The sequence below is a fragment of the Ochrobactrum sp. PL_is501 genome (assembly GCF_055816895.1).
In genome coordinates this window covers 1-112889 of sequence record NZ_JBVPGR010000031.1, presented here as the reverse complement: position 1 = coordinate 112889, position 112889 = coordinate 1, and the positions used below count along the sequence as shown (strand labels likewise).

General features: G+C 56.8%; 113 protein-coding genes and 3 tRNA genes (1 of these 116 running past the window's edge). 59 read left to right on the top strand and 57 right to left on the bottom strand.

Going from position 1 to position 112889, the window contains the following annotated elements; all coding sequences use genetic code 11:
- The 4 genes from AC0TOF_RS06320 to AC0TOF_RS06305 all read right to left on the bottom strand — a co-directional run.
- A protein-coding gene (locus AC0TOF_RS06320; RefSeq protein ID WP_473767579.1) for a beta-ketoacyl-ACP synthase crosses the window boundary here: on the bottom strand, positions 1-473 show its start. Its footprint begins 805 nt before the window's first position; only the first 473 of its 1278 coding nucleotides appear in the window; it begins with the start codon at positions 471-473; its stop codon lies off the left edge, out of view.
- A gap of 1 nt (position 474) precedes the next feature.
- Positions 475-1656, bottom strand: coding sequence for a beta-ketoacyl-ACP synthase (locus AC0TOF_RS06315; protein WP_473767578.1), 1182 nt, complete (start codon positions 1654-1656; stop codon positions 475-477).
- A 97-nt stretch (positions 1657-1753) separates the two neighbouring features.
- On the bottom strand, positions 1754-2035 hold the full coding sequence (locus AC0TOF_RS06310) for an acyl carrier protein (protein WP_121982570.1): 282 nt from the start codon (positions 2033-2035) through the stop codon (positions 1754-1756).
- A gap of 213 nt (positions 2036-2248) precedes the next feature.
- Positions 2249-3007: a glycoside hydrolase family 108 protein gene (locus AC0TOF_RS06305; RefSeq protein ID WP_473767577.1), complete on the bottom strand. Its 759-nt coding sequence runs from the start codon at positions 3005-3007 to the stop codon at positions 2249-2251.
- Positions 3008-3226: 219 nt separating this feature from the next.
- On the opposite strand from AC0TOF_RS06305, the gene AC0TOF_RS06300 reads away from it, so the two are divergent.
- The gene (locus tag AC0TOF_RS06300; RefSeq protein ID WP_473767576.1) at positions 3227-4249 is read left to right on the top strand and encodes an aldose epimerase family protein; all 1023 of its coding nucleotides are present in this window, start codon (positions 3227-3229) and stop codon (positions 4247-4249) included.
- Positions 4250-4313: 64 nt separating this feature from the next.
- Here AC0TOF_RS06300 and AC0TOF_RS06295 read toward each other — a convergent pair whose 3' ends face one another.
- On the bottom strand, positions 4314-5231 hold the full coding sequence (locus tag AC0TOF_RS06295; RefSeq protein ID WP_473767575.1) for a sugar kinase: 918 nt from the start codon (positions 5229-5231) through the stop codon (positions 4314-4316).
- A gap of 225 nt (positions 5232-5456) precedes the next feature.
- Here AC0TOF_RS06295 and AC0TOF_RS06290 point away from each other — a divergent pair, with 225 nt between their 5' ends.
- Both AC0TOF_RS06290 and AC0TOF_RS06285 read left to right on the top strand, forming a co-directional pair.
- Positions 5457-6188: a DUF1045 domain-containing protein gene (locus AC0TOF_RS06290; protein ID WP_473767574.1), complete on the top strand. Its 732-nt coding sequence runs from the start codon at positions 5457-5459 to the stop codon at positions 6186-6188.
- Between the two features lie 3 nt (positions 6189-6191).
- Positions 6192-7331 (top strand): alpha-D-ribose 1-methylphosphonate 5-triphosphate diphosphatase, encoded by a 1140-nt coding sequence (locus tag AC0TOF_RS06285; RefSeq protein ID WP_473767573.1) that lies wholly within the window; start codon positions 6192-6194, stop codon positions 7329-7331.
- Here AC0TOF_RS06285 and AC0TOF_RS06280 read toward each other — a convergent pair.
- Positions 7328-8011, bottom strand: a complete 684-nt coding sequence (locus tag AC0TOF_RS06280; RefSeq protein ID WP_122000150.1) for an HAD family hydrolase — start codon at positions 8009-8011, stop codon at positions 7328-7330. The genes AC0TOF_RS06285 and AC0TOF_RS06280 overlap by 4 nt on opposite strands.
- Before the next feature lie 362 nt (positions 8012-8373).
- Between AC0TOF_RS06280 and dusA the strand changes: the two genes are divergently transcribed.
- Positions 8374-9387: a tRNA dihydrouridine(20/20a) synthase DusA gene (dusA, locus tag AC0TOF_RS06275; RefSeq protein ID WP_473767572.1), complete on the top strand. Its 1014-nt coding sequence runs from the start codon at positions 8374-8376 to the stop codon at positions 9385-9387.
- Here dusA and AC0TOF_RS06270 read toward each other — a convergent pair.
- From AC0TOF_RS06270 to AC0TOF_RS06260, 3 genes are read right to left on the bottom strand one after another with little or no spacing between them, the layout of a single operon-like run.
- The gene (locus AC0TOF_RS06270) at positions 9384-10088 is read right to left on the bottom strand and encodes a retropepsin-like aspartic protease family protein (protein ID WP_122000152.1); all 705 of its coding nucleotides are present in this window, start codon (positions 10086-10088) and stop codon (positions 9384-9386) included. The genes dusA and AC0TOF_RS06270 overlap by 4 nt on opposite strands.
- The gene (locus AC0TOF_RS06265) at positions 10088-10282 is read right to left on the bottom strand and encodes a DUF1289 domain-containing protein (RefSeq protein WP_122000153.1); all 195 of its coding nucleotides are present in this window, start codon (positions 10280-10282) and stop codon (positions 10088-10090) included. The genes AC0TOF_RS06270 and AC0TOF_RS06265 overlap by 1 nt, the downstream gene beginning before the upstream one ends.
- Positions 10283-10300: 18 nt before the next feature.
- Complete coding sequence (locus AC0TOF_RS06260; protein ID WP_473767571.1) at positions 10301-11083, bottom strand: adenosylcobinamide-GDP ribazoletransferase; 783 nt, start codon at positions 11081-11083, stop codon at positions 10301-10303.
- A gap of 151 nt (positions 11084-11234) precedes the next feature.
- Between AC0TOF_RS06260 and cobT the strand changes: the two genes are divergently transcribed.
- Positions 11235-12254: a nicotinate-nucleotide--dimethylbenzimidazole phosphoribosyltransferase gene (gene cobT / locus AC0TOF_RS06255; protein WP_473767570.1), complete on the top strand. Its 1020-nt coding sequence runs from the start codon at positions 11235-11237 to the stop codon at positions 12252-12254.
- A 100-nt stretch (positions 12255-12354) separates the two neighbouring features.
- Here cobT and AC0TOF_RS06250 read toward each other — a convergent pair whose 3' ends face one another.
- The 3 genes from AC0TOF_RS06250 to AC0TOF_RS06240 all read right to left on the bottom strand — a co-directional run bounded on the left by AC0TOF_RS06250 (position 12355) and on the right by AC0TOF_RS06240 (position 14269).
- Positions 12355-12834 carry an Lrp/AsnC family transcriptional regulator gene (locus AC0TOF_RS06250; protein WP_122000156.1) on the bottom strand — a complete coding sequence of 160 codons (480 nt, stop codon included), beginning with the start codon at positions 12832-12834 and terminating at the stop codon, positions 12355-12357.
- 128 nt (positions 12835-12962) lie between these two features.
- On the bottom strand, positions 12963-13604 hold the full coding sequence (locus AC0TOF_RS06245; RefSeq protein WP_122000157.1) for a uracil-DNA glycosylase family protein: 642 nt from the start codon (positions 13602-13604) through the stop codon (positions 12963-12965).
- Positions 13604-14269, bottom strand: a complete 666-nt coding sequence (locus tag AC0TOF_RS06240) for a thermonuclease family protein (protein WP_473767569.1) — start codon at positions 14267-14269, stop codon at positions 13604-13606. Before AC0TOF_RS06240 ends, AC0TOF_RS06245 begins: the two co-directional genes overlap by 1 nt.
- A gap of 451 nt (positions 14270-14720) precedes the next feature.
- On the opposite strand from AC0TOF_RS06240, the gene AC0TOF_RS06235 reads away from it, so the two are divergent.
- Complete coding sequence (locus tag AC0TOF_RS06235; RefSeq protein ID WP_122000159.1) at positions 14721-15512, top strand: tetratricopeptide repeat protein; 792 nt, start codon at positions 14721-14723, stop codon at positions 15510-15512.
- Between the two features lie 47 nt (positions 15513-15559).
- On the opposite strand, the gene xth is transcribed toward AC0TOF_RS06235, so the two are convergent.
- Entirely contained in the window at positions 15560-16342 is a 783-nt protein-coding gene (gene xth, locus AC0TOF_RS06230; RefSeq protein WP_473767568.1) for an exodeoxyribonuclease III, read from the bottom strand.
- Between the two features lie 173 nt (positions 16343-16515).
- On the opposite strand from xth, the gene AC0TOF_RS06225 reads away from it, so the two are divergent.
- Positions 16516-17223 (top strand): tellurite resistance TerB family protein, encoded by a 708-nt coding sequence (locus AC0TOF_RS06225; protein WP_122000161.1) that lies wholly within the window; start codon positions 16516-16518, stop codon positions 17221-17223.
- A 73-nt stretch (positions 17224-17296) separates the two neighbouring features.
- On the opposite strand, the gene erpA is transcribed toward AC0TOF_RS06225, so the two are convergent.
- Positions 17297-17623: an iron-sulfur cluster insertion protein ErpA gene (gene erpA / locus AC0TOF_RS06220; RefSeq protein ID WP_112587952.1), complete on the bottom strand. Its 327-nt coding sequence runs from the start codon at positions 17621-17623 to the stop codon at positions 17297-17299.
- A gap of 178 nt (positions 17624-17801) precedes the next feature.
- On the opposite strand from erpA, the gene AC0TOF_RS06215 reads away from it, so the two are divergent.
- From AC0TOF_RS06215 to dipM, 13 genes are all read left to right on the top strand, one after another.
- The gene (locus AC0TOF_RS06215) at positions 17802-19010 is read left to right on the top strand and encodes a deoxyguanosinetriphosphate triphosphohydrolase (RefSeq protein WP_473767567.1); all 1209 of its coding nucleotides are present in this window, start codon (positions 17802-17804) and stop codon (positions 19008-19010) included.
- Positions 19011-19262: 252 nt separating this feature from the next.
- On the top strand, positions 19263-21020 hold the full coding sequence (argS, locus tag AC0TOF_RS06210) for an arginine--tRNA ligase (protein ID WP_122000163.1): 1758 nt from the start codon (positions 19263-19265) through the stop codon (positions 21018-21020).
- Between the two features lie 313 nt (positions 21021-21333).
- A complete protein-coding gene (locus tag AC0TOF_RS06205; RefSeq protein WP_473767566.1) occupies positions 21334-24288 on the top strand; it encodes an SPOR domain-containing protein in 2955 nt (984 codons plus the stop codon).
- Between the two features lie 138 nt (positions 24289-24426).
- Entirely contained in the window at positions 24427-25446 is a 1020-nt protein-coding gene (gene nagZ / locus AC0TOF_RS06200) for a beta-N-acetylhexosaminidase (RefSeq protein WP_473767565.1), read from the top strand.
- A 73-nt stretch (positions 25447-25519) separates the two neighbouring features.
- Positions 25520-26371, top strand: coding sequence for a segregation and condensation protein A (locus tag AC0TOF_RS06195; protein WP_122000166.1), 852 nt, complete (start codon positions 25520-25522; stop codon positions 26369-26371).
- On the top strand, positions 26364-27092 hold the full coding sequence (gene scpB, locus AC0TOF_RS06190; RefSeq protein WP_473767564.1) for an SMC-Scp complex subunit ScpB: 729 nt from the start codon (positions 26364-26366) through the stop codon (positions 27090-27092). Before AC0TOF_RS06195 ends, scpB begins: the two co-directional genes overlap by 8 nt.
- 143 nt (positions 27093-27235) lie before the next feature.
- Positions 27236-27454: a twin-arginine translocase TatA/TatE family subunit gene (locus tag AC0TOF_RS06185; RefSeq protein WP_121982592.1), complete on the top strand. Its 219-nt coding sequence runs from the start codon at positions 27236-27238 to the stop codon at positions 27452-27454.
- A 149-nt stretch (positions 27455-27603) separates the two neighbouring features.
- Complete coding sequence (gene tatB / locus AC0TOF_RS06180) at positions 27604-28194, top strand: Sec-independent protein translocase protein TatB (protein WP_473767563.1); 591 nt, start codon at positions 27604-27606, stop codon at positions 28192-28194.
- Positions 28191-29015, top strand: coding sequence for a twin-arginine translocase subunit TatC (gene tatC, locus AC0TOF_RS06175; RefSeq protein WP_122000168.1), 825 nt, complete (start codon positions 28191-28193; stop codon positions 29013-29015). The genes tatB and tatC overlap by 4 nt, the downstream gene beginning before the upstream one ends.
- A 75-nt stretch (positions 29016-29090) precedes the next feature.
- Positions 29091-30374 (top strand): serine--tRNA ligase, encoded by a 1284-nt coding sequence (gene serS / locus AC0TOF_RS06170; RefSeq protein ID WP_473767562.1) that lies wholly within the window; start codon positions 29091-29093, stop codon positions 30372-30374.
- A gap of 33 nt (positions 30375-30407) precedes the next feature.
- Complete coding sequence (gene surE / locus AC0TOF_RS06165) at positions 30408-31175, top strand: 5'/3'-nucleotidase SurE (RefSeq protein WP_473767561.1); 768 nt, start codon at positions 30408-30410, stop codon at positions 31173-31175.
- Positions 31172-31840: a protein-L-isoaspartate(D-aspartate) O-methyltransferase gene (locus AC0TOF_RS06160; RefSeq protein WP_122000170.1), complete on the top strand. Its 669-nt coding sequence runs from the start codon at positions 31172-31174 to the stop codon at positions 31838-31840. Before surE ends, AC0TOF_RS06160 begins: the two co-directional genes overlap by 4 nt.
- 181 nt (positions 31841-32021) lie before the next feature.
- A complete protein-coding gene (gene dipM / locus AC0TOF_RS06155; RefSeq protein ID WP_122000171.1) occupies positions 32022-33341 on the top strand; it encodes a cell division endopeptidase DipM in 1320 nt (439 codons plus the stop codon).
- 72 nt (positions 33342-33413) lie between these two features.
- On the opposite strand, the gene AC0TOF_RS06150 is transcribed toward dipM, so the two are convergent.
- Positions 33414-34277 (bottom strand): ATP-binding protein, encoded by an 864-nt coding sequence (locus tag AC0TOF_RS06150; RefSeq protein WP_473767560.1) that lies wholly within the window; start codon positions 34275-34277, stop codon positions 33414-33416.
- A gap of 159 nt (positions 34278-34436) precedes the next feature.
- On the opposite strand from AC0TOF_RS06150, the gene yajC reads away from it, so the two are divergent.
- The 4 genes from yajC to AC0TOF_RS06130 all read left to right on the top strand — a co-directional run bounded on the left by yajC (position 34437) and on the right by AC0TOF_RS06130 (position 38448).
- Positions 34437-34778 carry a preprotein translocase subunit YajC gene (gene yajC / locus AC0TOF_RS06145; protein WP_006466672.1) on the top strand — a complete coding sequence of 114 codons (342 nt, stop codon included), beginning with the start codon at positions 34437-34439 and terminating at the stop codon, positions 34776-34778.
- Between the two features lie 162 nt (positions 34779-34940).
- Complete coding sequence (gene secDF, locus AC0TOF_RS06140) at positions 34941-37217, top strand: protein translocase subunit SecDF (protein WP_473767559.1); 2277 nt, start codon at positions 34941-34943, stop codon at positions 37215-37217.
- A gap of 2 nt (positions 37218-37219) precedes the next feature.
- Positions 37220-37609 (top strand): Mth938-like domain-containing protein, encoded by a 390-nt coding sequence (locus AC0TOF_RS06135; protein WP_473767558.1) that lies wholly within the window; start codon positions 37220-37222, stop codon positions 37607-37609.
- A 5-nt stretch (positions 37610-37614) separates the two neighbouring features.
- The gene (locus AC0TOF_RS06130) at positions 37615-38448 is read left to right on the top strand and encodes a phytoene/squalene synthase family protein (RefSeq protein ID WP_473767557.1); all 834 of its coding nucleotides are present in this window, start codon (positions 37615-37617) and stop codon (positions 38446-38448) included.
- 52 nt (positions 38449-38500) lie between these two features.
- Here AC0TOF_RS06130 and trmFO read toward each other — a convergent pair whose 3' ends face one another.
- Together trmFO and AC0TOF_RS06120 are read right to left on the bottom strand one after the other, a co-directional pair.
- The gene (gene trmFO, locus AC0TOF_RS06125; RefSeq protein ID WP_473767556.1) at positions 38501-39904 is read right to left on the bottom strand and encodes a methylenetetrahydrofolate--tRNA-(uracil(54)-C(5))-methyltransferase (FADH(2)-oxidizing) TrmFO; all 1404 of its coding nucleotides are present in this window, start codon (positions 39902-39904) and stop codon (positions 38501-38503) included.
- A 265-nt stretch (positions 39905-40169) separates the two neighbouring features.
- Positions 40170-40316, bottom strand: a complete 147-nt coding sequence (locus AC0TOF_RS06120) for a DUF1127 domain-containing protein (protein ID WP_006466676.1) — start codon at positions 40314-40316, stop codon at positions 40170-40172.
- Between the two features lie 274 nt (positions 40317-40590).
- Between AC0TOF_RS06120 and AC0TOF_RS06115 the strand changes: the two genes are divergently transcribed.
- The 9 genes from AC0TOF_RS06115 to AC0TOF_RS06075 all read left to right on the top strand — a co-directional run bounded on the left by AC0TOF_RS06115 (position 40591) and on the right by AC0TOF_RS06075 (position 48085).
- Complete coding sequence (locus tag AC0TOF_RS06115) at positions 40591-41721, top strand: DUF2157 domain-containing protein (RefSeq protein ID WP_473767555.1); 1131 nt, start codon at positions 40591-40593, stop codon at positions 41719-41721.
- The gene (locus tag AC0TOF_RS06110) at positions 41718-42287 is read left to right on the top strand and encodes a GDYXXLXY domain-containing protein (RefSeq protein ID WP_473767554.1); all 570 of its coding nucleotides are present in this window, start codon (positions 41718-41720) and stop codon (positions 42285-42287) included. The genes AC0TOF_RS06115 and AC0TOF_RS06110 overlap by 4 nt, the downstream gene beginning before the upstream one ends.
- Before the next feature lie 225 nt (positions 42288-42512).
- A tRNA-Leu gene (locus tag AC0TOF_RS06105) sits at positions 42513-42595 on the top strand.
- Positions 42596-42683: 88 nt separating this feature from the next.
- The gene (gene tig, locus AC0TOF_RS06100; RefSeq protein ID WP_473767671.1) at positions 42684-44117 is read left to right on the top strand and encodes a trigger factor; all 1434 of its coding nucleotides are present in this window, start codon (positions 42684-42686) and stop codon (positions 44115-44117) included.
- Positions 44118-44201: 84 nt separating this feature from the next.
- Positions 44202-44669: a GNAT family N-acetyltransferase gene (locus tag AC0TOF_RS06095; protein WP_473767553.1), complete on the top strand. Its 468-nt coding sequence runs from the start codon at positions 44202-44204 to the stop codon at positions 44667-44669.
- A gap of 143 nt (positions 44670-44812) precedes the next feature.
- Entirely contained in the window at positions 44813-46315 is a 1503-nt protein-coding gene (gene gatB / locus AC0TOF_RS06090) for an Asp-tRNA(Asn)/Glu-tRNA(Gln) amidotransferase subunit GatB (protein WP_473767552.1), read from the top strand.
- Entirely contained in the window at positions 46315-46818 is a 504-nt protein-coding gene (locus AC0TOF_RS06085; protein ID WP_122000179.1) for a GNAT family N-acetyltransferase, read from the top strand. The genes gatB and AC0TOF_RS06085 overlap by 1 nt, the downstream gene beginning before the upstream one ends.
- Positions 46819-47018: 200 nt before the next feature.
- Positions 47019-47429 carry an NADH:ubiquinone oxidoreductase subunit NDUFA12 gene (locus tag AC0TOF_RS06080; protein WP_122000180.1) on the top strand — a complete coding sequence of 137 codons (411 nt, stop codon included), beginning with the start codon at positions 47019-47021 and terminating at the stop codon, positions 47427-47429.
- A 194-nt stretch (positions 47430-47623) separates the two neighbouring features.
- On the top strand, positions 47624-48085 hold the full coding sequence (locus AC0TOF_RS06075; RefSeq protein WP_122000181.1) for a DUF2155 domain-containing protein: 462 nt from the start codon (positions 47624-47626) through the stop codon (positions 48083-48085).
- A 51-nt stretch (positions 48086-48136) separates the two neighbouring features.
- Here the strand turns inward: AC0TOF_RS06075 and aat are convergent, their stop codons facing one another.
- The 6 genes from aat to AC0TOF_RS06045 all read right to left on the bottom strand — a co-directional run bounded on the left by aat (position 48137) and on the right by AC0TOF_RS06045 (position 53606).
- The gene (gene aat / locus AC0TOF_RS06070) at positions 48137-48706 is read right to left on the bottom strand and encodes a leucyl/phenylalanyl-tRNA--protein transferase (protein WP_473767670.1); all 570 of its coding nucleotides are present in this window, start codon (positions 48704-48706) and stop codon (positions 48137-48139) included.
- 50 nt (positions 48707-48756) lie between these two features.
- The gene (gene accC, locus AC0TOF_RS06065) at positions 48757-50115 is read right to left on the bottom strand and encodes an acetyl-CoA carboxylase biotin carboxylase subunit (RefSeq protein ID WP_006472125.1); all 1359 of its coding nucleotides are present in this window, start codon (positions 50113-50115) and stop codon (positions 48757-48759) included.
- 44 nt (positions 50116-50159) lie between these two features.
- A complete protein-coding gene (accB, locus tag AC0TOF_RS06060) occupies positions 50160-50621 on the bottom strand; it encodes an acetyl-CoA carboxylase biotin carboxyl carrier protein (protein ID WP_473767551.1) in 462 nt (153 codons plus the stop codon).
- A gap of 1 nt (position 50622) precedes the next feature.
- A complete protein-coding gene (gene aroQ / locus AC0TOF_RS06055; RefSeq protein WP_122000254.1) occupies positions 50623-51096 on the bottom strand; it encodes a type II 3-dehydroquinate dehydratase in 474 nt (157 codons plus the stop codon).
- Positions 51097-51340: 244 nt separating this feature from the next.
- Positions 51341-52141, bottom strand: coding sequence for a DsbA family protein (locus AC0TOF_RS06050; RefSeq protein ID WP_473767550.1), 801 nt, complete (start codon positions 52139-52141; stop codon positions 51341-51343).
- Positions 52142-52190: 49 nt separating this feature from the next.
- A complete protein-coding gene (locus AC0TOF_RS06045; protein WP_122000185.1) occupies positions 52191-53606 on the bottom strand; it encodes a tetratricopeptide repeat protein in 1416 nt (471 codons plus the stop codon).
- 191 nt (positions 53607-53797) lie between these two features.
- Here AC0TOF_RS06045 and AC0TOF_RS06040 point away from each other — a divergent pair, with 191 nt between their 5' ends.
- Entirely contained in the window at positions 53798-54961 is a 1164-nt protein-coding gene (locus tag AC0TOF_RS06040) for a pyridoxal phosphate-dependent aminotransferase (protein WP_473767669.1), read from the top strand.
- Positions 54962-55052: 91 nt separating this feature from the next.
- Here the strand turns inward: AC0TOF_RS06040 and AC0TOF_RS06035 are convergent, their stop codons facing one another.
- Positions 55053-57833: an Rne/Rng family ribonuclease gene (locus AC0TOF_RS06035; protein WP_473767549.1), complete on the bottom strand. Its 2781-nt coding sequence runs from the start codon at positions 57831-57833 to the stop codon at positions 55053-55055.
- Positions 57834-57835: 2 nt separating this feature from the next.
- Here AC0TOF_RS06035 and AC0TOF_RS06030 point away from each other — a divergent pair, with 2 nt between their 5' ends.
- The 4 genes from AC0TOF_RS06030 to prfB all read left to right on the top strand — a co-directional run bounded on the left by AC0TOF_RS06030 (position 57836) and on the right by prfB (position 63801).
- Positions 57836-58021, top strand: coding sequence for a hypothetical protein (locus AC0TOF_RS06030; RefSeq protein ID WP_122000187.1), 186 nt, complete (start codon positions 57836-57838; stop codon positions 58019-58021).
- Positions 58022-58530: 509 nt separating this feature from the next.
- On the top strand, positions 58531-59793 hold the full coding sequence (locus AC0TOF_RS06025) for an N-acetylmuramoyl-L-alanine amidase (protein ID WP_473767548.1): 1263 nt from the start codon (positions 58531-58533) through the stop codon (positions 59791-59793).
- 267 nt (positions 59794-60060) lie between these two features.
- Entirely contained in the window at positions 60061-62520 is a 2460-nt protein-coding gene (locus tag AC0TOF_RS06020) for a penicillin-binding protein 1A (protein ID WP_122000189.1), read from the top strand.
- A gap of 152 nt (positions 62521-62672) precedes the next feature.
- A protein-coding gene (gene prfB / locus AC0TOF_RS06015) for a peptide chain release factor 2 (RefSeq protein WP_122000190.1) occupies positions 62673-63801 on the top strand; the annotation gives its coding sequence in 2 pieces (ribosomal slippage) (positions 62673-62741 and positions 62743-63801; 1128 coding nt in all).
- Between the two features lie 66 nt (positions 63802-63867).
- On the opposite strand, the gene AC0TOF_RS06010 is transcribed toward prfB, so the two are convergent.
- The 3 genes from AC0TOF_RS06010 to bcp all read right to left on the bottom strand — a co-directional run bounded on the left by AC0TOF_RS06010 (position 63868) and on the right by bcp (position 66751).
- Positions 63868-65220: a M23 family metallopeptidase gene (locus AC0TOF_RS06010; RefSeq protein ID WP_473767547.1), complete on the bottom strand. Its 1353-nt coding sequence runs from the start codon at positions 65218-65220 to the stop codon at positions 63868-63870.
- 235 nt (positions 65221-65455) lie between these two features.
- Positions 65456-66283, bottom strand: a complete 828-nt coding sequence (locus AC0TOF_RS06005) for a ferritin-like domain-containing protein (protein ID WP_473767546.1) — start codon at positions 66281-66283, stop codon at positions 65456-65458.
- 3 nt (positions 66284-66286) lie between these two features.
- The gene (gene bcp / locus AC0TOF_RS06000) at positions 66287-66751 is read right to left on the bottom strand and encodes a thioredoxin-dependent thiol peroxidase (protein WP_122000193.1); all 465 of its coding nucleotides are present in this window, start codon (positions 66749-66751) and stop codon (positions 66287-66289) included.
- Positions 66752-67037: 286 nt separating this feature from the next.
- Between bcp and AC0TOF_RS05995 the strand changes: the two genes are divergently transcribed.
- A complete protein-coding gene (locus tag AC0TOF_RS05995) occupies positions 67038-70436 on the top strand; it encodes an RNA-binding protein (protein ID WP_473767545.1) in 3399 nt (1132 codons plus the stop codon).
- A 53-nt stretch (positions 70437-70489) separates the two neighbouring features.
- Here AC0TOF_RS05995 and tyrS read toward each other — a convergent pair whose 3' ends face one another.
- The 3 genes from tyrS to AC0TOF_RS05980 all read right to left on the bottom strand — a co-directional run bounded on the left by tyrS (position 70490) and on the right by AC0TOF_RS05980 (position 73047).
- Positions 70490-71743, bottom strand: coding sequence for a tyrosine--tRNA ligase (gene tyrS, locus AC0TOF_RS05990; protein ID WP_473767544.1), 1254 nt, complete (start codon positions 71741-71743; stop codon positions 70490-70492).
- A gap of 159 nt (positions 71744-71902) precedes the next feature.
- The gene (locus AC0TOF_RS05985; RefSeq protein WP_122000195.1) at positions 71903-72235 is read right to left on the bottom strand and encodes an SMR family transporter; all 333 of its coding nucleotides are present in this window, start codon (positions 72233-72235) and stop codon (positions 71903-71905) included.
- Positions 72236-72372: 137 nt separating this feature from the next.
- Entirely contained in the window at positions 72373-73047 is a 675-nt protein-coding gene (locus AC0TOF_RS05980) for an alpha/beta hydrolase (RefSeq protein ID WP_122000196.1), read from the bottom strand.
- Between the two features lie 195 nt (positions 73048-73242).
- On the opposite strand from AC0TOF_RS05980, the gene AC0TOF_RS05975 reads away from it, so the two are divergent.
- The 6 genes from AC0TOF_RS05975 (at position 73243) to AC0TOF_RS05950 (ending at position 80017) form a co-directional block, all read left to right on the top strand.
- A complete protein-coding gene (locus tag AC0TOF_RS05975) occupies positions 73243-74403 on the top strand; it encodes a cysteine desulfurase family protein (protein WP_473767543.1) in 1161 nt (386 codons plus the stop codon).
- Between the two features lie 252 nt (positions 74404-74655).
- Positions 74656-76179: a Fe-S cluster assembly protein SufB gene (gene sufB / locus AC0TOF_RS05970; protein WP_006466708.1), complete on the top strand. Its 1524-nt coding sequence runs from the start codon at positions 74656-74658 to the stop codon at positions 76177-76179.
- Between the two features lie 74 nt (positions 76180-76253).
- Positions 76254-77009, top strand: a complete 756-nt coding sequence (sufC, locus tag AC0TOF_RS05965; RefSeq protein WP_006466709.1) for a Fe-S cluster assembly ATPase SufC — start codon at positions 76254-76256, stop codon at positions 77007-77009.
- Positions 77010-77022: 13 nt separating this feature from the next.
- On the top strand, positions 77023-78300 hold the full coding sequence (gene sufD, locus AC0TOF_RS05960; RefSeq protein ID WP_473767542.1) for a Fe-S cluster assembly protein SufD: 1278 nt from the start codon (positions 77023-77025) through the stop codon (positions 78298-78300).
- A 65-nt stretch (positions 78301-78365) separates the two neighbouring features.
- A complete protein-coding gene (locus AC0TOF_RS05955) occupies positions 78366-79610 on the top strand; it encodes a cysteine desulfurase (protein WP_122000200.1) in 1245 nt (414 codons plus the stop codon).
- Positions 79607-80017 carry an SUF system Fe-S cluster assembly protein gene (locus AC0TOF_RS05950; RefSeq protein ID WP_473767541.1) on the top strand — a complete coding sequence of 137 codons (411 nt, stop codon included), beginning with the start codon at positions 79607-79609 and terminating at the stop codon, positions 80015-80017. The genes AC0TOF_RS05955 and AC0TOF_RS05950 overlap by 4 nt, the downstream gene beginning before the upstream one ends.
- A 172-nt stretch (positions 80018-80189) precedes the next feature.
- Here the strand turns inward: AC0TOF_RS05950 and AC0TOF_RS05945 are convergent.
- Positions 80190-80265: transfer RNA gene (locus AC0TOF_RS05945), tRNA-Thr, on the bottom strand.
- 152 nt (positions 80266-80417) lie between these two features.
- Between AC0TOF_RS05945 and AC0TOF_RS05940 the strand changes: the two genes are divergently transcribed.
- Both AC0TOF_RS05940 and AC0TOF_RS05935 read left to right on the top strand, forming a co-directional pair.
- Positions 80418-81191 (top strand): NAD kinase, encoded by a 774-nt coding sequence (locus tag AC0TOF_RS05940; RefSeq protein WP_122000202.1) that lies wholly within the window; start codon positions 80418-80420, stop codon positions 81189-81191.
- Between the two features lie 298 nt (positions 81192-81489).
- Positions 81490-82941, top strand: coding sequence for a DEAD/DEAH box helicase (locus AC0TOF_RS05935; RefSeq protein ID WP_122000203.1), 1452 nt, complete (start codon positions 81490-81492; stop codon positions 82939-82941).
- 22 nt (positions 82942-82963) lie between these two features.
- On the opposite strand, the gene AC0TOF_RS05930 is transcribed toward AC0TOF_RS05935, so the two are convergent.
- The gene (locus AC0TOF_RS05930) at positions 82964-83335 is read right to left on the bottom strand and encodes a TfoX/Sxy family protein (protein ID WP_473767540.1); all 372 of its coding nucleotides are present in this window, start codon (positions 83333-83335) and stop codon (positions 82964-82966) included.
- A gap of 24 nt (positions 83336-83359) precedes the next feature.
- Positions 83360-83740 (bottom strand): Fe-S cluster assembly scaffold SufA, encoded by a 381-nt coding sequence (sufA, locus tag AC0TOF_RS05925; RefSeq protein WP_122000205.1) that lies wholly within the window; start codon positions 83738-83740, stop codon positions 83360-83362.
- A gap of 187 nt (positions 83741-83927) precedes the next feature.
- Between sufA and AC0TOF_RS05920 the strand changes: the two genes are divergently transcribed.
- The 7 genes from AC0TOF_RS05920 (at position 83928) to AC0TOF_RS05890 (ending at position 93018) form a co-directional block, all read left to right on the top strand.
- Positions 83928-84551, top strand: coding sequence for a hypothetical protein (locus AC0TOF_RS05920; protein WP_122000206.1), 624 nt, complete (start codon positions 83928-83930; stop codon positions 84549-84551).
- Between the two features lie 81 nt (positions 84552-84632).
- Positions 84633-84833, top strand: coding sequence for a heavy-metal-associated domain-containing protein (locus AC0TOF_RS05915; RefSeq protein WP_122000207.1), 201 nt, complete (start codon positions 84633-84635; stop codon positions 84831-84833).
- A 329-nt stretch (positions 84834-85162) separates the two neighbouring features.
- A complete protein-coding gene (locus AC0TOF_RS05910) occupies positions 85163-85831 on the top strand; it encodes a protein-L-isoaspartate O-methyltransferase family protein (RefSeq protein WP_122000208.1) in 669 nt (222 codons plus the stop codon).
- A 143-nt stretch (positions 85832-85974) separates the two neighbouring features.
- Positions 85975-87354 carry a TolC family outer membrane protein gene (locus AC0TOF_RS05905; RefSeq protein ID WP_122000209.1) on the top strand — a complete coding sequence of 460 codons (1380 nt, stop codon included), beginning with the start codon at positions 85975-85977 and terminating at the stop codon, positions 87352-87354.
- Positions 87355-87586: 232 nt separating this feature from the next.
- The gene (locus AC0TOF_RS05900) at positions 87587-88360 is read left to right on the top strand and encodes a PopZ family protein (RefSeq protein ID WP_473767539.1); all 774 of its coding nucleotides are present in this window, start codon (positions 87587-87589) and stop codon (positions 88358-88360) included.
- A gap of 265 nt (positions 88361-88625) precedes the next feature.
- Positions 88626-91358: a valine--tRNA ligase gene (locus tag AC0TOF_RS05895; RefSeq protein WP_473767538.1), complete on the top strand. Its 2733-nt coding sequence runs from the start codon at positions 88626-88628 to the stop codon at positions 91356-91358.
- A 394-nt stretch (positions 91359-91752) separates the two neighbouring features.
- On the top strand, positions 91753-93018 hold the full coding sequence (locus AC0TOF_RS05890; protein ID WP_473767537.1) for an OmpP1/FadL family transporter: 1266 nt from the start codon (positions 91753-91755) through the stop codon (positions 93016-93018).
- A gap of 120 nt (positions 93019-93138) precedes the next feature.
- Here the strand turns inward: AC0TOF_RS05890 and AC0TOF_RS05885 are convergent, their stop codons facing one another.
- From AC0TOF_RS05885 to moaA, 9 genes are all read right to left on the bottom strand, one after another.
- Positions 93139-94017: an NAD(P)-dependent oxidoreductase gene (locus tag AC0TOF_RS05885; RefSeq protein WP_473767536.1), complete on the bottom strand. Its 879-nt coding sequence runs from the start codon at positions 94015-94017 to the stop codon at positions 93139-93141.
- Positions 94018-94046: 29 nt separating this feature from the next.
- The gene (locus AC0TOF_RS05880; protein ID WP_473767535.1) at positions 94047-94667 is read right to left on the bottom strand and encodes a glutathione S-transferase family protein; all 621 of its coding nucleotides are present in this window, start codon (positions 94665-94667) and stop codon (positions 94047-94049) included.
- A 108-nt stretch (positions 94668-94775) separates the two neighbouring features.
- Entirely contained in the window at positions 94776-95609 is an 834-nt protein-coding gene (locus AC0TOF_RS05875; RefSeq protein ID WP_122000258.1) for an ABC transporter permease, read from the bottom strand.
- A 1-nt stretch (position 95610) separates the two neighbouring features.
- Positions 95611-96333, bottom strand: coding sequence for an ABC transporter permease (locus tag AC0TOF_RS05870; protein ID WP_122000214.1), 723 nt, complete (start codon positions 96331-96333; stop codon positions 95611-95613).
- A gap of 143 nt (positions 96334-96476) precedes the next feature.
- Positions 96477-97283 carry an ABC transporter substrate-binding protein gene (locus tag AC0TOF_RS05865; protein WP_473767534.1) on the bottom strand — a complete coding sequence of 269 codons (807 nt, stop codon included), beginning with the start codon at positions 97281-97283 and terminating at the stop codon, positions 96477-96479.
- 343 nt (positions 97284-97626) lie between these two features.
- The gene (gene mobB, locus AC0TOF_RS05860) at positions 97627-98130 is read right to left on the bottom strand and encodes a molybdopterin-guanine dinucleotide biosynthesis protein B (RefSeq protein WP_473767533.1); all 504 of its coding nucleotides are present in this window, start codon (positions 98128-98130) and stop codon (positions 97627-97629) included.
- On the bottom strand, positions 98127-98756 hold the full coding sequence (gene mobA, locus AC0TOF_RS05855; protein ID WP_473767532.1) for a molybdenum cofactor guanylyltransferase MobA: 630 nt from the start codon (positions 98754-98756) through the stop codon (positions 98127-98129). Before mobA ends, mobB begins: the two co-directional genes overlap by 4 nt.
- Positions 98753-99640 (bottom strand): DMT family transporter, encoded by an 888-nt coding sequence (locus tag AC0TOF_RS05850; RefSeq protein WP_473767531.1) that lies wholly within the window; start codon positions 99638-99640, stop codon positions 98753-98755. Before AC0TOF_RS05850 ends, mobA begins: the two co-directional genes overlap by 4 nt.
- A 151-nt stretch (positions 99641-99791) precedes the next feature.
- The gene (gene moaA, locus AC0TOF_RS05845) at positions 99792-100826 is read right to left on the bottom strand and encodes a GTP 3',8-cyclase MoaA (protein WP_473767668.1); all 1035 of its coding nucleotides are present in this window, start codon (positions 100824-100826) and stop codon (positions 99792-99794) included.
- Between the two features lie 181 nt (positions 100827-101007).
- Between moaA and AC0TOF_RS05840 the strand changes: the two genes are divergently transcribed.
- Entirely contained in the window at positions 101008-101367 is a 360-nt protein-coding gene (locus AC0TOF_RS05840; protein ID WP_473767530.1) for a gamma-butyrobetaine hydroxylase family protein, read from the top strand.
- Position 101368: 1 nt separating this feature from the next.
- Here AC0TOF_RS05840 and AC0TOF_RS05835 read toward each other — a convergent pair whose 3' ends face one another.
- Positions 101369-101833, bottom strand: a complete 465-nt coding sequence (locus tag AC0TOF_RS05835) for a MarR family transcriptional regulator (protein ID WP_122000221.1) — start codon at positions 101831-101833, stop codon at positions 101369-101371.
- Between the two features lie 47 nt (positions 101834-101880).
- Here AC0TOF_RS05835 and AC0TOF_RS05830 point away from each other — a divergent pair, with 47 nt between their 5' ends.
- On the top strand, positions 101881-102786 hold the full coding sequence (locus tag AC0TOF_RS05830) for an alpha/beta fold hydrolase (RefSeq protein WP_473767529.1): 906 nt from the start codon (positions 101881-101883) through the stop codon (positions 102784-102786).
- Here the strand turns inward: AC0TOF_RS05830 and AC0TOF_RS05825 are convergent, their stop codons facing one another.
- Positions 102787-103398 carry a TetR/AcrR family transcriptional regulator gene (locus tag AC0TOF_RS05825; protein ID WP_473767528.1) on the bottom strand — a complete coding sequence of 204 codons (612 nt, stop codon included), beginning with the start codon at positions 103396-103398 and terminating at the stop codon, positions 102787-102789.
- Between the two features lie 98 nt (positions 103399-103496).
- Between AC0TOF_RS05825 and AC0TOF_RS05820 the strand changes: the two genes are divergently transcribed.
- Positions 103497-104243 (top strand): SDR family NAD(P)-dependent oxidoreductase, encoded by a 747-nt coding sequence (locus tag AC0TOF_RS05820; RefSeq protein WP_473767527.1) that lies wholly within the window; start codon positions 103497-103499, stop codon positions 104241-104243.
- A gap of 134 nt (positions 104244-104377) precedes the next feature.
- Here the strand turns inward: AC0TOF_RS05820 and AC0TOF_RS05815 are convergent, their stop codons facing one another.
- A complete protein-coding gene (locus tag AC0TOF_RS05815) occupies positions 104378-105997 on the bottom strand; it encodes a fumarate hydratase (RefSeq protein ID WP_473767526.1) in 1620 nt (539 codons plus the stop codon).
- A 338-nt stretch (positions 105998-106335) separates the two neighbouring features.
- Here AC0TOF_RS05815 and AC0TOF_RS05810 point away from each other — a divergent pair, with 338 nt between their 5' ends.
- Complete coding sequence (locus tag AC0TOF_RS05810) at positions 106336-108351, top strand: L,D-transpeptidase family protein (protein ID WP_473767525.1); 2016 nt, start codon at positions 106336-106338, stop codon at positions 108349-108351.
- Positions 108352-108641: 290 nt separating this feature from the next.
- Positions 108642-108716 (top strand) — tRNA-Val (locus AC0TOF_RS05805).
- On the opposite strand, the gene AC0TOF_RS05800 is transcribed toward AC0TOF_RS05805, so the two are convergent.
- The 12 genes from AC0TOF_RS05800 to AC0TOF_RS05745 all read right to left on the bottom strand — a co-directional run bounded on the left by AC0TOF_RS05800 (position 108695) and on the right by AC0TOF_RS05745 (position 112756).
- On the bottom strand, positions 108695-109726 hold the full coding sequence (locus tag AC0TOF_RS05800) for a tyrosine-type recombinase/integrase (RefSeq protein ID WP_473767524.1): 1032 nt from the start codon (positions 109724-109726) through the stop codon (positions 108695-108697). The genes AC0TOF_RS05805 and AC0TOF_RS05800 overlap by 22 nt on opposite strands.
- Positions 109621-109881: a helix-turn-helix domain-containing protein gene (locus AC0TOF_RS05795; RefSeq protein ID WP_473767523.1), complete on the bottom strand. Its 261-nt coding sequence runs from the start codon at positions 109879-109881 to the stop codon at positions 109621-109623. Before AC0TOF_RS05795 ends, AC0TOF_RS05800 begins: the two co-directional genes overlap by 106 nt.
- Positions 109882-109959: 78 nt before the next feature.
- A complete protein-coding gene (locus AC0TOF_RS05790; protein WP_473767522.1) occupies positions 109960-110226 on the bottom strand; it encodes a hypothetical protein in 267 nt (88 codons plus the stop codon).
- Positions 110227-110241: 15 nt separating this feature from the next.
- Entirely contained in the window at positions 110242-110574 is a 333-nt protein-coding gene (locus tag AC0TOF_RS05785; RefSeq protein ID WP_473767521.1) for a hypothetical protein, read from the bottom strand.
- Positions 110574-110729 (bottom strand): hypothetical protein, encoded by a 156-nt coding sequence (locus AC0TOF_RS05780; RefSeq protein ID WP_473767520.1) that lies wholly within the window; start codon positions 110727-110729, stop codon positions 110574-110576. Before AC0TOF_RS05780 ends, AC0TOF_RS05785 begins: the two co-directional genes overlap by 1 nt.
- 2 nt (positions 110730-110731) lie before the next feature.
- Positions 110732-110929, bottom strand: coding sequence for a hypothetical protein (locus tag AC0TOF_RS05775; protein ID WP_144897180.1), 198 nt, complete (start codon positions 110927-110929; stop codon positions 110732-110734).
- Entirely contained in the window at positions 110926-111132 is a 207-nt protein-coding gene (locus AC0TOF_RS05770; protein WP_473767519.1) for a hypothetical protein, read from the bottom strand. Before AC0TOF_RS05770 ends, AC0TOF_RS05775 begins: the two co-directional genes overlap by 4 nt.
- On the bottom strand, positions 111129-111563 hold the full coding sequence (locus tag AC0TOF_RS05765; protein WP_418459862.1) for an HNH endonuclease: 435 nt from the start codon (positions 111561-111563) through the stop codon (positions 111129-111131). The genes AC0TOF_RS05770 and AC0TOF_RS05765 overlap by 4 nt, the downstream gene beginning before the upstream one ends.
- A 240-nt stretch (positions 111564-111803) precedes the next feature.
- Positions 111804-112214 (bottom strand): hypothetical protein, encoded by a 411-nt coding sequence (locus tag AC0TOF_RS05760; RefSeq protein WP_473767518.1) that lies wholly within the window; start codon positions 112212-112214, stop codon positions 111804-111806.
- Entirely contained in the window at positions 112211-112384 is a 174-nt protein-coding gene (locus AC0TOF_RS05755; protein WP_473767517.1) for a DUF1382 family protein, read from the bottom strand. Before AC0TOF_RS05755 ends, AC0TOF_RS05760 begins: the two co-directional genes overlap by 4 nt.
- The gene (locus tag AC0TOF_RS05750; RefSeq protein ID WP_473767516.1) at positions 112381-112584 is read right to left on the bottom strand and encodes a hypothetical protein; all 204 of its coding nucleotides are present in this window, start codon (positions 112582-112584) and stop codon (positions 112381-112383) included. Before AC0TOF_RS05750 ends, AC0TOF_RS05755 begins: the two co-directional genes overlap by 4 nt.
- Complete coding sequence (locus tag AC0TOF_RS05745; RefSeq protein ID WP_473767515.1) at positions 112577-112756, bottom strand: hypothetical protein; 180 nt, start codon at positions 112754-112756, stop codon at positions 112577-112579. Before AC0TOF_RS05745 ends, AC0TOF_RS05750 begins: the two co-directional genes overlap by 8 nt.
- Between the last annotated feature and the right edge of the window lie 133 nt (positions 112757-112889).

Sequence of the window (112889 nt, the reverse complement as noted above, 5' to 3'; positions counted from 1 at the left end):
AGGCGTTCGGCGATATAGCCAAACTGGGTGGTGTTGAAGAGGTCGTCCTGACGCGCGCGACGGCAGGCCTCCAGCAGAAGCTGATAGCTGGCCGGGCCTTCATTCTTCACGGTTGCATCAAGCGCAAAGCGGCTTTTCCAATCGAGTTCGACCGGGGGAGCCGCGAGAAACAGCGGGCCGCCGAAATCGGTCGATGAAAGGCCGGACTGGGCGAGGGCTTCCTCGCCAGCGAGCCGGGCCAGCGCTTCGGAAAGCGCCGATGCGCCCACATCGCTTTCAGGCAGGAAATCGACCGTGCCGGAAAAGCGCGTATTGAGATTGTCGGTCGGAAAGCGGGTGATGGTGTGGATGCCCGATTTCCCGCTGGTCAATGCAGCCCAGTTGTCTTCCTTGCCCTGACCGAGCGAGGAAACCACGCCAGCGCCGGTGATGGCGACAATGGGACGGCCGAGATGGTCTGTATATTTCGTCATCTTACACTCTCACCAGCTTTGCTGCGCCTTCGGCACGCGTGGCGCCGACGATGGTGACAATTGCTTCGCTGATCGGGCCACTGGCGTCCTTTTCGGAAGCATCCAGCGGCGCGAAAGCCTCGCCCTTCCAGACGGAAATGGCTGCAAGCGCCAGCGCCAGCGGGAACTGCGCCTCGCGCATGTGGCCGGTCAAGCCGGAAATGCCGCGATAGGCTGCCGACAGGGCGTCCAGTGCGGTTTTCTCCGCGCCGGTCGCTTCATGCGCGCCGGAAGCGCCGGAAACAACATAGGACGGTTCCTTGCCGTCATTGGCAGCAAGCACGAGTTCGCGGATCGTGTTGGCAAGGTCGGCATTGTCGCGGCGGATCTGTGCGCTTTCAATCCCGGTCACTTCCGCATAGGCGCGCGCGCCACGCTTTGCGGCGTGATCGGCGCTTTCCAGAACGAGGAACACGCCGCCGGAACCGGAAACCATGCCGCCGCCTGCCGAACCGTCGCGGCTCCATAGCGGAGCCCAGCCGTCATGCTTGAGCAGGCCGCCAAGCTCATGGCCGAGAATCATGTCGAAATGTTCGGCATTGTAGGAGCCGCCAACCAGTGCGTGGGTGCTCTGGCCGGTGCGGATGCGTGCGGCTGCGGTCTCGATGGCCGAAAGGCCGGAACCTTCTTCGCCCATGAAGGTACGCGAGGAACCCGTAACCTTGTGCACGATGGAAATATTGCCTGCGAGCAGGTTGGAAAGCTGCGCCAGAAACAGGGTCGGGCGCAGTTCGGTCGAGAGTTTCTCGTTCAGCATGACGCCGCGATCATTGCGGGTGCGGCCTTCATCCAGAATCTGCATGTCGACGGTAATATCGCGCTCGCCGCCACCGGCTCCGACGACCATATCCATGGTCGCGCAGAGCGCCTCGTCATCCTTCATGCCCGCATCCTGAAGCGCCAGCCCGGCAGCGTAAGTGCCGAGGCGCTGCCAGGTTTCCATCTGGCGCTGGTCGCCGCGCTTTGGAATTTGCAGGCTCCAGTCCACTTCGCCGAGCGGATGAACCGTATAGGGCGCAAAGGCTTGCTTTTCGAGACGCGGTTCACTGCCAGCCTTCGAGAAAGCGTTCCAATGCACGTCTATCCCTTCGCCGAGCGAAGAAAGAATGCCGATGCCTGTGATGACGACTTTATTGTTCTGCATGAGTTGCGTTCTGCCCGTGCTGCTGAAACTGCTCCAGAAACGGAATCAGGGCGAACATTTCTGCCCACCCTTGAATACCGTCATATTATGCTCTGGCTCAGGCCTTCTTGGCTGCAACCAGCTCGTCGATTTTTGCGCAGAGGTTCTTGAGAACGAAATATTCCTCAGTAGGAACCTTGCCTTCGTTCACTTCCTGGGTCCACTGCTCAAGCGGAATCTTGATGCCGAAAGCCTTGTCGATAGCGAAGACGATGTCGAGGAAGTCGAGGCTGTCGATGCCCAGATCGTCGATGGTGTGGCTATCAGGCGTGATGGTGTCACGGTCGATTTCACTGGTTTCGGCGATGATGTCGGCGACTTTGTCAAAAGTAGAGGACAAGTTTCGATTCCTTTATTCATGGCGGTGCCACAGATGGCACGCATCTGACTGTTTGCGCGTGTCTAGCGTTTTTCCGGTGATAGGGAAAGTCATATTACTTTCACAAGCACCGGGCTTTCGAATGCGCATATAAGGCGCGCAACATGCGAAGCGCAACATAAAGGCAAACTCTTGTTTTGGAAATATTCTCAAAGCCCGGTTGTTGCGATGCCGTCAGGGTTCGCTTCTGACCCGCCTGATAAAGTACCATAGACCTACGGCAGCGCAGGCGATCATGATGATCGCAAGCGCATATTGCACCGGGCCATTCCCGGATACAATCGCCGCGAGGCCCGATGCGACGCTGCCCATTGTGCCCAGGGCTTCCGGATGCATCAAGGCAGATGTGAAGGCCGTATCGCCCTGGCGGGCTTTCGGTGCGACCTCGTTCATGACGGCGACCGGGCGTGGGACCGGCGATTTGTCGGCGAGCGCCAGCGCGCGCGAGCGTACCCGCTCGACACGGGCGAGCCAGCCTTTTCCGAAGGTCGATGCCGTCGACAGGCCTTTCAGCCAGGTTGCGCGGGCATCGCACAAGGCATTGATGATATCGCCGGCGGGCCGCATGTTCGCAGCCGCAACCGTCTTTGCGCCAATCACGCCATCCTCCGGTACGCCCAGAACGCCTTGCAGCATCTTTGCCGCGCGTCCGGGACCTGAATTGACTGCAAAGTCGAACACTGCGTAGTCGATGCCGGAAGGCAGGCTGTCGCCGTCGATCTTGTTCCAGAATTGCGCCTGATAGATTTTCGTGGCGGTCGCCTCTGTCAGGTTCTTTACGTCTTCAGGCGATACGCGATGCCCTTCCCACGCAGACAGGGTTGCGATGGTGATGCCCATATTGGTTGCGCCGCCGGGGTCGGCGGGGTTGTCGACATAGCCGCCTTCTTCACTAAAAACATAAGGCATGACTTTCTGGAAATTCGACTTCATTTGAAAAGCCTCTAAATTAGTCTTTAGCCATAATAATCAATAGTTTGAGCATCATCATAACATCAGTTTGCAGCGGGAAAACAGCCCGAAATGCATCGGTTATTCTGTTCGATCAAGTTTTGTTCAAAATCATTATTTGATCATCATGCATCTTGCGCCCCGCGCATGGATGCGGATTCATGGGCATCTCAACGCTGCATCATTTACAGGCGGGCAAACGTGAATTCGGAAATCTTTGGATATGCACCGGACGGGCAGGCGGTTCACCGGCTCACTATCTCCAACGGCCCGCTGACGGCCAAGATCATAAGCTGGGGCGCGGCCATTCAGGATTTGCGCATGGAAGGCCACGCAGCCCCGCTTGTGATCGGTTATCGCGACTTTGCCGATTATCCGGCGCATTCGCCGCATCTGGGGGCGATTGCAGGCCGTTCGGCCAACCGCATCCGCAATGCCCGGTTTGAACTGGACGGAACGACCTATGAGGTGGAGCCGAATTTTCAGGATCGCCATAACCTGCATGGCGGCAGCAAGGGATTGGGCAATCGTGTCTGGACGATAACCGCGACAGGCCCGGATTTCGTGACGCTTGCAACGGTGGCCGCGGATGGCGAAATGGGCTTTCCCGGCAATCTGAATGTAAGCTGCACCTACATGCTCAACGAGGAGGGAGCGCTGATCGTGCGGCTGGAGGCTGTGACCGACAAGCCGACTGTCTGCAACCTGCTGCATCACAGCTACTTCAATCTCGATGACGGCGGCGAGGGCGATATTCTCGACCACCAGCTTAAAATCGAGGCAGATGCCTATATGCCGGTCGACGAGGCTCTCATTCCGGACGGACGCGTTCTGCCGGTCAAAGGGACGCCATATGATTTCAGGGAGTTTCGCCCGATTCGCTTCGAGGAGAACGGCCATCAGGTCCAATATGACAGCAATTTCTGCCTCGCGGCGGCGCGGGGACCATTGCGTCCATGTGCGTCGGTGAAGGGCGCGCGTTCCGGCATTCGCCTCGATATTTCAACGACAGAGCCGGGTGTTCAGTTCTATGCTGGCAATACGATGGCCAATGATTGCATAGGCCTCACGGGCAAACCCTACGGAAAACATGCAGGATTCTGCCTGGAGCCGCAGATATGGCCCGGATCGCTGGAATATCCGTATTTCCCGCAGGCAATATTGCGTCCGGGCGAGATTTACGCCCAGACCAGCCATTTCAGCTTCTCACGCGACACGCTTTAAGTTTTTGTTTTCACGCATGTTTTTCTCCCCAAACCGGGGCCCACGTTGGGGAGACATGCTTTGATCAATCAGCAAAAGCGGCGCGTGCGGTTTCCATTGGAGCAAGCGCGCCGCGTATCTCGACCACGCGGGCCGCAACCAAGTGCGCCTTGCGGGCTGCTTCCACGGGAGAAAGCCCGTTCAGGCGCGCAGCGAGATAGGCGCCGTTGAAACTGTCGCCTGCGCCCGTCGTGTCGACAGCTTGCGCAACGACGGATGGCACCAGCACTCTTTCACCGTCGGCGACAAGCAGGGCCGGTTCCGTGCCATCCTTGACGACGATTTCCTTTACGCCAAGTGCGGCAAGGCGGTCAGCGCAGGCGCTGGCATCCTTGTCGCCGAACAGCGCCTGTTCGTCCGGGAAGGTGGGCAGGGCAATATCGGCGATGCGCATTGCTTCGCTGATGATATCCTGTGCGGCCTTGCGGTCCGGCCATAGCTGGTGCCGGAAATTCGGGTCGAAGGCAATGCGCGAACCGGCGGCGCGGCATTGGCGCAGGACATCGAAAAACGTGTCGCGATGCTCGGGCAGGATGATGGCGACCGAAATGCCGGAAAAATAGATGATGTCGCGGCCGGTCAGGCTCTTTTCCAGCGCGTCGCGGTCACTGGCCAGACGCCTTGCAGCAGCGTCGCTGCGCCAATAGGTGAAGGAGCGCTCGGCACCGGTGAGCGTGATGGCGTAAAGGCCGGGATGCAGCCCGTCGATGATCGGGCTATGGGCTATACCGATACCGTTGGAGGTCAGGAACACACGTTGTTTCTGGGAAAAACTGTCCTGGCCGAACGCGGTTACATATTCGACGGGATAGGATTTTTCCATCAGCGCCCGCATGTACCACGCAGTGTTGAGCGTATCGCCCGCAAACCCCATGCGCCACTGGTCGCCTTCGTTGCCCGAAAGCTCGATCATGCATTCGCCGATAGATGCAAATCCGCCCATGTCAGTCTCCTCGCTTGAAACGGGGCTAACGCCTATACTAATTTTCGCCCATGTAAAATCGGTTTGTCGGCATTTCGTCAGCAGTGTCATGTGACCTTTATCGACTTGCCACATTCATTGTGTAAGCATCCGCCGACCGCATCGCCCTTAGAATCGGGAAATGCTCTCGTTGATATTTTGGAGTTCCGCTGACGCCGTGTCGCGAACCTCGCCTAAGGATTTGACATGCGTTATGCGATTTATTTCACGCCGCCATCCAATGATGCGCTTTTGAAGGTTGCCGCGAACTGGCTCGGGCGCAATGCGTTCAGCGGCGAGCCGGTCAAGATGCCTGCGATTCGCTCGCTTGCGACCGATGAAATCGTCCGGCTGACCGAAGAGCCGCGCCGCTACGGTTTTCATGCGACGATGAAGGCTCCGTTTCGTCTGGATGAGCAACACGCCGAAAACGACCTGCTTTCGGCCTTGATGCATTTCGCCTCGTCGGCGTCGCCCGTCATCATTCCGCGTCTCAAGCTGCACGCAATCGGGCCGTTCTTCGCGCTTGTGCCGGAAGAGCCGGTTGCCGAATTGAACCAGCTCGCCAATGATGTCGTCGTTGCTTTCGACCGGTTTCGCGCCCCGCTCAACGAGGCGGAAATTGCGAAGCGACGGCCGGAGCGCCTCAGCGAGGCACAGCGGCACAATATCGAGCGCTGGGGCTATCCTTATGTTTTTGAGGAGTTCCGCTTTCATATGACGCTGACCGGCCCGGTGGAAGAGAAAGACCGCGCCCGCGTGGAGCGAACGCTGGACGACTTCTTCACGCCGCTGCTGGGCGATGCCGTGGAGGTTGCGAACCTCGCTTTGTTCGTGGAACCTGAGAAAGGTGCTCCTTTCGAGATACATTCGCTGCATCCTCTGACCGGCGGCAAGGTTACATCGGCCCGGGCCTCACGAGCGGTTGGGAGGCCGTAACCGATGGGAAATGAAACGGTTTTGCGCAACGCCCGCATCGTGCTTGCCGACGATGTCGTGCTCGGTTCCCTGAAGCTCGTGGATGGCAAGATTGCCGATATCTCTACCGGCGCATCAAGCCTCGGCGAGGATATGGAAGGCGATTTCCTGACGCCCGGACTGGTAGAGCTGCACACGGATCATCTCGAAGGGCACTATGCTCCGCGTCCAAAAGTGCGCTGGAACCCGATTGCCGCCGTGCAGGCGCATGACGCCCAGATTGCCGCCTCCGGGATCACCACTGTTTTCGACGCATTGCGCATCGGCTTCGATGACGATGCCGAGACAGGTATCGACGATATGCGCAAGCTTTCTTCGGCGATTGCCGAGGGCCGCGCGGCTGGCCGCTTGCGCGCCGACCATTTCCTGCATTTGCGTTGTGAGGTTTCGGCACCCGACTGCCTTCCGGCCTTTGAAAAATTCGGCGCTCAGCCGCTGGTCAGGCTGGTATCCCTGATGGACCATGCGCCGGGACAGCGTCAGTTTACGGATATCGAGACCTACAAGACCTATTTCATCCGCAAGCTGAAATTCTCGGAAGAAGAGTTCAGGCTCTATTGCGAGCGGCGTATCGGGCAATCGCAGCAATATTCAGCGCCAACGCGCAAGGCGATTGCTGACCTCTGCCACCAGCGCGGCGTTATTCTGGCAAGCCATGATGACGCGACGGTGGACCATGTGGCGGAAGCGCAGGCGCAGGGAATAAAGGTTGCGGAATTTCCCACGACACACACGGCTGCGAAGGCGTCAAAGGAGTCCGGAATGTCGGTTCTCATGGGCGCGCCAAATGTCGTGCGCGGCGGTTCGCATTCGGGAAATGTCTCCGCGCGCGAACTGGCCGAAGCTGGAAATCTCGACATTATTTCGTCGGACTACATCCCGGCCAGCATGATGCAATCAGCGTTTTTCCTCGCGGATGTCGTCCCGAATATCTCACTGCCGCAAGCCATTCGGCTGGTTTCGGCCAACCCTGCCAAAGCGGTAGGGCTGGATGATCGCGGCGAGATCGTTGCGGGCAAGCGGGCCGATCTGGTTCGGGTGCAGATCGCCGACCATGTTCCGATCATCCGCACCGTCTGGCGGGAAGGACGGCGGGTTATTTAACCCACCGAGATTGGCGTGGTCGGTTCCAGCGCCAGCTTGCCATCGTCCAGAATGTCGAGTCGAAGATAGCGATAGCTTTCAATGCTGAGATGGGATGTTTTCGGGGAATGCGGGTGCGTTGCCGTCACCACGACGACGCTCGCACCGGCAGTTTCTCCGGCAACGATACCGGCTGGGGCATCCTCGAACACAAGGCAATCACGCGCATCGAAGCCAAGACGTTTCGCTCCGAGCTGGAAGCATTCAGGGCTTGGCTTGCCACGCTCCACGTCTTCGGCGGAAACAATCGTCTTCGGCATCGGCAACCCGGCGGCAGCGATGCGACGGCGCGCCAGTTCGAGCGGCGCCGAGGTTACAATTGCCCAGCGATCTTCCGGCAGCGCGCTCAGAAACTCATGGGCGCCGTCGATGGGCGCGATGCCTTCCAGATCCGCCATCTCGGCCTGAAGCAATATTTCCGCCTCGCGGATCGGGTCGACACCCGGCAGGGCAAGGCGGCGGACAGTTTCCACTGCGCGAACACCGTGGATGGTCGGCAGGAACGTAACCGGATCGATGCCGTGGCGTATCGCCCATTCGGCCCACACCCGTTCGGTTGCCTCGATGGAACTCAATATCGTGCCGTCCATGTCGAACAGAAACGCATCGAATGATTTGCCGAAAGGGGAAAAGGAGGTCACGCCGAATTTCCTTGAACTGGAGCATGTCTCCCGAAAGTGGGAACCGGTTTCGGGATAAAGACATGCATAAAACAGAAAGATAGAGCATTTTCAAAACAGGAAATGCTCGCGCAGATGAGAATCGGGAGAATGCTTCTGCACTCAATCATAGTGCGTCTTGAACGAGAAGACAGTCGTGGAGGGAGCAGACTTTGTCTCTGGTGTGAATTTTTCTGCGCTTCACTATATAAAGCGCTGGTGACCGCGATAGCGGCGAAACTTGATCATTTCGATCAATTGTGGCTTTTGGCACCCTTCCGAATTTAAATAAATGCCGAAAGCGCCGATTGCGACTGAATCGCATTCTCAGGATTGTTGTATAAATGACTGAAATAAAATCAAAAAGCTGCAACTATCCCGATATCCGCTTTGCGGTTGCGCCGATGATCGATTGGTCTGACAGGCATTGCCGTTATTTTCACAGGCTCTTTTCCAGACACGCATTGCTCTATACCGAAATGGTCGTGGCAGACGCCATCATTCATGGCCCGCGTGACCGGCTGCTCGGCTTCGACGCAGCCGAACATCCCGTGGCGCTGCAACTCGGCGGTTCCGACCCGGTAAAGCTGACAGAGGCGGCGAAGATCGGCGCCGATTACGGCTATGATGAAATCAATCTCAATGTCGGTTGCCCGTCGGACCGCGTACAGTCAGGCACATTCGGAGCGTGCCTCATGCAGACGCCGGATGTGGTGGCGCGCTGTGTTTCAGCAATGAAAGAGGCGGTTTCCATACCCGTTACCGTCAAATGCCGTATCGGCGTTGACGATCAGGATGTGGAGGTTGCGCTCGATACTTTGGCCGATCTCACGCTTGCCGCGGGAGCGGACGCGCTTTGGGTCCACGCTCGCAAGGCCTGGCTCAAAGGGTTGTCGCCTAAGGAAAACCGCGAGATTCCGCCGCTCGACTACGATCGTGTCTACCGCCTCAAGGAGCGGCTGAGCGATGTTTTCGTCGGCATCAACGGCGGCATCAATACGCTGGATGAGGCGCAAGCGCATTTGCGGAAGGTCGATGCGGTGATGCTGGGCCGCGCTGCTTATCATAACCCCGAACTTCTCGCAGAGGTGGATGCGCGTCTGTATGGGGTTGAGAAGGGGCAAATTGCCATGGCGGACATCATCGATGATATGTGCGCCTATATTGATCGCCACATCGCAGCAGGCGGCAGGCTTTCCCATGTGAGCCGCCATATGGTGGGGCTTTTCACCGGACAGCCGGGTGCACGGCGCTGGCGGCAGATTCTTTCGACGGATGCCACCAAGCCGGGAGCAACCAGCGATGTTCTGCGTCAGGCCTATGCGGTGGTGACTGAAGCGGCAGCAGAAGCAGCTTAATCAATTAGAATAAGCTGGTCGCCCCGGACGGTGAAACCGCCGAGTGTTTGCAGGAAATTCATGCCGAGCAGGCTGCCGGTCATCAGACCTTCCCTGGTCACCATGGCGCGCACATTCTGGCGTTCGATATCGCCAATCTGCAAAGTCGCAATAGTGATGACTGCCGCGCTTGCCGTGCCATTGGCCGTCATGATCGGAACGGAATAGTTGAGCGAGGCCGTGTCTATGCCTGCGCGCTCCGCATCTTGCTGTGACAGGACGACCGATGATGCGCCGGTATCGACCAGAAAGTGAACGCGTTCGCCGTTCACACGTCCATTCACTTCGAAATGGCCGTTTGCGGCCTTTGCAAGCGTTACAGTCAGCGCGCCATCGGCATTGCGGCCCGAGATAGGGCTTCCGGGGATCAATCCAGCCGTGACCCGGCTTGCAACATCCTGCAACTCGTAACGGTATTGGTAGCCCGCAACGAGGCCGAGAATGATCACGGCCCACATGGCCATGTTGCGTGCAAAGTCGGTCAGCTTGATGCCGGAGCCGAGCAGACCGGCGGCAAGCACGACGCCCCATATGCCCAGATAGGCTGCGCGGGCAAACACGTCATTGTCCATGCCCAGCGTTGAACCGCCGTCATTGTTGGACATCAGCAGCAGCACAACAATCGCGACTGCCGCAATAATGAGCCAGAAAAAGCGCCCCATCAGCCAATTCTCTTTTCTACGATGGTCTCATGCCTGTCGGCGAGAAGGGACAGGACGGCCATTCGCTCTTCCGCGCTCATGCTGGACCAGCGTGCGATCTCATCCAGCGTCCGCGCGCAGCCGAGGCAGAAGCCGGTTTCGGTGTCGATCGTGCAGACCAATATGCACGGGGATTCGATGGTTGTCGTGTCCATGGGTGCAATGTGGTTGCATCAAAGGGCCATGACAAGCCCGGCGAGAACGGCAATCGAACCGATCTGCTGTGCCGCGCCCAGAGTGTCGCCCGTTTGTCCGCCTATTTTTGCCATGCAAAGTCGAGCAAAGCCGAAAAGCAGGACGGTCACCAACACCAGCGCATTGATGAGCGAGAGGAAGCCGCCAGAAGGCATGAGTGTAAAGACAAGAACGGCCAGCCCGATTCCCGAGCCGCAAACCACGGTCTCCCATTGCGGCTGGCCAACACTGTCGGACAACCCGCCAGGGCGCGCCGAGGGCAGGGCGTGCCAGAATGCCAGCATGCCAGCGCGGCTTGCCGCTTCACCGCCAATCAGCGCAAGCACTGCGTATCCTGCACCCGCATGATCGATGATCTCCATAAGGAAAGACGCTTTCACGCCGACAAAGATGATCAGGGTGAGCGCGGCGAAAGTCCCGATGCGGGAATCCTTCATGATATCCAACCGGCGATCAGCGGAAGAGGCTCCAAAAAAGCCATCGGCTGTATCGCCAAGACCGTCTTCATGAAGCGCGCCGGTCATCGCCGTCAAGGCGCCAATCGCGAGCAGCGCGCAGGCAAGGGGCGGCAGCTTCATTTCATGAGTCGCATAAAGCACAATGCCAGCCAGCAGGCCCAGAACCGCTCCGGCGAGGGGAAAGGCACGGGCATTGCGCGGCAACGAATCATCGCCGTTCTCGAACCAGCCTCGCGGAAGCGGGAGGCGGCTTAGAAAGCCCAGAGACCGGATCGTGTCGCCAAGGAGACTATTTCGCTGCAAGTGACTGTTCCACTTTGTTTCCGAAACGGATTTTCGCGATAATTCGCCTCAATGTTGCTTCAACTCAAAGAGGTGATTTGAAAATTCGCGTCAGTGCTTATAGGACGAGCCCAACGATTTTACACCTCCCATCATTGATTGGACTGAACCTATGAGCGCCAGCGGCCTACCTTTTGACGATTTCCGGGAACTGATCCGCAATCTGCCGGGGCCTGATCTGGGCGCGGAAAGGGCCGTCCGCGAACGCGAAGCTACGCTGACCAAGCCTGCTGGCTCGCTTGGACGCATGGAAGAGATCGTGGCATGGCTTGCCGCATGGACGGGCAAGCGCACGCCGCAGATCAACCGCCCGCTGGTCGCGGTCTTCGCTGGCAATCACGGCGTTACGGCCAAGAATATCACGCCGTTTCCGCCAAGCGTCACGGCACAGATGGTCGAGAATTTTGCCGCCGGTGGCGCTGCCATCAACCAGATCTGCATCGCCAACGATCTCGGCCTGAAAGTTTTCGATCTGGCGCTGGAACATCCGACCGGGGACATTACAGAAGAACCTGCCATGGATGAGCGCACCTGTGCTGCGACCATGGCCTTTGGCATGGAAGCGATTGCTGGCGGAACCGATCTCCTGTGCATAGGCGAAATGGGTATCGGCAATACCACGATCGCGGCGGCTATCGCGCTCGCGCTTTTCGGCGGAACGGCGGAAGATTGGGTTGGACCAGGCACGGGCTCGACGGGTGAACTGCTTGAACGCAAGCTTGCCGCCGTGCGTAAGGCGGTTGCGCTCCATCAGACGCATCTCGGCGATCCGCTGGAGGTGTTGAGCCGTCTTGGCGGCCGTGAAGTTGCCGCCATGGCTGGCGCAATTCTGGCCGCGCGCATGGAGAAAATTCCGGTCATCGTCGACGGCTTCGTGGCAAGCGCTGCCGCAGCGGTCCTTTATGCTGCCAATCCGGAAGCCATCGATCATTGCCTGTTCGGTCATGTTTCCGCCGAGCCGGGCCATCGCAAGCTGCTGGAAAAGATGGGCAAGGAGCCGCTTCTCGATATGGGGATGCGTCTTGGTGAAGGAACCGGCGCTGCTCTCGCTGCCGGTATCGTCAAGGCGGCCGCACTTTGCCATAGCGGTATGGCGACGTTCGAACAGGCTGGAATATCCGGCGCGAAATAACGCTCGCCAGATCATCAAAAAAGCCCGCCATTTTGGCGGGCTTTTCTTTTAAAACAAATATTTAGAGCGGTTCCTCGATTCCGTTTTAACTGGAGCTGCGCTAGTTGTTATCTTTGTCGAGCACCATGTAATCGAGCGGCAGTTCGGTCGTGTACTTGATCTGCTCCATGGCGAAGGATGAAGATACGTCGCGAATTTCGATCTTGCTGATCAGGCGCTTGTAGAAGGCGTCATAGGCGGCAATATCCGGCACGGCCACGCGCAGCAGATAATCGACGTCGCCGCTCATACGGTAGAATTCGATCACTTCAGGAAATTCCTGAACCACTTCGGAAAAGCGCTTCAGCCATTCGTGGCTGTGCGAGCTTGTGCGCACCGATACGAACACCGTGACCCGCGCATTAACGCGGGCGGGATCGAGAATGGCGACGCGGCGCTTGATGACGCCATCTTCCTCGAGTTTCTGGATGCGGCGCCAGCATGGCGTTGTGGAAAGGCCAACTTTCTTGGCAACGTCTGCCACAGCAAGTGTCGCGTCTTCCTGCAATAAGCGCAGTATCTTCCTGTCTAGCCTGTCCATGCGTTTCCGTTCCCGGTTTTAGAAATCGTTTCCCGAACTTTGCGAATAGGTGAAACGTCATACCTTATGGTTCGCAATGAGCCGAAGTTACAGGAAAAATATTCTGATGAAAACGAATTGAGTAAAAATTATTTATCGCCACCCAGCAGATGACGGACTTTTGCCTGAAGAACAGGCACGACTTCAGCGTCAAACCACGGATTTCGCTTGAGCCAACCGCTGTTGCGCCAGGAAGGGTGAGGCAGGGGCAGCGCGATTCGTCCGGCCTGATTGGGGGCCTCCATGAAGTGCCGCCAGTTCTTCACGGTTTCAGTCAGGTTGCGGCCCCGATAGTCGGGCAGGTGATAGGCAAGGGCGTATTGTCCAACAACAAGAATGAATTCCAGCTGCGGCATCGCAGCGAAAACGTGGTCATGCCACGTCTGGCGGCATTCGCGGCGCGGCGGAAGATCGCCGCCATGTTTGTCATAGCCGGGGAAGCAGAAGCCCATCGGAACGATGGCGAAGCGTGACGGATCATAGAACTCTTCGCGTGACACGCCGAGCCATTGCCGCAGCCGATCCCCGGACGGATCGTTGAACGGCAGCGAAGTATTGTGCACCCGGACGCCTGGAGCCTGACCGCAAATGGCTATTTTCGCTGTATCGGAGACGATGCAGACAGGATTGGGTTCGTGCGGCAAGGGCGGCTGAAACCGCGGTGTGTCGCGGCAGATGCGGCAAGCCCGGATCGAGTGTTTGAGCTCGTCCAGTTTTTCCATGAATTCCATCAGCTCCGGGGATAAATCATTTCAATGAGATTGCGAATGTGTTCCCTTATATAGGTAAACGCATCGCGTATTACAGCCAGGGGCGGTTTGTGCTCGATTGGCTGTTCAATGTGCTGGTTGTGATGCTCCTTGCGCCACAGTGACGGTTGCTCGAATTTTCCGGCCCATATGCCGCGCTGGCTGCGGCGCGCATCTCTTTCCTCACGCTGATAATCGCCATAGGAGACGGCCCATCCCTGTTCGACCATCCAGCCATTGAGATCGGTTTCTGCAAGATAACAGCGAGCCAGCTCGCGGCCATACTGATCCCGTCCTTCCTTCTCACAGCGAATCGAGGACTTGCCGATTCTGGATCGCAATATGTTGCGAGCCTCCCTGCCGCAATCATAAGGCGTGCCGCCCTGCACGCATTGCTGTTGCATCTCCGGCGCGTCGATACCCTTGAGGCGTATATGGATCTTGCCAAGGATGACTGTGTCGCCGTCGATTACATAGACCGGGCCGGTCAATGCCTCTCTGGGTGCCGGTTGGATCGGCAGATAGGCGATCAGCAGGGCTAAAAAAGAAAAAAGTAATATAGTCAATAAGATACTGCGAAAACTTATGCCGTTGCTTTTGCGGGGCTGGCGATAGGGACGCCTGTAGGGGCGGCGGTATTTGCTCATAGGTGGCTTTCCGGCTCCATGGCATCCTTCATTTGCGACAGAGTGTGAGCTCGCGTGGCTCGCGTCAACTTGGGTAAATTGTTGGTCACAACAACAGTCAGTTTGTTGTCAATTAGCAACAGTCTTTACCGATGCTTTAGGCTAGAAACAGCGAAGGCTCATTTTGCCCATTTCCCGCCACAAACAGGCGTCACCGATCAGCGGAAAGGCAGAAGCCTATAAAATATTGGGAGCCGCGAGCTCCGGCAGGACAGGCAGAAATGACGAAGGGCGCTTTGTTGCACGGCAAACAAATTGGAAACAGGATCAGCCCTGTTCGCGTACCTTTTATTCTTTCCAATGATGGTAAGGCTTTTTTCGGCCAAGATCGGGTCTCAGTCTTGACGAAAACAGCGTGCATTCTGTCCTCTATGAATGTTTCCTCCACTGTGTGTGAAAGACCAGCGTTGTGATGCGTATCCGCAGTTTTTCATATAGCGCCCTTGCCATGGCTCTCGGCTTCGCCATTGCCTGTAACAGCGCCTTTGCTTTCGACCTCAATGACGATTCAGAAAAGTCGAGAAGCCCGTTTGAACTCTTCAAGTTCGGTTTCTCCGCATACAAGAACGGTCATAAGGACGAGGCGATCAAGGCGCTGCGTTATGCTGCGGATCGTGGTCATCAGGGCGCGAAGTGGAAACTGGCCCGCATGTATGCCGACGGTGACGGCGTGCCTGAGAACGACTACGAAGCCTACAAGATTTTTGAAAAGATCGTTCGCGAAGGTTCGGAGCCGGGGTCGGAAAACGACTCCTATGTGGCTGATGCCCTCGTGGCGCTTGCGGGTTATGTAAAGCGCGGCATTCCGGGCTCGCCGGTCAATGCCAATCCGAGCATGGCGCGCAATCTCTATGTGCAGGCCGCTTCGAATTTCGGTGATTCCGCCGCTCAGTTCGAACTTGGAAAAATGCTGCTGGACGGTGACGGCGGAGAACGCAATTCCGTTCAGGCCGCGCGCTGGTTCCAGCTTGCCGCCAAGAAAGGCAATGTTGGCGCACAGGCTATGCTGGGCAACATGCTGTTTCAGGCTGGCAAGACCGTCCGTGGCCTTGCCATGATGACCGCAGCTTTCGAACGCTGCCCGACGGAAGATTGCCCGTGGATACGCGATATGCAGGAGCAGGCGTTCTCCATCGCCGGTGAAGCGGATCGCCGTAACGCGATCGCTCTCTCCAGTGACTATGTCACGAAAGATGACTTCTGATCTTCTTCTGATTTATCGCGCCCGTCTGCACAGGGCGCAGCAGATCCTTAGATCGAAAGCGTTATCGTCACCGGCACATGGTCGGATGGCTTTTCCCAGGCGCGGACGTGCTTTTCCACATCACTCGCTATGAAGCGGTTGGCAGCTTCCGGCGACAGCATCAGGTGATCGATGCGAATGCCGTTGTTCTTCTGCCATGCACCGGCTTGATAATCCCAGAACGAGTAAATTCCGGCATCATCTGTTGATGCTCGAATGGCATCAGTAAAGCCCAGATTCTCCAGTCTCCGGAATGCCTGGCGTGATTGCGGCTGAAAGAGCGCATCGCCAACCCACTGGCCGGGGTTTCTGGCGTCCTCCGGTTCAGGAATGACGTTATAGTCACCGGCAAGCACGAGCGGCTCTTCAAGGGCGAGGCGGTCTTTGGCCCAAAGCTCCAACCGCTGCATCCAGGAAAGCTTGTATGGAAACTTCTCCGTGTCCACCGGATTGCCATTCGGCAGGTAAAGCGAAACGACACGGACGACGCCCTTGTCGGTCGAATAGACGCCCTCGATGAAGCGCGCCTGTTCATCGCTATCGTCGCCGGGAAGACCGCGATTGACCTCATCGGGTGATTTTTTCGACAGAAGCGCGACGCCGTTGAAGCCTTTCTGTCCATGTGTTTCCACATGATAGCCGAGCGCTTCGATCTCCAGCCGTGGAAACTGCTCATCGACCGATTTGATTTCCTGCAGGCAGGCAATATCGGGCGAGGACTCCTTCAGCCAATGCTGGAGGTTGTCGATACGGGCTTTGACGCCGTTGATGTTCCAGGTCGCGATTTTCATGCCGCTATGATTATGCGCTTGGGGATGCGAGGGCAAGCAGCGCGCAATCACGCATCACAGCTTTTCATCGGCTGCAATTTCAATTTCCGCTCATATTTCGGCACTGGACCCTTTGTATTGGCGGTTTTGCATTCCTATTTGCTCTGGACAGGAGCCAAACAGGAGATATTCGAATGTTCGACGCCAAGAAACTTCTCGAACAGTTTCTGGGATCACAAATACCAGGTACGTCGGGAAGCGTCCGCGACAAGGCCGGGCAGGTGACCGATCTGGCAAAGAAGAACCCGCTCGCGACCGGTGCCATTGCCGCCGCCATTCTTGGCACGAAGACGGGGCGCAAGCTCGCGGGCAATGTGGCAACTGTGGGAGGCATCGCGGCCATCGCCGGATTGGGGTATCTCGCCTACAAGAATTACAAATCCGGTCAGGCGCCGCAAACGGCGGAACAGCCGGTTGCCAAGGAGCCTGAACTTCTCCCGCCGCCTCCGGCCGATTCTCCGTTCCACCCGCAATCTCCAGCAATGAGCAACAGTTTTGCGCTGACGCTGGTGCAGGCGATGATTGCCGCAGCCAAGGCCGACGGCCATATCGATGACGCCGAGCGCGCCCGCATCATGGAGAAGGTGAAGATTTCCGGCCTCGACGATGAAGCGGAAGCATTTCTTGAGAAAGAGCTGGCCGAACCCGTCGATATCGCGGTTCTGGTTTCCGCCGCACAGACAGAGGAGCAGAAGGTCGAGCTTTATACGGCGTCACGTCTTGCCATAGACCCGGATAACCGGGCTGAACGCGGATATCTGGATATGCTGGCCGGTCGTCTCGGCCTGCCGGATGCTCTGGTAGACCATATCGAGGCGACTGTCGCTTCGGTCAAGGTTTGAGGCTGGCTAGCAGTCATGAAAAAAACCGGCTGCCTATCGACAGCCGGTTTCCAATTTCTCTTTCAAGCGCGGATCAGATGGCGAAGCTGGTTCCGCAGCCGCAGGATGAGGTGGCGTTCGGATTGCGTATCTGGAACGACTGCCCCATCAGGTCATCGACAAAATCGATTTCTGAACCGTCCATATAGGGAACCGAAATGGAATCGATCAGCACCTTGGCGCCGAGCTTTTCGATAACGATGTCGTCGTCGGTCTGCTCATCGACCAGATCGTACTTATAGGAGAAACCGGAACACCCGCCGCCTTCGACAGAAACGCGAAGGGCAGTCTTTCCCGGTTCCGATCCGAGAATCTTGGCGATCCGCTTTGCTGCGGAGTCTGAAACGGTAATGCCTGTCATCTGCCTTGTTCCGTTTGCAAATGCGAATATCGAACTGGACTATTTCTCCAGATTTCCGATAGCCGCATACTTGCCTTCATGATTAGCTGATAGCTATGAACGCGAATAGCGGAAGTCAATGTCTGTACCGGGTTCGCACCGGTTTGTGTAATCATATTACAGTGAGGGATGCATCGCAATGTCGCTGGAAGGAATAGGCTTCGGTTATCGCGAACGCGCGCCCTATGCCTGTGATCCTGCGCGGAGCCGTGGTCGTCTGGTGCCGGAGCCGGAGAGCCCGACCCGCACGCCATTCCAACGGGATCGCGACCGGATCATCCATTCCACCGCCTTTCGCCGCCTGAAGCACAAGACGCAGGTTTTCATCGCGCATGAGGGCGATCATTACCGGACCCGGCTCACGCACACGATAGAGGTCGCCCAGATTGCGCGCGCTTTGGCTCGCGCATTGCGGCTCGATGAAGATCTGGCCGAAGCAGTGGCGCTCGTCCACGATTTCGGCCACACGCCCTTCGGCCATACCGGCGAGGAGGCGCTCAACGAACGCATGAAAGCCTACGGCGGCTTCGATCACAATGCACAGTCGCTCCGAATCGTGACCAAGCTTGAGCATCGCTATGCCGATTTCGATGGCCTTAATCTTTCATGGGAAACGCTGGAAGGACTGGTCAAGCACAATGGCCCCCTGCTGGGCGCGTATGCGACACATCCGGATATCCCAGTTCCGTTGCCGATTCTCGATTTCAACGAACGCTATGATCTGGAATTGACGCGCTTTGCCAGTCTGGAAGCGCAATGCGCGGCCATTGCCGACGATATCGCCTATAACGCCCATGATATCGATGACGGTCTGCGGGCAGGGCTGCTAAGCCTTGATGCGCTGGATGAGGTGCCGTTGACGAAACGCCTGCTCGATCTGGTGCGGACGCGCTATCCCGATCTCGATCCTGTTCGCACCGGGCATGAACTCGTGCGCAGGCAAATCACCATCATGGTGGAAGATGTGATTGAGGAAGCTCAACGTCGCCTGGCCGTGGCAAAGCCGCAAAGCGTGGAGGACGTGCATGGTCAATCGGGCCCGCTGGTGGCGTTTTCCGATACCATGAGAACGGATGAGAAGGTGCTGAAGCGGTTTCTGTTCAAGAACCTCTATTTCCACGACAGCGTCGTGGTGCGCCGGCATGCGGCCGACAAGATATTACAGGACCTTTTTGATACCTGTTTCGCCGATCCGTCGCACATGCCGCCAGAGTGGCAGTCGGGCTGCGAGAGGCTGGATGAGGCGGCACGGGCGCGGCGGGTTGCCGACTATCTTGCCGGGATGACTGACAATTATGCCGTGCGAGAACACCGACGATTGTTTGACCGCACACCCGATTTAGCTTAATCGGGGCCAAACGAAGCGGCAATTCCGGCAGACTGGTCGGGTTCCGTAGGAAATTTAAAGCATTTCCAGCAAAAGTGCGAAGCGGTTTTGCGTCGGACAATGCGGGAAAACAAAGCATTTCCAGCAAAAGTGCGAAGCGGTTTTGCGTCGGACAATGCGAGAAAACAAAGCATTTCCAGCAAAAGTGCGAAGCGGTTTTGCGTTGGATAATGCGAGAAAACCAAGCCCGGCGTAAGCCTGACAGGACAGACCATGAATATCTTTGCAGATTTCGACGCACGTATCAAAAAGACGTTGCAAGATATTGATCTGAAACCGAAAGATGGTGGCGAACTTGATCTTTCGCGCATCGGTGTCGAGCCGCCGCGAGACGCTTCCCATGGCGATATTGCAACCAATGCTGCAATGGTGCTCTCCAAGGCTGTCGGTCAGAACCCGCGTGAACTTGCCAGCCGCATCGCTGAAGCTCTTGCCTCGGATGAGGATGTAGAAACCGTCGATGTTGCCGGTCCGGGCTTCATCAATCTGCGTCTCAAGGCTACCTACTGGCAGCGCGAACTCGCGGCGATGTTGAACGAAGGGACGGATTTCGGTCGCTCCACGCTCGGGTCCGGAACGAAGGTCAATGTCGAATATGTTTCGGCAAACCCCACCGGCCCGATGCATGTCGGCCATTGCCGTGGCGCGGTCGTGGGCGACGTTCTCGCCAATCTGCTGAAATTTGCGGGCTATGATGTGGTCAAGGAATACTACATCAACGATGCGGGTGCGCAGATCGATGTGCTGGCGCGGTCGGTCATGGTGCGTTACCGTGAAGCGCTTGGCGAAAACATCGGCGAAATCCCGTCAGGCCTTTATCCGGGCGACTATCTCGTTCCGGTCGGTCAGGAACTTGCAAAGGAATTCGGCACGAAGCTTCTGGAAATGCCGGAAGCCGAAGCGCTCGCTCTGGTGAAGGATCGTACGATCGATGCCATGATGGCGATGATCCGCGCCGATCTTGATGCGCTCAACGTGCACCATGATGTGTTCTTCTCCGAGCGCAAGCTGCATGTCGACCACGCCCGGGCGATTCGCAATGCAATCAACGACCTGACGCTCAAGGGCCATGTCTACAAGGGCAAGCTGCCGCCGCCGAAGGGTCAGCTTCCCGAGGACTGGGAAGATCGCGAGCAGACCCTGTTCCGTTCGACCGAAGTGGGCGACGATATCGACCGTCCGCTGATGAAATCCGATGGCGCTTTCACTTACTTTGCGGGCGACGTTGCCTATTTCAAGGACAAGTACGACCGCGGTTTCAACGAGATGATCTATGTGCTGGGCGCCGACCACGGCGGTTACGTCAAGCGTCTGGAGGCGGTCGCAAGGGCTGTTTCCGACGGCAAGGCGAAGCTCACGGTGCTGCTCTGCCAGCTGGTCAAGCTTTTCCGCGACGGCGAGCCTGTGCGCATGTCGAAGCGGGCAGGCGAGTTCATCACGCTGCGCGACGTGGTTGATGAAGTGGGCCGCGATCCGGTGCGTTTCATGATGCTTTACCGGAAGAACGACGCGCCGCTGGACTTCGATTTTGCCAAGGTGACGGAACAGTCGAAGGACAATCCGGTCTTCTACGTGCAATATGCTTCCGCGCGTTGCCATTCGGTTTTCCGCCAGGCTGCGGACCAGCTTGGCCTGGCCGATCTCGACCGGGTTGGCATGGCCGCGCATTTCGACAAGCTGACCGATGAGAGCGAAATCGCGCTCGTTCGTAAGCTCGCGGAATATCCGCGTCTGATCGAGGCCGCCGCCATTCATCAGGAGCCGCATAGGCTTGCTTTCTATCTCTATGACCTCGCCAGCACGTTCCATTCGCAATGGAATAGAGGCACAGAGAACCCGGACTTACGTTTTATTAAGGTTAACGATCCAGACTTGTCGCTAGCCAGGCTAGGGCTGGTACAGGTTGTTTCCGATGTTCTGACCTCCGGATTGACGATAATCGGTGCGGATGCTCCAACGGAAATGCGCTAGAGTATAGTTTGAAAGGTGCAGACCTTTTGAGACGGATTATACTCGAAGAATGGTCTCCGCAGTTTACGGACCGCGCTGTGCGGTTCGAGATGATCTCGGAGATCAGGCGGCTGTCACAAAGCTTTTCAGGTCGAAAGACTTATTGAAGGCAAAAGTTGGCAAGTCGAACGGTTGGAAGGCCATAATGAACGCAAGTCATTGGTCTTCCTTCTGGCGCAGGAAACTTCCGTCAACTTTTGCCCACATTGCCTCGCTAAAAAAGCAATGTATGGAGACGTCTTGCGGCGTCCAGGGTTTGAGTTAGGAACACGCTATGACGGACAGCAGTGCAAATCCCCGTAATTACGGCGAGCGTCCGTTGCACGAAGACGACCCGCTGATGGAACTGTCGCGGATCATGGACTTCGGCACGCCTGCTGATGATAACGTCGCTTGGAATGAGCGCCGCCCCACTCAGTTCGGGAATACTCATTTTGAGGACCGAACCGATCCCGGCTTCGATCCCTCTCTGGATTTGGAACGCGAGCTGCTGGGCGACTTCAGCGATTATTCTCAGCCTGCGGAACAGTCACAGTTCGCCACGCCGGCGCACGATGATTCCTATCAGTCTGGCGAACCTCTGATGCATGAGGAAGAACTTGCTTCTGCGCTGGAAGACGAGTTCGATCTTCAAATGGAAGTGGATGAGCGGGCTCCCGCGATGGAAGCGGCTTCGTTCGAAACGCCTTCGTTCGAAACGCCTTCATTCGAAACGCTTGAGTTCGAAGAGGCCGACCGCACCGAGCCTGTGCCGCAATTCGACTACGATGACTACTCGGTGGCGCGTGATTCGGACGACAGGGAGCAGTCTGTCTACGTTCGACGGGAAACTGTCGAGCCGATTCATATCGATCAGGCGAATTACGACCCGACGATCTATCAGCCTGCCATAGAGCCGCATGAAGAGGCTTACCGGCCTGTGCACACTCAGGACTGGAATGTTCAGGCTGTCGAGCCCGAGCAGCCTTCATATGCTGCTGTTTCCACGCCGGTCTCGCTTGAGGATGAACTGGAAAACCTCTTGTTCGGCGACGAGCCCAAGCCGGTCTCTCATGACGAGACGTACTTCTCGCATGTTGCGCCGACGGAAACGCCAAATGCCCATCACGATGCGGTTCCGGTGCAGAATTCCAGCTATCAGGATGAGCCGGAACTGGACGATCTTCATTTCGATGATTTGCAGCTTGATGAACCCGCTTACAGTGAGCCTCAGGCCGCCGCTCCTCTCGCACAGGCGCAGGCTTACGCGCCGCAGGCCGTTCCTGCCGGATATCCTTACTACACGCGGAGCAATTTCTCTTCCGGCGTTCCGGGGCAGGACACGCTGGCGACCACGCCGCAGGCTGATTATCCGTCCGCAGCCCCTTCTCTGGATGACGAAGACGATTTCTCCTTCGACGACGACTTTTCGTTCGACGTCGAGGAAGCAGCAACGGCGGTTGCTGCCGAAGGTACCGAGGATGATCTTTCGGAACTTGATGAGATCAGTCTGTCGGAGGACGATTTCGGTTTCGAGCCATCCGGTGATGTTTCAAACGTTCAGGACGAAAACGCTTTCATCGAAGATGATTTCTTCACCGAAGAAGATCTTGATCTGAACCCGGAGCCTGAAGAAGAAACAACCGCTTATGCGCATGCTGTGCGTTCGGACGATGACTACCGGTCTTCCCCGGTTCCATTCCCGTCGTTCGGTAGCATCCATTCCGCTCCTGTCAGCGCGCCCGCGCCTGAGGTGGAAACCTTGAGCGTGGCTGAAGAAAAGGTCGAGCAGACCCATTCTCTCGATCTGCCGGAAATCAATTACGGCGAAGAGGAAGCCAACGCCGGATTGACCGATCTCGAAGCGGAATTTGCCGAGGTTTTCAACACCGTCGGCGTTGACGAAACTGCGAAGACAGACGCGCAGAGCGAAGCTGACAGGGCTTTTGAAGATATTTTCCGCGAAAGCGCGTCCAGCTATCTGCCGAACTCCGGCGCGAGCCTCGGTGCCGCTGTGGGTGCCGCCGCGGCTGCGGGCAGCTATGGCCGCTCGCAGGCGACCGCTCAGGCTCCGGTGCAGAACAATACCTCCAGCCAGCCGGGCAATGAGGACGATTTCTACAACCATTGGGCGGCGCAGGGTGCGCAGCCGCTCGAAGCTGGTGACTATGGCGAGCGCGCCGCGATGCAGGTGGAAGATGACCTTGGCAGCGCTGCCGAGGCCTATCGCAATCGCCCGGTTCGTGGCCGTCGCGGCCTTATCCTGGCAAGCGTGGCTGGTGTGGCCGTGCTGTTGGGCGGGATCGGCTATCACTTCCTCGGCGGTAGCGGGTCCGGTGAACCGGTCGTGATTCGCGCCGACAATCAGCCGATCAAGATGCAGCCGGAAAATCCCGGCGGCGTCACGGTGCCGAACCAGGACAAGGCTGTTTATGACCGCGTTGCCGGTACGCTGCCGAACAATCCGGAACAAAAATCGCTGATCACGTCCGGCGAAGAGCCGGTGGATATTTCCGGCACGGATGACAGCGAGAATATGGCGGGCAATGTGCCTGACGAACAATCGGTGGCAAACAATGCTCCGGTCGAGAATCAGAACGCCGACCACAACGCGCCATTGGTTCAGCCGCGCGAAGTGGAAACCATGATCGTGCGGCCGGATGGCTCTATCGTCCAGCCGTCTCCGGCTCCGGAGGAAACTGCCTCGCAGTTGCCGCCGGTAAACGCTGCGCCTCCCGCTGCAACAGCGCCTGCGGGTGGCGATGAAATCGCCGCGCTTGCAGCAGGCAATGCGCCAGCAGAACCGGCTGCGCAAACACCGGCTCCGCAGCCACAGCCTGCGGCGGAAGCGCCGCGTCTTCCCGTCCGTGCTCCGGTGGTGCCGTCGCGCCCCGCCGAACAGCCGGTCAACATCGTCGGCAACGTGCCGCAGCGCACGCAGGCTCCGGCTGCTGCCAACCCGGCTCCCGCACAGGCCGCGCCGCAGGTTGCATCGGCGGCAGGAGCAGGCGGTTACTTCATCCAGATCGCTTCGCAGCCATCTGCTGAACTGGCCCAGAAGTCCTATGCGAACATGGCCCAGAAGTTTGGCAGCGTGATCGGCGGTCGCAGTGTGGACATCAAGCGCGCCGACATTCCGGGCAAGGGCACTTACTATCGTGTCCGCGTTCAGGGCGGCTCCAAGGAAGATGCGTCGGCGCTTTGCGCACGGCTCAAGTCCGCTGGCGGCAGCTGCTTCGTCACGCAGTGATTGACGACACACTGAGTATCGAAAGGGCGGCTTCGGTCGCCCTTTTTCATGGTCCACTACCAAGCTCTGTTTTTTTCGGTTAAACCGGGACGGGCTTGTTTGAGTACAGCATTTCCAGACAATTTTGGGGAAGAGCGCATGAAAGACTGCAAGGCATGGATTGCCGGTGTGTCGGGAACGAAACTGACGGAAGACGAAATCGCGTTTTTCCGTGATGAAAGGCCCTGGGGCTTCATTCTTTTCGCGCGAAATGTCGAAAGTCTGGAACAGGTTTCCGAATTGACGGCGCATATGCGTGACTTGACAGGGCGGGACCAGACACCTGTTTTCATCGATCAGGAAGGTGGCCGCGTGCAGCGCCTGCGCCCGCCGCTCGTCCCGAACTATCCCTCGGCCTCGGAAGTCGGCGCGATCTATGCGCGTGATCGCGAGGCAGGGCTACGCGCTGCATGGCTTCACGCTCGCCTCCATGCATTCGATTTGCTGAAGGTCGGCGTCAATGTGGATTGCCTGCCGGTGCTGGACGTGCCTGTGGAGGGCGCGCATGACGTCATCGGCGCACGAGCCTATTCCAAGAATCCGCATGCGGTTGCCGAAATGGGCCGAGCCGCTGCCGAAGGCTTGCTTGCCGGTGGTTTGCTGCCGGTTGTCAAGCATATGCCGGGGCATGGCCGTGCCTTTGCCGACACGCACAAGGAACTGGCGCGTGTCACCGTTCCGCTGAATGAACTGGTCGCGCATGATTTCGTGCCGTTCAAGGCGCTCAACGATCTGCCGATGGCTATGACGGCTCACGTCGTTTTTGATTGCATCGATCCACAGCGCCCATCGACATTGTCGCCGACCGTCATCAACACCATCATTCGCGATGTCATCCAGTTCGATGGGCTCGTGATGAGCGACGACATTTCCATGAAGGCGCTCTCGGGCAGCCTTGGCGACATTGCAGACGGCATTATCGGTGCCGGTTGCGATATGGTTCTCTATTGCGCAGGCGTGATGGAAGAATTGAAGGAAGTTGCAGCGCGTGTGCCGGTTCTTGAAGGCAAGGCAAAGCGTCGCGCTGATCTGGCAGAAGTCTATGCAGGCGATCCCGATCTTTCCGATGAGGAAGAACTGCGTGCAGAATTCAGCGCCATGTTCGAACTGATAGCGTAATCGCCAAAACTTGGTAAACTGACATCACCGGCGGGCTGGTCTGCCGGTGAATGCCATCGACAGGGAAACGGGCTTGGCAGCATCGGGAGCAGACACAGACGGCAAAGACGGCACGCTCGTGCCGATGGATGCGCTGTGGCAGAGCGAAACCGAACGCAGCGAAAGCGAGCCGTCGCTTCTCATCGACGTGCAGGGGTTTGAAGGGCCGCTGGATCTTCTGCTCCATCTTGCACGGAGCCAGCGCGTCGATCTTGCCCGCATCTCCGTTCTGGCGCTCGCAGAGCAATATCTCGTGTTCGTGGAGCAGGCGCGCGCCTTGCGCCTTGAACTTGCGGCCGACTATCTGGTGATGGCGGCATGGCTTGCCTATCTCAAGTCGAAACTGCTGATCCCGAAGCAGCAGGGCGATGACGGCGCGACCGGTGAAGAACTGGCAGCTTCGCTGCATTATCGCTTGAAGCGACTGGAAGCCATGCGCGACGCCGCTGCGAAGCTCGTCAACCGCAACCGGCTGGGACGGGATGTCTTTGCGCGCGGCATGCCGGAAATGGTCATGGTGGACAGGACCAGCCAGTTTTCCGGTACGCTGTACGACCTTCTCACAGCCTATGCTTCCCAGCGACAGCGTCAGGCCGTTTCTCAGGTGCAGATCGCCAAGCGGGCTGTCTGGTCGCTGAAAGAAGCGCGGGTGGCGCTTGTGCGCTTGATGGGGTCGGTTGGCGACTGGATTTCTCTGGATCGTTTCCTGATCGATTACGCGCTTTCGCCGCGCGAGAGAGCGTCAGCACTCGCCAGTTCCTTCGCCGCCAGCCTCGAACTCGTGCGCGAGGGCAAGCTGGAAGTCAGGCAAAACGCTCCTTTCGAGCCGATCTATATTCGGGCGACAGGGGATATCAGCGAATTGGATGAGGACGAGGATGTCTGAAGCGGAACGTCGAAATCTGGCTGAAATCGATAGCGACGAGGATCAGATGGAAGCGCAAGATTCTGTTTCGTCGCAGGGCCTTGCCGATCTTGCGCGCATCGTCGAGGCCATTGTCTTTGCGTCCTCCGAGCCGGTTTCCGAACGGGCATTGGCGGAACGCCTGCCTGCCAATGTCGACGTTGCACCGGTTTTGAAGCATTTGCAGAAAATATATGAAACGCGCGGCGTGCATCTTGTTCAGGTTGGCAGCGCATGGGCGTTTCGTACCGCGCCTGATCTCGCCTTTCTCATGAGCCGCGAAGCCGTGCAGCAGCGCAAGCTCTCACGCGCTGCGATGGAAGTGCTGGCCATCATTGCCTATCATCAGCCCGTCACGCGCGCCGAACTGGAAGATATTCGCGGTGTCGAGACCTCGAAGGGTACGCTGGACGTTCTGATGGAGACCGGCTGGATCAAATTGCGCGGGCGTCGCCGCACGCCCGGACGCCCGGTAACCTATGGAACGACGGATGCGTTTCTCGACCATTTTGGTCTTCCGGAGATCCGCGATCTGCCCGGATTGGAAGAGCTGCGCGGGGCAGGGCTTCTTTCTGCGCGCATGCCGTCGAGTTTCTCCGTTCCCGTGCCGAACATTGACCCGGATGAATTGACGGAAGACGAAGAGCCGCTCGAAGATATCGATCTGGAAAGCCTTGGCTTGCTCGCCCCACGCGGTGAATAGTCCCGGTCTGGGCTTTGCGGCCAATTTTATTTGTCGCAAAGTCGTTCACCGTCACACTTCTGTTTGAAAGATTTGTTGAAAGCGCTTAAATCGTAACTGGCATTGCAGGAACATGCCGCGCTTGCGGCAATGAGAGGAATAAAATGGGTAGCTTTTCCATCTGGCACTGGCTGATCGTCCTGGCGGTTGTGCTTCTTCTGTTTGGCCGCGGCAAGATTCCCGAGCTGATGGGTGACGTTGCCAAGGGCATCAAGAACTTCAAGCAGGGCATGAACGACGACGATGCGAAGGATGATGCGCGCACGATCGACGCCAAGGCTGACGAGACGGTCAACGACGTCAAGAAAACCACCAAGTCCTGATCTGGAGCATGTTTCCCGAAAATGGGAAGCGCTTTAACGGATAAAGCATGCTGCGGGCGGGACAGCGCGCAGCATATTTTGCCATTTACAAGTGCGGTTTTCCGCCGAAAGACGGGACGCGCGCGCGAATTGCGCGGGGTATCAAGAATATGTTCGACATCGGTTGGTCTGAACTTCTGATTATTGCGATCGTGATGATCGTAGTGGTCGGTCCCAAGGATTTGCCGAAGATGCTGCGCGCATTCGGTAAGGCGACCGCGCGCATGCGCGCGACCGCCAACGAGTTCAAGCAGCAGTTCGACGAAGCCTTGAAAGAGGCTGAGCTTGACGATGTAAAGACCATCATCGACGAGACCCGCAAGCTCGACCCGCGTTCGAAGATCACGCAGGTGTTCGATCCGATTCGAAGCGCGGGCGAGGATTTGCGTGCTGGCCTTCAGTCCACGTCCTCCATGTCGCCGGCGACGCCTGAAAAAGTAGCCGAAGTGACCACGCCGGTTGATGCTGGCGGCACTCCGGTGCCGCCTGCTGCGGAGCCTGCCGTAGAACCGGCCCCGGCTCCTAAAAAGCCTGCTCGCAAGGCTGCGCCGAAGGCAGAGAATAAGGCGACCGATGCCAAGGCAGCGCCGGTTGCCAAGCCAACTTCCAGAAAGTCGGCATCAACGAAATCGGAAACTGCAAAGGCTGCTGCCACGGCACCTGCCAAAAAGACCACGAAGAAGACAGGAACCAAAGCGTGACACGCGACGAGGACGAAATCGAACAGAGCGCAGCGCCTCTGCTTGAACACCTGATCGAACTGCGCCGCCGCCTGATCTGGGCAATTCTGGCATTTTTCGTGGCATTTGTTTTCTGTTTCGCTTTCGCCAAACAGCTGTTCAACCTGCTTGTCGTGCCATATCAGTGGGCGCTAGACTGGGCGGGCATGGATCGCTCGAAGGCAGAACTGATCTATACTGCGCCGCAGGAATTTTTCTTCACGCAGGTGAAGGTGGCCATGTTCGGCGGCATCGTGCTGGCATTTCCCATCATTGCCGCGCAGATTTACAAATTCGTGGCACCTGGCCTCTACAAGCATGAACGCATGGCGTTCCTGCCATTCCTGATCGCTTCGCCGATCCTGTTTTTGATGGGCGGCGCGCTCGTTTATTTCTTCTTCACGCCAATGGTGATGTGGTTCTTCCTCGCCATGCAGCAGACCGGCGGCAGCGGTGAAGTGCAGATTTCCCTCCTGCCGAAAGTATCGGAATATCTGAGCCTCATCATGACGCTCATCTTTGCGTTTGGCCTGGTCTTCCAGCTGCCGGTGGTCACGAGCCTGATGGCGCGTGTCGGGCTGGTGACCTCGGCGGGCCTCAAGGACAAGCGCAAATACGCAATCGTCATCGCTTTCATCGTGGCTGCCGTGCTGACGCCGCCTGATCCGGCGAGCCAGATCGGCCTTGCCTTGCCGACGATCCTTCTCTACGAGATTTCAATCATCGTGGCTCGCATGATCGAGAAGAAGCGGGATGAGGCGCAGGCAAGCACCGACGCTGAAAATAACGCTTCATCATCCTGATTTGTCACGTTAATTCCGTAAGGTCGCAGGTTGTGCGGCCTTGCTTCTGTTCAATTTCACGAAACGGCTTTTCCCATGCTCGACATCAAATGGATACGCGAAAACCCTGAAACCCTCGACAAAGCGCTCGCCAAGCGTGGGGCTCAGTCGCTGTCGTCCGAACTGATGGCGCTGGACGAAAAACGCCGCGAATATGTCGGCAAGGTTCAGGCCGCGCAGGAGCGCCGCAACGCCGCCTCGAAGGAAATCGGCAAGGCCATGGCTGCGAAGGATGCAGCAACGGCTGACAGGCTGAAGGCGGAAGTTGCCGAGTTGAAGGATTTTCTTGCTCAGGCCGAAGACGAAGAACGCCGCCTGACCAAGGAACTGAACGACGCGCTGTCGTCCATCCCCAATATTCCGCTCGAAGATGTGCCGCTCGGCAAGGACGAAAGCGACAATGTCGAAATCCGCCGCATCGGCAATCAGCGCAACTTCGCTTTCCAGCCGAAGGAACATTTCGAGCTGGGCGAGGCGCTCGGCTACATGGATTTCGAACGTGCGGCCAAGCTCGCAGGTTCGCGCTTCACGGTGCTGAAAGGGCCGCTTGCGCGTCTGGAACGCGCGCTCGGTCAGTTCATGCTCGATCTCCATACGACAGAGCACGGCTACACCGAAACAATGCCGCCGCTGATGGTGCGCGACGAAGCTGTCTATGGAACCGGTCAGCTGCCGAAATTCTCGGAAGACCTTTTCCGTACCACGGATGGCCGCTGGCTCATTCCAACTGCCGAAGTGCCGCTGACCAATCTCGTCGCCGACGAAATCGTCGACGCGAAGTCGCTTCCGCAGCGTTATACGGCACTGACGCCGTGCTTCCGCTCGGAAGCGGGCTCCGCCGGTCGCGACACGCGAGGCATGCTGCGTCAGCACCAGTTCCTGAAAGTGGAAATGGTGTCGATTACCGATGCCGACAGCTCGATCGAAGAACATGAGCGTATGACTGCCTGCGCCGAGGAAGTGCTGAAGCGCCTCGGTCTGCCGTTCCGCACCGTCGTGCTCTGCACCGGCGACATGGGCTTCGGCGCGCAGAAGACTTACGACATCGAAGTGTGGCTGCCGGGCCAGAACACCTATCGCGAAATTTCCAGCTGCTCGGTCTGCGGTGATTTCCAGGGTCGTCGCATGAATGCCCGCTATCGTCCGGAAGGCGAGAAATCGACCCGTTTCGTGCACACGCTGAACGGTTCCGGTGTCGCCGTCGGCCGTGCCCTTATCGCCGTGATGGAAAATTATCAGGAAGAAGACGGCAGCATTCATATTCCTGAAGCATTGCAGCCATACATGGGCGGCCTCACGCGGATCGAGAAAGCTGCGTGAATCAGAATCATTGATAGATGAAGGAGTGATGACGTGCGAATTCTGCTGACGAACGATGATGGTATCCACGCTGAAGGCCTCGCAGTTCTGGAGCGGATCGCACGCAAACTCTCCGACGATGTCTGGGTGGTCGCTCCCGAAACCGATCAGAGCGGCCTCGCGCATTCGCTGACGCTGTCAGAACCGCTTCGCCTTCGCCAGATTGACGAACGTCATTTTGCCTTGCGCGGCACGCCGACCGATTGCGTCATCATGGGTGTGCGCCACGTGCTGCCGGGCGCGCCCGATCTGGTTCTCTCCGGCGTCAATTCCGGGGCCAACATGGCCGACGACGTGACCTATTCGGGCACCGTTGCCGGTGCAATGGAAGGGACCTTGCTGGGTGTGCGAGCCATCGCGCTGTCGCAGGAATACGAATATGAAGGCGACCGCCGTATCGTGCCGTGGGAAACGGCGGAAGCCCACGCGCCGGACCTTATCAAGAAGCTGATGGAGGCTGGCTGGCCGGAAGGGGTTCTTCTGAACCTGAATTTCCCGAACTGCGGCCCGGAGGAAGTGCAGGGCGTGCGCGTCACGGCACAGGGCAAGCTTAGCCATGATGCGCGCCTCGACGAGCGCCGCGACGGACGCGGCTTCCCTTATTTCTGGCTACACTTCGGTCGCGGCAAGGCGCCTGTCGCCGATGACAGCGACATTGCGGCCATTCGTTCCGACTGCATTTCGGTAACCCCGTTGCACCTTGATCTGACCGCGCATAAGGTTCGGGCAGAATTGAGCGTAGCACTTGGGGTTGAAGCATGAGGCAGGCAGCGTCTGAGCGCCCACGGCTTTCGGACAGGGAAGGATTTGCATCCTTCGTCATGCGGATGCGCGGATACGGTATTGACGATCCGCGCCTCTTCGCAGCCATTGAGGCCACGCCCCGCCAGAGTTTTCTCGCGTCCGCATGGTCTCATCTCGCCTATAGCCCCCGCACTGCGCCGCTCGACTGCGGTGAATACATGGAGGGCATTGATGAACAGGCCCGCGCCATCGCCGCGCTGAAATTGGAGCCCGGTCATCGGGTGCTGGAAATCGGAACAGGCTCCGGCTTTACGGCGGCCGTCATGTCTACGCTTGCCGGTCGCGTCACGACTGTCGAGCGCTATCGCAAGCTTTGCGATCATGCCTTGCAGCAATTCGTGTCGCTGAAGCGTGAAAACATCATGGTCAAGCATGCCGACGGTCGTCATGGAATGCCGGGCGGCCCGTTCGACCGCATCCTGATCTGGCTCGCCTTCGATGAAGTGCCGCGTCATTTCGTCGATCTTCTGGCGACGCATGGCGTGTTGATTGCCCCCATCGGTCCGGGCGATGGCCCGCAGGTCATGACGCGCGTCGCCAAGGTTGGCAGCCGATTCGAGCAGGAGGACCTGATGGCGGTCCGCTACCAGCCCTTCATCGAAGGTGTCTCGTCGGTTCTGTGACGGCAGCCTATTGATTCGTCAAAAAGAAGGCTCTTTGGCTCTTTCCGGCCTCGCCGGGGAGGGCTTTTCGGCGGCTTTGTGCGCTTATGGTATTTAATTGGTGAATCTTTTTTCGAAGATTGGCCCTTCTTAACCAGAGAGTAACATTAACGCGTTTTAATCACCTTACTGAGTTTCGAGTATGGGCGAGTTGAACATGCGTTTACAAATTTTGCAGCACACGTCTGAACGTCTCCTGCGGAATGTCGCGATCGTTCTGATTGCCGGTTTTGGTGCCGGGTGCAGTGCCGATACGATGCGCTTCACTGATGGTATCAGTACGGGCTCTACGTCCAGTCAGCGTGTCGCACAGCAGCCGGCTGGCGATCTTTATGCATCCGCGGCTCCTGTGGCTCCCGCTTCCAGCGGTTCGGTCCAGCGTAATTCACTGCCGCCGGTGTCCTCCGCGCCGATGGCGGCACCGGTCGCCGCAGCGCGTCAGTCCGTTCAGGCTCCGGTTGCAGCGGCATCCAATCACATCCAGAACCAGGTTGGTCAGGCACAGGATATGGCCGCAAACCGTGTGAACAACACGGTCAATGCAGCCGAAACCAAGGTTGCCAGCGCCGCCACCGCTACGCGCAATACCGTGAATGGCGCGCAGGAAAAGGTTCTGGGTCAGCTTCCGGCGACTCCGGCTGTTCCACGGCCAACGGACAATAATATCGCGGTCGTACCGCAGGCGCCTGCCGTCAACGGCAAGAAGCCTTCGGCAACCGACATGGCCTCGGCGGGGGCAAATGCTACCACGCCGCCAGCGCCGAACGGCACCTACACGGTTAAGAGCGGCGATTCACTCTTCTCCATCGCGCAGAAGCACAATGTGCCTGTCGAGCAGTTGAAGAAGGCCAACGGACTGTCGAACGGCGCTATCCGCGTCGGACAGGCGCTTGTCATTCCTTCTGCCGCAGCTGGCAATGCAACGCAGGTTGCCGCAGTTTCGCAGCCGCCGGAAAACCCCGCCAAGACAGCGTCCGCCCCAGCCGCCAACGCCGATGTGAAGCCTTACACGCCGCCCCAGGCGAGCAACAAGGTGATCGAGGATGCCGAAAAGGATCAGGCGGCAGCGCCTTCCTCGACCGGCATTTCGCAGATGCGCTGGCCAGTGCGTGGCCGCATTCTCGCAAGCTTCGGCCAGCGTGACGGCACTTCGGTAAGCGACGGCATCGACATCATGGTTCCGGAAGGCACCTCGGTGAAGGCCGCTGAAAATGGCGTCGTCATCTATGCCGGTGACGGCCTCAAGGAGTTCGGCCAGACGGTTCTGATCCGTCACGACAACGGCCTCGTTACCGTTTACGGTCACAACAGCCAGATACTGGTTCAGCGTGGACAGAAAGTCCGTCGCGGCGAAGAAGTCGCAAAGTCGGGCATGAGCGGCAACGCGAAATCTCCGAAGCTGCACTTTGAGGTGCGTAAGAATTCCGCGCCGGTCAATCCTTCCAAATATCTGGAATCCTGATCGGAACGTGACACAACAAAAAAAGGCGGACCCCAAAGTCCGCCTTTCTCTTTTATGCGTTGTTCAAGCGTTTTACATGGCAATGCCGAGGCGACCCGCCAGATCCTGTATATATTGCCATGCAACACGGCCGGAGCGGTTTCCACGCGTTGTGGACCATTCCAGTGCTTCCGCATGCATCTTGGCAGGATCGTATGCCAGCTTGAAATAGGCCGCATAGCCGTCAACCATGGCGAGATAATCGTCCTGGCTACATTTATGGAAACCGAGCCAGAGACCAAAACGGTCTGACAGCGAAACCTTTTCCTCAATGGCCTCCGAAGGATTGATCGCCGTCGAGCGCTCATTGTCGATCATGTCGCGCGGCATGAGATGGCGTCGGTTCGACGTTGCATAGAAAATCACATTGCCGGGACGGCCTTCAACACCGCCTTCGAGCGCCGCCTTGAGCGATTTGTAGGACGTATCGTCGTGATCGAAGGATAGGTCATCGCAAAACAGGATGAAGCGATAGTCCGTATCCTTGATGAGATTCATCAATGTCGGAAGGCTATCAATGTCCTCGCGATGAATTTCGATCAGCTTGAGTGGGGTACGTTCCGGCATTTCCGCATTGACGCTTGCCTGCGCAGCTTTGACGAGCGAGGATTTTCCCATGCCACGTGCGCCCCAGAGCAGCACATTGTTGGCCGGAAATCCTTTTGCGAAGCGCCGGGTATTGTCCACAAGCTGGTCACGTACCAAATCTACGCCACGGATCAGATCGATATCCACTCGGTTAACACGCTTCACCGGATCCAGGGTCAGTCGTTCGGGAGCCCAGACAAAGCAGTCTGCGGCATCAAGATCGGGTGTTTTGGCTTCTGGCGGCGCAATGCGTTCCAGAGCGGCGATCAAACGGTCCAGTTTCTGGCTGAGTATGTCTTCGGTCGTCATTTCATGCCCCTGATGATAGGGGTAATGGCTTAACATGCCACAGCGGAGGCGAAAAGTGTGCGACCTTGGCGCAGGCGGGGTCATCGCCGGTTGCATTTGGCGCGCTAACCATTGTAATGCCGTTAATAATTTGTCTTCGAGACTTCAGAGGAGTTCCTAATGTTCGTAACACCGGCTTTCGCTCAAGCATCCGGCGGCGCTGCTGGACCAGACATGCTCATGAGCATTCTGCCGTTCATCCTGATCTTCGTGATCATGTACTTCCTCATCATCCGCCCGCAGCGGACCCAGATGAAGAAGCGTCAGGAAATGCTATCGCAGGTTCGTCGCGGCGATACGGTCGTCACCGGCGGCGGCATTGTCGGCAAGGTCCAGAAGGTCGTTGACGACAACGAACTGGAAGTCGAAATCGCTGAAGGCGTGCGCATCCGCGTCATGCGCAGCACGCTGATGGATGTTCGCGTCAAGGGCGAACCTGTCGCCGACAACAAGAACAAGTAGTTCTTTTTACGACACGCAGGCCCCGGTAAGATTTCCATAACCGGGGCCTGTGCAGTATTCGGCAAGCGCCAAATAGGAGGCGCGTGCCACGACGCCGGAGAGCGGTTCGCAACAGGTGAACTCCGGCATGCTCTATCCAAGCCGATACGGAATTGCTGCTCCATGCTCTATTTTTCACGCTGGAAATCTGCCCTGATCTGGCTCGCGGTTCTCGTGAGTTTCGTCATCGCATCCCCCAACTTTTTCTCGCGTGAAACGCTGGCAAAGCTGCCAAATTTCCTGCCGAAACAGCAGATCGCCCTTGGGCTTGATCTCTCCGGCGGCTCGCGCCTGGTCCTGCAAGTGCAAAATCCCGGAAGAGGGGGCCTTGAGCGCACAGCTGACATCATGCGCCAGCGCCTTGAAGAACTGGGTTATGGCAAGCCTCTGGTCGAAGCGGAAAACCGCAATCAGATTCGGGTTGAAGTTCCCGGCGTTTATGACGCGCAGCTTCTGAAGGACATTCTCAGCGTTCGCGGCAATTTCTCTTTCCGTGCGGTCGACAGCACCATGGGGCCGGACGATGCCATTCGTGGAACGCCGCCTGCGGACAGTGAAGTTATCTATTCTTATGACGACCCGCCAGTCGGTTACCTCGTGAAGAAGGAGCCGATCCTGACCGGCGCAAATGTGACAGACGCAAAGGCGACGCTTTCGGATGACGATAGCGAACCCGTCATCACGCTCACGCTGGACGATGCGGGTCGCAAGAACCTTGCCGAGGCAACGTCGCATCTGGTTGGCGGAAGCTTTGCCATCGTCGTTGACAACCAGATCGTTTCCGCGCCCGCCGTCGATGAGAAGCTCGATACCAACGAGTTGCAGATTTCAGGTGCTTTCGATCTTCAGGCCGCCAACAACATGGCGGTGGTATTGCGCTCCGGCGCGCTGCCACAGAATGTCACGGTTCTGGAAGAACGCACGATAGCATCGGCTCTGGGCGAGGACTATGCCAGCGCCGCCGCACTGGCCGCCTTGCTTGCTGCATTGCTCGTCGGCCTGTTCATGGTCTTGTCCTACGGTATCCTCGGTGTGATCGCCATGGTCGCACTGGCCGGCAACATCATCATCCTGACGGCAATATTGTCACTGATCGGCGCGTCGATCAGTCTGGCCAGCATTGCGGGTCTGGTGTTGACCATAGGTCTGGCTGTTGACGCCCACATCCTGATTTACGAACGTGTGCGCGAAGATCGCCGCAAGGGCTATTCCGTCGTTCAGGCGATGGAATCCGGCTTTTATCGCGCCCTTTCGACCATTATCGACGCGAACCTCACCACGCTTATTGCAGCGCTCGTTCTGTTCCTGCTCGGATCGGGAACGGTTCACGGCTTTGCGCTGACGGTGGCGGTCGGTATCGGTACGACGCTTTTCACCACGCTTACTTTCACCCGCCTGCTGATCGCGCAGTGGGTGCGCACGGCCAAGCCCAAGGAAGTGCCGAAGCGTCGCCTGAAACTGGTCCCGACGGTGACGCACATTCCGTTCATGCGCCTCCAGTTTGTGACGCTGGGTATCTCGGTGCTGGCCTGTGCCATCGTCGTCGCCCTGTTCGTCAATATCGGCTTCAACTACGGCATTGATTTCCGCGGCGGCTCGATGGTCGAACTGCAGGCGCGCAGCGGCGACGCCAATCTTGAAGACATCACCGAACGGCTTGCCGAACTCAACATCGACAGCGCTCGTGTACTGCCGGCAAAGTCACCGCGCTCCGCCCTTGTCATTATCGGAAGCCAGGAAGTCGGCGACGATGCGGAACAGACCGTCGCGGTGAAACTGCGCGGGGAGTTCGAGCAGGATTACGCGTTCCAGCGGGTCGAAGTGGTCGGACCGACGGTTTCGGAGCAGCTTTCGCGGGCTGGCATTCTGGCAGTGATCCTGTCGCTGATCGGCATCTTCATTTATGTCTGGGTTCGGTTCCGCTGGCAGCTCGCGCTTGGCGCGGTGTTGTCGACCTTGCACGACGTCATCATTCTTGCGGGCATGTTCATTGTATTCCGCATGGAATTCAATCTGTGGAGCGTTGCCGCAATTCTCACGATCATCGGCTATTCGCTCAACGATACGGTGGTGATCTATGACCGTGTGCGCGAAAATCTGCGGGTCTATAAAAGCGCGCCTCTGCCTGCCATCATCGATGCCTCGATCAATCAGACCCTGTCGCGGACTCTGCCGACATCCTTCGTGACGTTCCTCGCCCATATGCCGCTTTATGCGTTTGGCGGCACGGAAATCCGTATGTTTGCTCTGGCGCTCAGCGTCGGCATTATTGTTGCGACCTATTCGTCGATCTTCATCGCGGCTCCGTTGCTGGTTCAGTTCGGGCTCAAACCGCGCGGGCCGCAAGAAGGTGACGCGATGGATGACGAACTGGCGCAATCGCTGAATTTGGAAAGCTGACAATGGCCCATGGGATAGAGATAAGAGAGGCCCATTTTCCGGGTCGTGCGCCCATTGATGCCTATGGCAATGGGGGCTTCCGCTTTGCGGAAATGTCGCATCGCGGTTCTGTCCTTTGCCTGCCGTCGGGCATTCATGGCTGGGAACCCGCAACGCCGCCGATACTGGCCAAGGCTGACCTCAAGATGATCCTTGAACAGGCATCGGATATTGAAATTCTGCTGGTGGGCACGGGCATGGATCTGCGCCGTATCCCTGAAGATGTGCGCGCCATCCTGCGCGAACACGGCATTTCATCCGATCCCATGAGCACGGGTGCGGCGGTCCGCACCTATAATGTGCTTCTGGCTGAAGATCGCGCGGTTGCAGCGGCGCTGATTGCTGTAGATTGACTACCATGAACGAGAATGAGGCACATTGCCTGGCATTGCTTCGCGAAGCGGACCGGGACCGCTATCTTTCAGTGCTTTACGCACCGGAGGATCGTCGCGGCGGTCTGGCGGCATTATACGCATTCAATGCCGAGATCGCGCGCATCCGCGATCTGGTCCACGAACCGCTGCCGGGCGAGGTGCGCCTGCAATGGTGGCGCGATCTCATCAACGGCGAAGCAAGAGGCAGTGCAGAAGCGCATCCTGTCGCCGCAGCGCTGATCGCCACCATTGAAAAATATGAGCTGCCGCGTGCGGCCTTCGACAATTACTGCGAAGCGCGCATTTTCGATCTCTATGACGACCCGATGCCGAGCCGCAATGATCTGGAAGGTTATTGCGGGGAAACCGCGTCGGCGATCATTCAGCTAGCCGGTTTTATACTCGACAGGGAAGCCGCGCAGGCACAAACCGAGATAACAGGCCATGCGGGAGTAGCGCAGGCCGTGACCGGTTTGCTTCGCCTGATGCCCATTCATCGGCGGCGTGGGCAACTCTATGTTCCGGCAGACATGTTGCAGGCGGTCGGTGTGACGCGCGAAACCTTGCTCGCCGGGGAAGACAAAGCGGCCACCGAACGCGTCATCAGCATCATGCTGGCTTTCGCGCGGGAACATCTGGCGATTTTCGAGAAGAACAGGTCGCAACTGCCGAAGAGCCTTGCTCCGGCGTTTCTGTCCTTGGCGCTTGTCCCGGCCTATCTGCGAGCAATCGAGCGCCTCGGCACGCAGGCCACCGAGAAGATCGCGGACATATCCGCGATCCGAAAGCAATGGCTCATGTTCAGAGCCAACTTCTGAGCGGCCAAAAAGGACAGGCTTCAGTTTAATCGACCTGAAGCCTGTCGCAATATCACTCAGCCAGCCCCAGCCATTGGCGGCAATCAGCGAGAGCACGCGCGGAAAGCGCACGCTTTTTGGCAATTGTCTTTTCCTTGCCGCGCAGACGCTTGCCTTCGGGCTTCGGCACATCGACGGGCGGGAACAGGCCGAAATTCACATTCATCGGCTGGAACGAACGTTTGCCCGGCTCGTCGTCTGCAACAATATGTCCGCCCGTGATATGCCCAAGCAGGGCACCGAATGCCGTGGTTTCGGGAGGCGGCGTCAACGCTTGCCCCAGCTTCTCGGCGGCTGTGAAACGGCCTGCCAGCAGGCCGATCGCAGACGATTCGACATAGCCTTCGCAGCCCGTCACCTGACCGGCAAAGCGCAATGTCTCGCGTGATTTAAGCCGAAGCGTGCCGTCAAGCAGCACGGGAGAATTCAGATAGGTGTTGCGGTGAAGGCCGCCGAGACGCGCAAATTCAGCGTTCTCCAGCCCCGGAATCATCTTGAAGATGCCCGTCTGCGAGCCGTATTTGAGCTTCGTCTGGAAGCCGACCATATTGTAGAGCGTGCCAAGCGCATTGTCCTGACGAAGCTGCACAACAGCATAGGGCTTTACGGTCGGGTTGTGCGCATTGGTAAGGCCCATCGGCTTCATGGGGCCATGGCGCAAGGTTTCCGCTCCGCGTTCGGCCATCACCTCGATCGGCAGGCAGCCATCGAAATAGGGTGTGCCTTCCCATTCCTTGAAGTCGGTCTTGTCGCCTTCGACCAATGCAGCCACAAAAGCTTCGTACTGCTCCTTGTCCATAGGGCAGTTGATGTAGTCTTTCCCGGTGCCGCCGGGCCCCACCTTGTCATAGCGCGACTGGAACCAGCAGACATCCATATTGATCGAATCAAAATGGATGATCGGCGCAATGGCGTCGAAGAAAGCCAGCGCATCCGCGCCGGTTTGCGCCTGAATGGCCTCCGCCAGCGAGGGGGCGGTCAAAGGCCCGGTGGCAACGATGGTCGTTCCCCATTCCTCCGGCGGCAGGCCGGTGACTTCTTCCCGAACGATGGTAATCAGCGGATGGGCTTCAAGCTTGGCAGTGACGGCCTGCGAAAAACCTTCGCGATCGACAGCCAATGCACCGCCAGCCGGAACCTGATGGGCGTCAGCGCAAGCCATGATGAGCGAACCGGCAAGGCGCATCTCGGCATGAAGAACGCCGACGGCATTGGTTTCGGCATCGTCCGAGCGGAATGAGTTGGAACAGACAAGCTCTGCCAGCTGCTCGGTCTTATGCGCATCGGTGCCGCGCACTGGACGCATTTCGTGCAATATGACGGGCACGCCCGCCTGCGCGAGCTGCCATGCTGCTTCAGAACCGGCAAGGCCGCCGCCGACGACGTGAACGGGAGAAAGATCGGGTGTTTTTGACATGGCCATTCCCTTATCGCCTTTGCTGAACGCCTTCAATGGAGAAGGCGCGCCGGGAAGAGGAATCGAGCCGCAAAAAGAAATGGCATCCGTCGCGGGAGGAGGAGCGACGGATGCCATTATGGTAAGACCGGCATTGGGAGGAGGAGAACCGGTCTTGTTATCGCAGAACCTGGGAGGAGGGTGGTTCTGCGATGAACCAAGTCTGGTGGGAGGAGGAGCCAGACTTGGAGAAACCCGTATCGGGAAAATTATGAGGCTCGTTGAATTAGCGAGCCTTGGTCTGGCGAGCCACGAACGGAATGTCCGCGCGGGAGATGCCAAGATCGTTCAGCTCGCGGGTGGAGAGCTGGCTGAGTTCATTGACGGTGTCGCGGTAACGGCGCCAGTTGTTGTAAGAGCGAAGCAGGTTCATCGTGCTATTCCTTCATCGTTGAGGAACTGGAGTTCTGTTCAATTCATTTCGTTTGTTGGCCATGATATAAGCTATTGTTTTCGCAGGTTGCAGACCCGACTTTGCATAGCTGCTCTGCGGGTTCTGCACGTCACTCTAAATCGATTAGACTGGTAGGGCACAAAATTGCCGCAAAGCGATTTGATCCACTCTTTGCCGCCAGCGCGGTTTCCTATATGTTCTCAACCGCTTACGGTTGCGGCAGCAACAACTGACGGAATGAGCAGGAGCTAATTTGTCATTTTCCATATCTGTTGAGCGCCTGATAGAGCGATGGCAGCGGGACGGCCTGATCGATGCGGAGACTGCATCGAAATTGAACGCCGACCTTGAAAAGCGGGCTTCGGTCTTCAGTCTCGGTTCCGTTCTGGCCACCCTTGGCGGGCTGCTTCTTGGTGCAGCCGTTATCATGCTCGTTGCCGCTAACTGGCAGGAAATGCCGCGCCTCATGCGCATCGGCCTCATATTCGTTCTTATATGGACAAGCTATCTCGGTGGCGCGTGGCGGCAAGCTCGGGGTGACAAGCTGTTCCCGGCGGCACTCTATATTGTAGGGGCCGCATCCTTCGGGGCAGGGCTGGCGCTTGTGGGGCAAATGTATCATTTGTCCGGCGACATCCATTCCGCCGCAATCTATTGGTCCGTTGGCGTCTTGATTTCGGCCTTTCTTCTGCGCGCGCCAGTGTTGGCGGCTTTTGGTGCTGGCGTCGCCTGCTTTTATCTTTCCACCTATGTGTTTGATACCTCGTCCTATGACGACATGACTTATCGCTGGGTCGGGCCGCTGCTTTTGCTGTTCGGGGCAGTGGCGGCCTTGTTCACACGCTCGCGGCATGCGGCGCATCTGTGGGCCATGTTCTCCATCGGTTGGGCTTTGCTCATTTATGCCGAGCACGAGAGCAATACGGTGCTGGTACTTATGCTGGTCGTGGGAAACGGCCTGATACTTGCTGACGGTTTTGCTCATGCGACGGTGCAAAGATTGACCCGCTTCGCACATCCGCTGGCGGCATACGGTCTGGCTCTCGCGCTGCTGGCGCTCATCACGCTTCAGCTCAACCAAGCGCTCTCTTATTCCAGCGATGGCGCAAGTCTGGATAGGGACATATTATATAGCATCTTCATACTGGCGCTTGCGATTGGAGCGATTGCTGTTGCCGGACGGAATAATGGCGGCCTGCGCTCCATCGCCTATGCCGCATTTTCGATTCAGGTTCTCTATCTGGCTTTTGAGACGGTCGGCACCATGATTGGGACCTCCGGTTTCTTTCTGACTGCGGGCATTCTGGTCTTGTTGCTGGCTGCGTTCGTGCGGCGCATGGAGAACCGTTTCGGAAGGAAAAGCAGTGTGGAGGTGCATCCATGACCACTCGGTTCAAATGGCTCTATGTCGGGGCGACGATAGCCGCATTGCTGCAAACCGGCATTCTTTATGCCGGCATCGAAAAACGCGCCTCGGTCCTGCGCTCAGGCGCGGAAGTAACACTCCAGACGGAACCTTTCGACCCGCGCGACCTGATGCGTGGCGACTATGTTGTGCTGGGTTACGAGATATCCAGCCTGGCAAGAAAGGACATAGCGGGCACGCCTTCCGCCGGTTCGCGCACTGTCTATGTGGCGGTGAAGCCTGATGCGGACGGCATAGCGCGGTTTTCGCGCGCTTCATTCGCACCTCTTTCGGAGCTTGCAGCGGGCGAAGTGCAGATTCGCGGCGAAGCCGCCTATTTCATATCCGATGATCCGCAATCGAATGTTCGTCTCAATTTCGGCATCGAACGATATTATGTGCCTGAAGGGCAGGGACGGGCGATCGAGGACAGCCAGCAAGAGCGTCGGATCACCGCTGTTGTTGCCGTCGATCCGAAAGGAATGCCGGTCATAAAAGCCCTGCAGGAAGACGGAAGGCAGCTCTATCAGGAGCCACTTTATTGATGCCGAGAGCGCCCCTTGTTTCAAAAGGGTTGGCTGACGGCGAAGGATCGCTATATAGAGACGGAAAAGGGTAGCCAGATCGAACCCGGTAATTCTCTACGGGAAGGCGGCTTTTTTCCTTTGAACCGGGAAAATTGGATGATATAGAGACGCGCGCTTTCGAGGGGCGGTTCAATATCTGAGACGAATAATGGTGTGTTCTGAGGAATGCGCTTCGGTTCAGAAGCGGATGTGGCGAAATTGGTAGACGCACCAGATTTAGGTTCTGGCGGGAGACCGTGGGGGTTCGAGTCCCTCCATCCGCACCAACTGCCATAAGGCAAAAGAATTTCTCTCCCGCGACAAGGCAAGTAAGCCGGTGACGGCGGGACAATGACAAGAAGTGAAGGTTTGAACATGCAGGTTACCGAAACGCTCAATGAAGGGCTGAAGCGCGAGATTAAAGTCGTGGTTCCGGCCAAGGACCTCGAAGCCAAGCTCTCGGAGCGGCTCGAAACTGCGCGCGGTCGCGCCAAGATCAACGGCTTCCGCCCGGGCAAGGTTCCTGCAGGTCATCTGCGCAAGATGTACGGCAAGTCCTTCATGGCCGAGATCGTCAACGAAATCCTCAACGATTCGTCGCGCTCGATTCTCGCTGACCGCAACGAAAAGTCGGCGACCCAGCCCGAAGTCATCATGTCGGAAGACGAGAAAGAGGCCGAAAAGGTTCTCGACGGCAAGGCCGATTTCGTTTTCTCGCTGAACTACGAAGTTCTGCCGGCAATCGAAGTCAAGGACTTCTCCAAGATCGCCGTTACCCGTGAAGTCGTCGATATTTCCGATGAGGAAGTCGATGAGCAGGTGAAGCGCATCGCTTCTTCGACCCGCACCTTCGAAACCAAGAAGGGCAAGGCAGAAAACGAAGATCGCGTTACCATCGATTATCTCGGCAAGCTCGACGGCGAGCCGTTCGAAGGTGGCGCCGACAACGATGCGCAGCTCGTTCTCGGTTCCGGCCAGTTCATTCCGGGCTTCGAAGAACAGCTCGTTGGCCTCAAGGCTGGTGACGAGAAGGTTATCAACGTTACGTTCCCTGCTGAATATGGCGCCGCTCACCTGGCTGGCAAGGAAGCTACCTTCGACATCAAGGTCAAGGAAGTTGCCAAGCCGAACGAACTCGTTCTCGATGACGAAACCGCCAAGAAGCTCGGCATTGAATCGCTTGAGCGTCTGCGTCAGGTCGTTCGCGAACAGATCGAAAGCCAGTACGGCCAGATCACCCGCCAGAAGGTAAAGCGTCAGATTCTCGACGCTCTGGATGGCGACTACCAGTTCGAAACGCCGCAGAAGCTTGTTGACGCTGAGTTCAACAACATCTGGCAGCAGATCAACTTCGACCTGCAGCAGGCTGGCCGCACCTTCGAAGACGAAGAAACCACCGAAGAAGCTGCTCGCGAAGAATATCGCAAGCTCGCCGAGCGTCGCGTTCGTCTTGGCCTCGTTCTCTCCGAAATCGGCGAGAAGGCAGGCGTGGAAGTAACGGAAGAAGAACTGCAGCGCGCGGTTTACGATCAGGTTCGTCGCTATCCGGGCCAGGAAAAGGAAATCTACGAATTCCTGCGCAAGACGCCGGATGCCGTTGCCAACCTGCGCGCCCCGATCTTTGAAGAAAAGGTCGTTGACCATCTGCTCGCCAACATCAACGTGACCGACAAGAAGGTCTCGAAGGAAGAGCTGACGGCTGAAGACGAAGATGCAGCTTCGGAAGCAAAGCCTGCCAAGAAGGCGGCTGCGAAGAAGAAGGCCGCTCCGAAGAAGAAAGCCGACGAAGACAAGTCTGAAGAGGCTTAATTCTTCCAAGGTTGATCCATACGAGAAGGCCGCGCATTGCGCGGCCTTTTCATTTCAAGTTCAATTTGCCGTTGGAGCTGTGACATGAATGGATTGCCATATCTCCATCTGAAACTGACGATGCACGAAGAGCCCCGCCAACCTGCATGGCCAGCCGATGTCAGCGTAGTTACGTTTGCTAGCGAGTATGCCCGAGCCACCCATGATTTGCTGGTTCGTGCCTATGCCGGGGGTGGCGGTTCGGTCGCCGGTTTCGACAACTGGTACAATGGGCTGATAGCCGATAGCGAGTACGATCCGGAACTGGCCGTTCTGGTTCTCGATCAGTCCCATCGGCCTGTAGCATTTGTGCAGTGCTGGAATAGTGGCTTCATAAAGGATCTAGTTGTCGATCCAGGCAGGCGGCGGGAAGGTTTGGGAGAGGCACTTTTGATTCATGTTCTTCGACTTTTCGTTCACCGTGGTCAGGCAACGGTTAGTTTGAAAGTGGACCGGAACAACCCTTCTGGCGCCGAAAAGCTTTACAGACATATAGGTTTTAGCGAAGTCTGAGCTGGGAAGCTCCATACGAAAGCTTGAGCAAATCACGTCGAAGGGCAGAGAAGGCTTGCCAGTCTTCGCCGTTTGTTTTAGCCAAAGTCAGATAGAATTTTTGCTGCGCATTGCGTCGCACAGGAAGAGATAGACGAGTTACTATGACCCTTATTGATACGCGCACGCCAGAACCGAAACGCTTCATCTCCGGCGCCACGGGCGACTGGGAAGTCGTCATCGGCATGGAAGTCCATGCGCAGGTCACGTCGGAATCGAAGCTGTTTTCAGGCGCCTCCACTTCGTTCGGTGCAGAGCCCAACTCCAATGTTTCCCTTGTTGATGCGGCCATGCCGGGCATGTTGCCGGTCATCAATCTGGAATGCGTCAAGCAGGCGGTTCGCACGGGCATTGGGCTCAATGCGCAGATCAATCTGAAGTCGGTTTTCGATCGCAAGAACTATTTCTATCCCGATCTGCCGCAGGGCTATCAGATTTCGCAGTTCAAGCAGCCCATCGTCGGTGAAGGCAAGATCATGATTTCGGTCGGCCCGGACAATAAGGGCCAGTTCGAAGACGTGGAAATCGGCATCGAGCGCCTGCATCTGGAGCAGGACGCAGGCAAGTCCATGCACGACCAGCATCCAACCATGTCCTATGTCGACCTGAACCGTTCTGGCGTCGCCTTGATGGAAATTGTGTCCAAGCCGGACCTGCGCTCGTCGGATGAGGCGCGCGCCTATCTGACCAAGCTGCGCACGATTGTCCGCTATCTCGGCACCTGCGATGGCAACATGGACGAAGGCTCGATGCGCGCCGACGTGAACGTTTCGGTTCGTCGTCCCGGTGGCGAGTTCGGCACGCGTTGCGAAATCAAGAACGTCAACTCGATCCGTTTCGTCGGTCAGGCCATCGAATATGAAGCGCGCCGCCAGATTGCGATTCTCGAGGATGGCGGCTCCATCGATCAGGAAACGCGCCTGTTCGACCCGATAAAGGGTGAAACACGCTCCATGCGCTCCAAGGAAGAAGCGCACGATTACCGCTATTTCCCTGATCCTGATCTGCTTCCGCTCGAGTTCGATCAGGCCTTCGTCGATGCGTTGGCCGCAGAACTGCCGGAGCTGCCGGACGTCAAGAAGCAGCGTCTTGTCGAAAAGCAGGGCATTTCCGTTTATGACGCCTCGATCCTTGTGACCGAGAAGGCCATTGCCGATTATTATGAAGCCGTTGCTGCCGGTCGTGACGGCAAGGCCGCCGCAAACTGGGTCATCAACGATCTTCTCGGCGCGCTGAACAAGGCGGGCAAGGATATCGAGGAATCGCCGATCAATCCTGACCAGCTTGGTGCGATCATCGATCTCATCAAGGAAGGCACGATTTCCGGCAAAATCGCCAAGGATCTTTTCGAAATCGTCTGGAATGAGGGCGGTGACCCGAAGACTCTCGTTGAAGAACGGGGCATGAAGCAGGTCACGGATACCGGTGCGATCGAGAAGGCCGTGGATGACGTTATCGCCGCCAATCCGGAAAAAGTCGAGCAGGCGAAAGCCAAGCCGACACTGGCCGGCTGGTTCGTCGGTCAGGTCATGAAGGCAACGGGTGGCAAAGCCAACCCGCAATCCGTCAATGAACTGGTCAAGACCAAGCTCGGGATCGAAGAATAATGTGGGTCAGAAGCGCGACAGAAGCCGATCTCAAGGCAGTGCATGAACTGCTTGTATCGACTTGGCACGCGACCTTCGATGACCTCCTCGGGCGGGAAATGGTGAATGCCGTTACCGCCCAGTGGCACAGCATCGCTGTACTGAAGGCCAATCTTAAGAAGCCTTACTCGGAGTTCATCGTTGCCGACAACGGCAATGGCGGCATCGACGGAATGGCTTTTGCCAGCCAGTCCGAAGAAGGCAAGGCTTCGCTGCATCAGCTTTATGTCCGCCCTGATACGCAGGTTCAGGGGATTGGGACGATGCTTCTCGCTGAAATCGAGATGGCTTTTCCCGGTGTCAAGACGATGAAGCTCGAAGTGATCGAGAGAAACGCCAAGGCGGTCAATTTCTATGAGCGCAAGGGCTACAGCAAGGTCGGCCGCAACGAAGATTGGGGCGATCCCAATTGCAAGGAGCCGGTGCTGGTCATGGAAAAGACGCTCGAAGGCTGGAATATGTAAAGCATGTCCCCCAAAATGGAGACCGGTTTGGGGAGCAAGACATGCGAGAATATAAAAGCCTGAAGCGCGTAGCGCTTTGGGCTCTTCATACTCTTGTGACAGCGGCAACTTGACCCTTGCCATGGCCGGGCGATAGGGCCATAAGCAAGAAAACCCGGTGGTTCTGACCACCTGTGGCAATGATGGATCTGGAATAGGTCATGAAGAAATTTATTACGCAAGTTTTCACCTGGTGGAACGGCCAGACGCTCGGCACACGGTTTCATACGTGGCGCAAGGGCGAGCGCGTCGGTGAGGACGAGTTCGGCAATATCTATTATCAAGGCGGCAAGGACTCTGAAGGTCGCACGCGCCGCTGGGTAATCTTCAATGGCTATGCCGAGGCCAGCGCTATTCCTCCGGGCTGGCATGGCTGGATGCATCATCGCGTCGACACGCCGCCGTCCAAGGAAGATTATAAGCCGCGTGATTGGCAGAAGCCGCATCTGCAGAACCTGACCGGTTCTCCGCTGGCTTATCGTCCGAAGGGCGCCATTGCCCGTCCGGGTGCGGAGCCTGCGGAACGTCCGCGCGTGACCGGCGAATATGATGCCTGGACACCGGGCAACTGATAATCTGTTGCGGACTTTGTCCGGCGCGTTATTCCGCGCCGGATTTCTTATGTCCGACTTTTGACGCTATCGCGAAAAGGCTTGAGGATAGATGGTTTGCTTCACCCTCTGGGGCTGCATTGCGGCTTGCGACAGGGCAACGAATCGTCACAATTCATGCTTAGGAATTGTTCCAGCTTAATTTAACCCTTTGGATGCGGATCTCCGTTTTGACGAAGCAATCTCCCGGCAACGGAAAAAACTCGATCAAAAGGGCTTTTCAGCTTGCCCTGATCTCGTTCATGGCGACCGCCGGCTGCTTTCAGGCAGCGATGGCCGAACGCATTACCAATCCGGTTGCGGAGTTCTCGGGTCTCGACAAAATTACAGGCCGCATTACCACCTTTGATGTCTACATTAATGAGACCGTTCAGTTCGGCGCTCTCCAGGTAACGCCGAAAGTCTGTTATTCGCGTACGGAGAATGAAGCACCACGCACGGACGGCTTCGTTCAGGTCGATGAGATTACGCTGGATCGGAAAATACGCCGTATCTTTACCGGCTGGATGTTTGCCGATAGCCCCGGCCTCAATGCTGTCGAGCACCCGATCTATGACGTCTGGCTGAAGGACTGCAAGCAGAAGTCGGAAGTGCCTCCGCCGGATCAGCGCAAATAAACTCAGCCTTTTGTTTACGCATCATTCTTTGCAAACCGTAGGCGGTGTGCTCTAGAAACGCGCGGTTCCGTCGAGCGCCGTTTCCAGCAGTCTCTCGTATTTCTTTCTTGGAACTTCCACGGCGCCGAATCTCTCAAGATGCGGCGTGGTGAACTGGGTGTCGAGAAGAACGAAGCCTCGGCTGACCAGATGCTGGACCAGATAGGCCAGGCAGACCTTGGACGCATCCCGCTTGCGCGTAAACATGCTCTCGCCGAAAAAGGCGCGCCCGAGCGTGACGCCGTAAAGTCCGCCGACAAGCTTGCCGTCATGCCACGCTTCGACCGTGTGACAATGCCCGATTTCGAACAGTTTTCTGTAGGCTTCGCGAATTGGACCATTGATCCACGTGCGCGCGCGCTCGCCGGTTCCGCTGGCGCACCCTTCGATCACGCCATCGAAATCGCTATCGAGCTTTATGTCGAAAATGCCCTGTCGGATCGTTTTCTGGAGGCTTTTGGGAATATGGAAGCCATCGAGGGGGATAACGCCGCGCCTCTCGGGACGAACCCAGAAGACTTCCGGATCGTCGGCTTCTTCGGCCATGGGAAATATTCCCGTGGCATAGGCCCGCAGGAGCAGCTCCGGTTCGATTGAATAGTCGTCCGGGGACACTCCTGCGGTCACTTTCGTCAGGCGCTTTCGCTCTTGGTTTTCTTGGCCAGATATTTTTCCAGCCAATGAATGTCGTAGTCGCCGTTGGCAATGTCCTGATTTGCAATCAGGTCCTGGAAGAGAGGCAGGGTGGTTTTAACGCCATCCACCACGAACTCGTCCAGCGCGCGGCGCAGACGCATCATGCATTCCACGCGGTTGCGGCCATGCACAATGAGCTTGCCGATAAGGCTGTCGTAGTAAGGCGGAATGCGATAGCCGGAATAGACGCCCGAATCCACGCGGATGCCAAGGCCGCCCGGCGTGTGATAATGGGTGATCAGGCCCGGCGAGGGCGCAAACGTCAGCGGATCTTCCGCGTTGATACGGCACTCGATTGCATGGCCGGAGAAGCGGATGTCCTTCTGCTTGACCGACAGGCCGAGACCGGCCGCAACGCGAATCTGCTCGTGAACAAGATCGATGCCGGTGATGGCTTCCGTAATCGGGTGTTCCACCTGAAGACGCGTGTTCATCTCAATGAAATAGAATTCGCCGTCTTCGTAAAGGAACTCGATCGTTCCCGCACCGCGGTAGCCTAGTTCCGCGCAGGCATTGGCGCAGACCATGCCGATCTTGTCGCGTGCCTCGGCATTGAGCGCCGGTGAATTGGCTTCTTCCCATACCTTCTGGTGACGGCGCTGCAACGAGCAGTCGCGTTCGCCCAGATGAATGGCATTGCCAGCCCCATCACCCATGACCTGGACTTCGATGTGACGCGGCTTTTCGAGATACTTCTCGATATAGACTGCGTCATCGCCAAAGGCTGCACCGGCTTCCGAGCGAGCGGTTGCAAGAGCGATGGAAAGATCTTCCTCGCTGCGGGCGACCTTCATGCCGCGTCCGCCGCCACCGGCCGAAGCCTTGATGATGACCGGATAACCGATTTCCTTGGCAATGCGGGCAGCTTCCACATCGTCCGTCACACCGCCATCGGATCCGGGAACGACCGGAATGCCGAGGCGCTTTGCGGTGCGCTTGGCTTCGATCTTGTCGCCCATGATGCGGATATGCGAAGCGGTGGGGCCGATGAAAGTGATGCCGTGTGCTTCCAGGATTTCCGCAAACTTGGCATTTTCCGACAGAAAGCCGTAGCCCGGATGGATAGCGTCGGCGCCGGTGATCTCGCAGGCTGCAACGATCTGATGGATGTTCAGATAGCTGTCGCGCGATGGCGGCGGGCCGATGCACACACTTTCGTCTGCCAGGCGCACATGCATCGCATCGGCGTCTGCCGTGGAGTGGACGGCGACGGTCTTGATGCCCAGTTCCTTACAAGCCCTGAGCACGCGAAGAGCGATTTCGCCACGATTGGCTATGAGTATCTTTTGAAACATTGCGCTTTGCTGCCCGTTCATTGAATAAGCCGTATTCTGCTATCTTATTCGATTACTACGAGCGGCTCACCGAATTCTACCGGCTGAGCGTCTTCGATGAGGATGGCCTTTACAGTACCGGCGCGCGGGGCCGGAATCTGGTTCATCGTCTTCATGGCTTCGATGATGAGGAGGGTCTGGCCTTCCTTCACCTGCGTGCCGACTTCGATGAAGTTGCGGGCGCCGGGAGCCGGAGCGAGATAGGCGGTGCCAACCATCGGCGACGGAACGGCGTTCTTCGACAGGTCGGCCTTTGTCGGCTCGGCGGCTGCAACCGGCGCAGGAGCGGCTGCGACAGGCGCTGCGGCAGGCATAACAGTTGCTGCGGCCTGAACCGTAACCTTGCGCGAAACGCGGATACGCAGGTCGCCGTGTTCGACTTCGATGTCGGTCAGGTCGGTTTCATTGAGAATATCCGCCAGGTCGCGGATCGTTTCCTTGTCGATGACGGAATTTTTGCTGGACATATCAGGCCCCTTTAACGCTTTGCCCGTTGTTTTCTTCTTCTTTGGCAATTGCCGCAAGCGCGCGCAGACCGAGCAGGTATCCTTCCGCGCCAAAGCCGCAAATAACGCCTCTGGCGACTGCGGATACATAGGAGTGATGCCGGAAAGCCTCACGCGCATGTATGTTCGAAAGATGCACTTCCACGACCGTTACCTTGGCCGAGCGGATTGCATCGTGAATAGCAACCGAAGTGTGGCTGTAGGCGGCAGGATTGATGAGGACATAGGCGCTTTTATCGCCTGCTTCCTGAATCCAGCTCACCAGATCGCCTTCGTAGTTGGACTGACGGAAGTCGACATCAAGCCCGAGTTGACCAGCCTCACGCTTGCAGCTCGCTTCGATATCTTCGAGCGTTGCTACACCATATATCCCAGGTTCCCGTTTTCCGAGAAGATTGAGATTAGGGCCGTTCAAAACAAAAACCGTTTTTGCCATATCCGTCCGCGACTGATAACGCACTACCACGAAATTTCGGTACACTTCGCATTTCATATAGAGGGCTTGGACGCAAGTCGAAACCCTCTAAATCATCGCAGATGTTTTGCCGAACCGGTTTTTCCCGCTATTCTGTGCAAAATGAGCAGGCAATACGGCAATTTCTGTTCATCCAAGACGAATATTCAATGGCATGGCTTAAACTGTTTCACCAAAGGTGTCCGTCAAGCCATGGCCATATTGCTTATTTGCTTGATGCAGCGCGTGCCGCCGCGATTCTCTCAACAAGCCCGTCGACGCCGATCGCGCCGGGAACCAGTTCATCGCCGATGATGTAGGATGGCGTGCCGGTAATGTTGAGCTGCTGCGCCAGCTGATAAGTTTGCTGGAAAGCGCCGGTAATGGCCGGGTCCTTCATCTTTTCGCGCAGCTGCGCTTCATCGGCTCCCAGTTTCACGGCATCGGCGATGGCGGAGTCTTCCGTCGCACGTTCTTGCGCGCCCAGCAGCACTTCGTGGAATTCAGCATATTTTTCCGGCATCAACGCTCTGAACGCCTGCGCCACGATATGCGCCTTGGCGGAATCCGGTCCTAGAATCGGAAACTCCTTCATGACGAACCGCACATTCTTGTCGGTTTTCAGGATGGCTTCCATATCCGGCAGGGCCCGCTTGCAGTAACCGCAATTGTAGTCAAAAAACTCGTAGACCGTCACGTCGCCTTCCGGATTGCCGAAGACCGCGTCGTGCTTGGGATCGTAAAGGGTGCTGCGATTGGCGGCCAATACCTGCTTGATCTGCTCCTGCGCTGCATGTGCTTGCTTGGTTTCAAGGGCACTTTGCACTTCCAGCATTATTTCTGGATTCTGGATGAGATAGTTGCGGACGACATTTTCAATGGCCTGCTGGTTCATTGCCATGGGAGCGGCAGCAGGGCTTTCGATAGGGGCAGGAGCCTGCCGGGCGGTGCCCGCGTAATAGCCCACCGCCAGCGCTGCAACGCCCACTATGCCGCTGGCAAGCGTGATGGAAACTGCGTTCTTCATTCCAAATTCCAATCTGTTTTGAATATCAGCGTCAGGCTTGAATGCAGCCTTACTTGCTTTTCTTGGTATTGATGATGTCCTGCGCTCGCAGCCAGTCCGGTGTCCCGGGCTTCATCTGCTTTTGCGCCCGGATGGCGAAGATCTGGGCCTGTTGAAGCTTGCCCGAATAATAATTCATGTCGGCGGTGGCAAGATCGGCGAGCGCCATATCGCCCTGTTGACCGTAAGCTTGCGCCAGGTAACCGTATCCTCCGGGAAATTCCGGATCGGAAGCAATGCCTGCCTTGATCTCCTTGATTGCCGTCGGCATGCTTGTCTTTGCTCCGGTGAGCATGAGCGCGCGCCCATAGCTCATGCGCAGCAGCGGCGATTTACGCGGATCAAGCGAGACGGCCTTCTGGAAAGCATTCGCCGCTCCTGCGGCATCATTGGCCTTCAGCAAGACTTCGCCACGCATTTCCTGGAAATACGGGTTTTTCGGCTGTTCCTTGACCAATGCATCGAACTTCGGCAGCGCAGCGCGGGCCGAGCCGTTCAGGAATGTCGTGATTGCATTGCCGTAACGGGCAGCCAGACCGCCGGGATTGCTACGGAACATGCGTTGCAGCGCACCCATATTGCCGGAATAGGCGGCAATCTTCGCGCGAGCCATGTCGTGGCGCAATTGCAAGGCCGGGGAATCGCTCTTGTTGAAATACGGACTTTTTCTCGCAAGCTCTTCCAGATTGGCAATTCGCTCGCGCGGGAGAGGGTGGCTGATGCGATACTGGTCGATCTGGGTACCCGTAAGCGACAATGCCGATGCAAAGCGCTCGAAAGTATCGAGCATGCCCTTGGTTGATTGGCCCGTGGCATTGAGATAGTTCACGGCAAGCCGATCGGCTGTCATTTCTTCTGTACGCTGATAGTTGAGCAGACTGCGCATGGCCATTTCGCTTGAGCCCATTGCAATACCTGCACCGGCTCCTGCTGCATTGCCGCTGCCGCTTGCAGCACCCGCAACACCGGCTCCAACACCAAGCAGCATGCCTATAATCGCCATGTTGCGAGCACGGCTCAACTGTTCACGCAAGCGCTCCTGATGCCCTCCGGCAAGATGCCCCGATTCGTGTGCGATCACGCCAATGATTTCATTGGGCGTTTCCGCCTGCATGATCGCGCCCGTATTGATGAAGATACGTCGTCCATCGACAAAGGCATTAAAGCTCTGGGAATTCACGAGAATAACCCGGATGCCGCGGCCACCCAGACCCGCCGCCTTGAGGATCGGCGCGGCATAATCAGCTACGAGTGCCTCGATTTCCGCGTCTCGAACGATAGGCACGCCGCCGCCCCGCGACTGCGCGAGTGCGGGCAAGGCACTTGTGACGGCTATGGACGCCGCGGCCAAGACGGCGACCGAACGTCGAACCAAACTATGGAAAGAAAATCTCTTGGCTGGGAAAGGTGAAGTCATCATCCCCATCGTGCTGTTCTTCCTTCTTCAAACTGGCTCGAATCTTATAGCCTTTGCATTCAATCACCGATAGCGGAGGTGCAGGATAATCTCCATCTCGGGATTTGATCGCATTTTCTCAAACGCTGCTGTTGCATTACCAATCCGACGATTATACGGCGGGTGTGTAAAGCGTCATTCGCAATTTCCTGGAGGTAATGGTGGTCACTCTTTCCAGCCGCAGCGCAGTTGAGCCCTTTCACGCCATGGACGTTCTGGCAGAGGCTAACCGCCGTCGCGCCGCCGGGCATCCGATTATTTCCATGGCGGTAGGCCAGCCTGCCGATCCCGCACCCGCCGCTGTCCGGCAGGCTGCCGAACGCGCCTTGAAGGACGGCCGCATCGGATACACCGACGCTCTGGGTCTGATTGAACTGCGGGAGGCGATTGCCGCGCATTATGCCGACCATTACGGTATTTCGGTTTCACCGGAGCGCATTGCGGTCACGACCGGCTCATCTGCTGCCTTCAATCTGGCCTTCGTGGTCTACTTCGATCCGGGTGACAGAGTTGCGATTACCCGTCCCGGCTATCCTGCGTACCGCAATATATTGACGGCTCTTGGTCTTGAGGTCGTGGAAATACCGACCGGCAATGGAACATCGGCATCGCTTACTGCCGAAGCGCTGGCGGCGGCACATGCGGAAAAACCCTTGAAAGGCGTGCTGTTTGCCAGCCCGGCCAATCCAACCGGCGCGGTCATCGACAAGCCGGAATTGAAAGCCATTATCGAAACGGCGCGCGATCTGGGTATCCGGGTCATTTCAGATGAAATCTACCACAGGCTTTCCTATGAAACCGATGACGTCACGGCGTTGGAGATTTCCAACGATGTAACGGTCATCAACTCGTTCTCCAAATATTACTGCATGACAGGCTGGCGGATCGGCTGGATGGTTCTTCCCGAAGGCGATATTCGCGCAATCGAGCGGCTGAGCCAGAGCCTTTATATCTCCGCGCCGGAGCTTTCGCAGCGCGCCGCCATCGAGGCTTTTCATGCCACCGCCGAACTGGAGCGGGTGAAGGATCGCTACCGTCAGAACCGGTTGGTCCTGTTGGATCATTTGCCACGCATCGGCCTCAGCCTTGCTGCGCCAATGGATGGCGCATTCTATGCATATTGCGATGTATCGCGCTTTACCAATGACAGCATGGAATTTGCCCAGCGGATGATTGCTGAAATCAACATAGGCGCGACGCCTGGACGTGATTTCGACCCGCTGGACGGGCATCGCACGATGCGCTTTTCCTATGCTGGCAAGATTGAGGAAATGGAAGAGGCCGTCCGCAGGCTGGAAGACTGGTTGCCACAACAGAGAGCCTGATTACTCAGCTTGTGAAAATGCCATTCTCAATCTTAAAAACATAAAAAAAACCGGCGTTTCCGCCGGTTTTTTTATTTCAGTCAAGAGGGGCTCAGAAGAAACCCTTCTTCTGCCACCAGCCGGCGCGCTTGGGCTTCTGATCCTCGCCCTCGCTTGAGGTCACGACAGGTTCAGCGCTTTTTTGCGTTTCGGCAATTGTCGTTACCTCTGCGGCCTCGACCGCAGCCGTCTCTTCGACCTCGACAGCGGGCTTTGCAGCAGCCCTGCGAGTGCGCCGCTTCGGCTTCTCTGTTTCTGCTTCAGGCTCGTCAGCGACTGCAACCGGTTCGGCAGGAGCCTCTTCGACCGCCTTCTTGCGCGCCCGGGTCTTGCGGGCAGGCTTGGCGGGCTTTTCTTCTGCCTCGGCAGCAACCACTTCCTCGGCAACTTCTTCAGTCTTTGCAGACTTGCGAGCACGGGTCTTGCGGGCAGGTTTTGCTGGCTTTTCCTCGGCTACGGGTTCGGGAGCAGGGGCTTCAACGACTTCAACGGCTTGTTCGACTGTCACCGCCGCAGCTTCTTCCACGACAGCTTCCTCGGTCTTTACCGGCAGGACCGGGGTATATCCGACGAATTCAGGATCAGGAACCTTGCGTGCACGCGGCTCATCATCGCGACGGTTTTTACGTCCGCCCCGGCGACCGCGACGACGCTTCTTGCGGCGATCTTCCTCGCTTGACGAAGCATTGGAAGACGTTTCCCGAGCTTCGTCGGCATCCTCATCTTCATCGGAGGCTTCGTCCGAAACAGAATCAGCCTTTGCGGTCTGTTCCTGGTTTTCACGATCACGGCCACCGCGACGACGGCGGCGACGGCGGCGCTTGCGGTCACCTTCATCATCGCCCCGATCTTCCCGACCCTGAACCTCAGCCGTTGCTGCTTCTTCGGCTTCGTCCTCATCAAGCGGGATTTCCGGATCTTCGATATCATCCTCGATATAAGCCATTGGCTGAACCGGAGGCTGGGTAACCGGACGTGTCGACAGCGCACCCTTGTCGATGACGAAATGCTGGTGGCCAACGCTCTCATCAGCGTCAATGCTGATTGCTACACCGAAGCGTCCTTCCAGATCGGCCAGGAGCTGGCGCTTATGATTGAGAACATAAAGCGCTGACGCAGCCGGCGTGCGAACATGAATGTCGAAGCCGGAGTGACGCAGGAGATAGTCCTCGATGCCGCGAATAATATGCAGCGCCATGGAGGAATCGGAACGGATATGCCCGGTACCGCCGCAATGCGGGCAAACCTGCATCGTGCTTTCCAGCACGGATGCGCGGATGCGCTGGCGCGACATTTCCAGAAGGCCGAAATGCGAGATGCGGCCAACCTGAATGCGCGCACGATCATCCTTCAGGCAGTCCTTCATCTTCTTTTCGACAGCGCGATTGTTGCGCTTTTCTTCCATGTCGATGAAGTCGACGACGATCAGACCGGCAAGGTCGCGCAGGCGCAGCTGGCGCGCAACTTCCTCGGCAGCTTCCAGATTGGTCTGGAGCGCGGTGTCCTCGATGGAATGTTCGCGCGTCGAACGGCCCGAGTTGACGTCGATGGCAACCAGCGCTTCCGTCTGGTTGATGATCAGATAGCCGCCGGACTTCAGCGTGACCTGTGGCAGCAGCATGCGATCAAGCTGCGCCTCGACACCGTTTCGCGTAAAGATGGGAACCTGTTCGCGGTATGGCTGAACGACCTTCGCATGGCTCGGCATGAGCATGCGCATGAAGTCCTTGGCCTCGCGGTAGCCGTTTTCGCCGGAAACGAGGATTTCCGAGATGTCCTTATTGTAAAGGTCACGGATCGACCGCTTGATGAGGCTGCCTTCCTCGTAGACGAGGGCGGGCGCCGTCGATTGCAGGGTCAGCGTGCGCACATTTTCCCAAAGGCGCATCAGATATTCATAGTCGCGCTTGACTTCGGCCTTGGTGCGGTTCGCGCCAGCGGTGCGCAAGATCACGCCCATGCCCTGCGGCACTTCGAGTTCCTTGACGATTTCCTTGAGACGCTTGCGATCCTGCGGATTGGTGATCTTGCGCGAAATGCCGCCGCCACGTGCGGTGTTCGGCATCAGCACCGAATAGCGTCCGGCAAGCGAAAGATAGGTCGTGAGAGCTGCGCCCTTGTTGCCGCGCTCCTCCTTGACCACCTGCACCAGAAGAATCTGGCGACGCTTGATGACTTCCTGAATGTTGTACTGGCGGCGATTGGTGCGGGTATGCGTCGGAAGTTCTTCCAGCGCATCTTCCGAACCGACCGATTCGACCATGTCTTCTTCATGTTCGACATCATCATCGTCGCCGTGATCCACGGCTTCAGAAATGACATCGCTTGTCTGAGAGAGGGCGATGGCAGGTGTCCCGGGCACATAGTTTTCAAATGCCGGACCAACAGGCTCTGCCGCTGGCAAGCCCTTGTCTGACGCAGTGGCCTGCGCTTCCCCGTTCTGGCCATCTCGACGACCGCGGCGGCGATTGCGGCGCGAACGATCATTCCGTTCGCTGCGTTCGCTCTTGGCACGCGGTTCGTCTTCGTCGTCTTCCGCACGTGCGGCTTTGGCTTCCGCCTCGAGCAGCGCAAGACGGTCAGCTACCGGGATCTGATAGTAGTCGGGATGAATCTCGGAGAATGCGAGGAAGCCATGGCGATTGCCGCCATATTCCACGAATGCAGCCTGAAGCGAAGGTTCGACGCGGGTGACGCGTGCGAGGTATATATTGCCTTTCAGCTGCTTCTTATGTTCCGACTCGAAGTCGAATTCTTCAATCTTGTTGCCCCGTGTGACGATGACCCGGGTCTCCTCCGGGTGGGAGGCATCTATAAGCATTTTGTTGGACATTATTGTCTTTCCTGCCGGCGCGAAGACGCAAAACGCGTGCGCCGGACGAAACCCTGAGGGCTGTCGTGCTCACTGCGCTGCATCTGCCGGATGGTTCTGGGTTCGTCGGAATAAAAGCTGCTGCCTCCGCGCGCGACGGCCTCGCGGCGATCACGGTCTTCAGGCTTGCAGTGGTCAGTCTTGCTTGACCCATAGCTGTTCCGAACGAAACGACCTCATATATGACCCGGAAAAGCCGGGCCGACCTCTTTGCTCTTTCCGAGCGATGGCGACAGCGCATAATGATGCGCAGTCGGCCGATAGAAACGGAGGGCGGGGAAGCCACATCTCCGCTGAATTCTGTGCCGGTTATCGAGTGGCGGTGAATGAATATGCCGCTGATTTCACTATCATTCCCTGCGGTTCGTTTTGAGAACCGGCAAACGATTCTGATAGTTCACCCATAACCTGTTATAGCTTTTATGGCGTCGCTTGAACGATGACAAGTGCGAATATCGATTGACATTCGCATCGCAATTTTGCCGAAAGCTGAGTATAGACCCTGTTCACGGTCGAAATACGGCTGGAAATCGTTCATTAACTATAGTTTTGTACGAGTGGTTTCATGGGTATTTGGGCGAGAAGGTGCAGGGGCAGCGTGCCGGTATTGCAATTATTGATACCAGTCATTCAATGAGATTCTTGATTGTGGCGGCCGATGCATTTTCGAAGCGCTGAAAACGCTGTGACCCGATTGCCGAGCAGGCGACGCCTGTGGGTATTGTTTGCCCTTTTGTCGGCGCTGTTGTTTCAGTCCGCCTCCGTCTATGCGGCCGATCGCGTGACTTCCCCGTTAGCTGCGCTGACCTTCCGCATGGCTGGTGACGATCTGCGAACGCGCATCGTCGTCATGTTCGACCGCGAACCGAAGCTATCGACCTTGCTTCTCGATAATCCGCATCGGCTCGTTATTGATCTGCCTGAAACACGGTTTGGTTTCGATGAAAAAAGTATGGAAGCGCGAGGTCTGGTATCTCGTGTTCGTTACGGACTGGTCGGCAAGGGCCGTTCCCGTCTCATTCTGACGTTGCGCGGTCCCTTCAAGGTAGAGGACTTGCGTGTACTGAAAAACGAAAGTGCATCAGGCTATCGCCTTGTGGCTGATATTGTTGCGACGTCGGACCGGGAATTTGCGGATCAGTTGCAGGGCCGCAAGGAAATAACCAGTTCTACTGATCGCGATGAAAGGCCAGTTCAGGCTGCCTCGCAGATTGGGGCGGCTCGCCCGTTCACTATCATGATCGATCCCGGACACGGTGGCATCGACAGTGGTGCGGAAAGTCTCAGTGGCATCAAGGAAAAAGACCTGACGCTCGCTTTCGGGCAGGAACTCAAAGATCGCCTGGCGCAAGACAGCAACATCAAGGTTCTCATGACCCGCGAGGATGATACTTTTTTGCGGCTTTCCGAAAGGGTGCGGATCGCCCGCCAGCATGAAGCGGATTTGTTCATCTCCATCCATGCCGATACGATCAACCAGCACGATATTCGCGGTGCGACCGTTTATACGATCTCCGACAAGGCATCCGACTCTGTCGCGCGCGCCATGGCTGAGCGGGAAAACAAGTCTGATACCCTTGCAGGTGCCGCGCCCGAAGAGCAGCCCGAGGTTACAGATATTCTTCTCGATCTGACCCGGCGTGAAACGCACACATTTTCGCTGAGTTTTGCCGAAAAGGTGATCCATTCCCTGCAAGGGCAGGTGAATCTCATTAACAATCCGCATCGCTTTGCCGGTTTTCAGGTGTTGCGTGCACCCGACGTGCCGTCCGTGCTGATCGAAATCGGATATTTGTCCAACGCCGAGGACGAAAAGCTAATCAGCAATCCCGAGTGGCGCAAAAAACTTGCGGACAGGCTTGCGATTGCGATCAAGGCGTTTGAAGCACTGAAACATCCTGCAAGCATGAGCAAGGGGTAGCGACCCTGAAATATGGAGAACTGTGGTGGTGTTTCTTAAATGCGCAACATCTTATAAGATGCAGGCTTGCAACAGTTTTGCGGATTTTCGCGATGGAGACGGAAGCAGTCGTGTTAATTTGGTAAAAACACGTAAACCATCTTGCCTTTGACTCATTTGCTGGTCACTAAGCCAGTGGTTGCCATATGGCATAATTGGGCTAAAGGGTTGGCTGTGCGTGCTTTGACCCTTATCATATGAATAATCTGAAGGCAGGATTCCGCATTTATGGTAAGGCTTATCGGATATTTCTTCGGAATCGGAACGGTGCTGATGCTCCTCGTGGCAGGTGGCGTCGCCCTTTACGTCGGAAGTCTCACGAAGGATCTGCCAGATTACGAGGTGCTCGCAAAATACGAGCCGCCCGTAATGACGCGCGTTCATGCCTCCGATGGTAGCCTGATGGCGGAGTTCGCTCGCGAACGCCGACTCTATATTCCTATTCAGGCTGTGCCCAACCGTGTGAAAGCGGCTTTCGTCTCGGCTGAAGACAAGACCTTCTACGAACATCATGGTCTCGATTTCGCCGGCCTTGCCCGCGCAATGTTGACAAACGTCAAGAATATGGGCTCCGGCCGCCGCCCGGTTGGTGCGTCCACCATCACGCAGCAGGTTGCAAAGAACTTCCTCCTGACTTCGAAGCAAACCTATGATCGCAAGATCAAGGAAGCCATCCTTGCGATGCGCATCGAGCAGGCTTACTCGAAGGACCGTATTCTTGAGCTCTATCTCAACGAAATCTTCTTCGGCCTTGGCTCATACGGTATTGCCAGTGCAGCACTGACTTACTTCGATAAATCGGTCGGCGAACTTTCCATCGCAGAGAGCGCGTATCTCGCAGCCCTGCCGAAAGGCCCGAATAATTATCATCCGTTCCGCCAGCCAGAGCGCGCCATCGAGCGCCGCAACTGGGTTATCGACCGGATGAGCGAAAACGGTTACATCACCGCCGAAGAAGCGACGGAAGCCAAGAAGCAGCCGCTCGGCGTGAAGGAACGTTCGGATGCTCACTATGTGTTTGCATCGGAATATTTCACCGAGGAAGTACGCCGCCAGATCATCCAGAAATATGGTGTCGATGCGCTTTACGAAGGCGGTCTTTCGGTTCGCACCACGCTGAATCCGACGCTGCAGATCGAGGCACGCAAGTCCTTGCAGGCTGCGCTGCTCCGCTATGACGAAGCGCGCGGCTGGCGTGGCCCCATGAAGAATGTCGAGCTTGGCAACGACTGGGGTACGGCATTCGGTGATATGGAATCCTACACCGACGTGCCGGAATGGCAGCTCGCGATCGTGCTCAATGTTTCTGCTGCCGGTGCGGATATCGGTCTGCAGCCGCCGCTTGAGGCGTCGGGCTCGCGGAGTAAGGAACGCAAGCGCGCATTCATTGCTGCCGACGACATGAAATGGGCCATGCGCGTCGTCAATATCGATGGCAAGCGCTCCAGCGCCAAATCGCCGGAAGGTGTGCTGAAAGCGGGCGACATTATCTATGTCGCCAAGCAAGGCGAATCCCGTTTCCGTCTCCAGCAGCCGCCGAAGCTTGAAGGTGCGCTTGTTGCCATGGACCCGCATACGGGCCGTGTTCTGGCCATGGTCGGCGGCTTTTCGTATGCGGAATCGGAGTTCAACCGCGCAACGCAGGCCTATCGCCAGCCGGGTTCGTCGTTCAAGCCGTTCGTCTATGCTGCGGCCCTCGACAATGGGTACACGCCTGCGTCCGTGGTTCTGGACGGCCCGCTGGAAGTCAATCAGGGCGGTACGCTGGGTGTCTGGGCACCGAAGAATTATTCGGGCAAGTTCTCCGGTCCGTCTACGCTACGCTACGGTATTGAACAGTCGCGTAACGTCATGACCGTGCGTCTCGCGCAGGACATGGGCATGAAGCTCGTCGCCGAATATGCGGAACGCTTCGGTATCTACGACAAGATGCTGCCCGTCCTCTCCATGGCGCTCGGCGCCGGTGAGACGACCGTTCTGCGCATGGTGACAGCCTATTCCATTATGGCGAATGGCGGTCAGAGCATAACGCCATCGATGATCGACCGCATTCAGGATCGCTACGGCAAGACTGTATTCAAGCATGATGCACGCCAGTGCGAAGGCTGTAATGCGCAGGAATGGGGAAATCAGGACGAGCCAACGCTGATCGATAATCGCGATCAGGTGCTCGATCCGATGACGGCATATCAGATCACCTCGATGATGGAAGGCGTCGTTCAGCGCGGTACAGCGCAGATTTTGAAGAGCCTGGACCGTCCGATGGCTGGCAAGACCGGTACGACCAACGATGAGAAGGACGCATGGTTCGTGGGCTTCACGCCCGATCTCGTGGTTGGCGTTTTCATGGGTTACGATACGCCCACGCCGCTCGGTCGCGGCAACACCGGCGGCGGTCTGGCAGCCCCCGTGTTCAAGTCTTTCATGGAACAGGCGTTGGCCGGAACGCCGAAAGTGGATTTCCGTGTGCCTGAAGGCATGACGGTCATCGCAATCAACCGCAAAACCGGCATGCGCGCCAACCAGGGCGATCCGAATGTGATCATGGAAGCTTTCAAGCCGGGTACGGGTCCATCGGACAGCTATTCGGTTATCGGCATGGATTCCTTCCGCGAAGGCTCTCCGGTGGCGCCGCAGTCGCCGCAGGCAACACGCGCCATCAACTCGGGTTCCGGCGGACTTTACTGATCGGAAAAGCAGGGCTTCGCCCTTTACACCGCGTCGCGTGCTGACTATGGTCCGCGGCGCCCGGACGCTGCGTCCGCGTTCGAAGGTCTGAGCCGATAACGAACGGCCTGACTTCTCAAATGAAATACGGATATTGAAGGAACGATTTGCCCATGCGCGCGGAAATCGAGACGCTGGTTGACGAAATCCAGCAGGCCATAAGCCTGCTGAGGAGGCATCTTTGACTGGGATCAGGCGATAAAACGTCTCGGCTATCTCAACCAGAGAGCCGAAGATCCCACGCTTTGGAATGATGCCCAGGAAGCCCAGAAGCTGATGCGCGAGCGCCAGCAGCTGGAGGACAGCATCAACGGAATCAACCATCTGACGCAGACGCTGAACGACAGCATCGAACTCATCGCCATGGGCGAAGAGGAAGGTGACAAGTCGATCATCGAGGACGCGGAAACCACCATCCGCGATCTCAAGGCCGAGATCGATCGACGCCAGATCGACATGCTGCTTTCGGGCGAAGCCGATGCGAACGACACCTATGTCGAAGTGCATGCCGGTGCCGGTGGCACCGAAAGCCAGGACTGGGCATCGATGCTGCTGCGCATGTATACGCGCTGGGCTGAACGCAACGGTCGCAAAGTCGAAGTGATGGAAGTGCACGAAGGCGAAGAAGCGGGCATCAAGTCCGCGACTATTCTCGTCAAGGGGCACAATTCATACGGCATGATGAAGACCGAATCGGGCGTTCATCGTCTGGTCCGTATCTCGCCTTATGACTCCAACGCCCGTCGCCACACGTCCTTTGCCAGTATCTGGGTCTATCCTGTCATCGATGACAATATCGACGTACAGGTTACGGAAGCCGATGTTCGCATCGACACCTACCGCGCTTCGGGTGCTGGTGGCCAGCACGTCAATACGACCGATTCGGCAGTGCGTATCACGCATATCGCGACCGGGATCGTGGTGCAGTGCCAGGCGGAACGCTCGCAGCACAAGAACCGCGAAAAGGCATGGTCGATGCTGCGCGCTCGTCTTTATGAAGAGGAGCTGAAAAAGCGTGAAGCCGCGACGGATGCGGCGAATGCCACCAAGACCGACATTGGTTGGGGGCACCAGATTCGCTCTTACGTCTTGCAGCCTTATCAGCTCGTGAAAGACCTTCGTACCGGCGTCGAAAGCACCAATCCGCAGGAAGTGCTGGATGGCTCCGTTACGCCGTTCATGGAAGCGGCACTTGCCCACCGTATTCAGGGTGGCGGCGAGATGATCGAAGACATCGACTGATCGGTCACAATCTCCAACATCCACGACAAAACCCGGCTTCTGGCCGGGTTTTGTTGTTTCAGAGACTCAGAGCAGTGGCTCTATCTGTTTGCCAGCCTTCAGAAAATTGACCGGATTGACTGCACGCCCGTTTTCACGAACTTCGTAATGGAGATGGCTGCCGGTTGAGCGCCCGGAGCTTCCTGCCTCGCCGACGATGGCCCCGGCGGCAAGTTGTTGCCCGTCGCGCACCACAACGCGGCTCAGATGGGCGAAGCGGGTGGAAAATCCATTGCCGTGGTCGATCTCGACCATATTGCCATATCCACCGAAACGACCAGCCTTCACGACCTTGCCCGCTGCGGTGGACTTAACTGCCTGGCCATATGCCGCACGAAAGTCGATTCCCGAATGAAAGGCAGCCGTTCCGAGAAACGGATCACGGCGCACACCGAACAGGCTGGTAACGGGCTTGCCGGGAGCCGGATTGGCCAGGGGCAGGGCGCTTACCCGTTTGCGCACCTGATCAAGCCGGTCAAGCGCGCTGTCGAGGTTGCGCAATTGCATATCGAAATCATTGAGCACCATACCGGGCGACGAAACCGGGATAAGCGGCCCGCCCATCGCCACATTCGCGTTGGCAGGCGTTTCGATGCGCAGTCCTGCGGCGTTCAAGGTGTCGAGGATACTGTCGGCTTTTTCATAAGCCGCGTCAGCCAGCACGCGCACTTTGCCGTTCTGCTCGCTTTCGATCCGATGAAGGTTCTGGTTGATGGTGGCCAGTATCTTGTCCGAAGTCTCGAGTGTCGATTCACCCGAAAGCCCGCCAGAAAGACGCAAGCCCATGGAACCGGCATCGGCGCGACGGTCGGGCCTTGCCGTTGGATGTTTCCCCGGTACAGGTCCGGTGATGATCGGATCGACACCCAGAAAATTGCGTCCTGCCAGCGCTTCGTCCGGGATAAGCTGGCTATGCTGCTCAAGATCCGGCGCGCTTTCCACAGGCATGTCGGGTATCGGCTGCAATTGTGAAGCGCGTTCCAGCAGAGGTGCAAGTTTGCCGTCGCGCGCACTCAGCGTCTGCTGGCGCTGCATGAGTTCGGCAACCTTGTTTTCCATTACCTGCTGATCGAGCATCTGTCGGCTGGTAATACGGTCAACCTCGGTACGAAGGGCGGAGATGCGGTCTTCATAAAGCTGCTGGTTGCGGGCATGACGCGCAATACCGGCGCTCATCAGGTCGTCACGAAGAACCAGATAGGCAGTTGCGCCAAGATATCCTACAGAAAGCGCCAGGAAAGCGGCACCGCCGAGAGCGGCCATCCACGGGCGAAATGTGAAATGATTGATTTTTTCGCCACGCGCAATAATCAGGACAGGTGGTTCCTTGCGTTCCCCGAACACCTTCTTGGTCGATGTTTTCGCCTGCTTCCCAGTCATGCCAGCCGCATGCCCCTTCTCGATTCCCTAGCCTGATTACAACTTATTAGGGTTAACAGACCTTTACATTTAAGGCTTGCGCGGGCCATGCGAACAGGTTTGTTTTGACCAGAGAGCTATAGAAGCGAGGGCAAGAGCGGCTCCGATCTCAACGGAGTCGTTGGAACCGCTCTAACTATTTGTTTTGGGCCTTTTCCAACGCAAAACCGTTTCACAATTTTGGCTCGGAAACGCTCTAGATCGATACTGGCGACAGCGAGCGATAAAAGGACGGGGTCAACCCCGCTTCGGCCCGTGCCAGTTCGTTGAACGGCGGCTTCAGGTCGCCGCGGAAATTTGCACGAACCAGTTCCTGAAATCTGGCGACCGGGTCGATTCTGTTCCGGGCACAGAAGAAACGAAACCATTTGGCGCCTACGGCGACATGTGTTTTCTCGTCGTTATAGATCACGTCGAGGATTGCAGCAGTCTCATGGTCGCCGGTCTCAATCATTTTCTCAAGCAACGATGGTGTCACATCAAGTCCGCGAGCTTCAAGAATAAGCGGCACGACAGCGAGACGCGCTTCGAGGTCGTTGCGGGTCTGGTGAGCGGATTGCCAGAGCCCATCGTGAGCGGGCATGTCCCCGTAATTCGCACCCAACGACTTGAGGCGGTCACGCAGCAGCGTGAAATGTCGGGCTTCGTCGTCGGCCACTTTCATCCAGCCGTCGAAGAAGCTGCGCGGTATGGGTTTGGCGGCAAAACGGGCAACAATGTCGAGCGCAAGATCGATGGCGTTCAACTCGATATGAGCGAGGGCATGCATCAAAGCGATACGCCCGTGTTCCGTGTTGAGTGACCGCTTCTTCAACATGCGGGGAGGCACGAGTTCAGGTTTTTCAGGGCGTCCGGGACGTTCCGGCAAAGGAGGGTCGAGCGGACTGCGAACCGATAGTGTACGGCCAAACCAGCGAGCAGCAGTTTCTCGTGTCAGTCTGACCTTTTCGTCAAGATCGCTGGCGCATATGGCGCGGATCGCATTGCCGCGCAACGTCTGGTCATAGGTTGGCTTGTTTGTCATCGTTCAAAGCGCGCGTGCAGCCGCCAGAACCGCATCGGCATGGCCGTCCACTTTTACCTTGTTCCAGACCTGAGCGATGTTTCCTTTCGCATCGATCAGAAACGTCGTGCGTTCCACGCCCATATATTTGCGACCGTACATGCTCTTTTCGACCCATACGCCATAGGCTTCAAGCGCTACCCGGTCCTCATCCGCGGCAAGGTCGACGGTCAGGTCATGCTTCTTGCGGAATTTTGCGTGTTTTGTCGCGCTATCGGGAGAGAGGCCGATAATGCGAACGCCAATCTTGTCGAACTCCGGTTTCAGTTGCGAGAATGCAATTGCTTCCCTGGTGCAGCCGGACGTGTCGTCCTTCGGGTAGAAATAGATAACGACCGGCTTGCCTTTGAGGGACGACAGGGAGATTTCACCATTATCCGAAGGCAGAGTGAAATCGGGTGCCGGATCGCCAACTTGGGGATGAGCCATATCTGTGCCTTTCTTTTATGGATTAGGATGGAAACCACCTGTTACAGTCTGAGCTATCGCATTCAGGCAGGGCTTGTGCAACCGTTGAAGCAGGCTTCATTGAAGGACTCGCGATGGGCGCAAGGTTGCCGGTTCAGGCGTGTGACACGGGTAGGAAGCAATTATAAAACAAATAATTACGGACACTTAATGAAGTAAATTCTAAAGCGTCCTATGGAATGGCACTCTTGTTCTGGCTGGGCTGTTGACAGAGAAACCGCAGAAAATCCGCTTCAGCAAGCGGGAGATGAAAAGAATCGAGCGTCTTGCCGCCGATGGCGAGGACGGCTTTTTGCCCGGCCCGGCCCGTTCGCGCCGTTCTTTTCTATCGCGCTGTTCCCATGCCTTTTTGTCGATCTGCATCCTTCTGTTTCTCGTTGTCGGGGCCGGTTTCCTCATTCTTCGCAGTGGCGTTGACAGCAATCTCTTGCGTGACGAAGCACAGAAAAGCCTGACGCATATTCTGGGCGAAGGCGCATCCGCAGCAATAGGCAGCGCTGCGCTGTCGCTGGATCAGGATAATCATGTCGCGCTCGAGGCCCGAGATGTGTCGATCGCGGACCCCAAACAGGGCGTCGAAATCAGTGGAATCAAATCCGTGCGTCTGGGACTGGCACCGCTGCCCCTTTTGACGGGAAAGGTGCGCGTGGCCCAGCTGGAAGTCGAAGGCGTTTCCTTTGACATGCCGGAAACGAAGGGGCCAGGATTCTGGAAATCCCTGCCTTATGACGAACATGGCCTTCTGGATTTCGACGCGGTTTCAGGTGAGCTCTTTGCTGCGATGCGCCGTAGCCTTGACCTGTTGCGCGCGCAGGAGACGCAGGTCATAGGCATTTTCAACAGCGTAGTTACATTCAAGGTTGGCGATGAGCAGCAGGTTCTGAATATTGAACAGGCGCGCCTCATTGAAAATGGCGGAAAAATCGGCATCACAGGCAGCGTCATCTGGAAAGGCAAGACAATTGCGCTGGATGGCAAGATTGACCGGCATGCAAGTGACAACAGTCTTGCAGGCTTTGAACTGAATGTCCGCGACATTCCCGTCACATTGGGCTCTCCGCCTGAAGTTGCGCCTGTCATAAACGGTAATCGCGTCAATCCGGCCCATTTCGAACTAGGGGCATCCGCACGCTTGTCCTTGATGGGATCGGTAGCCGAAGGCGACAGGCCGGAACGTCTCGCAGCTGAACTTGCCGTGGATGACCTGGACATGCAACTTGGCAAGGTCGAGGACGTGCGCGGTGGCGTCCGCCTTAACCTCGAACATACGGTCGGCAGCCGTAAGGTCGAGATCAAGTCATCCCGCCTGCAGCTTGGCGGCATGCAAGCACAGTTCAACGGGGCGTTTGGCCCCGAACCGGAAACCGAAAACAATACAGGCGGGCCCACATACCGTTTTGAGGTCCTGACCACCTCGGCGACGAGCATGCCGTCGGAGTCGACAGAGCCGCCACTATCCTTCGCAACCCGGATAGCCGGACGATATATGGCCGATCAGCAACGCATCCAGTTTGCAAATCTTGATGTGCAGACGGAAAACGGGCAGCTCTTTGGGCAGGGAAGCATGGCATTCGGCGCAGGTTCGCCGGAAATGATTTTTTTGCTGCGTATTCCCGATATGCCTGTTGCCGATGCCAAGCATCTCTGGCCGATCGATGTTGCAGACGGCGCACGCGAATGGGTATTGAAAAACCTATTCGGTGGAACGCTCAAGGATAGCCGCATCGATATTTCGCTCGCAGGCGGTCGCTTCAACGGACCGGGCTTGCCTCCACCCCTGACGGGTGAAGAAATCAAGGCTGATTTCAAGGTTTTTGACACACGCTTCGATGTCGTGGGAGAACTGCCGCCCGTGCGGGACGCGCAAGGTGAAATATCGGTTCGTGGTGCCTATACGACTATCAAGCTTCTGAAGGGCATAGCCTACACGCCAAACAACCGTAAAGTTGACGTGTCCGACGGCACGCTCATCATACCTTGGGGACCACAGCGTCCCGTTATCGCTGAACTGGATCTCGGTGTTTCCGGTGAAGCTGCGGCCATTGCTGAAATTGCCGGGAACAAGCCTATCGACGTTCTGAAGAGTGTACCTTTTCAGCCCGGAGACGTGACCGGCGATGTGAAATCGCGCGTCAAAGTAAACTTCGCCGTTTCCAAGGACCCGCCGCCCGGCACGCTTCGCTGGAACGCTGACATCGGCTTCACCGACCTCAATATTTCGAAGCCGGTAGCAGGCTCGTCCGTAAGCGACGCGACGGGTAACATCAAGGTCGACCAGTCAGCCGCCAAAATTACTGCCGATGCGATGCTTGACGGTGTCCCCGCAAAGATCAGTCTGATTGAGCCGGTTGATCGCTCCGGTCCGGTCAAACGCGAGCAGAAAGTCAGGCTGGATATCGACGACAAGACGCGTAATGCGGTCTTTCCGGGGCTGAACTCCATCTTCTCCGGTCCTATGTCGGTTGATCTCGGCATGGAGGATGGCGGCAAGCGCCACGTTTCCGCCGATCTTGGCAAGACGCAGATTGACCTTCCCTGGCTCGGATGGCGCAAAGGGGCTGGCATACCGGCGAAAGCGACATTCGATCTGGTTCAGAGCTCGGACGACAAGAGCAAGATGGATATTAGCAATCTTGTTTTTTCCGGGGATGCTTTCGGCGCCAAGGGCGAGCTCTCGATTGCGAAAGGCGACTTCCAGTCCGCAAATTTCAGCGAGATACGCCTGAACAGAAACGATAGCCTCGCGGTCAAGGCGACCAAGAGCGGCAGCAGCTATCGTGTCAACGTGCGCGGCTCGCAGTTCGATGCGCGTGCTCTGATCAAGCAGGTTTCGGACCTTGGAGAGAAAGGCGGAAGCGGCAGCAAATCCAGAAATCCACGCGTGGTTGTCAGCGCCCAGATCGATGAGGTTGGCGGCTTCAACGGTGAAACACTGCGCAATGTCAATGTTTCCTATGAAAGCGCTGGCAGCAAAGTTTCGGGTGTATCGGTCAACGCCGTTACATCATCCGGTGAATCATTCGTGGCGACGAACAACGATCAGGGCGATGCGCGCTCTATTTCGCTTCAGTCGAATGACGCTGGCGCTGTTCTGCGCTTTTTCGACTTCTACGACAAGATGCGCGGCGGCAAGATCACTGTCGGGCTTGCAGCACAGGGCAATGGTCCATTGCGCGGCCAGATCGACGCACGCAACTTTGCGATTATTAACGAACCGCGTCTCGCCAAGATCGTTTCCAGCCCTCCACCCGAGGGGGGCACCAGTCTCAATCAGGCCGTGAAACGCGATATCGACGTATCACGGGTTGACGTCGAGCGTGGTTTCTCGCTGATCGAAAAGGGCAATGGCTATCTGAACCTGTCGCGAGGAGTGGTGCGAGGGCCTGCTGTCGGGACGACTTTCCAGGGAACGCTCTATGACCAGCAAGGCAACATGTCCATCACCGGCACATTCATGCCTGCCTATGGCGTCAATCGGCTGTTCGGCGAACTCCCGATCGTCGGCGCCTTGCTTGGCAATGGACGTGATCGGGGACTGATCGGAATTACCTACAAGCTTGCTGGCAGTGCCAAGCAGCCCCAGGTGATCGTCAATCCGATTTCGGTCATAGCGCCGGGCATATTCCGCTCAATCTTCGAGTTTTGATACAAAAAAGCCGGGCGCGAGGCCCGGCTTTGTTTGTTCGATCATCGTCCAGCTTATGCAGGACGGATCAGCACGTGGCGCTTCTTGCCAAGCGAGAGCTTGATGACGCCCTGTTCGTTCAATGCGTTTGCATCGATGGTCATGCGCGGATCGCTCACCGGTTCATCATTGATGCGGACTGCGCCGCCTTCCACGTGACGACGGGCTTCGCCATTGGTCGCGCACAGTTCGGCGAGAACCATCAGCGCCAGAACACCGATGCCGCTATTCAGCGTTGCCTTGTGGACGCCGACGGTCGGAAGGTTTTCAGACAGTTCGCCATCTTCAAAGGTCTTGCGCGCCGTTTCTGCGGATTCCTCGGCGGCATCGCGACCATGCAGCATGGCGGTGACTTCCGTTGCGAGGATTTTCTTCGCTTCGTTGATTTCGACGCCTTCTAGAGCTGCCAGCCTGGCGATTTCATCCAGCGGAAGCGTCGTGTAGAGCTTCAGGAAGCGCTCAACATCGGCATCTTCCGTGTTGCGCCAATATTGCCAGAAATCATAGGCGCTCAGCATCTCGGCATTCAGCCAGATCGCGCCGCCAAGCGACTTGCCCATCTTCTGGCCTGATGCTGTCGTCAGCAGCGGCGAGGTGAGGGCGTAGAGCTGCGGGGTTCCCATACGGTGACCGAGATCAATGCCGTTGATGATGTTGCCCCACTGATCCGATCCGCCCATCTGAAGGCGAATGTCATGGCGCTGGTTCAGCTCCACGAAATCATAGGCCTGAAGGATCATGTAGTTGAATTCGAGGAATGACAGCGACTGCTCGCGGTCGAGGCGCATCTTTACCGAATCGAACGAAAGCATGCGGTTGACCGAGAAGTGACGGCCCACGTCACGCAGGAATTCGAGATAGTTGATGTTGCGCAACCAGTCGGCATTATTGACCATGAGGGCGTCGGTCGCGCCATCTCCAAAAGTCAGGTAATTGGCGAATACGCGCTTGATGCCGGCAATGTTCTCGGCAATCGTATCCTCGGTCATCAGCTTGCGGGCTTCGTCCTTGAAGGACGGGTCGCCAACCATGCCGGTGCCGCCGCCCATCAGCGCAACGGGCTTGTGGCCGGTCTGCTGGAGCCAGTGCAGCATCATGATCTGGATGAGGCTGCCGACATGCAGGCTCGGAGCCGTAGGATCGAAGCCGATATAGGCTGTCACGGTTTCCTTGGCCAACAATTCGTCGAGGCCGCTTTCATCGGAAATCTGATGAATGAAGCCACGCTCGGAAAGCGTGCGAAGAAAATCGGATTTGAAACCGGACATTCCTTTTCCCTGACTGGTAAGGCGAGGTTGAAACTGGTCGCGAGCGATAGCTTGCTTCCATGTGATATGTCCGCCTTTAGCACCAATCAACCGACAATAACAAGAAAACTCCCGCATCGGCGGGTTGCGAACCGGTAATTTGCTGGCGCGGTCGGGATCTCAGTGTTGAGCTGTGTTTGAAAACAGATTGAGCACGATGACACCGGCAATAATCAATCCCATGCCGAGCACTGCGGCCAAGTCGAGCTTCTGTCCGAACAGCAGCCAGCCAATCAGCGCAACGAGCGTGACCCCGATCCCGGACCAGACCGCATAGGCAATGCCGACCGGAATGCTCTTCAATGTCATTGAGAGGAAATAAAAGGCGAGCCCGTAGGCGACGATAACAATCAGGGACGGTCCGAGCCGTGTAAACCCTTCGGACGCCTTGAGGCTGAGTGTTCCGATGACTTCGGATACGATGGCGATAGCAAGGATGGCATAAACCGGCATGTCACGCCTGTAGGGTGAAAAAGGGAAATCGAATCATGAAATTGCAATAGCAGCTTCGCATGAAAAATCCGGCGGGAGACCCGCCGGATAAGACGCTGCAAATCTGGAAAACGACGTACCGGATGGCTTTTTAAGGTTTAACGCAGGCGCTTCGGACGCGCTTCCACCAGTTCGCCAGCTAGGCGACGATCCAGATATTCGGCGCAATCCTCAATCAGCTCATCGCCCTGACCGCTGAAGAAGTGGTTCGCACCGGCGATCGTGGTCTGGGTGATCGTGATGCCCTTCTGTGTCTTCAGCTTGTCGACCAGAGCCTGCACGTCCTTCGGCGGCGCAACCTTGTCGTTATCGCCATGGATGATGAGACCGGACGAAGGGCAGGGCGCCAGGAAGGAGAAATCATAGGTGTTTGGCTGCGGTGCGACTGAAATGAACCCTTCGATTTCCGGGCGGCGCATCAAAAGCTGCATGCCGATCCAGGCGCCGAACGAATAACCGGCAACCCAGCAATTCTTGGAATCCGGGTGAAGCGCCTGCACCCAATCGAGCGCGCTTGCTGCATCCGACAATTCGCCAGCGCCATGGTCGAATTCGCCCTGGCTGCGGCCGATCCCGCGGAAATTGAAGCGCAATGTGGTAAAGCCGCGCTGCTGGAACATATAGAAAAGATCATAGACGATCTTGTTGTTCATCGTGCCGCCGAACTGCGGATGCGGATGCAGGATGAGCGCGATCGGAGCATTCTTTTCTTTGGAAGGCTGATAGCGACCTTCAAGGCGTCCGGCTGGGCCGTTGAAAATGACTTCTGGCATGTGTACTCCGCTCGTAACGGGAAGGCCGGACTTCAGCGGCGAAACTTGACGTCTTAGGATGCCGCTTCTAGAACCGGTTTGAAATTTCGACAGACTGAAAGCGAGTTTCAGTTCCTATGGGGGCTTAATAGGCTTTTCTTGATTGAAAATTCAAGAAAATTGCGCTTCCAGAATTTTGTTTAGGAGATAGGTACGGTGAACGGGAGCGGCAAGAGGCTCTATCTGGATTATAATGCCAGCGCTCCGTTGCTCGACGAGGCGCGGGATGCAGTCATCAACGCGCTTGGCGTTACCGGCAATCCATCCTCCGTGCATCGTGAAGGCCGCGCCGCGCGCGCCCTCGTTGAAGCTGCGCGCCGCAGTGTGGCGGCACTTGTCAACGCGCGCCCGGACCATGTTTTCTTCACATCTGGAGCAACGGAAGCTGCTTCCACGCTGCTGACCCCGCACTACATGATGGGGCGTTCCCCTGTCCGCCTTTCGCATCTCTATGTAAGCGGCACGGAACACCCTTGCATGTTGGCCGGTGGTCAGTTTGCGGCACAGGATGTCACCGTTCTGCCTGTGGACGAAAACGGTATCGTGCGATTCGAAAGCTTGAAATCCGCGCTTGCCGGTCACGACAAAAGTCAGGGGCTGCCGCTTGTCGCGATACAGGCGGCCAATAATGAAACGGGCATTATCCAGCCGATAGCGGAAATCGCCGCCATCGTGAAGGCTGCCGGAGGCGTTTATATCGTCGATGCGGTTCAGGCAGCAGGGCGGATTAAATTAGACATTACAAATAATTGCGGGGATTATCTCATAATCTCCTCGCACAAGATTGGCGGGCCGAAGGGTGTCGGCGCTGTAATCGCCATTTCTGATCTCATGATGCCGCGTGCGCTTGTTCGCGGTGGCGGTCAGGAGAAAGGACATAGAGCGGGAACCGAAGCCCTGCCGCTGATTGCCGGTTTTGGGGCCGCTGCTGATGCCGCCAAAGCGCGGCTGGACGGCGATGGCTGGTCTCCGGCTATGCGGGACAGGCTGGAATCGGGGCTGGAGGCAATCGCCCCTGACGCGGTGATCTATGGCAAGGCGGTAGACAGACTGCCGAACACGACTTTCTTTTCCCTTGAAGGACAAAAGGCCGAAACGGTTCAAATAGCCTTTGATCTTGGTGGAATAGCTCTTTCGGCCGGATCCGCCTGCTCGTCTGGCAAAGTCGGCCCCAGCCATGTTCTGTCGGCAATGGGGTACGCAGACAGTCTCGGAGCAATCCGCGTATCGCTTGAACCAACGGCAACGCCCGATGAGGTCGACGCGTTTCTCGAGGTGTTCCGTAAAATTATCGCGCGCCGCGCCGGAAAAGCTTGATCTCGAATTGAAGACGCGGTCCGGAGCGAGAACGCTGTTTTCCTGAAAACCTTGTTTCAACGACGTTTTTTATAAGTTGATTATTTTTATCGGCATTTTTTAGGGCAAATTTGAACCCGGCGCTTGAAATTCAGTTTAGAGAGGTTTTAAAGAAGGGGCACGCACACTATATTGAGGTGGTATTGTTCAAGACATATCACCTTGACGTTTGCAACTGTCGGGCCTTGACCCCGACGAGGATGGAGAACGCCAATGCCTGCAGTGCAGGAGACCATTGATCAGGTCCGCGGCCTTGACGTGGACCAGTACAAGTATGGCTTCGAAACGACAATCGAAGCCGAGAAAGCCCCCAAGGGCCTGAACGAAGACATCATTCGCTTCATTTCCGCCAAGAAGAACGAGCCGGAATGGATGCTGGAATGGCGCCTGAAGGCCTATGAGCGCTGGCTCACCATGGAAGAGCCGACCTGGGCGCGCGTGGATTATCCGAAGATCGATTTTCAGGACGCCTACTACTACGCGGCCCCGAAAAACCAGTCCGGCCCGAAGTCGCTCGATGAAGTCGATCCCGAACTGCTGAAGACCTACGAAAAGCTCGGCATTCCGCTGCGCGAGCAGGAAATTCTTGCTGGTGTGCGCAAGCAGGGCGAACCGAGCGAGATCGACGGCAATCCGTCGGACAATGTTTATGCGTCCGGTCGTGTCGCCGTTGATGCCGTGTTCGACAGCGTGTCGGTTGTGACAACCTTCAAGGAAGAACTCGCCAAAGCGGGCGTGATCTTCTGCTCGATTTCGGAAGCGATCCGCGAGCATCCTGAACTGGTGCAGAAGTATCTGGCTTCTGTGGTTCCCGTTTCGGACAACTATTATGCGACGCTGAATTCGGCTGTCTTCACGGATGGGTCGTTTGTCTACGTTCCAAAGGGCGTTCGTTGCCCGATGGAGCTTTCGACCTATTTCCGCATCAACGAGAAGAACACCGGCCAGTTCGAGCGCACGCTCATCATCGCCGATGAAGGCGCCTATGTTTCCTATCTGGAAGGCTGCACCGCGCCGCAGCGCGACGAAAACCAGCTGCACGCGGCTGTCGTTGAGCTGATTGCCCTCGAAAACGCCGAAATCAAGTACTCGACGGTCCAGAACTGGTTCCCAGGCGACAAGGACGGCAAGGGCGGCATCTACAACTTCGTTACCAAGCGTGGCGATTGCCGTGGCGATAATTCCAAGATTTCGTGGACGCAGGTGGAAACCGGCTCCGCAATCACCTGGAAATATCCGTCCTGCATCCTGCGCGGCGACAATTCACGCGGCGAGTTCTATTCGATTGCCGTTTCGAACGGTCATCAGCAGATCGACTCTGGCACCAAGATGCTGCACCTCGGCAAAAACACGTCGAGCCGCATCATCTCGAAGGGTATTTCGGCTGGCAAGTCGAACAACACCTATCGCGGACAGGTTTCGGCCCATCGCAAGGCGGAGAATGCCCGTAACTTTACCCAGTGCGACTCGCTCCTGATCGGCAATGACTGCGGCGCGCATACGGTGCCGTATATCGAGGCGAAAAACGCCACGGCGCAGTTCGAACACGAGGCAACCACCTCCAAGATTTCGGAAGACCAGCTGTTCTATGTGATGCAGCGCGGCATTCCGGAGGAGGAGGCCATCGCTCTCATCGTCAATGGCTTCGTGAAGGAAGTCATTCAGGAACTGCCGATGGAATTTGCCGTGGAAGCCCAGAAGCTTATCGGTATTTCGCTTGAGGGCAGCGTCGGTTAAGCGACGCGCCCCTTCCATCTCGCATCAGATTTTCTGGCCAGCCTTTTCCTGGCATTAGAACAAGGTTTACATTCATGCTTGAGATCAAGAACCTCCATGCAAAGATCGCTGACACGGATACCGAAATCATCCGTGGCCTGAATCTCACCGTGAACAAGGGTGAAGTTGCGGCGATCATGGGTCCGAACGGTTCGGGCAAGTCGACGCTTTCCTATATCCTCGCCGGTCGTGAAGACTATGAAGTCACCGAAGGCGACATTCTCTATAACGGCGAGTCGATCCTCGAGCTCGACCCGGCAGAACGCGCCGCCAAGGGCATCTTCCTGGCATTCCAGTACCCGATGGAAATTCCGGGCGTTGCCACGATGGAATTCCTGAAGGTTGCGATGAACAGCCAGCGCAAGGCGCGCGGCGAGCCGGAACTGAAGATTCCGGAATTCATCAAGCGCGTTAAGGACGCGGCCGGCGGCCTTAACATCGACATGAACATGCTCAAGCGCCCGCTTAACGTTGGCTTCTCCGGCGGCGAAAAGAAGCGCGCTGAAATTCTTCAGATGCAGCTTCTGGAACCGAGCCTCTGCGTCCTCGACGAAACCGATTCCGGTCTCGACATCGATGCGCTGAAGATCGTTTCGGAAGGCGTGAACGCCCTGCGTTCGCCGGATCGCGCCGTGGTCGTCATTACGCACTATCAGCGTCTGCTCGAACACATCGTTCCAGACAGCGTGCACGTGCTGTACAAGGGCCAGGTCATCAAGTCCGGCGACAAGAGCCTCGCGCTGCACCTTGAAGAAAATGGTTATGCCGACGTAATCGGCGAAGCTGCCTGAGGAGGGTTGGATCATGAATATCCAGACCGCCCCAGCTTCCAAGCCGCGAACGCCGGCTGAAAGCGCGCTGATCGACAGCTTTGCCGACCGTATGGGCGACCTGCCGGGCAATGGCGATGTTGTCGTTGCACGTGATGCGGCGCTTGAATCGCTCAAGGAAAACGGCATTCCGTCACGCCGCGTCGAAAGCTGGCACTACACGGATTTCCGTACGCTTCTGAAAGGCGTGGCGCCCTTCGACACTTCAGCGGGAACGCAGGCCTTGCCTGCGCTCATCGCAGGGTCGTCGATCGTTGCCGCAAGCAACGGCGTTGCGCTTGGTGCGAATGCGCCGGAAGGCGTGTCGCTGACGCCAGTCCGCGAAGCGCTGGCTGATGGCTCGCTCGTCACCCAGCTTCGGTCGCGCGGCTTCGACGATACGATCGGCCAGATCAATGCTGCCTATGTCAGCGATGGCTGGATGGTTTCGATTGCCGATGGCACCGAACTGGAGGCTCCGCTGGAGCTCCAGAATATCCAGAAGGCCGGACAGGGACACACACGTTTCCCGGTTCGCATTGGAGCTAATGTCAAGGCGACCATCGTGGAACGCCAGAATGGCGGCGAGGGCGATGCCTTCTCCACGTCTGTCAACCACGTGACCGTTGGTGACGGCGCCGAGATTCTCTGGGTTATCCTGCGTGATTTCGGTCAGGCAACGCAGCTTTCGCAGTTCAATGCGACGATGGGCAAAGGTTCCCGCCTGACGCTTTACGTCATCAATGCGGGCGGCAAGCTGGTGCGTCAGGAAGTCCACGTCAACGTTGCCGGAGAAGATTCCGACTTCGAACTTCGCGGCCTCAATCTGCTGGCTGACGACAGCCATACCGACGTGACCATGACGGTGGGCCATCTGGTGGAGAACACCCGTTCGACCGAGATCGTCCGCAATGTGGTCAAGGACCGTGCGCGCGGTGTCTTTCAGGGCATGATCCGCGTTGCGCAGATCGCTCAGAAGACCGATGCCCGCATGGCCTGCAACACGTTGCTGCTATCGGACGATGGCGAATTCGATGCCAAGCCGGAACTCGAAATCTTCGCGGATGATGTGGCCTGCGGCCATGGCGCGACGGTTACGGAACTGTCGAAGGACTATCTGTTCTATCTGATGGCCCGCGGTATTCCGGAAAACGAGGCTCGTGGCCTGCTGATCAAGGCTTTCATCGCCGAGATTATCGAAGAGCTGGAAGACGAAACGCTGGTTGAGGCACTGGAAGAAGTGCTGTCCAACTGGCTCGCCAGCCATGCCTGATTGATTGAGGCGGAGCGTTTGAATGCGCTCCGCCTTTTCCTGCCGGAACGGCAAGAGGAACGATCATGGACCAGAAGAATCCGCTGATTGCGGCTTATGACGTCGAGGCGATCCGCCGGGACTTTCCGATTCTTTCGCGAGAAGTGCACGGCAAGCCGCTCGTCTATCTCGACAATGGCGCATCGGCACAGAAGCCACAGAGCGTCATCGACGCGGTTACTCACGCTTATTCCAACGAATATGCCAATGTTCATCGCGGCCTGCATTTCCTGTCGAATGCGGCAACGGACGCTTATGAAAAATCGCGCGAGACGGTGCGCCGCTTCCTGAACGCCGGTTCGGTCGACGAAATCGTCTTCACGAAGAATGCGACAGAGGCGATCAACACTGTCGCCTATGGCTATGGTATGCCGCATATCGGTGAGGGGGATGAAATCCTCCTGTCGATCATGGAGCATCACTCCAACATCGTGCCGTGGCATTTCATCCGTGAAAGGCAGGGCGCGAAGCTCGTCTTCGCGCCGGTGGACGATGAGGGCATCTTCCATATCGAAGAATTTGAGAAGCGCCTGACGGAGCGGACCAAGCTTGTCGCGATCACGCATATGTCGAATGCGCTTGGAACGGTGACGCCGATCAAGAAGATCGTTGAACTTGCCCATGCGCGCGGTATTCCGGTGCTCGTCGATGGCAGTCAGGGCGCTGTGCACCTGCCTGTCGATGTGCAGGATCTGGGTTGCGATTGGTATGTTTTTACCGGCCACAAGGTCTACGGCCCATCCGGCATCGGCGTGCTCTATGGTCGCGCGGAAATGCTGGAAAAGATGCGGCCCTTCCAGGGCGGCGGTGAAATGATTGAGGAAGTGACGGAAGAAAACGTCACCTATAATCATCCGCCGCACCGTTTCGAGGCCGGTACGCCGCCAATCGTTCAGGCGATTGGGCTGGGTGCTGCGCTGGAATATATGGAAAAGATCGGCCGTCACGCGATCCTCGCCCATGAGGAAGACCTGCGCGATTATGCTCATGAACAACTCGGACGCATCAACAGCTTGCGCATTTTCGGCAATGCGCCGGGCAAGGGCGCGATCATTTCTTTCGCGCTTGAGGGCATTCATGCCCATGACGTGTCGATGGTGATCGACCGGGCCGGGGTTGCGGTTCGTGCTGGAACGCATTGTGCGCAGCCGCTCTTGAAACGCTTCGGCGTCACCTCTACATGCCGTGCATCCTTCGCCCTGTATAATACCCGCGCTGAAGTGGATGCATTGGCGGAAGCCTTGGAAAAGGCAAGGAAGTTTTTCGGATGACCGATATGGAACAGAAAGTTCAGGGCAAAGCCGATACAGAGGTTGCGGAACAGACCGCAGCCGGTTCGGTATTTTCGGCGTCTGCCATCCCGCAGGAAGAACTTCTGCGCATGACGGATGACATCATTGCGGCGTTGAAGACGGTATATGATCCCGAGATTCCAGCCGATATTTACGAACTCGGCCTTGTCTACAAGATCGATATTGAAGACGATCGCACTGTGAAAATCGAAATGACATTGACTGCACCCGGCTGCCCGGTTGCAGGCGAGATGCCGGGCTGGGTAGAGAACGCGGTCGGTGCGGTTGAAGGCGTTTCAATGGTGGAAGTTACGATGACGTTCGATCCGCCATGGACGCCGGATCGTATGTCCGAAGAAGCGCAGGTAGCTGTCGGCTGGTATTGATCAATCCATGTAAATGCGGCTCTTCGGGCCGCATTTTTGATTCTCGCTAAATGCGCCATCCATGTTTTACCCGAATCCCTGTTAACTTCTGGAAATCCGGTCAATCAGTTGCGGACGACACCAGGCCAATGCGTCAGGTTATTACGCTAGTTCTTTGATTTTTGGATGATTTTGGTGCCCCCAGAGAGACTCGAACTCCCGACCCCCTGATTACAAATCAGGTGCTCTACCAACTGAGCTATAAGGGCACTCGCGTCCGATTAGCACAAATGCAGCGACTGTAAAACGAAAATTCATCGCCAGCAGGTCATGGCAACCGGGTTTTTCATGTGATAGCCAATAGCGAGTTGGGGAAATAGTGGCAACCTTGTCAAGGTGGGCCGGATTCGGGACTGTTACTATGGAAGATAAATCGCTCGCGCTTCATTTTCTGTCATCAGGAACCGAAGAATCACTTGTTGCCCAAAAGGAACTCGTAGCCCGTTATGGTCATGTGGCCGCCGAAGATGCTGATATCATCGTCGCGCTTGGCGGTGACGGAACCATGCTGCAGGCGCTTCGCGATTTCATGAACAGTGGAAAGCCGATTTACGGAATGAACCGCGGTTCGGTCGGCTTTCTGATGAATGAATTCAGCGTGGACGATCTTCCCGAACGCATTCTTGCCGCACAGATGGAAACCATTCGCCCGCTTGTCATGGTCGCGGAAACGGAATCCGGTCAATCGTTCGAAGCCCTGGCGATCAACGAAGTTTCCTTGTTCCGTCAATCCTATCAGGCTGCCAAGGTCAGGATAACAATCGACGGCAAGGTGCGGCTGGATGAACTTGTTTGCGATGGCGTTATGGTGGCGACGCCCGCAGGTTCCACCGCTTACAATCTCTCAGCGCAGGGACCCATTCTGCCGCTTGAGGCGCCGCTTCTGGCGCTGACCCCGGTCAGCCCGTTTCGCCCGCGTCGATGGGGTGGGGCGCTGTTGCCCAAGCACGTGACTGTTCGCATGGATCTGCTGGAAACCGAAAAGCGTCCCGTCAACGCGGTCGCCGACAACAATGAAGTCAAATCGGTCCGCTCCGTCACGGTGCGGGAAGCGCCGAACAGCCAGGTCGCCATTCTTTTTGATCGAAACCATTCATGGGATGAACGCATTCTCACGGAACAGTTCAGGCATTAGGCTCAGCAAAAGGGTGTGCGACTTGAAGCAGTGCCGATTGCTTTTTAGCTTTTGATAATTTGAATAAATTTGTTCATGTTCCACGTTGATTTCGGTCGCAACAGCATGTTTGAAGCAATTTAATATCTTTCGATGGTATTTTAGTTGACTTTTGCACGCTGTGGACGTAGGCGATGCTGCAAGAAAACGCATTTTGCGTTGCAGACGCCTTATTCTGCCTTGGTTCCTGCGCCCGATGACGCGGCTGCAACGACAGGATGGGTGGAAATCACTTCCAAACCAGAGAGCTGCGCCTCCATTGACGACATTTGCCGAACTCGGTCTTTCCCCGAAAGTGATCGCCGCTGTAGACGCGGCGGGATATACTGCGCCTACACCCATTCAGGCGGGAGCCATTCCTCCAGCCCTTGAACGCAAGGACGTTCTCGGTATCGCGCAGACGGGAACCGGCAAGACTGCGTCTTTCGTGCTGCCAATGCTGACGCTTCTGGAAAAGGGCAGGGCGCGGGCTCGTATGCCGCGCACGCTCATTCTGGAACCGACCCGGGAACTGGCTGCTCAGGTCGAGGAAAATTTCACCAAATATGGTATCAATCATCGGCTGAATGTGGCGCTCCTGATTGGCGGCGTTTCGTTTGACGAACAGGAACGCAAGCTTGAGCGCGGCGCAGATGTGCTCATCGCTACGCCTGGTCGTCTGCTCGATCATTTCGAGCGCGGCAAGCTGCTCCTGACCGGCGTTGAAATTCTCGTCATCGACGAGGCGGATCGCATGCTGGACATGGGCTTCATTCCAGACATCGAGCGTATCTGCAAGCTCATCCCGTTCACGCGTCAGACACTTTTCTTCTCGGCCACCATGCCGCCGGAAATCACCAAGCTGACCGAACAGTTCCTGCATTCCCCCACGCGCGTCGAGGTTGCAAAGGCTTCCTCCACGGCCAAGACCGTGACCCAGCGTCTGGTGAAATCCAGCAAGAAGGATTGGGACAAGCGCGCCGTGCTGCGTGACCTTATCCGCGCGGAAGGCGATACGCTCAAGAACGCGATCATCTTTTGCAACCGCAAGAAGGATGTGTCGGAGCTGTTCCGCTCGCTGACGCGCCACGAATTCAATGCTGGCGCTCTTCATGGCGACATGGACCAGCGCGCCCGCATGACCATGCTGTCGAACTTCAAGGACGGCAAGTTGCAGCTGCTGGTCGCTTCCGACGTAGCTGCTCGCGGTCTCGACATTCCCGATGTGAGCCACGTTTTCAATTTTGATATCCCGATTCATTCTGAAGACTATGTCCACCGCATTGGCCGTACTGGCCGCGCGGGACGCTCCGGCAAGGCTTTCACCATCGTAACGCCTTCGGATACGAAATATCTGGCTGCGATCGAAGACATGATAGGCGAAAAGATAGAATGGCTTGACGGTGACCTGTCGACGCTCCCCCCTTCCGACGAGGCGGACGAGCGCAAGGGCAAGAATGCGCGCGGCAAGGGCAAGGATGCAAAGGGCAAGGACAAGCCGAAAGACAAGGCAAAGACTAAGCCTGCCGAAGTTCTCGATCCTGCCGAACAGCCGCAGCCGGTAATAGAAGCCAGTGATCGTCGCGATGCGATCCGCGCTTCAAATGATGAGCGCCGCGGCAAGCCGCAGCACGAGCATAAGCGCCGTCGTGATCGGGATGATGATGGTCCGACACCCGTTGGCTTTGGCAACGACATTCCGGCATTCATGCTGATTCCGACTGGAATCTGACAGAAGCATTGCAAAAAATGGTTCAATCGGCTGCAAGCTGACGCTTCGCAGCCGATTTCTTTTTTGGCTTGTTTTTCTCGCTACGCAAGGCGGCGTCATAGGCGAGGCGCGCCCAGCGCGTCATGACTTCCGGATCGTCGAAAGCTTCACTCGGCACGCTCCAGTAAGGCATGGCTATTGGGGCGCCGCCTTTGCGTCCTTCATAGGTCCACTGGATCGCGCCAGCTTCTACGAACTTCGGAATGGTGATGTTGTCGGCCTTGAAGAGAAGCTCGTCGCGAACGACGAGCGCAAAAATGACGCCTTGATGATAAATGCCCTTGCCGCCGAACATGCGGCGGATGCTGATGGGGCCGAAGTCCTGCAGCAAATCGCGAAGAGCTTCGTCATCCATTGGCTGGTGGACCTTTGTCGTGGTTCAGGCTGCGCCCTGCATCTGGCGGAGGCTTTCAGGGGAGGCGGCTTTGATTTCAACGGATTCGCCGCAGCCGCAAGCGGAGGTCTGGTTCGGGTTGTTGAAGACAAAACCCGTGCGCAGCGTCGTCACTTCGAAATCCATCTGGGTGCCAAGCAGGAAAAGGACCGCTTCAGGTGCGATAAAAACCCTGGCCCCGTCCTTCTCGATCACGTCGTCGCCCGGCTTGGCTTCGGTGACCAGATCGATGGTATATTCCATCCCGGCACAGCCGCCTTTTTTCACGCCCACCCGGATACCAAGCGCGCCATCCCGCGATGCGATGATCTCGCGAACGCGATCAGCTGCCTTGTCTGTTAGCGTCATGACTGCGAAACGGCCCATATTCTCTCTTCCGGTACGGTGCTGGCATATGGACGGAGAATCGTCCAATCTCGTCGCAACAAGCTGAGTTTCCTCTGCGATTGCCACGTTTTCACTATAGTTAGTGTTGTAACATCTTTACTGCAATACACCAAATCGGGAGCGTGTCAGGCGCTTCACAAAAGTTTGCTAGGAAGAGGAGAAGCGAATGTCAGACGACCGAATGAAACCTCTCATGCTGGCTGCTGTAATCGGCCTTCTTTCAGCCGGAGGGGCATGGGCGCAAAATCCCCCTAAAGCCGCGCCCGAGGAAACGCCCAGAAACGTGCAGGAAAAGCATGACAAGGCTTCCCAGCCGATCGAGGAAACCAAACCCTCCGAGCAGACGCAGGAGGCTGCGGGCGGCGTGACGGTCCCGGACTATCGCGATGATCGTTCCACGCCGCAGGCACTGATTGAGTCCTACTACAATGCGGTCAATCGCAAGGAATTTGCCCGCGCTTACGGTTATTATTCCGAAGAGGGACGAGAGCCCGACTTCAAAACCTTTGTGAAGGGCTATGAAAACACGAAAAGCGTCAAGGTCGCCTTGCGCAAGACCGATCCTGATCCGGGGGCAGGGCAGATCTATTGGAGCCAGCCTCTGGCTATCGAGGCGGAGACGACAGATGGAAAAAAAGAAGTCTTTACGGGCTGCTATACGATCCATCTCACAAATCCGGCTATGCAGGAAGAACCGCCTTTCAAGCCTATGCAGATCATGACGGGTTCGCTCACCAAATCACCACTTGAGCTGGAGAAGAGTGTGCCGGAGACCTGTGAGGCACCGTAAGAAACGACACAAAATAGCTCTTGACCTTGCCACGATGGGAAGCTCCATCTTGTGGTCAGTTCCCAAAAAGGAGTGACCGAGTTGATGAAATTTTCCATTCCCAAGATGAAGTGCGGCGGTTGTGCAGATAACATTACCGTCGCGCTGCGTGAACTTGATCCGGCAGCGTCAGTCGAAATCGACCTCGAAAACAAGGAGGTGGAGTTCGGCGGCAAGGTTTCGCGGGACGCCGTGCTTTCGGCGCTGGCAGCAGCAGGCTATCCTGCATCGAATACTCAATAATGTGATTTCTGGGGCGCTTGTATCCGGGCGCCGCAAAAGCTAGAGCGCATCCCGACAGTTGTGGAACGGTTTCGGGATGCGTGCTTGCAGGCAGCGATATGATGCCGGGAAGCAAGGCGCTTTCCGGCATTTTCATATCCTGATGCTGGCAACAAACGGTTATCAATGAGCATAAATGCCGCAAATGCTGTGTTTCATTGACTGGACCCGCGATTTTTGCCACATCAACGGCAAATCTCGTTTATGGTGTTCCGCGTGCGTCCCGAAGGACGCGCGGCGCTCCAATGGCATGAAACATCGCATTCCGCGACAAGGAAGGGTTTAGGGCTATGGCAGCCGATTTCCAGGATCTTCGCACAAAGATGGTCGACAATCAGATCCGTACGACGGACGTAACCGATCTGGCGGTTATCGATGCTTTCCTGGCCGTGCCGCGCGAGGCTTTCGTTCCCGCCGCCCGCCAGGTGCTTGCCTATATCGATGAAGACCAGCTGCTCGAAAGCGAAGGCAAGCAGCCTCGCTACCTTATGGAGCCTTCGCCCTTCGCAAAGCTTGTGCAGCTTGCACGCGTCAAGAAGACCGATGTGGTTCTCGATGTCGGCTGCGGCACCGGCTATTCCGCGGCTATTCTCTCCCGATTGGCAGGCTCGGTCATCGGTCTGGAAAGTGATTCCGTGTTATCGGCTGCCGCGACTGCCCGTCTGGCTGAATTGGGCTATGACAATGTTGTGATCGTTTCAGGTGAGCTGCAGGCTGGCTACCCGTCGGAAGCCCCTTACGATGTGATCGTCATCGAAGGCGCCGTCGATTTCGTTCCGGACGCATTGCTCGGCCAGTTGAAGGATGGCGGACGCCTCGTTGCCGTCGAAGGTCGCGGAAATGCCGGAGTTGCGCGGATTTATGTCAAGGAAAATGGTGTTGCATCGGGGCGCGGTGTGTTCAACACTGCGGTGCGTCCGCTTCCGGGATTCGAACGGGTTCCGCAGTTCGAATTTTAATTTTAGCGGATGGTACAATTCTGCAACGCTACGAAATTTGTTTGTGCAAGCTCTGGCGGGGGCAATGGAAATAACCGAATTTAGAGGTTATTAGGATTTGCCCGAACCAATCGGTTCGATAGTTGGATTCGTTTGTTCTTATAATGAGGTACCCGGTGTTCAAAACGTGCAAAGGACTGGTAGCGGCCGCAGCATTGTTGTCTGGCACCATTTTAACGGGGCAGGCGGCGTTCTCGGAGACGCTGACCGGCGCTCTCGTAAAGGCCTACAAGAACAATGCTAACCTGAACTACTCGCGCGCAGGCGTTCGTGTTACGGATGAAAGTGTGGCGATTGCCAAGTCCGGCTATCGTCCACAGATCACCGGAAGCTATGACGTAGGGCGTGGCAAGACGCCTTCAAGCCGGGGATATCGCACGACAGGCACGTTCGGCATCGAGTTGAACCAGATGCTGTTCGACGGGTTTCAGACCAAGAACAATGTCGCCGCCGCAGAAACGCAGGTCTTCGCCCAGCGGGAAAACCTTCGCAACGAAGAGCAGAACAGACTCTATGAGGCGGTAACCGCCTATATGGATGTCTATAAAGCACGCCAGATTGCAGTTCTGCGTGAGCGCAACCTGGCGGCCTTGAACGAGCAGGTGCGTGCCGCAAGGGCTCGTCTCGACGTGGGTGAAGGTACGCGCACCGACGTTGCGCAGGCCGATGCCAGCCGTTCGACTGCGGTTGCGGCGCTGAACTCGGCGCGTGCGGACGTCAAGTCGGCAGAAGCGACCTATGTGCAGGTTGTTGGCGTTCAGCCGGACAAGCTTGCAACCGCTACGGCGGCCAAAAACCTGCCAAGTTCGCCAAGCCAGGCATTTGCCATTGCGACCGCCGGGCATCCCGGCATTCTTGCGACCCAATATGCCGTCAATGCCGCCGGATATAATGTGAAAGCCAAGGAAGGTGCTTTGCTGCCGTCTGTCGGCCTCAAGGCAAGCGCCAGCCATCTCGATACCTATTCTGGTGAAGGCGGCTCGCAGACTGACGGCAATTCGGCCTCGATTGGTGTCGGCGTCAGCATTCCGATCTATACCGGTGGCCGCACATCGGCGCAGGTTCGCCAGTCCAAGGAACAGCTCGGCCAGGCGCGTATCGAAGTCGATGTCGTTCGCGATCAGGTCCGTCAGGCGATCAGTTCGGCATGGTCGCAGCTCGAAGCAGCCCGCGCCTCGGTCAAGGCAAACCGCGACGGCATTGCCGCTGCACAGCTTGCTCTCGACGGTGTCATCGAAGAACGCAAGGTCGGACAGCGCACCACGCTTGACGTCTTGAATGCGCAGAACGACCTCATCACCGCCCAGATTGCACTGGTTGAGTCTGAGCGCAATGTCGTCGTCGCCAGCTATGCTCTTCTGAATGCAACGGGTCGCATGACCGCGAGCCAGATGGGCCTGCAGGTTGCCGAGTACAAGCCGGAAGAGCATTATAAGGCCGTCAAGGACAAGTGGTTCGGCCTGCGCACGCCGGATGGCCGCTGATCGGTTTTCCCAAGAGGACCATCAATTGAAAAGGCACCTTCGGGTGCCTTTTGTTTTGCCGCCGATTCGACGTTTTCCGCATCGCAAATATTAACAAATCCATAAAGCTGTGAGTTTGAACCCGCCAGCCTTGGCTGGGGATTCTCAAACGCAGGATCGTCCGCTACCCTTAATCCATTGATTCTCTGTCTTTTGCAGACAATGTCGCAATACAGGAAAACGGATAGCAGTCATGGCACAGACATCCAGCGCAGCACGGGAACCGTCAATGGAAGAGATACTCGCTTCCATTCGCAGGATCATCGAAGACAGCGATGTCACCCGCCAACCCATGCCATTGGCCGGTTCTCCGGTTCGTGGTGAGGTCGCGGAATTCCGTCGCCCGGCTGAGGAAAAATCGGTCACTCAGCCGGAGAAGCCCGCCATGATGCGCAACGTGTTCCAGGACGAGCCGACATTGCGCGGTCCGATTGCCGAACCGTTGAAAGCCGCTCCCGAACCTGAAGCCGAGGCCGACGATGAGGATGATGTCGTTCTCAATGCCGAGAATGACGATCACTCCAATGTCGGGGCTACGTCATCCGTGGAACAGTCGGTCGAGGCTGCCACATCTCTTGAAGAAATCGATCTTTCGGTTGAGACGGATATAGCCGAGGCACTTGATGCCATGCTCAAACCGGACGTCACTGCAGAAATCGGACCGGCACCCACCGTTACGGGACAGGAGGTTCCGGTTCAGCCCGAGGCTGCGACGCCGGTCGCGGAACCTGTTGCAAAGACAGTGCCTGCTGCCCATATATTGTCGCAGGTCGCCGAACGTCAGGTGGCAGCGGCATTTCAGGATTTGAACCATGCCGTTCGCGCTGAGCCGCGTCGTTCGTTCGATGATATCGCTACGGAACTGTTGCGTCCGATGCTGCAAGACTGGCTCGACAACAATCTGCCTACGCTTGTTGAGCGGCTCGTTCGGGAAGAAATCGAGCGGGTAGTGCGCGGCGAACGTTAGAGCGCATCCCGAAAACTGTGAAACGGTTTTCGGAAAAGATGCGCTGTAAAACAAACAGTTAGAGCGCCGATATGATCCATTGGATCGAAAAGTGCTCTAAGTGGTATCAAAGCGATCTATCGAAGTGTTACCCGTCTGTGCAGCAGGCGGGTTTTCACTTTTCAAGCGGCCAATGGTGGCATCATCACTTTTAAAGTGATTTGTCAGCTGTTAGTTGCTATTGAGCCCTCAATCCATTCATCGCGCATAAAGACCGGATAATTCCATGCTTGAGAAGACCTATGACGCCGCAGCCATAGAGCCGAAAATTGCTGAACGCTGGGAAGAAGCGGGTGCATTCAAGGCGGGTGCAGGCGCGAAGCCGGGAGCCGATCCGTTCGCAGTGGTTATTCCGCCGCCGAACGTCACGGGATCGCTGCATATGGGCCACGCCCTCAACAACACGATCCAGGACATCATGGTTCGCTTCGAGCGCATGCGCGGCAAGAACGTGCTGTGGCAGCCCGGCATGGATCACGCCGGCATTGCGACGCAGATGGTTGTCGAACGGCAGCTTGCCGAACGGCAGGAGCCGAACCGTCACGTCATGGGCCGTGAGAAGTTCATCGAGCGGGTCTGGCAGTGGAAGGCCGAATCCGGCGGTATGATTTCCAATCAGCTTCGCCGCCTTGGCGCCTCGTGCGACTGGTCGCGCGAACGCTTCACGATGGACGAGGGGCTTTCGCGCGCGGTTCTGGAAGTTTTCGTCACGCTCTACAAGCAGGGCCTGATTTATCGTGACAAGCGTCTGGTCAACTGGGACCCGAAGCTGCTGACGGCGATTTCCGATATCGAAGTTGAATCGCGTGAAACGAAAGGCCACCTGTGGCATTTCCGTTATCCGCTCGAGAACGTTCCTTTCGATCCGGAAAACCCGCATACATATATCGTCGTTGCGACCACGCGCCCGGAAACCATGCTTGGTGATACCGGCGTTGCGGTTAATCCCAAGGATGGGCGCTACCACGCACTGGTCGGCAACGATGTCGTTTTGCCGCTCGTCGGGCGTCATATTCCAATCGTTGCGGACGATTACGCCGATCCGGAAGCCGGTTCTGGCGCGGTCAAGATCACGCCTGCGCACGATTTCAACGATTTCGAGGTCGGCAAGCGCAATGACCTGCGCGCCATCAACATCCTGACGCCTGAGGCATCCATTACCCTGAAGGGGAATAACGACTTCCTCGAAGGCCTCGAACTGACACCTGAACTGAAGGCGCTCATCAATGAGCTCGACGGCCAGGATCGTTTTGCGGTTCGCAAGCGCATTGTCGAACTGATGGACGAGCGCGGCTATCTGGAGAAGGTCGAGGACCACACGCACGCCGTTCCGCACGGTGATCGGGGCGGCGTGCCGATCGAACCTTACCTGACCGACCAGTGGTATGTGAATGCTGCCGAACTTGCCAAGCCTGCAATGGCTGCTGTTCGCAACGGCACCACGCAGATCGTGCCGAAGAACTGGGAAAAGACCTATTTCGACTGGATGGAAAACATCCAGCCATGGTGCGTCTCACGCCAGCTCTGGTGGGGGCACCAGATTCCGGCCTGGTACGGTCCCGATGGCAAATGCTTCGTCGAAAAGAGCGAAGCGGAAGCCAAGGCCTCCGCACGCGCGCACTACGGCGAAGACGTTGCGCTGGACCGCGATACCGACGTTCTCGATACGTGGTTCTCGTCTGCCCTATGGCCGTTCTCGACGCTCGGCTGGCCGGACAAAACGCCGGAACTTGCCACCTATTATCCGACCAGTGTTCTGGTTACGGGGTTTGACATCCTGTTCTTCTGGGTTGCCCGCATGATGATGATGGGCCTCCACTTCATGGAGGAAATCCCGTTCCACACGGTCTACCTGCATGCTCTGGTTCGCGACAAGAACGGCGCGAAAATGTCGAAGTCGAAGGGCAATGTCATTGATCCGCTGGAGCTGATGGATGAATACGGTGCCGACGCGCTTCGGTTCACCCTTGCCATCATGGCCGCTCAGGGCCGTGACGTGAAGCTCGATCCGGCACGTATCGCAGGCTATCGCAATTTCGGCACCAAGCTGTGGAACGCAACGCGCTTTGCCCAGATGAACGGCGTGAAGCTCGACGCCGGTTTCAAGCCCGAAAATGCCAAGCTTGCAGTCAATCGCTGGATTTTGACCGAACTGACCAAGGCGACCCGCGCGGTAACCGAAGGCATCGCTACCTATCGTTTCAACGAAGCGGCGGGCGCGGCCTATCGATTTGTCTGGAACCAGTTCTGTGACTGGTATCTGGAACTGCTCAAGCCGATCTTCATGGGCGACGATGAAACCGCGAAGGCAGAGGCTCAGGCTACGGCAGCATATTGCCTGGACGAGATCTACAAGCTCCTGCATCCTTTCATGCCATTCATGACGGAAGAGCTGTGGACCCTGACGGCGGGCGAGGGACAGAAGCGCGACACTGTGCTGGCGCTTGCGGCCTGGCCGGAACTGTCCTTCGAGGATGAGGAAGCTGCTGCCGACATCAACTGGCTTGTTGATCTTGTCACCGGAATTCGTTCGGTTCGTGCCGAGATGAATGTGCCTGCTCGCGCGATTGCTCCGGTCGTTGTCCTCGATGCCAATTCGGCAAGCGTGGAGCGGTTTGCCCGCCACGATGCGGCCATCAAGCGCCTCGCCCGCGTGGAAAGCGTTGCGTTTGAAGCGCAAGCACCAAAAGGGTCGGCGCAGATGTTGCTGGGTGAGGCGACAATCTGCATCCCGCTTGGCAATCTGATCGACCTCAAGGCCGAATCCGCGCGCCTTGCCAAGGAGGCTGGCAAGATTGCCGCTGAAATGGATCGCATCGAGAAGAAGCTCTCCAATGAGAAGTTCGTTGCCAATGCGCGCGAAGAGGTCGTTGAAGCCGAGCGTGAGCGGTTGGCCGAATTGAAGGAAGCAGCACAGCGCGTGGCGACCGCGGAGTCACGCATTCGTGATGCGAGCTGATTTGATCTGACCTGAAAACGACCCCACGTTTTTCGAATCAAGCACCCGGCAGTGCATTTCGCTGCCGGGTGTTTTTTGTGTCGGAGGTGGATTTCGGCGCAATTCAACCGCTGGAACGATTGATCGAACCGCCGTTTCGATTGTTTTTGACTAATGTTGCGCTTTCGCAACAAGGCGAAAAAGAGGTCAAAAACTGGCCGATTTGCGCATATTTTGACGTTCGCGTGACCGATTACTGCTAATGAACGGCCTCAGGATCGAAGTTTTGGCCATTTTCGACAGATGCCGCGAAAATTGTATGATGCTAATCCAATTTAATGGATATTGCGGCTTCAAACCTTCCTGATTTACGTTTTCGTCAACGTTAATATCGTTGCTGTGTGGGAGGACATTTATGAGTGTACAGCGCGTGAAAATGGCGGGAATGGTCGCGGCTCTCCTCGGGAGCGCGGTTGCAGCCAATGCAGGTGGTTTCGAGCGTAGCTCGCAGGATTTCGATATCCTTTTCGAAAAAGGGAACGTTGTCGACACCACCGGCACCTACATCATGCCGCAGCGAAAGCTGAAAAATATCCAAGGTTCGCCAATCGCTGCGAAAACGGGCGGTATAAACCCGATCACCAAGCGGCCATATGAAACCGAGGTTGACGAAGCCAAGAGCTATTGGGTTCCGAAAGCATCTGCGAAGTTCGACCTGACCGATGATTTTGCCTGTGCTGCCCAGTATCGGCAGCCTTGGGGTATTCACACTGACGTTGGCGTCGACACGGTCCGCATGTATACCGCGATCGAGCAGAAGATTTCCTCGAACGATTACGGCGTGAATTGCTCCTATCGATTTGCAGCCGGAGAGAAGAGCTATTTCCGCATTCTCGGCGGCGTCAGCTATCAGGAGCTTCGGGGTGAACAAACTCGAATGATCCCGGGTATTGACCCGCGCGATAATCCGACGAAGTTTCCGTTCCCTGGTCCGTTCCGCGTAGCGTCTCTGGACGTAGAGGATGAAGCCATCGGCTGGCGTCTCGGTGCGGCCTACGAAATCCCCGAATATGCGATGCGCGCGACGCTCGTTTACCAGTCCAAGGTCAAGTACAATCTTGAAGGAACGATTGATAATCTGGCGATTGTCGGTGGGCGTGCGCTGCCGATCAACGTTGAAAGTGACGTCGCGACGCCGCAATCGGTTGAATTCAAGTTCCAGACCGGCATCGCTCCAGACTGGCTCGCTTTCGGTTCGGTCAAGTGGACTGACTGGTCATCCATCAGCCACGTGGATTTCAACACATCCGACAGCAAGATTGCTCGCAAGGGAACGACGATCACCAGTTTGAACCTGTATTATCAGGATGGCTGGACGGTGAGCGGTGGTGTTGGCCACAAGCTTAACGAACAATGGTCCCTGGCCGGTACTGTAACCTGGGACCGTGGTACCAGCACAGGCCTGACATCGCAGACTGACGTATGGCTGTTCGGCCTGGGAACCAACTACAAGCCGAACGATCAGTTCGAGGTTCGTCTTGCTGGCGCGGCTGGCTGGCTGTCCTCCGGTGAACTTGATGATACCGTTGTCGGTGGCAAACCGAGCCTTACGGGTTCCAAGGGCAGATTCGGCAATGACTTTGTGGGTGGTTTGTCACTCACTGCCAAGGTCAAGTTCTAGAGCACTTCCGAGCGAGCGGTTCCAACGGTTTCGTTAAAACAGGAGCCGCTCCAGGCTTGACGCATGAGACATGAAAAAGCCCGGCATTACCGGGCTTTTTTTCGTTTGGTGTGGTCTTGATTACTGTTCAAGCCGCGCAAGCAGTGAAGACGTATCCCAGCGACCGCCGCCGATCTTCTGCACTTCCTTGTAGAACTGATCCACGAGGGCCGTAACCGGCAGAAGCGCGCCGTTGCGGTCCGCTTCCTCAAGGCAGATGCCAAGGTCCTTGCGCATCCAGTCGACGGCAAAGCCGAAATCATATTTGCCCTGGTTCATGGTGCCGGAGCGGTTTTCCATCTGCCAGGAGCCGGCTGCTCCCTTGGAGATCACCGAGATCAGCTTTTCGATATCGAGACCGGCCTTCTTGCCGAAATGGATACCTTCTGCCAGCCCTTGAACGAGACCGGCAATGCATATCTGGTTGACCATCTTTGCAAGCTGGCCCGAGCCGACCGGTCCCATGAGGCCGACCATGCGCGCATAGGCATCGATAACCGGCTTGGCGCGTTCGAAAACTGCCTCTGATGCGCCGACCATGACCGTCAGCACACCGTTTTCGGCGCCAGCCTGTCCGCCGGAGACAGGTGCGTCGATAAAATGAAAGCCGCGCTTTTGCGCTTCGGCGTCCAGTTCGCGGGCAACCTCGGCGGATGCGGTGGTATTATCGATGAAAATCGTATCCTTCCCCATGGCCGAGAAAGCGCCATCCGGCCCAATGGTCACAGAACGAAGATCGTCGTCATTGCCAACACAGGCGAAAACAAAGTCCGCATCACGCACTGCTTCGGCAGGCGTGGGGGCAAAGCTTCCACCGAACTCCTTGGCCCATTTTTCGGCCTTGGCCGTCGTGCGGTTATAAACCGTGACGGCGTGACCGCCTTTGTTCTTGAGATGCCCTGCCATGGGATAACCCATAACGCCTAAGCCTAGAAAGGCGACTTTAGCCGCTGTCGTCATTCGTTTCTTCCTTTGGATAACTGCCAAAATCAGGTGAGCGGCGTCATAACGGCCGCCTTATAGGCTGGGCGCTGCTTAAGACGGCCATACCACTCTTCGAGGCGGGGAAGAGAGGGGCGTTCAATCGAAAACTCGAACCACGCATAGGCATGACAGCCAATGGGAATATCGCCGATTCCGAAATTCTCGCCCGAGAACCAGGGCGTTTCCTTGAGGCCCTCGTCGGCAATCCGCATCGAATGCGCCAGCCCCTCGAGACCGCGTTTCAAAATGGCTGGATCGCGTTCCGCTTCCGGCAGCCGTATCATGTGCTTCATGACGTCGCTGAAATTGGTGTAGAAGGACGCGGACGCCCAATCCATCCATTTTTCGGCCTGGGCACGCTTGGCCGGTTCGTCGATCCATAGCGTGCCTTTACCATAAGCGGCTGCGAGATAACGCGTAATGGTGTTGGATTCCCAAAGCACAGTGTCGCCGTCCTCCAGCAAGGGGATCAGGCCATTCGGGTTGCGGGCCAGATAAGCCGGGTCGTTCAACCCGCCGAATGGACCGCCAACATTGATCTGCTCATATTCAAGATCAAGTTCATGCGCTATCCAGAGCGCCTTCTTCACATTTGTGGAATTGATACGACCCCAGATTTTCAGCATGACTCAGCCTGTTGCATTACTGTCGAAAAATGCATTCTAAACAGATCGTCCCCGAAAGTCGCAAGACTTCCGGGGACGATATTTTGGCTTATGCCTATTTAGTGATCTCTAGCGAACAAGATGACGTGTCAGTCGCCGTTCGAGGTAATCCCAGATGTGTCGCAGACATTCGACGATCAGCAGATAAATCACCGCCGCCCACAGATAAGTCTGGAAATCGAACGTGCGTGAATAGGCGCGGCGGGTTTCGCCCATGAGATCCAGAACGGTGATGATGGCCACAATGGCCGACCCCTTGATCATCAGGATGATTTCATTGCCGTAAGGACGCAACGCCACGATGAGCGCCTGCGGAAGAATAACCTTCCAGAACGTCACCCGTTTGGAAATACCCAGCGCCGCGGCGCCTTCCCATTGGCCAGGTGCCACGCTCTGGATAGCGCCACGCAGGATTTCAGCCTGATAAGCCGCCGTGTTGAGCGAAAACGCCAGAATGGCACAATTCCACGCATCGCGGAAAAATACCCATAGGCCGATGCTTTCGAGGAACGGGCGGAAGGTGCCGAAGCCATAATAGATAAGGAACGTCTGAGCGAGAAGCGGGGTGCCGCGAAAGAAATAGACGTAACCGAAAGCCACGCCGCGCAGCCATCGATTGTTTGACATGCGTGCAGCCGTGACTGGCAATGAAAGCAGCGCACCTATGGTGATGGATAGTGCGACCAGTTTCAGCGTTATCAGCAGCCCGGACCAATAGCGTGGGCCATAGGTTTCGAACAGGTCGATACGCCACGAATTATAGAGATAAATCGCGAGTCCGGCGAAGAGAAGAAGCCAGAGAGCCACGATGATATGGCCGGCGACGCGCATCCGCGTCCATTGCTTTACCACTGGTGGGGGAGCCATCACCGGAACTGTCGTGTGGGAAACCGTCTGGGTCATGTCACGCACCTCGCGAACGGTTGGCGCCTGCATCAGCCCATCGGGCAATGCGGTCGATAAAGTAGGACGAGATGATTGCGAGAGCCAGATAGAGCAGGCAGGCTATGCCGAAGAACAGAAACGGCTCCTTGGTCACGCGCGCCGCAATGGAGGTTTGCCGCAGGATATCTGAGAGAGTGATGACAGAAACCAGCGATGTGTCCTTGAGAAGCACCAGCCACAGATTGGCAAGGCCGGGCAGGGCGATGCGGATCAGCTGCGGCAGGATCACCTTGCGCATCGTCTGCCAGTGAGACAGGCCAACAGCATAACCGCCTTCATATTGGCCGCGCGGGATCGCCCGGAACGCCGAAAGGAAGACTTCGCTCGAATAGGACGAGAAGACAAAGCCCAGTGCGACCATACCGGCGCCGAAGGCATTGATTTCCACATTGGCATCGACGCCGAACAGGCTCAAAAGCCGTTGCAGCCCGAGTGACGCCCCGAAATATACGAGAAAGAGGGTCAGAAGCTCGGGCAAGCCACGAAAGATCGTCGTGTAGATGTTTGCTGCGAGCCGTATCGACGGCTCGGCGGATTGTTTGCCGACAGCCACCAGAAACCCAAGTGCGAGCCCAACAGGAAGCGTCGCGAGAGCCAGTGCGATAGTTACCAGAAGCCCGTTGGCAATGCTGATTCCCCAACCATCGGGGCCGAAACTCAACAGAGTGGCGTAATGTTCCATGCGCCTATTCTTTTCCTAAAGGCAATTGCCTGTGTTTTTATCGCCTGCCGGATTTCACCCGGTCAGGCTTGTGCGGCATGCCCGTACAAATGTTTTGCGCCGATCTGCAGGAATGCAAATCGGCGCATAGGTGTCAGTCCTGATTAGTTTTCGGCGCCGTAGGCATCGAAGTCGAAGTACTTGTCGTTGACTTCCTTGTACTTGCCGTTCGCGCGGATCGCCTTGATGGCCGCGTTGAACTTTTCAACCAGTTCCGGACGGCCCTTCTTGAAGGCAACGCCAGCACCCGGGCCGTGGATTTCAACAACTGGCGGGAAAGTGCCGACCATCTTGCAGCACGCGCCATCGGGCGACTTCAGCCATTCGGCCAATGTCACGCTGTCGTCGTTGGCCGCGTCGAGACGGCCATTGGCCAGATCAAGGCGATATTCTTCAGCCGTGGGATAAGCCTTGATCGTGCTGTCGGTGAAGGTCTTTTCCGAATAGTTGGAATGTGTGGTGGAAACCTGAACGCCAATCGTCTTTCCGGCGAGGTCTTCCTTGGTCACGCCCTTGATGTCTGTGTCTTTGGGAGCGGCAATGCCGGGAGGCGTGTTGTAGTATTTATTGGAGAAGTCGACCTGCTTCTTGCGCTCCTCGGTGATGGACATGGAGGCGATGAATGCATCGAACTTGCCTGCCTGAAGGGCAGGAATTGCGCCATCCCATTCCTGGGTGACAAATTCGCACTGCGCTTTCATTTCATCGCAAAGTGCCTTGGCGATATCAACGTCGAAGCCCGAGAGGGTACCGTCCGGCTTGATGAAATTGAAAGGAGGATAGGCACCTTCCGTGCCGATCTTGAGCTTGAGCGGCTCTTCCGCATTAGCTGTACCGGCAGTCATCGTGCCGATCGTGATTGCCAGGGCTGCAACCGATGCAGCAGTGGCGATACGCTTCAATACGCGCATTGTGGTTCCTCTCGTTTTGTTCTGGCTGGTTCCCTGATTATTTCTTCTGGTTCAGCCGCTTAAGGGGTAGGCACGACCATGTAACCTTAAATTGCACTTTTGGTGGTGGATTCCCCTTATCCCTATCATTAGATGGTTGAGCCGATCATGCGCAATATTTTTTCGTGCTTCCGTTTCGGTCATCCATTCTGCGAGTGATATTCCCACCAATTTTAGACTGTTGGCAAGATGGTCTGAGTAATTAAATTGTGTGTCTCGGGCGTGGATATCTCGGTGATTTCCGCATAATTTTGCCTGAATGTGATAAAATTCACCATCAGGAAGGTCAACTATAGGGTTTTGCTCAAAGGGCCATCTCGCGAGCGATAAAATCGGCTATTTTCTCGATATCGTTGATATCGAATACCGGCGCCGTTTCCTGGGGCTGCGGCTGGTCGCTGGCAATGGCGACAATGCTAGGATCGTCGGCGGAAAGCGGCGGCCCTCCATGACTGCCCGAGCGGCGCAGCTCGATTTTCTTGTGCGTTTCAAGCTTATAGCCTTCGACCAGAACCAGGTCACATGGCGCAAGCTTGGCGGCAATCTCCCAAAGGGAGGGTTCTTTTTCGCCCATGTTCTCATGCATGATCGCGTAGCGCCGCGACGAGACTATCGCTACTTCCGCCGCTCCCGCCTTTCGGTGCCGCCAGGAATCAGTTCCTTCATGATCGATGTCGAAATCATGATGGGCGTGCTTGATGGTGGCGATACGGTATCCGCGTGCAGTGAGGCATGTAACCAGCCGTTCGGTCATTGTCGTCTTGCCGGAGTTTTTCCAGCCGGTAATGCCGAAAAGCTTCTGGTTCATTCCATTCCCTCAGCCAGTCTCCGTGCGGCGACAAGATCGTCGGGCCGGTTGATGTTGAAAAACGGATCATATGTTTCCGAACTATCGCCAGCCAAGGCAAGCGGAAATTCAACTGTCTCGAAGCCGATATGCTCAGCGAATGCCAGAACGCTGGCCCTGTTCGTGCTTGCAAGCCAGGCGGAGAGTTCATCTGCCAGGCCGGTTTCCCACAGTCCGAAAATTGGATGAATCCGCTCCAGGGAACTGGCAAGAACAACCCGCGCTCCGGTCTCATTCCGACGTGAAAGAAGACGGTCCGCGAGATCGGGAGGCAGAAATGGCGTATCGGCTGCTGTTGTCAGCAGCAGGGGAAAAGCTTGCGCCTGAAGCAACGCCGTCAGAATGCCGATCAGCGGGCCGCCATGTTGAGCGGAGATGTCTTTTATGACGGGTATGCCGAGATCGGTCAGGCGGGAATCATTGCTGTTCGCGTTGACGACCAGAGTTTGAACCTGAGGTTCGATCCGTCTGATGACGTGGGTAATAACGGAGCCGGTGCCGAGCGGTTGAAGGAACTTGTCGCCCGCAACGCCGCCTTCCTGCATACGGCTGGAAAGCCCGCCGGCAATGATGGCTCCGGCGATCATGAAGGTTCCACGCCAGTCGGGATCGTCGCGAGCGTGCTCTTGTAGCGTTCCCGCTTTTGCAAGACATTCTCACGATAGACCATATAGACGCCGCTCCCGACCACCAGCACCGATCCCAAGATCGTATATAAGTCAGGCGCTTCGCCGAAGACAAATGTGCTGAGCCCGATTGCCCAGAGCAGGCTGGAATAACGGAACGGTGAAACGAACGAGACTTCGCCCTCCCGCATGGCCAGAATGATGAAGTGATAGCCGGCAAGCAGCAGGACGGCAGCAATGGCCATAGCTCCGACAGCCGAAATGTTGAGAGGTTGCCATCCGCCCATGGGAATGGTGAGGGCGCCACCGGTCAGCGTTATCGCTCCCGCCGTCAGCGTCGATAGGAAAAGCGTTGGCACATGTGCAGGCACCCGACGTGTGGCGAGGTCGCGCGTGGCCGCAAAACAGACGCTCGCCAGAAGAACAGCTACGGCTGCAAGGCTGGCCGAATCGTTCATTCCAGGCCGGATGATAATCAGGACGCCGACAAATCCGACCAGGACACAGGACCAGCGGCGCCAGCCGACCTTCTCTTTGAGAAACAAGGCTGCTCCCAGCGTCACCACGAGCGGGGTGGCCTGAAAAACCGCCGAACAGAATGCCTGGGAGAGATGGCCCAAAGAATAAATATAGGTCACCGTTGCCACCACTTCGCCAGCCACGCGCAGAAGTGTCATCTTTTCAAGGGACAGATTGCGCAGCGCCCCATGACGCCAGGCAAGCAGACCGATGAGTGTTGTCGCGAACACGCCCCGGACCAGCATGTACTGTCCGCTGTTCATTTCAGTCAGGAGGTACTTTGTGATCGCATCGCCAATGGTAAAAGTCCCCATGGCGAGAAGCATGAAAATACTTGCTCGAAAATTTGATGACTGCGGCACGATACAGAATCCAGTTTAGAACTCCATACCGTTTTAAAGTCGATCCGGCGACAATTATTTCGGCTGTCCGCTCTTTACAGCACATCTCGAAAAGGCGCTGTAAAGTATAAATCGATTAACCGCCGGTCATGCTCATGTGACGGGCAACGGCGGGACGGTTGTGGTCGCGGTCGATGATGAAATCATGGCCCTTGGGCTTGCGCGAAATGGCCTCATCTATCGCCCGGCTGAGCAGAAGATCGCTTTCGCTTTCCCGCAGGGCCTTGCGCAGATCGGCATCGTCGTTCTGGCCAAGGCACATATAAAGCATGCCGGTGCAGGTCAGGCGGACGCGATTGCAGCTTTCGCAGAAATTGTGGGTCATCGGCGTGATGAAGCCAAGCCGTCCGCCCGTTTCTTCAATCGTCACGTAGCGGGCAGGGCCACCCGTGCGATACGGGATGTCGGACAGGGTGAACTGCCGAGACAGATCTTCGCGCACTTCAGAGAGCGGCAGATACTGGTCTGTACGGTCGAATTCTATCTCGCCCATCGGCATGGTTTCGATGAGAGTCATGTCCATGCCGCGGCCATGCGCCCAGCGGATCAGTTCAGGAATTTCGTGCTCGTTGAAATCCTTGAGTGCGACGGCATTGATCTTGACGCGGATGCCGGCGCGCTGGGCGGCTTCAATTCCCTCCAGAACCCGAGGCAGGTCGCCCCAACGGGTGATCTGATGAAATTTTTCCGGATCGAGTGTGTCCAGCGAGACATTGATGCGCCGCACGCCGCAATCCGCCAGCTCATCGGCAAAACGTGCGAGCTGCGATCCGTTCGTGGTGAGAGTCAGCTCATCCAGCGCGCCGGATTTCAGGTGGCGCGAAAGCTGCCGGATGAGATGCATGATATTCTTGCGTACCAAAGGTTCGCCGCCGGTCAGACGCAGTTTCCGCACGCCCTTGTCGATAAAGGCGGTGCAGAGGCGGTCCAGTTCCTCAAGCGTCAGCAAGTCCTTCTTGGGCAGGAACGTCATATGTTCCGCCATGCAATAGGTGCAGCGGAAATCGCAGCGGTCCGTCACCGAAACGCGAAGATAGGTAACGGCACGCCCGAAAGGATCAATCATGGGTCCATTCGGGGAAACAAGTGGCTGGACTTGGTTTGTGTACATCATAAGCCGTTGTTTCCGCTTGGTGCGGAGGAATGTCCGCATCGTTCCCTAGAAATAGGACCTGCGGACTGCATTGTCCAGTTTTGCGCGCACGAAGCTCTTTCAATAATGATCGCGGCTATTGCGATATTTTAACGCGGGGCCTATCAAAGCTGGCGAATATCCAAGCTGGAGAATGGTTATGAGCGAGGTCTGGCCGACTGAATTGCGCGTTTCGCACGACCGCAGGCTGCTGACGGTGGCGTTTGATGACGGCCAGAAGTTCGACCTGACCGCCGAATTGCTGCGTGTGCTGTCGCCTTCGGCTGAAGTGCAGGGTCATTCACCGGAACAGCGCGTGACGGTCGGCGGCAAGCGCAATGTCGAAATCATGAAGGTCGAACCGGTCGGCAATTATGCCGTCCGAATAACCTTCGACGACATGCACGACACCGGCCTGTTTTCATGGACCTATCTCCACAAGCTCGGCACCGAGAAGGACACTTTGTGGCAAACCTATCTCGATGAACTTGCCCAGAAGGGGCTCAAGCGGGACCGCTGACCTATTCCTTCTCCAGCATTTCGCAGATGCGGCGCATCACATCGCCCATCGCGTTGCACTGGGCATTTGTCGATTGCGCCATGACGCGGTCAATCAGTTCCGTATAGACTGTCAGCGCGTGTCCCAGAAGCTTCTCGCCCTTGGCGGTCAGGGTCAGGCGCATCACGCGCTTGTCCGCCGGATCGCCCTCGCGCACCAGCAGGCCGCGCTTTTCCAGCTTCGGCAGCAGCATGGTGATGTTGGAGCGCCCGACAAGAATGCGGCGCGCAAGATCGTGCTGGGATTCGCCGGGATGGCGATAAATATTCATCAGCACATCGAGATCGGCGATCTTCAGATCGAAGGTCGATAGCCCCTGGGCGAGGGCGCGTTCCACCGCCTTGCCTGCGCGCGCAACGGCAATCCAGTTCTTGAAGCGCGGATTATCCCACGGCAGTCTTTGCGTTTCGTCTTGCATTTTGTTCATTCTTGTACAATTATTTGTTCAGGATTGAACATAATTGAGGCCCTGTCATGACATCGTTCTCTTTGCAGGTTACGCGATTCGGCCTGGGTGTGCTCGGGCGCATTGATGCCGATAAAGCGGGCCGCGCCGCATTCAGGATTTTTTGTCGAACGCCAAGCCGCAAGCCGAAGACCAAGGCCTATGCGGCGCGTCTTCATAAAGCGAACATGGAACTCGGTCAGGCAAAGCGGCTCGATCTGATCATCGACCGCGGACTTATCGCAACCTATCTGTTCGAACCCGACGTTTATGTGGGAAGAACTTCGCTTGTCGTCCACGGATGGGGATCGCGCGCGGCCGATATGATGACGATCATCCGCGAGCTTGTCGCGCGGGGCGAGCGGGTTGTTGCGATCGATCTTCCGGGCCATGGCGCATCGGCGGGGCACACGCTTAACATGATCCAGGCAATCGCAGCCGTTGATGTGGCCTGGCGTCAATATGGCCCCTTCGATGCGATGATCGGCCATTCATTCGGTGGCGCGGTCATCATCAATGCGGCTGCGGGTTCTGTCGGTTGCTACCGCTCACACCGCCCGGCCAAACTGGTGACGATTGCTTCCCCGCACTCGATGACGGGTGTTTTTGACGGTTTCGGCAAAGTGCTGGGGCTTGGCCGCGACGCGCGTCACGCCATGAAGGAACAGGTCCGTCACATCGCCGCGCGCCCGATTTCGGACTTCGATACCGATGTGCTCCTGCGCCGCATGACGATACCGACGCTTGTCATCCATGCACGTGACGACAAGGAAGTTCCTGCTATCTGCGCGGAAGCGGCTGGCAAGGCGGGCTCTCATGTGACGGTGCATTGGGCGGATGGCCTTGGGCATCGCCGCATCATCGCGAGCGCCGAGGTGGCGTCATTGGTGGCGGAATACCTTGATGACAGCCCGAGATTGAGGCTGGTTGCCTGATTATGCTTCGGAGAAAACCAGTTTCTCCCATGCAGCCATGGCGCCCATCGCTGTTGCGGCGAGGTCTCGGCGCGTTCCGCCATCGCGCGCGAGAATAGACATGCCGTTCTGGACCGTCGCGTAAAAGGTAGCGACTGCCTCGCAATTGACGGAGGTCGGAATATCTCCGTCGCGAACGCCGCGTTCCAGCCGCTTCTTCAGGGTTTCAATATTGGACTGGCGGCGGCTGCGCAGTACGGTGCAAACCTTGTCGCTTGAGTGCGTTCGATGCAGCGCGTCCAGCGTGATCATGCAGCCCCGTGGCACGGTTTCCTGGCAATAGGCATCTATCGTTGCGAACAGGAAACGCTCGAAAGCCGTGCGGACATTCGGCGTTTCATCAAGGCTAGACCAGATTTCAACGCCAATTTCTCCCGCATAAAGCGCAAGGGCTTCCAGATATAGCTCCTCCTTGCTTTTGAATGCAGCATAGAGGCTGGGAGCGTTGATGCCCATGGCCGTCGTCAGATCGGCCAGCGATGCGCCGTCGAAACCTTTCTCCCAGAATACGAACATCGCAGCCCGAAGCGCTGTTTCACGGTCAAAGCTGCGGGGACGTCCTTTTTCTGCCACGTCTGAACCTTTCTGTATCGATCATTAAATAAATCGCTTGACGGTTCCGCGCAAGCCTGTCAGCAATTATGTATCAATCGATACAGAAAGGAAATGGCATGCCAGCAGAAGCTCTGAACGGAAAGGTTGCCTTCGTCACCGGTGGAAGCCGCGGCATAGGCGCTGCGATTGCGCGCAGGCTCGCAAAAGATGGCGCGGCAGTTGTCATCACTTATGTGAATGGCAAGGAAAAAGCCGATGCCGTGGTTTCGGAAATCGTGGCCAATGGCGGCAAGGCGCTGGCATTGAAGGCTGATAACCGCGACGCCAGCCAGATTGCTGCGGCCATCGAAGCAATGGTCAAGGAATTCGGTCGTCTGGATATATTGGTCAATAGCGCCGGTATCTGGCATGCGGCCCCGTTGGAAGAAGTTACGCTTGCCGATTTCGATGATGTGATGGCGGTGAATTTCCGCGCCGTCTTTGCCGCCGTTTCCGCAGCCGCTCCGCACCTTGGCGCTGGCGGGCGGGTCATCACCATCGGCTCCAATCTGGCGGAAAGCGTGCCGTGGCCGGGCATCAGCCTTTATGCGGCCAGCAAGGCGGCCTTGATCGGTCTGACGAAAGGTCTGGCGCGCGATCTCGGTCCGAAGGGCGTTACGGTCAATGTCGTTCACCCCGGTTCCACCGATACCGACATGAACCCGGCCGGTGGCGATCATGCCGAACAGCAGCGCGAGCGCATCGCTACCGGCAGCTTCGGTTCTCCTGACGATATTGCAAGTCTGGTGGCCTGGCTTGCAAGCCCCGAAGGACGCTTCGTGTCGGGCGCTTCGCTTACCGTCGATGGCGGCGCAAACGCCTGAAACGAAAAGGGCGGCTCGTGCCGCCCTTTCATTTGCTTAGCGCACAGATCTGATTCAATCAAATCTGTGCTCTAAGCGTTTGTTTCGTCGCATTATCCTACGCAAAACCGCTTCGCACTTTTGCTGGAATTGCTTTAACCCAGATTGAGCTCCTTGAAGAAATCATTGCCCTTGTCATCGATGACGATGAAGGCGGGGAAATCTTCCACTTCGATGCGCCAGATCGCTTCCATGCCGAGTTCCGGATATTCGACGACTTCGACCTTCTTGATGCAATCCTGCGCCAGGCGGGCAGCCGGACCGCCGATGGAGCCCAGATAGAAGCCGCCGTGCTGGCCGCAGGCCTCACGCACCTGGCGCGAACGGTTGCCCTTGGCGAGCATGACCATCGAACCGCCGAAGGACTGGAACTGGTCCACATAGGAATCCATGCGGCCAGCCGTGGTTGGCCCGAACGAGCCGGAAGCATAACCGGCTGGCGTCTTGGCAGGACCTGCATAATAGATCGGATGGTTCTTGAAATAATCCGGCATGGCTTCGCCGTTTTCAAGCCGTTCGCGAATCTTGGCATGCGCCAGATCGCGCGCCACGATGATGGGGCCGGTGAGCGACAGGCGGGTCTTGACCGGGTGCTTCGACAATTCCTTGAGAATGTCCTGCATCGGCTGGTTGAGGTCGATCTTGACCACATGCGACGACAGTTTTTCCTCGTCGATATCCGGCATGTACTTGGCCGGATTGGTTTCCAGCTTTTCCAGAAAGATGCCGTCCTTGGTGATCTTGCCCTTGGCCTGACGGTCCGCAGAGCAGGAAACGCCGATGCCGATCGGCAGCGAAGCACCGTGGCGCGGCAGGCGAATGACGCGCACGTCATGGCAGAAATATTTGCCGCCAAACTGCGCGCCGACACCGAGCGACTGCGTCAGCTTATGGATTTCAGATTCCATTTCGAGGTCGCGGAAGGCGTGCCCGGTTTCGGAACCCTTGGTCGGCAGGCTGTCCAGATAGCGCGTCGAGGCAAGCTTGACCGTCTTCAGGTTCATCTCGGCCGAGGTGCCGCCAATGACGATTGCCAGATGGTAAGGCGGGCAGGCGGCAGTGCCGAGGCTCAGGATCTTGTCCTTGAGGAAGTCGATCATGCGGTCGTGCGTCAGCAGTGACGGTGTTCCCTGATAGAGAAACGTCTTGTTCGCCGAACCGCCGCCTTTGGCAACGAACAGGAATTTATAGGCATCTTCGCCTTCTTCATAAATGTCGATCTGCGCGGGCAGATTGTTCTTGGTGTTCTTTTCCTCGAACATCGACAGAGGGGCGAGCTGCGAATAACGCAGGTTCTTCTTGTTGTAGGCATCGAGAACACCTGCGCCCAGCGCATCTGCATCGCCGCCTTCGGTCCAGACGCGACGGCCTTTCTTGCCCATGATGATCGCCGTGCCGGTATCCTGACACATGGGCAGCACGCCGCCAGCGGCGATATTGGCGTTTTTCAGAAGATCGTAGGCAACGAAACGGTCGTTGTCGGTCGCTTCAGGGTCTTCGAGAATTTTGGCAAGCTGCTGAAGATGGCCGGGGCGCAGCAGATGGTTGATGTCGGCAAAAGCCGCTTCCGAAAGCAGGCGAAGCCCTTCCGGATCGACCGTCAGGATTTCCTGCCCCTTGAACGTATCGACGGAGACATGATCGGAAGTCAGCTTGCGGTAAGGGGTGTCGTCTTCACCAAGAGGGAAAAGATCGGCGGCGCTTGCTTCTGCCATCGCGGTACCTCGCTTGCTTGCCAGCTGCGCCAGCCGGAGATGGTCGTAAATCCGGCTCGCGCGATATATTGATCGAAGCCCCGAAGAGAGCCCGGAGCCAAAGTCTGAGGGGCTTTTAGCGCGATGCGAAGTGGATGCCACTGCGTCACTTTGTTCATCAAGGCATTCCGGGTCCGTCTCCCAAGAAGGTGCCTCAAACAATTGTGATAGGTGCAGAACGCGAAATTGCTTCAGGAAGCATTAGCGTTAAAAGTTTCTATACGAGATTGGTAAATTCTACGCGCGAGATTCGGACGGATTCGCTTGTTTAGCGAACGCATCAATTTGGGCGGTTTGAAATGCAGTTTCCCAGACACTCGCAGACAGATGAGAAGAGCAGCGCTGGGCGCGGACTAACGATCCGTCGCGCAGCGGCGCTGGCCCTGGCAGCTTCGGTGTTTCTCCCCACAGCGCAGGCCCAGGCCGCGAATTCGTTGTTGGAGCTTTTTCAGCAGCGCCGCCAGCAACCCGCGCCGCAGGTGGTTGCGCCGCAGCCTCAACCTCCGAAAGCGGCTGCCCCAAAAGCGGTCGCGGTTCCCCGCGCATCCACCCCGAAGACCGCGACACGCAGCGTTCCGCCAGCGCAGCGCGTGACGGTGAAGGGACCGCAGATTTACGATTATAAGCCCGATACTCTGGTCAATGTCGATTTCAGCGCGCTCGACATGCGCGTCACTGCCGCAACCGAACCTGCCCCTGTAGACCCGCTGACATCGGGCATGTCTCCGATCCGCCATCAGGCCCGTGAGGAGACACCGGGCCAGCGTGCATTCGACGCGGCGGTGGACTATCTGAAGTCCGTCGACGTCAAGGCCGAAAAAGAGATAGCGCAGGCTATCGTCGATTATTATTCCAGCAAGCGCAGCTTCATGTGGTCGGCTGATGACAAGGTGCTGGACCGCGCCAAGAACGTCGCGGCCTTCTTCGCCCGAGCCGATGAGGACGGGCTCAACCCGGATGAATATGCGGTCACGATTCCGGCTGACACTTTCGACGCTGCCGCGGGAGCCGAACGCCAGCAGAAACTTGCAGAATTTGAAATTCGCATGTCGGCGCGCGCTCTGCGTTACGCTATCGACGCAGGTGAGGGGCGTGTCATCGCCGACCGGCTGAGCGGATTCCACGACCTGCCGCGCAACCGCGTCGATCCGAAGGCGGTTCTGGAACGGCTGGCGTCAGAAAGCGATCCCGCGACCTATCTGCATGGCTTCCAGCCGGACAATGCGCAATATGCAGCCTTGAAGCGCGAACTGGCAAATGCCGCTCCGCCATCTGCCGAACCGATCCGCATCTCGCTCAATGGCGTTATCAAGCCGGGCGATAGGAACGATCAGCTCACCAAGGTCGTTGCCCTGATATCGAGACACGCGCCCGCAAGCTATCTGGCAGACCACCAGCAAGTGCTGGACCGGCATGCGAGCGGCGACGTCTACGATCCTGAACTGGTTGCAGCAATCAAGGATTACCAGAAGCTTTCTGGCAGCACGCCGGATGGCGTCATTGGCCGCAATACACTTTCCGCCCTTCAGGGTGAGCAGTCCTCCATCAAGCGCGACCGCATCCTTTATTCCATGGAACGCCTGCGCTGGCTGCCGCATGATTTCGGCACCCGTTACGTGATGGTCAATCAGCCAGCTTACCGCGCGGAATATTTCGAGGGCGGAAAAGAAAAGCTGGCCATGAATGTGGTCATCGGCTCTCCGAGCCACCAGACCTATTTCTTCTATAACAAGGTCCAGACGGTGGTTTTCAACCCGTCATGGGGCGTGCCACGCTCTATCATCCTGAACGAGATGCTGCCGAAGGTCATGCGCGATACGAGCTATCTCGACCGCAACGGCTATGAGGTCTACGCGGACGGCAAGAAGGTTTCGGCCAGCGCCGTCAATTGGAGTGCCGTTGCCGCAGGCAAGGCCCATGTCGGTATTCGTCAGAAGCCGAGCCTCGACAATGCGCTGGGCGAACTCAAGATTCTGTTCCCCAACGCGCATGATATCTACATGCATGACACCCCGGCCAAATCCTATTTCAGCCGCGACATGCGCGCACTCAGCCATGGCTGTATTCGTCTGGAACGCCCACGTGACATGGCGGCTGCGGTCATGGGAACATCGGTGGCCGACCTTGAAAAATACTTCGGCAAGAACGAGCGCGGCATCAAGGTGAAGGAGCCGGTTCCGGTCTATATTTCCTACTTCACGGCATGGCCGGATGCGAGCGGGCAGATTCGCTACTATGGCGATGTCTATGACCGCGATTCCGGATTGCAGAAGGCATTCGACAAGACTGCGGATTCGCGTCTGGCCGCGCTCTGAAATCCTTTGCCATATGAAAACAGAACGGCAATCATCGCTGGATGGTTGCCGTTTTTCTTTGCCGAAAAGACAGACGAGCAGAAGATAAAATCTCTTTGGGAAGCGGCGCGTAAGATGCTTGACTTATGCAGCCGCAGGCCAGTATATCCGCACCACCTTGATTGAGCATCGCTCATCGGGCGTGTAGCTCAGCGGGAGAGCACTCCCTTCACACGGGAGTTATCCGGCAGAGCTAACGTACTGTTAAGGCTTGTGAATTAGAAAACACTTCTGGTTCATTTGTACCAATAGGTCGCTTAGCTCAGCGGGAGAGCGTCCCCTTCACACGGGGAAGGTCATAGGTTCAATCCCTATAGCGACCACCATTTATTGCAACAAAATCAAGCTCTAATGCCTCCGCTGCATCCATCATGTGGTGTGGGGAATAGCGGGCATAGACCCTTTCTGTAATCCGGCTGTCTGAATGCCCTAGATACTGGGCGATCTTTGCCATTGGTATTCCTTCGCTTGCCATCCACACGGCAGCGCTGTGCCGAAATACGTGTGCTGTCACGCCGTCGATTTTCGCCTTCTCTCCTGTCTTAGCCAGTGACCTCTTGACGGACTTTATCGGCTTCCCATCCCATTCGATAACATATTCGCATGTTGCTGCACGGCGGGCATCCTGAAGTGCGGCCCTGATTGTTTTATTCATTGGTACACTGGCGCGACCCTTGCGCCTGACATTTGATTTATCGGCAAGGTGGATAATGCCTCTTTCAAAATCCACACGATCCCACGTCAATTGAAGCAATGCGTCTCTACGACCGCCGGTAGCGATGGCCAGGATGATGAACAGGCGAATGTGCTCTGTCGTCGCATTGTCCTTAAGCGAGTTCACTTCCTGCCTCGTCAACCATCTGTCGCGAGGTTCTGGCTTGGCCACCTGCTCGATGTGAGGCGCTTTGCTGATCCGGCCTTTCTTTTCTGCCCAAGATAAAACAATCCGCAGATGATTTAGCTCGGTCCATATGGTTCCATCGGATCGGCCATTTGGAAATTTCTCATCAGGCTTGCGTCTGATCGCGATGTAATCACGCACCGTTTCATCGCCGATAGTTTCCGCTTCCCTCCCTTCAAACGTACCTTTCAAGGCCTTCCATGTGTCGATCATGCGTTCAGCAATGACGCGGCCTTCCTTATCCTTTCGGTACGCTTCCCACAAAACATCAACAGTTTGACCGGGGGCTGTTTCAGCCTCCCGGTTCAGTCGGTCTATTTCTGACTGCGCTACCGCCTTGTCTGTCGTCTTAAGCGTATAACGTCGGCGGGTGCCGCCCTCCCAACTGACGGCGCAGTATTTTCCTCGGAATTGACCGAGACGGTATTTCGGCATTGATAAGCCTCCACGGCTGAAGGTGAAATTCGGAGAAGCTTCCCGACACGGAATGCTTCAAGTTGGCCGGAATTGATCATGTTCCGTATCTGGCGGGATGAGCATCCCCAGAGTTTCGCCACATCTTCAGGGCGATAAGCGTATTGATGTGTCATCGTATTTACCTCTCAAAGCCTCCGGTGCCCGCCCTTGGTTGACGTTGAAAAGTAGAACTCCCTGATGCTGGTATGCTGTTACTGCCGCACACCTCGCAGTGCTTCTGACACTCGACCCTGATTGACGTTGAAGTAATGCGCAATCTCGGTCTGTGCCGCGTCTGGGTTGGCCTTGGCGTAATTGATGATGTCCCGCTTAAGCTCCAGGGTCATCCGGCGGCTTTTTGGTCCGACTTTCCTAACCGCTGACCGGCGTGTCAGCTTATTGGCCAAACTTTCCAGCTCCGGGTTTTTGGTTGCGTGGGCGATCTGAATGATGCGGTCGCGGATTTGTGGAATTCTCATTTCGATCTCCTCTCATCAAATGTGATTTGTTCTCTGATTGTTCACGGTATAAGACAGCCAGCCTTGGAGGCTGTCATGCGGGTATCCTGCACAAACGAGACATTGGGCGACTGCAAACGGTACGGGTTTATGCTTACCGCGTACTGCAACGGGTGCCACAACAGAAAGCGGCTTGATATTGACGCCTTGATTGAGAAGCTCGGCCCAGATCATGGCGCGCTGTACAAAGACCTTGCGCACAAGCTGCGTTGCTCGAAATGCGGTGCGAAGAAGGTTCAGCTTCTCGTCTCGCACATCAGTGCATCCCGAGCGAAGGGCGGCGGCAACAACTGGGGTGGAACGTGACATTACTTCTCCGCCTCCTTCTTCTCCGCTTCTTCCGCCTTTTTCAGTGCATCCATGGTTTTCGGATACCGGCGAAGCGTGTCTTCAACGATTGCTGGAATGTTTACCCGCAACTCGTCTAAGCCTTCCTTGATACGGTCAAAGGTGCGCTTATTCATCCTCACTCCCTTTCCCGCAGTGCGCGCTCAAGAGCTTCTGTTGCTTCATCGGACAGCTTCCAATGCTGTTTAGCGAACATTAGTGCGTCCATGATCGCGCTGCGCAATCTCAGTATTTCTGCTTCCAGAAAACCGATGTACTCCGCATCAGCATGACGTTCGGTCTGAAGGATTTTCAGTTCCGTTTCAGCATCAGTCATTCTGCGCCCCTTTCCCGCAGTGCGGCGCGGCCTGCTTCGGTGATGCGATACCGGTAACCCCATCCAATTGTTTTTGGCTCTCGTGATATCAGACCCATAGCGAACAACTGCTTCAGCGTGGCTGGCATGAAGTCGCCGGAAATCCCGAACCGGTTGCCAGCCATCGTTTCCAAAGCCTTTATCTGGTTCTTTGTCAGCTTCATTCCCCACCGCCTTTCAGGGCTTGGCGACCGGCAGAATACCGCTCGAAGTGGAAAACAACTGCCGTTTCATTGACGGTCAGAAGCCCGAACTTTTCAGCCAGACGAAAATTCACACTGGTTTTTCGCGCACGCTCGATCTGTCGTTCCAGTTCCCAACGAAGCCCTTCAATATTCATCGAAGACTTATAGAGATTGCATGACGCGCAGGCAGGCATGAGGTTTTCAATGGTGTTGTTCTCTGGGCGGAAGACTTCGCCGGTCGGAACAAACCGCCCTGTTGCATAGCCAGTGCTTTCCCATTGAGACTTGCGAATGACGGGTTCCGCATGATCAACGTGCCATCCCTTTTCTGGAAGGTCGCAACCACAATAAGCGCACTTGCCGCCGAATTTCTGTTTGATCGTCAACCTTTCAGCTTTCGTCAGCTTCATTCGCTCTGCTCCCCAAGTGCGGAGGCCGCGAGCATCCTGCCCCATACCAAGTCAGTATCAAGGTGGTCGAGATATGGACCAGAGACAGATATGCCTTCTGCTGCTCGAAGCATCCCCTCTGTCGGCTCCTGTAGAGCGGCGCGGACGGTGGATAGGATGAGATCGGCGGTTCTCGCCGTTTCATCTGTTTTGGCGCTTTGCAGGATCGTGCAAATGTCAAACTTGAGCGCTAGGTGTTCCTTACTCGGCATGGTTGGCCTCCATCCTGCTTCGGATGATTGAAAGTTCGCGAGCGCATTCACGGCATTTAGCCCATAGGTGCGCTAGGTGTGCATCGCGGGCGGTTTCGAACAGCGGACCGCGCTGAATACTGTCGGTCCATTTTTCTCCATCCCGAGAGAACTCCCAAGCCTTCCAAGTTCGTCCCTCTGCCTTCCTGATGAAGACGTGATGCACGGTCCATCCGTGGAAGCACCAATATTCACCCGGTACCGGCTCGCCCCTTAGTCGGTCGTATGGTCCCCATTCGAACGGTAAAGGTGTCGGGTCCGGCTCACTCGGCCATGACAGGGCAGAGCGTTCCAGTTCCTTCTCGATGCTGTCTTTTGCCCACTGCGGGATTTTGGCTTCGCGCCAATTACGTTCGTTCATGGCTTGCTGGCCTCCTGATCCATCTGCATCACTCTCGACGCCTGCAAAAGCTTCAGCTTCGTATGATCCGCATCACTGAGAACCGGGACGGCCACGAACAGAATACCCGCCTTGGTCATATCCTGCGCGATGCTCATGGCTTCACGTATCTGCACAACTTTGTTGGTCATTTGCTGGCCTCCTGCGGATAATCGGCTGCGACGCCGTATTCATCGAGATATTCTTGAGCGACGAGCTTTGCCCGCTCTGAACTGATGCTTCGATATTCTTTGCCGAAATAGCTCCGCAGAAAGTCGCTGGCATTGCGTCGGGTAAAGTCGGGCCATCCTGATTTCACGGCCTCATGGAAGATTGCGACGATATCAGGCATTCGATGCCTCCTTTGCGCGCAAGAGGGCGATGCCGCCTCTCTTGAGAAGCTGGTTGTCAACGATGATTTGTGCCTGACTTTCGGTGAACCCGTGGGAAACAACTTCCCGGATCATGTCTTCCCTGTCAGGCGTGTCTAGCTTGGAGAGGCGGGTAATGAGGTCAGAAGTCATAGCACACCTACATAGAAAAGAGTTGCACGAATGAGGTGGTAACTGAGGTAGAACAGTGCCCCGCCAGCAAGTGCAAACAGGGCTGCTAGTCCGATAAAGGCCAGCCAGATAAGCGGTGTTGGGTCAGGGTAGC

Coding starts and splice junctions, on each gene's coding strand:
- AC0TOF_RS06315 (WP_473767578.1), bottom strand. CDS start 1,656: ATGCAGAACAATAAAGTCGTCATCACAGGCATCGGCATTCTTTCTTCG.
- AC0TOF_RS06305 (WP_473767577.1), bottom strand. CDS start 3,007: ATGAAGTCGAATTTCCAGAAAGTCATGCCTTATGTTTTTAGTGAAGAA.
- AC0TOF_RS06295 (WP_473767575.1), bottom strand. CDS start 5,231: ATGGGCGGATTTGCATCTATCGGCGAATGCATGATCGAGCTTTCGGGC.
- AC0TOF_RS06290 (WP_473767574.1), top strand. CDS start 5,457: ATGCGTTATGCGATTTATTTCACGCCGCCATCCAATGATGCGCTTTTG.
- AC0TOF_RS06285 (WP_473767573.1), top strand. CDS start 6,192: ATGGGAAATGAAACGGTTTTGCGCAACGCCCGCATCGTGCTTGCCGAC.
- dusA (WP_473767572.1), top strand. CDS start 8,374: ATGACTGAAATAAAATCAAAAAGCTGCAACTATCCCGATATCCGCTTT.
- AC0TOF_RS06270 (WP_122000152.1), bottom strand. CDS start 10,088: ATGGGGCGCTTTTTCTGGCTCATTATTGCGGCAGTCGCGATTGTTGTG.
- AC0TOF_RS06265 (WP_122000153.1), bottom strand. CDS start 10,282: ATGGACACGACAACCATCGAATCCCCGTGCATATTGGTCTGCACGATC.
- cobT (WP_473767570.1), top strand. CDS start 11,235: ATGAGCGCCAGCGGCCTACCTTTTGACGATTTCCGGGAACTGATCCGC.
- AC0TOF_RS06250 (WP_122000156.1), bottom strand. CDS start 12,834: ATGGACAGGCTAGACAGGAAGATACTGCGCTTATTGCAGGAAGACGCG.
- AC0TOF_RS06245 (WP_122000157.1), bottom strand. CDS start 13,604: ATGGAATTCATGGAAAAACTGGACGAGCTCAAACACTCGATCCGGGCT.
- AC0TOF_RS06240 (WP_473767569.1), bottom strand. CDS start 14,269: ATGAGCAAATACCGCCGCCCCTACAGGCGTCCCTATCGCCAGCCCCGC.
- AC0TOF_RS06235 (WP_122000159.1), top strand. CDS start 14,721: ATGCGTATCCGCAGTTTTTCATATAGCGCCCTTGCCATGGCTCTCGGC.
- xth (WP_473767568.1), bottom strand. CDS start 16,342: ATGAAAATCGCGACCTGGAACATCAACGGCGTCAAAGCCCGTATCGAC.
- AC0TOF_RS06225 (WP_122000161.1), top strand. CDS start 16,516: ATGTTCGACGCCAAGAAACTTCTCGAACAGTTTCTGGGATCACAAATA.
- erpA (WP_112587952.1), bottom strand. CDS start 17,623: ATGACAGGCATTACCGTTTCAGACTCCGCAGCAAAGCGGATCGCCAAG.
- AC0TOF_RS06215 (WP_473767567.1), top strand. CDS start 17,802: ATGTCGCTGGAAGGAATAGGCTTCGGTTATCGCGAACGCGCGCCCTAT.
- argS (WP_122000163.1), top strand. CDS start 19,263: ATGAATATCTTTGCAGATTTCGACGCACGTATCAAAAAGACGTTGCAA.
- AC0TOF_RS06205 (WP_473767566.1), top strand. CDS start 21,334: ATGACGGACAGCAGTGCAAATCCCCGTAATTACGGCGAGCGTCCGTTG.
- nagZ (WP_473767565.1), top strand. CDS start 24,427: ATGAAAGACTGCAAGGCATGGATTGCCGGTGTGTCGGGAACGAAACTG.
- scpB (WP_473767564.1), top strand. CDS start 26,364: ATGTCTGAAGCGGAACGTCGAAATCTGGCTGAAATCGATAGCGACGAG.
- AC0TOF_RS06185 (WP_121982592.1), top strand. CDS start 27,236: ATGGGTAGCTTTTCCATCTGGCACTGGCTGATCGTCCTGGCGGTTGTG.
- tatB (WP_473767563.1), top strand. CDS start 27,604: ATGTTCGACATCGGTTGGTCTGAACTTCTGATTATTGCGATCGTGATG.
- serS (WP_473767562.1), top strand. CDS start 29,091: ATGCTCGACATCAAATGGATACGCGAAAACCCTGAAACCCTCGACAAA.
- AC0TOF_RS06160 (WP_122000170.1), top strand. CDS start 31,172: ATGAGGCAGGCAGCGTCTGAGCGCCCACGGCTTTCGGACAGGGAAGGA.
- dipM (WP_122000171.1), top strand. CDS start 32,022: ATGGGCGAGTTGAACATGCGTTTACAAATTTTGCAGCACACGTCTGAA.
- AC0TOF_RS06150 (WP_473767560.1), bottom strand. CDS start 34,277: ATGACGACCGAAGACATACTCAGCCAGAAACTGGACCGTTTGATCGCC.
- yajC (WP_006466672.1), top strand. CDS start 34,437: ATGTTCGTAACACCGGCTTTCGCTCAAGCATCCGGCGGCGCTGCTGGA.
- secDF (WP_473767559.1), top strand. CDS start 34,941: ATGCTCTATTTTTCACGCTGGAAATCTGCCCTGATCTGGCTCGCGGTT.
- AC0TOF_RS06135 (WP_473767558.1), top strand. CDS start 37,220: ATGGCCCATGGGATAGAGATAAGAGAGGCCCATTTTCCGGGTCGTGCG.
- AC0TOF_RS06130 (WP_473767557.1), top strand. CDS start 37,615: ATGAACGAGAATGAGGCACATTGCCTGGCATTGCTTCGCGAAGCGGAC.
- trmFO (WP_473767556.1), bottom strand. CDS start 39,904: ATGTCAAAAACACCCGATCTTTCTCCCGTTCACGTCGTCGGCGGCGGC.
- AC0TOF_RS06120 (WP_006466676.1), bottom strand. CDS start 40,316: ATGAACCTGCTTCGCTCTTACAACAACTGGCGCCGTTACCGCGACACC.
- AC0TOF_RS06110 (WP_473767554.1), top strand. CDS start 41,718: ATGACCACTCGGTTCAAATGGCTCTATGTCGGGGCGACGATAGCCGCA.
- tig (WP_473767671.1), top strand. CDS start 42,684: ATGCAGGTTACCGAAACGCTCAATGAAGGGCTGAAGCGCGAGATTAAA.
- AC0TOF_RS06095 (WP_473767553.1), top strand. CDS start 44,202: ATGAATGGATTGCCATATCTCCATCTGAAACTGACGATGCACGAAGAG.
- gatB (WP_473767552.1), top strand. CDS start 44,813: ATGACCCTTATTGATACGCGCACGCCAGAACCGAAACGCTTCATCTCC.
- AC0TOF_RS06085 (WP_122000179.1), top strand. CDS start 46,315: ATGTGGGTCAGAAGCGCGACAGAAGCCGATCTCAAGGCAGTGCATGAA.
- AC0TOF_RS06080 (WP_122000180.1), top strand. CDS start 47,019: ATGAAGAAATTTATTACGCAAGTTTTCACCTGGTGGAACGGCCAGACG.
- AC0TOF_RS06075 (WP_122000181.1), top strand. CDS start 47,624: ATGCGGATCTCCGTTTTGACGAAGCAATCTCCCGGCAACGGAAAAAAC.
- accC (WP_006472125.1), bottom strand. CDS start 50,115: ATGTTTCAAAAGATACTCATAGCCAATCGTGGCGAAATCGCTCTTCGC.
- accB (WP_473767551.1), bottom strand. CDS start 50,621: ATGTCCAGCAAAAATTCCGTCATCGACAAGGAAACGATCCGCGACCTG.
- aroQ (WP_122000254.1), bottom strand. CDS start 51,096: ATGGCAAAAACGGTTTTTGTTTTGAACGGCCCTAATCTCAATCTTCTC.
- AC0TOF_RS06050 (WP_473767550.1), bottom strand. CDS start 52,141: ATGAAGAACGCAGTTTCCATCACGCTTGCCAGCGGCATAGTGGGCGTT.
- AC0TOF_RS06045 (WP_122000185.1), bottom strand. CDS start 53,606: ATGGGGATGATGACTTCACCTTTCCCAGCCAAGAGATTTTCTTTCCAT.
- AC0TOF_RS06035 (WP_473767549.1), bottom strand. CDS start 57,833: ATGTCCAACAAAATGCTTATAGATGCCTCCCACCCGGAGGAGACCCGG.
- AC0TOF_RS06025 (WP_473767548.1), top strand. CDS start 58,531: ATGCATTTTCGAAGCGCTGAAAACGCTGTGACCCGATTGCCGAGCAGG.
- AC0TOF_RS06020 (WP_122000189.1), top strand. CDS start 60,061: ATGGTAAGGCTTATCGGATATTTCTTCGGAATCGGAACGGTGCTGATG.
- AC0TOF_RS06010 (WP_473767547.1), bottom strand. CDS start 65,220: ATGACTGGGAAGCAGGCGAAAACATCGACCAAGAAGGTGTTCGGGGAA.
- AC0TOF_RS06005 (WP_473767546.1), bottom strand. CDS start 66,283: ATGACAAACAAGCCAACCTATGACCAGACGTTGCGCGGCAATGCGATC.
- bcp (WP_122000193.1), bottom strand. CDS start 66,751: ATGGCTCATCCCCAAGTTGGCGATCCGGCACCCGATTTCACTCTGCCT.
- AC0TOF_RS05995 (WP_473767545.1), top strand. CDS start 67,038: ATGAAAAGAATCGAGCGTCTTGCCGCCGATGGCGAGGACGGCTTTTTG.
- tyrS (WP_473767544.1), bottom strand. CDS start 71,743: ATGTCCGGTTTCAAATCCGATTTTCTTCGCACGCTTTCCGAGCGTGGC.
- AC0TOF_RS05985 (WP_122000195.1), bottom strand. CDS start 72,235: ATGCCGGTTTATGCCATCCTTGCTATCGCCATCGTATCCGAAGTCATC.
- AC0TOF_RS05980 (WP_122000196.1), bottom strand. CDS start 73,047: ATGCCAGAAGTCATTTTCAACGGCCCAGCCGGACGCCTTGAAGGTCGC.
- sufB (WP_006466708.1), top strand. CDS start 74,656: ATGCCTGCAGTGCAGGAGACCATTGATCAGGTCCGCGGCCTTGACGTG.
- sufC (WP_006466709.1), top strand. CDS start 76,254: ATGCTTGAGATCAAGAACCTCCATGCAAAGATCGCTGACACGGATACC.
- sufD (WP_473767542.1), top strand. CDS start 77,023: ATGAATATCCAGACCGCCCCAGCTTCCAAGCCGCGAACGCCGGCTGAA.
- AC0TOF_RS05955 (WP_122000200.1), top strand. CDS start 78,366: ATGGACCAGAAGAATCCGCTGATTGCGGCTTATGACGTCGAGGCGATC.
- AC0TOF_RS05950 (WP_473767541.1), top strand. CDS start 79,607: ATGACCGATATGGAACAGAAAGTTCAGGGCAAAGCCGATACAGAGGTT.
- AC0TOF_RS05940 (WP_122000202.1), top strand. CDS start 80,418: ATGGAAGATAAATCGCTCGCGCTTCATTTTCTGTCATCAGGAACCGAA.
- AC0TOF_RS05930 (WP_473767540.1), bottom strand. CDS start 83,335: ATGGATGACGAAGCTCTTCGCGATTTGCTGCAGGACTTCGGCCCCATC.
- sufA (WP_122000205.1), bottom strand. CDS start 83,740: ATGGGCCGTTTCGCAGTCATGACGCTAACAGACAAGGCAGCTGATCGC.
- AC0TOF_RS05920 (WP_122000206.1), top strand. CDS start 83,928: ATGTCAGACGACCGAATGAAACCTCTCATGCTGGCTGCTGTAATCGGC.
- AC0TOF_RS05910 (WP_122000208.1), top strand. CDS start 85,163: ATGGCAGCCGATTTCCAGGATCTTCGCACAAAGATGGTCGACAATCAG.
- AC0TOF_RS05905 (WP_122000209.1), top strand. CDS start 85,975: ATGAGGTACCCGGTGTTCAAAACGTGCAAAGGACTGGTAGCGGCCGCA.
- AC0TOF_RS05900 (WP_473767539.1), top strand. CDS start 87,587: ATGGCACAGACATCCAGCGCAGCACGGGAACCGTCAATGGAAGAGATA.
- AC0TOF_RS05895 (WP_473767538.1), top strand. CDS start 88,626: ATGCTTGAGAAGACCTATGACGCCGCAGCCATAGAGCCGAAAATTGCT.
- AC0TOF_RS05890 (WP_473767537.1), top strand. CDS start 91,753: ATGAGTGTACAGCGCGTGAAAATGGCGGGAATGGTCGCGGCTCTCCTC.
- AC0TOF_RS05885 (WP_473767536.1), bottom strand. CDS start 94,017: ATGACGACAGCGGCTAAAGTCGCCTTTCTAGGCTTAGGCGTTATGGGT.
- AC0TOF_RS05880 (WP_473767535.1), bottom strand. CDS start 94,667: ATGCTGAAAATCTGGGGTCGTATCAATTCCACAAATGTGAAGAAGGCG.
- AC0TOF_RS05875 (WP_122000258.1), bottom strand. CDS start 95,609: ATGACCCAGACGGTTTCCCACACGACAGTTCCGGTGATGGCTCCCCCA.
- AC0TOF_RS05870 (WP_122000214.1), bottom strand. CDS start 96,333: ATGGAACATTACGCCACTCTGTTGAGTTTCGGCCCCGATGGTTGGGGA.
- AC0TOF_RS05865 (WP_473767534.1), bottom strand. CDS start 97,283: ATGCGCGTATTGAAGCGTATCGCCACTGCTGCATCGGTTGCAGCCCTG.
- mobB (WP_473767533.1), bottom strand. CDS start 98,130: ATGAACCAGAAGCTTTTCGGCATTACCGGCTGGAAAAACTCCGGCAAG.
- mobA (WP_473767532.1), bottom strand. CDS start 98,756: ATGATCGCCGGAGCCATCATTGCCGGCGGGCTTTCCAGCCGTATGCAG.
- AC0TOF_RS05850 (WP_473767531.1), bottom strand. CDS start 99,640: ATGCTTCTCGCCATGGGGACTTTTACCATTGGCGATGCGATCACAAAG.
- moaA (WP_473767668.1), bottom strand. CDS start 100,826: ATGTACACAAACCAAGTCCAGCCACTTGTTTCCCCGAATGGACCCATG.
- AC0TOF_RS05840 (WP_473767530.1), top strand. CDS start 101,008: ATGAGCGAGGTCTGGCCGACTGAATTGCGCGTTTCGCACGACCGCAGG.
- AC0TOF_RS05835 (WP_122000221.1), bottom strand. CDS start 101,833: ATGAACAAAATGCAAGACGAAACGCAAAGACTGCCGTGGGATAATCCG.
- AC0TOF_RS05830 (WP_473767529.1), top strand. CDS start 101,881: ATGACATCGTTCTCTTTGCAGGTTACGCGATTCGGCCTGGGTGTGCTC.
- AC0TOF_RS05820 (WP_473767527.1), top strand. CDS start 103,497: ATGCCAGCAGAAGCTCTGAACGGAAAGGTTGCCTTCGTCACCGGTGGA.
- AC0TOF_RS05815 (WP_473767526.1), bottom strand. CDS start 105,997: ATGGCAGAAGCAAGCGCCGCCGATCTTTTCCCTCTTGGTGAAGACGAC.
- AC0TOF_RS05810 (WP_473767525.1), top strand. CDS start 106,336: ATGCAGTTTCCCAGACACTCGCAGACAGATGAGAAGAGCAGCGCTGGG.
- AC0TOF_RS05800 (WP_473767524.1), bottom strand. CDS start 109,726: ATGCCGAAATACCGTCTCGGTCAATTCCGAGGAAAATACTGCGCCGTC.
- AC0TOF_RS05795 (WP_473767523.1), bottom strand. CDS start 109,881: ATGACACATCAATACGCTTATCGCCCTGAAGATGTGGCGAAACTCTGG.
- AC0TOF_RS05790 (WP_473767522.1), bottom strand. CDS start 110,226: ATGAGAATTCCACAAATCCGCGACCGCATCATTCAGATCGCCCACGCA.
- AC0TOF_RS05785 (WP_473767521.1), bottom strand. CDS start 110,574: ATGTCACGTTCCACCCCAGTTGTTGCCGCCGCCCTTCGCTCGGGATGC.
- AC0TOF_RS05780 (WP_473767520.1), bottom strand. CDS start 110,729: ATGAATAAGCGCACCTTTGACCGTATCAAGGAAGGCTTAGACGAGTTG.
- AC0TOF_RS05775 (WP_144897180.1), bottom strand. CDS start 110,929: ATGACTGATGCTGAAACGGAACTGAAAATCCTTCAGACCGAACGTCAT.
- AC0TOF_RS05770 (WP_473767519.1), bottom strand. CDS start 111,132: ATGAAGCTGACAAAGAACCAGATAAAGGCTTTGGAAACGATGGCTGGC.
- AC0TOF_RS05765 (WP_418459862.1), bottom strand. CDS start 111,563: ATGAAGCTGACGAAAGCTGAAAGGTTGACGATCAAACAGAAATTCGGC.
- AC0TOF_RS05760 (WP_473767518.1), bottom strand. CDS start 112,214: ATGAACGAACGTAATTGGCGCGAAGCCAAAATCCCGCAGTGGGCAAAA.
- AC0TOF_RS05755 (WP_473767517.1), bottom strand. CDS start 112,384: ATGACCAACAAAGTTGTGCAGATACGTGAAGCCATGAGCATCGCGCAG.
- AC0TOF_RS05750 (WP_473767516.1), bottom strand. CDS start 112,584: ATGCCTGATATCGTCGCAATCTTCCATGAGGCCGTGAAATCAGGATGG.
- AC0TOF_RS05745 (WP_473767515.1), bottom strand. CDS start 112,756: ATGACTTCTGACCTCATTACCCGCCTCTCCAAGCTAGACACGCCTGAC.